Source organism: Pseudoduganella aquatica, assembly GCF_009857595.1.
Classification (GTDB): domain Bacteria; phylum Pseudomonadota; class Gammaproteobacteria; order Burkholderiales; family Burkholderiaceae_D; genus Rugamonas; species Rugamonas aquatica_A.
On sequence record NZ_WWCU01000024.1, the window covers coordinates 1 to 92,925 of the forward strand.

Sequence of the window (92,925 nt, forward strand, 5' to 3'; positions counted from 1 at the left end):
TGGAATAAGAGCAACTGCTGCGAAATCTACATCACGGTCTTGGCGACCAAGGGCGGGTACGGCATCCAGTTGCTCTGCCCCGACGTTCCGTTTTCGGGGCAGATGGAATAATACAAGGGCGGGTTAGTGCGCAGCACGTAACCCGCCGGCTCCGTCACACCGCCAAATGCCGCCGCACGTCTTCGCCGTCCATCAGCTCCGGAGCTCCGGCGGCGACAACTTCCCCGCGCGACAGCACCACGAAGTTGTCCGCCAGCGCGCGCGCGAAGTCGAAATACTGCTCGCACAGCAGGATGCCGATATCCCCGCGCTGCCGCAGCAGCCGTATCACCCGCTCGATGTCCTTGATGATGGAAGGCTGGATGCCCTCCGTCGGTTCATCCAGGATAATCAGCTTGGGCCTGGCCAGCATGGCGCGCGCAATGGCGAGCTGCTGCTGCTGCCCGCCCGAGAGATCCCCGCCGCGCCGTCCCAGCATCTCCTTCAGCACGGGAAACAGCTCGTACACTTCCCCGCTGATGGTGGCCGCTTCGCGCCGCGACAGGGTGGCCATGCCCATCAGCAGATTTTCCTCCACCGTGAGCCGCGCGAAAATCTCCCGCCCCTGCGGCACGTAGGCGATGCCCGCCGCCGCGCGCTGGTGCGGCTTCAGGCGCGTGATGTCGCGCCCGTTGAACGTCACTTTGCCGCGCGCCACCGGCAGCACGCCGGTCAGGCATTTGAGCAGCGTGGTCTTGCCCACGCCGTTACGCCCCAGCAGCGTCAGGCACTCGCCCTTCTCCACCGTCAGCGACACGCCACGCAGCGTGTGCGACGAGCCATAGTACTGGTTCACTTGTTCGACTTGCAGCATATGGCTCCCTAGCGTCCCAGATAGACTTCAATCACGCGTTCATCGGCTTGCACCTGGTCCATGCGGCCCTGCGCCAGCACCGATCCCTCGTGCAGTACCGTCACCTCGCCCTGCTGCGCAATCTCCGCGACAAAGCCCATGTCGTGCTCCACCACCATGATGGAATGCTTGCCGCGCAATTCGTTGAGCAGCTCGGCGGTGCGCGCCGTTTCCGCGTCCGACATGCCGGCCACCGGCTCGTCCAGCAGTATCAGCTGCGGCTCCTGCATCAGCAGCATGCCTATCTCCAGCCACTGCTTCTGGCCGTGCGACAGCAACCCGGCCAGGCGGTCCTCCTGCCCGTTCAGGCGTATCAGGCGCAGGATCTCGGCGATCTTGTCGCGCTGCTCGGAACTCAGGCGCGCGAACAGCGTGGGCCGCACACGCTTGTCCATCTTGGCGGCCAGCTCCAGGTTTTCGAACACCGTGTGCTGCTCGAACACCGTGGGCCGCTGGAACTTGCGGCCTATGCCGGCGTGCGCGATGTCGTATTCCGTCATGCCCGCCAGGTCGTAGGTCTGGCCGAAGAAGGCGCTGCCGGAAGTGGGCCGCGTCTTGCCGGTGATGACGTCCATCATGGTGGTCTTGCCCGCGCCGTTGGGACCGATGATGCAGCGCAGCTCGCCCACCGCGATATCCAGGCTCAGTTTATTGAGCGCCTTGAAGCCGTCGAAGGAAACGGTGATGTCGTCCAGGTAGAGGATGACGCCGTGTTCCGTGTCCAGCCCTTCGCGTTTGACGCTCATGCTGCCTCCTTCGCAGGGACGGCGGCAGGTGCTGGCGCGGCTTCGGATGCAGGCTCCGGCTCGGGCGGCGGTGCGCCCCGTTTCAGTTTTTCCATCAAGCCAAGTATGCCCTTCTGCATGAACAGCGTGACGAGGATGAACAGGAGGCCGAGTGCGAACAGCCACAGGTCCGGGAAGGCGGCGGTGAACCAGCTTTTCAGCCCGTTCACGGTGAAGGCGCCGATGATGGGGCCGACCAGCGTGCCGCGCCCGCCCACTGCCGCCCAGATCACCATCTCGATGGAGTTCGCGGGCGACATTTCGGACGGGTTGATGATGCCCACCTGCGGCACGTACAGCGCGCCTGCTATGCCGCACAGCACCGCCGACAAGGTCCACACGAACAGCTTGAACCACAGCGGGTTGTAGCCGATGAACATGAGGCGCGATTCGGAGTCGCGCACGGCCTGCAGCACGCGGCCCAGTTTTGACGTGACGATCCAGCGGCACAGCACCAGCGCGCCGGCGAGGAAGCCCAGCGTGACCAGGTAGAGCACGGCCTTGGTGCCGGGGGCGGTGACGCTGAAGCCGAGGATGCGCTTGAAGTCGGTGAAGCCGTTGTTGCCGCCAAAGCCGGTGTCGTTGCGGAAGAACAGCAGCATGAAGGCATAGGTCATGGCCTGCGTGATAATGGAGAAGTACACGCCCTTGATGCGCGAGCGGAAGGCGAAGTAGCCGAACACGAAGGCCAGCACGCCCGGCACCAGCACCACCAGCGCCATGCAGTACCAGAAATTGTCCGTCATGGACCAGTACCAGGGATAGGTTTTCCAGTCGAGGAAGACCATGAAGTCCGGCAGCGTGCTCTGGTAGACGCCGTCGCGGCCGATGGCGCGCATCAGGTACATGCCGTGGGCGTAGGCGCCCAGCGCGAAGAACACGCCGTGGCCCAGCGACAGGATGCCGGTGTAGCCCCACACCAGGTCCAGCGCCAGCGCGGCCAGCGCGTAGCACATGAATTTGCCGATCAGGCCCATGGCGTAGCTGGACACGTGCAGCGCATGCCCCGCCGGGAAGGCCAGGTTCAGCACCGGCAGCAGCGCGGCCACCGCCACGGCGGCGCAGATCAGCGTCCACGCGCGGGAGGAATACAGTGGGGTGCTCATTCTACGCTCCTGCCTTTCATCGCAAACAGCCCTTGCGGCCTGCGCTGGATGAAGATGATGATGAACACGAGGATGGCGATCTTGGCCATGACGGCGCCAGCCAGCGGTTCAAGGAATTTGTTCACTTCGCCCAGGCCCAGCGCGGCGATCACGGTGCCGGCCAGCTGGCCCACGCCGCCCAGCACCACCACCATGAAGGAGTCCACCACATAGGCCTGCCCGAGGTCCGGCCCCACGTTGCCGAGCTGGGACAGCGCCACGCCGCCCAGGCCGGCGATGCCGGAGCCCAGGCCGAAGGTCATCATGTCGATGCGGCCGGTGGGCACGCCCACGCAGTCGGCCATGCGGCGGTTCTGCATGACGGCGCGCACGAACAGGCCGAGGCGGGTCTTGTTCAGTATCAGCCACACGGCGGCCACGACGACGACGGCGAAGGCGATGATGGCGATGCGGTTATACGACAGCACCAGCGAGCCAAGCACGGTCACGCCGCCGGACATCCAGGAAGGGTTGGCCACTTCCACGTTCTGCGCGCCGAAGATGGTGCGCACCAGCTGCATCAGCATCAGGCTGATGCCCCAGGTGGCCAGCAGGGTTTCCAGCGGGCGGCCGTAGAGCCAGCGGATTACCGTGCGCTCGAGCGCCACGCCGACCGCAAACGCCACCAGGAAAGCGGCGGGCAATGCTGCGGCCAGATACCAGTCCAGCGCGCCGGGGAAGTAGTTGCGGAACAGGGACTGGCACAGATAGGTGGTGTACGCGCCTATCATCAGCAGTTCGCCGTGCGCCATGTTGATGATGCCCATCAGGCCGAAGGTAATGGCCAGGCCGAGCGCGGCCAGCAGCAGCACGCTGCCCAGCGACACGCCGTAGAACAGCTTGCCGACGAATTCCGTACGGGCGATGCGGCTGTCGATGCGGTCCAGCGCGTCGACAACGGCAGCGCGCACCGAGGCGTCGGGTTCGGCGTAGCTGACATCCTGCTGCGCCAGCATGGCTTGCAGTACAGGGCGCAGCGCGGCGCCGCCGCTGTCGGCCAGCGCGGAGACGGCGGCCTTGCGCACGGCGGCGTCGGGCGACTGCAGATCCGCGGTGGCGACCAGGGACAGCAGGATGGCCTTGATGGCAGTGTCTTTCTCAAGCGCGTAGGCTTTGCGTATCAGCGGCGCCTGGGCGGCGTCGGCGGATTTTGCCTGCAGCTGCAGGGCTGCGGCCAGGCGCTGTTCGCGGTCCGGCGACAGCAGCGCCATGCCCGACAGCGCGCCTTCCACCGCGCCGCGCAGGCGGTTGTTAACGACCACGCCGTCCACGCCGTCCGGCACGGGGCTGGTGGCGCCGGTGGCGGGGTTCCAGGCCTTGTCGCCGTCGACGACGAGGATGGCGCCGTCCGGCGTGGCGTACAGCGTGTCGCCGTTCAGCGCCTGCAGGACTTTGAGCGCATCCGCATCCGCCAGCGCGGCGATCTTGCCGACCGCTTCAATGCGGGCGTCCGGATCGCCGCCGGCCAGCGGGGCGAGCAGCGCGGGATCGATGGCGGCATGCGCGCCCAAGGCATGCAGGCAAAGCAGCGCAATAAGCAGAATTCGTTTCATGGGATATGCAGGGTTGTCATGCTATGCGTAGGGCGGGTTGGCGCGCTGGCGCGCGTAACCCGCCATGAGCCGCCGGCGCCTCGACAGACCAGGCGCCGGCGGACTTTCACATCTTTTGCTTGCCCTCGTTACCCTTGATGAAGGGACTCCATGGCTGAGCGCGCAGCGGGTCTTTGGTCTTCCACACCACGCTGAACTGACCGTCGCCCTTGATTTCGCCTATCATCACCGGCTTGTGCAGGTGGTGGTTGGTCTGGTCCATGGTCAGGGTGAAGCCGGACGGCGCCTTGAAGCTCTGGCCGCCCATCGCTGCGATCACCTTGTCGGTGTCCGTGGTGCCGGCCTTCTCCACCGCCTGCTTCCACATATGGATGCCGACATAGGTTGCTTCCATCGGGTCGTTCGTCACGACGGTGCTGGCGTTGGGCAGCTTCTTGGCGACGGCGTAGGCCTTCCACTTCTTGATGAATTCCGAATTGACCGGGTTCTTCACCGACTCGAAGTAGTTCCATGCCGCCAGGTGGCCCAGCAGCGGCTTGGTGTCCACGCCGCGCAGTTCTTCCTCGCCCACCGAGAACGCCACCACCGGCACGTCGGTCGCCTTCAGGCCGGCATTGCCCAGCTCTTTGTAGAACGGCACATTGGAGTCGCCGTTGATGGTGGAGATCACCGCCGTCTTGCCGCCCGCCGAGAACTTCTTGATGTTGGCGACTATGGTCTGGTAGTCCGCGTGGCCGAACGGAGTGTAGACCTCGTCGATGTCGCTGTCCTTCACGCCTTTGCTTTTCAGGAAGGCGCGCAGGATCTTGTTGGTGGTGCGCGGATACACATAGTCGGTGCCCAGCAGGACGAAGCGCTTGGCCGAGCCGCCATCCTTGCTCATCAGGTACTCCACGGCGGGAATGGCCTGCTGGTTGGGCGCGGCGCCGGTGTAGAACACGTTCTTCTCCAGCTCCTCGCCTTCATACTGCACCGGGTAGAACAGCACGCTGTTCAGCTCTTTGAACACCGGCAGAACGGACTTGCGCGACACCGAGGTCCAGCAGCCGAAGACGGCGGCGACTTTATCCTTGGCGATCAGCTGGCGCGCCTTTTCGGCGAACAGCGGCCAGTTCGAGGCCGGGTCCACCACCACGGCTTCGAGCTTCTTGCCCAGCACGCCGCCGTTGGCGTTGATTTCGTCGATGGTCATCAAGGCCACGTCCTTGAGCGACGTTTCGGAAATGGCCATGGTGCCCGACAGGGAATGCAGGATGCCGACCTTGATGGTGTCGGCCGCTTGCGCGGAAACGCCTCCGATCAGCATGACGGCGCCGGCGGCGATCTGGGTGAAGGTGGCGATAAATGTGCGGCGAGTTTGCATGGCGGTCCTCGTAAAGTGTGGGTTCAATATTGGAGTTGCAGCGCGACGACGAATTTATTCTGGTCCGGCGCGGCCGCGACCTTGGTGCGCGAGTACACGGCGCTGATCTGCGCGTTGTAACCGTCGATGATGTAGTTCACGCCAATGTCGCTCTGGCGCGTATTGAGGTTGGTGTCCGGCTTGAATTTCTGGAAGCGCGCGAAGGGCTGCAGCTTGCCCCAGCCCAGGCCCTGGTCGAAGATGTAGGACACGCCTGCGGACCAGGCTTCGCCCTGCTCGGACTTGATGACGTTGTCCGTGTCGTAGTCGTAGTAAGCCGCTTCGACGGCGACGGCGCCCGAACCGGGGATGCGCTTCTCCAGCAGGAAGTCGACGTTCCAGGCGCTGTAGTCGCCCACGCGGGACACCGTCAGCACGCCGTCCTTCTGCTGGCGCGCGGCCATGCCGATGGCCAGGATGTCCTTGCCGCCGAGGTAGTTGCCGGTGCCGTAGTAGCCCGGTTCCGCGTCCCAGAAGTCGTACTGCAGGCGGCCCGCGTACATCAGCGAGTCGGAGGTTTTCACGCCGGCGGCCTTGGCCTGGTTCTGGGTCAGCGAGCCGATGCCGAAGGTGTGGCCCTCGAAGGCGCCGAAGGAGTAGCCCAGCTTGCCGCCCTCGAGCACATTGCCCCAGACGACCACGCCGTCGTCGCGGCCACGGAAGATGCCGCCGTTGTAGCCGTAGCGGGAAGAGACGCCGGCCCAGTAGCCGCCGCCCAGCGAGTAGTAAGGCCCGGCCATGTTGGCGCGGTCGCTCGGCGAGAGCAGGCGGCCGGCCCAGATATTGAGTTCGGGCGAGATGGCGAACTGGCCCGCCGCGTCGAGCACGCGGATCTTGTCGCCGTCCCACTCGGTGTTGAACATGCCCTTGATGTTCTTGTTCAGCGAAGCGCCGAAGAACAGGCGGGCGCTGTCCAGGTTCAGGTCATTCGAGCGCGAGGTGCCGTTGGAGGCGCCGTCCTCGATGCTGGAATAAGAGCCGCGCATGCCGAAGCCCACGCTGACCGACTTATCCTCGCCTACCTTGATGGTTGCACCGGCCTGCGCCAGCATGGGCGCGGCGGCCAGCATGGCGCATAGCGCTCGTTTTCGTATCGTCGTCATTCCAGGCCTCTCTCATGTTGTGGTTCACTATTGACATGAGATTAACCATTGCGCGAAAACTAAGACATACGTCAACCTACGTACTTGCCAAACATTGGCGGGTTGCGCAATCGTCGACTGTCCGGGGCATCGTAGGGCGGGTTAGCGCGCCAGCGCGTAACCCGCCACAGCGGCCGGCGCACACCAGTCCTGCGGATAGACGCCCTCCGCCACATAGCGATGAAAACTCGACCAGGGCCAGTCCCGCACGCGCTGCACCAGCCCGTGCTTGACCGGAATCCAGTGCACATAATCGAGATGGAACCTGAAATCATCTTCCGACTGCAATGCATGTTCCCAGTAGCGGTGCTGCCATAAGGCGCTGCATTGCTTGCGCTGGCGGCGCGGATTCGGCGCTGAATCCGGCAGTAGCGCGCTGCAGGCTTTGCTTATGTGCGATTTGATCAACCGCACTCGAAGCGGGAAATCGCTGTCGCCTTCGGGCAGGGTCCAGATCATGTGCAGGTGGTCAGGGAGAAGGACCATGCCGGCGATGTGGAATGGATGCTTGCGGCGCACCGAGGCTATCGCGCGTTTCAGTGCGGCGCGCAGAGGCAATTCGCACAGGATGGGTCGGCGCTGTTCGGTGACCACCGTGAAGAAGTAGCTGCCGCCGGGGAGGTAGAGACGACGATAGTTGGGCATGGCTTGTCCTTGTCATGGTGACAGGATGAGCCTAAGGGGTGTGAGATTGCGAGGTTTGCGGCGGATCAAAGTTTGGCGGGTTACGACGCTGCGCGTCTAACCCGCCCTACGCATGTTTCACAATTCCGGGTATTTTCAGCCGCGTAGGGCGGGTTAGGCGGAGCCGTAACCCGCCGCCACGTCACGCCATCAGTTGCGCGAGCGGCACAGCAGCAGCGCGATCAGGCTCAGGCCCGCTGCGGTGGACAGGTAGTAGCCGACGTAGCCCAGGCCGTAGTGCGTGGCCAGCCAGGTGGCCGCGTAGGGCGCAAGCGAGGCGCCCAGGATGCCAGCCAAGTTGAACGTGAGCGAGGCACCGGTGTAGCGCACTTCGGCCGGGAACAGCTCGGACAGCATGGTGCCCAGCGGGCCATACGTCATGCCCATCAGGCCCAGGCCGATCGACATGGCCAGCGTCACTTCCACCGTGCTGCCGGAACCGAACAGCGGCGCCAGCACCAGGCCGAAGGCCATGATCAGCGCGGACACCACGATCAGCGTCAGGCGGCGGCCGTAGCGGTCCGCCACCAGCGCGGTGACGGGTATGGTCAGGCCGAAGAACAGCACCGAGAACAGCTGCAGTATCAGGAAGTCCTTGCGCGTGTAGCCCAGCGCGGTGGTGCCCCAGCTCAGGGTGAACACCGTCATCAGGTAGAACAGCACGAAGGTGGCCATGGCCATCAGCGTGCCCAGCACCAGCATGCGGGTGTGGTCGCGCAGCACGGCCACCACCGGCACCTTCACGCGCTCGCCCTTGTCCAGCACTTTCTGGAAGTCCGGCGTTTCGGTGATCTTCAGCCGCACGTACAGGCCGACGATGACCAGCAGCGCGCTGGAAACGAAGGGAATGCGCCAGCCGTAGGCGAAGAACTGCGCGTCGGTGAGCACCTGGCTAAGCAGCAGGAAGATGGAGCCGGACAGGAAGAAGCCTATCGGCGCGCCCAGCTGCGGGAACATGCCGTACCAGGCGCGCTTGCCCGGCGGCGCGTTCTCGGTGGCCAGCAGCACCGCGCCGCCCCACTCGCCGCCCAGGCCCAGGCCCTGGCCGAAGCGGCACAGCGCCAGCAGCAGCGGCGCCAGCGTGCCGATGCTGGCGTAGGTCGGCAGCAGGCCGATGGCGACGGTGGACAGGCCCATGGTCAGCAGCGCCGCCACCAGCGTGGCCTTGCGGCCGATGCGGTCGCCGAAGTGGCCGAACACGGCCGAGCCTATCGGCCGCGCGAAGAAGGCGATGGCGAAGGTGGCCAGCGACTGCAAGGTGGCGGCGGCCGCGTCGCTGGCCGGGAAGAACAGCTTGGGGAAGACCAGCACGGCGGCGGTCGCGTAAATATAGAAATCGAAGAATTCGATGGTGGTGCCGATCAGGCTGGCGAACAAAACGGTGCCGGGCGAATTGACCTTGTGCGCGCCGGGTTGGGACTGGCTCATAACACTCCTGGATTACTTGGGAAGGGACGATTGCAAACGCTGCGTCACCTGGTCGCGGAGGTAGCCGTTTTCCAGATAGCGGTACAGATTGACACCGGGGCAGACGGTTTGCGCCGAGTAATCCTTGTGGCCGTGGATGGTGGCCGGGGCTACATTGTATTTCATTGCCAGCAGCGCCATCAGGTCGGCGGTGGCGTCGAGCTGCTTCTGGTTGGGCTGCACTTCCTCGAAGTTGCCCACCACTTCAATCAGCGCGTGGCCGGTGGGGTCGTATTCGGTGTTGGTATCGCCCGCGTAGTCTATGCTGCGGCCTTCGTAGATGCGGCCGTCGAGGTCGATGATGTAGTGGTAAGGGATGTCCAGCCAGTGCTTGGTGTTGCGCGACCAGGTCTGCAGGTTGCGCAGGTAGAGCTGCGGGTCCTTCCCCTCGGGGAAAGGCTCGCCCTGGTGGTGCAGCGTGATGTGCTTGATGGTGTGCTTGCGCGCCTTGGCCGGATCGGCCGGGGTGCCGCCCCAGGCGGCCACCGATACGATGCGGTTTTCGGTTTCCGCCAGCGCGGGCGGCAGGGGCGCGGCCCAGGCGGGCAGTTGCAGCAGCAAGGCTGCGGTGGCGGTGGCTACGTAAATCAAGGAACGCATTTATTCTCCTGTTATGTGCGCAAAGCCTGCGCGGATTTCGTCGGCATTCTCGGGCCGCACCACGCGCGCCACTTCCTGGCCGTCGCGCAGGAAGACCAGCGTGGGCCACAGCTTTACGCGGAAGGAGCGGCCCAGCAAGCGGCCCGGCCCATCCTCCACCTTGTAGTGCGGCACCTGCGCGTGGTCAGCGTAGGCTTCCGCCAGCGCCGGCTGGGCGGAGCGGCAGTAGCCGCACCAATTGGTGCCGAACTCCAGCACCGCCGGTCCGCGCAGCGCGTCGATCTCGGCGCGCGTGGGCGCGCTTTCCTTGTAGGTCGTTTCCATTATCCCGTCCTCCTTATGCCTGCATGATCTACGATTTCGGTTTCAGGCTGGCGCACGGGTCCGGGCGCTGCTTCTTCGGCACCGTGTAGCTGGCATCGTACAGGCCGGGCGCGGCGGCGCTCTCCACATAGCCCACGCTGCGCACCGTCAGCTTCGGCTCCAGCGCGTTGAGCCAGCGCGGCACGCCGTAGTCCTTGCGCACATGGCCGTTGCCGGCGATGAGCACCACGTCGCGCGGCTGCTGGGCGCGCAACAGCTTGGCCATCCAGATGTCGCGCGCCACCTGGGCGTTGACCATGCCGGGCACCATCATGTCCGGCAGCATATTGCAATGGCCGGCCACGATTTCCTTTTGCTGCCCCTGCACGATGTCGGACGGCAGCGCTTCCTTCAGGCGGTAGTCGGCCACGGTTTTGTCGTCGAAGCTGGAGGCCACGCCGTCGCGCACCACCAGCGAGGCGTCCTTGCGCGACAGGTTGGCGGCGATCAGCGGCAGGTCGTAGCGCAGCGCCAGGTCGATGATGGGGCGGTACTGGTCCCAGTCCCAGCGCGGCCCGGCCATCACGAGGATGACGCACTGCGCGTCGCGGCAGTCCTTCTGCGCCTTGTTGAGCAAGGCCTGGTTTTCGCGATCGAACTGTTCCATGGCGATGGCGGGACGCCAGCCGGCCTCCACGCGCTGGAACAGGTGCTGGTAGCGCAGCTTGTGGCCGTCGGGATTGTCGTGCACCTCGCCCAGCAGCAGGACTTGCGGGTTGGCGGTGACGGGTTCGGATGGGGGTTTGTTCTTGCTGCCTGCACAGCCGGCGATGGCGGCGGCGACCAGCAGCAGCGCGGGTAGGGAGCGGTTCATATGCCTTGGGTTGGTGGGTGGATCAAATCCCCCCTAGTCTATCCCAAGTGTCGATTTTCTTTACACTTCCGGCCTGCTCTTTTGCAAATATTCCATTAGCCAGCTGATTTTAAAGGACATTTCCTCATTGGCATAAATATTGCTTTATTGCATGTTTAAGTCGCTATTATAAAGAAAGCCGCAATTGAAAAAACTGCACTCCCTTCTCGCCTGCGCACTGGCCGCAGCCGCCATCGCCCAGCCTGTGCAAGCCACGCCGGTGTCCTTCTCGTGGAGCGCCACCTACGGCGGCGCGAACCTGGCGCAATTCTCGCTCAATACCGGCGACAAGATCAGCGGCATCATCACCTACGACGCCGCGCAAGCCTACAAGCACGCCTATGGCGGCATGGGCACGGTCACGGGCTACCAATATTGGGACAGCCCGCTGCTGGAGACCAGCATCAACCTGGGCAGCCTGCATCAGACCATCGACCTGTACGCCATGGTGACCAATAACTTCTGGGCCGGCGACCAGGTGGTCTTCCGTGCCGATACCACGCCGTTCGGCCGTTTCGACCTGACGCTGGCCAACGGCACCAACCTGAATCTGTACAACTCGCTCAACCTGCCAAACACCATCGACCTGTCGCAGTTCACCAGCAGCTATATGGCCATCGGCAACTGGAACGGCAACAATGCCGTGACCTCCTTCGGCCCTGCGTCGGCCGTGCCGGAACCGGCCTCGATGGCCCTGTTCGGCCTGGGCCTGGCAGGCCTGGCGGCAACGCGCCGCAAGCGCAAACCCGAGTAAGGGTAAAGCGGGCCGGCAACGGCGGGTTACGCTTCGCTAACCCGCCCTACGCGGCCGGCGCGGCCGACGCATTGCCAGGCGATGCCAGCGGCGGCCAGCAGCAGCACGGCCGAGATGGCCAGCGCAATGCGCAGCCCGCTCATGGCGGCGCCGGGATAGACGGAGGCGACCATGGAGCCGTACACCGCCACACCCAGCGCGCCGCCCACCTGGCGCGCGGTGTTCAGCACGGCGGACGCGGTGCCGGCCTGGCCCGTGCCCACGCTGGACAGGATGGAGGTGGTCATGGCCGGCACGGCCAGCCCCATGCCGGCCGGGATCAAAGCCAGGCCGGGCAGCATGGCCCAGAAACCCGCATGGTCCGAGATGCCGAACAGGCCCAGCAGCGCATAGCCGCCCGCGCCGATCACGCCGCCAACTATCATCGGCGTCCTCAGCCCGGTGCGCGCCGACACGCGGCCGCTGGCGATATTCGAGAAGATGAAGGTGCCCGTCAGCGGCAAGAACATCACGCCGGCCGCCAGCGCCGTGTAGCCGCGCACGCTCTGCAGGTAAAAGCTCAGCACGAAGATCACGCCGTAGTAGGCAAAGTTCACCAGCACGCCGAAGGCCACCGCGCCGCTGAAGCCCGCGCTGCGGAACAGCGCCAGCGGCAGCATGGGCGCCTTGCTGCGCTCCTCCACCAGCAGGAACACGGCGAAGGCCGCGGCGGCCAGCGCCAGGCCGCCCTGCACCACCGCGTGGGTCCAGCCCAGCGCATGCACTTCGATGACGGCGCCGATAAAGGCGGTCAGCGCCACCACGGCCAGCAGCTGGCCCGGCATGTCGAAGGCGCGGCCGGGATCCTTGCCCGCCGCGGCCGGCACGGTGCGCAGCGTGAGCCAGCCGCCCGCCAGGCAGAGCGGAATATTGACCCAGAAGATGCTGCGCCAGCCGGCCAGCTCCAGCAGCACCGCGCCCAGCACCGGGCCGATGGCGATCGACACGCCGCCGGCCGCCGTCCACCAGCCCACGGCCTTGGCCAGCTGCGCCTTGTCGTGCGCGTAGGCCGCGTTCAGGATGGCCAGCGAACTGGGCACCAGCAGCGCCGCGCCTATGCCCTGGACGGCGCGGGCGAGGTTGAGCATGACGGCGCCGGTGGCCGCCGCGCAGGCCAGCGAGGCCAGCGTGAACAGCCAGAAGCCGGCCAGGAAGACGCGGCGCGAGCCGAACTTGTCGCCCAGCACGCCGGCCGAGAGCAGGAAGACGGCGAAACCCAGGGTGTAGGCGTCCACCACCCATTGCAGGTCCCCAACGCTGGCGCCGAGGTCCCGCCCCATGCGGGGCAAGGCGACGTTGACGATGGTGACGTCGAGCTGGACGATGATGAAGGCGAAGCTGCAGGCCAGCAATACAGCGCGCGAGGGTGTGGTGGCGGTTTTCATGCTTCCACTATAGGCGGGTTTGCATATCCCGAAAAATGAATAATAATGAATACATTCATCATGCAAAGAGAAAGATCATGGAACTGTCCGCGCTCCGCATTTTCCAGGCCGTGGCCGAAGAAGGCAGCGTCACCCAGGCGGCGGCGCGGCTGAACCGGGTGCAGTCCAATGTGTCGGCCCGGCTGGCGCAGCTGGAGGAGGCGCTGGGCGTGCCGCTGTTCCACCGCTCCGGCCGGCGCCTGCTGATTACCGCCGAGGGCGAGCGCCTGCTGGCCTACGCAGGCCGTTTGCTGACCCTGGCCGACGAGGCGCAGGCGGCGGTGCGCGGCGACCAGCGCCCGGCCGGCCAGCTGCGCATCGGCGCCATGGAAACGGCGGCGGCGGCGCGCCTGCCGCTGGTGCTGGCGGCCTTCCACCGCCGGCATCCTGAGGTGGACCTGCTGCTGGAAACCGCCCCCACCGACCAGCTGGTGCAGGCGGTGCTGAACCACAAGCTGGACGTGGCCCTGGTGGCCGCACCGGTGCTGCGGCCGGAACTGGCGCAGCTGGCGGTGTTCGAGGAGGAGCTGGTGCTGCTGACCGACGCCGCGCAAGGCCCGGTGCGCAGCCCGCGCGACGTGGCGCGGCGCGCGCTGCTGGTGTTCCGCAGCGGCTGCGCCTACCGGCGGCGGCTGGAAAACTGGTTCGCGGAAGCGGACGTGGCCACCACCCGCGTCTCGGAATTCGGCACCTTCGAGGCGATACTGGGCTGCGTGGCCGCCGGCATGGGCGTGGCGCTCATGCCCAAAGAGGTGTTGAAGCAGCGCCAGCTTGGAAGCAGCATCCAGTGCCACACGCTGCCGCCGCAGACGGCCCTGGTGCAGACCATGCTGGTCTGGCGCGGCGACGTGCTGCACCATCCGGCGCGGCACGCTTTCGCGGCGTGCTTCGACGCCGGAATTAGCCCCGCAGCCTAGCGGCCCAGGCCGCACACGGCGGCGATATTGCCGACCGAAATGCCGCTGGCAATGGCGCGGCCGACGCAGCCAGCCTTCTGCAAGCCGTTGTCCGACAGCGCAAACGAGCCCACCACCAGCGCCACCACCAGGCCAGCCATGATCAGCGCGCCCTTGTAGAGATCTTTGTTCATTTTTGTTGCCGCAGAGCAAAATAATGCGCCATTGTAGCGCAAACGCTAAGGCAGGGCTGCAATCACATAATCGAGTGTATAGAAGTGCTTGCCGCCCTCGTTGCGTATGTCCAGTTTACCACTGAGGCCGGTCAGTTCGCCGCTGCCCGAATCGGGCACCACCAGCACGCTCAGGCTGGGCTGGCCGCGGTCCATGATGCCGCTGTGCTGCAGGGTAAAGCCGCCGCTCAGGCCATTGAGCGTGCCCTCCACGCGCTCCATGGCCACGTAGCCGGCCGATCCTTGCGCCGCGCCCATAAAGCTCAGCATTTCCCCGTTGCCGCTGGCCTCCAGCGCGCCGTGGTAGCGCTTGTCCAGCACCATGCGGTGCAGGCCGAAGCCGGACGCGCCCACCGACATGTGTTCGGGACTCATTGTGACGTTGAACTCGCCTTCCACCACTGCCATGATGCGCTCCTCGTGTGAATTTGGGGACTCAGCGCTCGCAGGCGAGCGCGTGCAATTTATTGATCGTGGTCCAGTTGCGGGTGGTGACGGCGTCGCCCAGCAGCTTGCCCATGGCGGCGGCCGCGCGGCTGGCCAGCACGCCGTCCGCGCACCACAGGTAGGCGGCCCAGCGGCCCAGCGCAAACGCTTCCGGGGTCCAGTCCTGGCGCGCCAGCGGCTGCAGCTTGCCGCTGTCGGCCGGGTTGGTCAGCACGGCCACCAGCAGGCGCGCCGGATCGTCCGCCAGCGCGTGCAGGCTGTTGTCCTCCACCACCTGGGACAGCTGGCCGGCCTCCAGCACCGTCACGCGCGCGCCCACGCCCAGCTTGAGCACCAGCGCCTCCTCGATGCGGACGGCGGCTTCGGCGCCGCCGCAGGCGCCGTCCGGACAGTCGTACACCACGTTGCCGCTGTTGAGCACCGTGCGCACGTCGTCGTAACCCAGGTCGGTAATCAGCTTGCGCAGGTCGGCCATGGCCACGCGTTTGGCGCGGCCCACGTTGATGCCGCGCAGCAGGGCGATCTGCCTGCGTATTGCCATCCTTGTCTCCTTCACGGCAAAGCCATAGTATGCGGCAGCTGGAATTTGAGCGGCGTGCGCTTTACACGTGCAGCGGCGCGTCCGCATGCGGCTCGGCGCTGCCCGGCCCACTCTCGATCGGCGTCACGCGCGGCATGCGCAGCACGAAGCTGGCGCCCTGTCCCAGCGTACTGGCCACCGTGATGGTGCCGGCGAACTGCTTGGCGATCAGGTTGAACACGATGTTCAGCCCCAGCCCCGTGCCGCCCTGCCCCCGGCGCGTGGTGACGAAGGGATCGAACACCTTGTCCAGCATGTCGGGCGGGATGCCTTTGCCGTTGTCCACCACCTGCATCTCTATCCAGTCGCCGTCCGGCTTGACGTTGATGGCGATGCGGCCCTCGGCGTCCGGTTCGAAGGCGTGCTCCACGCAGTTCAGCGTGAGGTTGGTGATGACCTGGGCCAGCGCGCCCGGATAGCTGTCGAGCACAATCTCGGCCGGGCAGGCGATGTCCACCTTGATATGCGTCTTCTTCAGCTTGGGCTGCAGGCTGGACACCACCTCGCCGATGTATTCGCGCAGCTCGAAGCGGCGCCGCGCCTCGCTCACCTGGTCCACCGCGATCTGCTTGAAGCTGTGGATCAGGTGCGCGGCGCGGTAGGCGTTGTTCATGATGAGCTTGGTGCTCTCGCTGGCCGTTTCCAGGTATTTCAGGATCTCCGACTTCTTGATGGCACCGTCGGCCACCGCCTGGTGCACCTTCTCGGTCGCTTCGGCCAGGATGGAGGCGCTGGTCAGCGCGATGCCCACCGGCGTGTTGATCTCGTGCGCCACGCCGGCCACCAGGCCGCCCAGCGACGCCAGGCGCTCGGCCTGCAGCAGCGATTCCTGGGTGCGGCGCAGGTCGTCCAGCGCTTTCGCGGTTTCCTGCGCGGCGCGGCGCGCCTCGTCCTCGGCCTCGCGGGTGCGGCCGATAATCGCCTTCACGCGGCGCTGGATGGCGTTGAAGCCGCGTATCACCTGGCCCAGTTCGTCGCGCCGGTTTTCCGGCAGCTCGCCCACCTCGTCCGAGCCGCGCGTGGCCAGGTCGTGCAGGCCGTCGCGCAACTGCTTGAGCGGGTCGAACACGATGCGCAGGCTGAGCGCCAGCGCCGCCACCAGGATGGAGTCCAGCAGCAGCACTTCGATCACCTTGCGCTGCACCTCGCTGCGCAGGGTGGCGTCCATCTGCGCGCGGCTGAAGTTGACCACCACGCGGCCCACGATGACCGGCTTGGGCGCGCTGCCGGCCGCGCCGGCGTCGCGGTAGGCCAGGTCGGCCACCACCGGCGCGCCGCCCACGGCGGTGTCCGATTCGATGGCGCTGATGCTGCCGCTGTCGGCGCGCAGCTTGCCCGAGAACAGGCCCACCGAGGTGTCGTAGACGCGGATCGCCACCAGCTCGGGCGGCAGCATTTCGGCGGCCACGATGTTGTCCACCTTGGCCTTGTCCAGGTCCCACAGCGCGGACGGCAAGCTGGTTTGCAGCCGCGTCAGCACGCCCTGGCGCAGGCGCTGGTTGTTCACTTCCAGTTCGTGGCTCAGACTGTATTGCGCATAGGTGCCGGAGATGCCCAGCACCAGGGTCACGATCACCACGAACAGCAAGGTCAGCCGACCTTGAATTCCAAACATCGAGCAGCTCCTCCCAGTCTTGCGCGGCACGGATATGACGGCAACGCCCCAATGTAAAGTATGGCTAGCAACTTGGCAAGATTTTCGACCGCGCCGCGGCGCCGATGGTAAGATCATGCGACGAGAATGACGGAGGCGCGATGACTGCCACTTATCAGCACCTGCCCCTGGGCCAGGTGCAAGCCGGAATGATATTGTCGGATGAACTGCTGGACGCGCAGGGCCATGTGCTGCTGCCGCAGGGCACGGTGCTGACCGACGCCACGCTGGCGCTGATGCCGCGCCACGGCATCGCCATGCTGCCGATTGCGCTGCCCGAGCAGCCCAGCGAGGCCGAGCAGGCCGCCAGCCAGGAGCAGCGCGTCGCGCGCATCGAGCACCTGTTCCGCAAGAACGACCCGGACAGCGACACCGACTGGGCCACCGCCCTGCTGCGCCGCTTCGTCACCGATTACCGCCTGGGCCTGGCCCCGGCAGAAGAATGAGCACCATGCTGACATACGACGATGTAGTAAAAAACCTGGACGACCTGCCCTCGCTGCCCGCCGTGGTGATGGAACTGCTCAACAGCATAGACCAGGAGGACGTGGACATTTCCGTGCTGGCCAAGAAGGTCTCGCACGACCAGGCGCTGACCGCCAAGACGCTGCGCCTGGCCAATTCCTCGCTGTACGGCCTGCAGGTGAAGGTGACCACCATCCAGCAGGCCATCACCTACCTGGGTTTCCAGGCCACGCGCAACCTGATCACGGCGGCCGCGCTGACCGGCTGCTTCGCCGAGCGCTCCTGCGCCGGCTTCGACCACAAGGCCTTCTGGCGCCATTCGATCGCCAGCGCCGCCTGCGCCAAGGTGCTGGCGCGCCAGATGCGCTTCAACCAGGACTACGCCTTCACGGCCGGCCTGCTGCACGATATCGGCCGGCTGGTGCTGGTGGCCTGTTTCCCGAAAGAGTACGAGCAGGCGCTGGCCTACCGCAGCGAGCATGACTGCCTGCCGCTGGAGGCGGAGCGCGCGGTACTGGGCATCGACCACGTCGATGCCGGCATGGCGCTGGCGGAACACTGGAATTTTTCGGACACGATGCGGCTGGCGATCGCCCACCACCACAACCCGGAAGCACCGGGTGCGGGCTTTTTGGCGGCCATCATCCACGTGGCGGACGCCATTGCCCATGCGCTCGATCTGGCGCAAATGCCGGACGGCCTGGTGCCGCCGGTCTCCACCGTGGCCTGGACTGCGCTGGGCCTCGATGAAACCATCTATCTACAACTGTTCCGCGAAACGGAACTGCAATACGAAGAAATCGCCATGGTGCTGCTGAGCTAAGCCGGCACTTTTCAGTCCCGGCCCCGGCGTCGTCACTGCGCGCCTCAGTGCGCGTAGCTGCCGGCTTCCTGCTTTTCCGGCCGGTCCTCGGGCTTGGGGCGGCCTTGCGCGTCGGACAGGCGGTACTTGGTGCGGCGGTCGCCCATCAGGTCGCGCAGGTCGCGGATGCTCATGCCGGTCACTTCGTGCATGCGTATCAGCAGCGAGGCGCCGACCGGCAGGCGGTGGTGGCGGATCTTGCTGATGACCGGCGGCGCCACTTCCAGCATGCGCGACAGCGCGGCGTCGTTCTTCAGCTGCATTTTTCCCAGCAGCATATCCAGCAGGTGGTTGGGGTTGTAGCTTTCTTGAGAAGCAAGGGCGTGGTGTGCCATGATTTTCCTCGTCTAGTGAGTTGTCTATCCCGGAATGGCATTGCAATTTCAATAACAATTCTAATACCAAACCAGCCCGTTCAGGCCAAGCTGCAACTAGCGAAGCTTGCGTTAGGTCAAGCACCCGCTAGAATTCTTAGCAACAATGCCATTTCAACACACGGGAATATTCCGTGGCGCACGAAAGAACTTTTAGGAAATAAAATCGCCCGCAGAAGGCGGGCTTAGGCGGGGGGGTTACGCAGTCGTATTGATATTCTGGCCGATCCGGGCGGATGGCGACGTGCTGTTCTGGCTGCTCTGCTGCGATTCGAGTTGCTGCCGCTTCACGGCGTCGGCCTGCTGGGTCTGGCGCTCCTGCTCGGCGCGCGCGGCCTGCTGGGATTGCTGGGTCTGCTGCTCGGCGCTGGCGGTTTCCTGTTCGCGCCGCGCCGCCTCCTCGCGGCGCGCCTGGCGGGCCTGTTCGGCGCGCTGGTCGGCGACGGCGCCGGTCTGCTGCGCCGGGGTGCTGCTGGTGCTGGGAATCGCACTGACTGCCATGGCTTGCTCCATTGAAAAGTAAGACCCTCACAACGACTGTAGGGCAAGCCCGGCCGAAAGCAATGACGAAGCATCAACAAGTCCGGGAAAAACACCGCCGCCGCCGCGATACGGTAAACTACCGGCATTCAGTACACACCTACCAGGCAGCGCCCATTGAAAACCAAGACACCAGTCCAGCCGCACTATTTCATCCCAGAACCGCTCGACAACACGCGCCTGGCGCACCTGTGCGGGCCGCTGGATGAGAATCTGCGCCAGATTTCCGCCGCGCTGGATGTGACCATCTTCCGCCGGGGCGAAAAATTCATCGTCAACGGCGCCAACGCCGAGCGCGCGGTGCAGATCCTGGAGCAGTTCTACAACGTGGCGCAGAAAGTGGTGCCGGTGGAGGAAGTGCAGCTGGCCCTGGTGGAGCAGCGCGCCGGCCTGGCGCCGCAGCTCGATCCGGATATGGAAGAGCCGCCGTTCAACGAGCCGGACATCACCAGCCCGGTGCTGAAGACGCGCCGCGCCGACCTGCGCGGCCGCACGCCGCACCAGATCAAATACCTGCGCAACATCCTCGACCACGACATCAGCTTCGGCCTCGGCCCGGCCGGCACCGGCAAGACCTACCTGGCGGTGGCCTGCGCGGTGGACGCGCTGGAGCGCGACGCGGTCAAGCGCATCATCCTGACCCGCCCGGCGGTGGAGGCGGGCGAACGACTGGGCTTCCTGCCGGGCGACCTGGCGCAGAAGGTGGACCCTTACCTGCGCCCGCTGTACGACGCGCTGTACGACCTGCTGGGCTTTGACCGCACGCAGAAAATGTTTGAAAAAGGCGTGATCGAGATCGCGCCGCTGGCCTATATGCGCGGGCGCACCTTGAACCACGCCTTCGTGATCCTGGACGAGGCGCAGAACACCACCGTGGAACAGATGAAAATGTTCCTGACCCGCATAGGCTTCGGCAGCAAGGCCGTAATCACCGGCGACACCACCCAGATCGACCTGCCGAAAAGCCAGAAGAGCGGCCTGGTGGACGCCAGCCACGTGCTGCGCGACGTGCGCGGCATCGCCTTCACGCAGTTCTCCAGCGCGGACGTGGTGCGCCACCCGCTGGTGGCGCGCATCGTGGACGCCTACGAGAGCGCGCACAACGCCTCGGCCGAGATTTCCCCCCTGTTCACCCCAGCCAAGACTGCCGCTGTTAAACATGCCCGAAAAAAATAAACTGACCCTGTCGGTGCAATACGCCGACCCGCGCCTGCAGGACAGCATCACGCGCCCCCTGGTGCGGCGGTGGATCAAGGCGGCGCTGTTCGCCCCGGCCGAGCTGACCATACGCTTTGTGGATGCGGAGGAAGGCCGCGTGCTGAACCGCGACTACCGCGAGAAGGACTACGCCACCAATGTGCTGACTTTCGCCTACAACGAGGGCGAGGACTACGCCGAGGACGAGCCCACCCGCGCCGACATCATCCTGTGCACCGATGTGCTGGAAAAGGAAGCGGCCGAGCAGAAGAAGACGGTGGAGGAGCACACGGCCCACCTGATCGTGCACGGCGTGCTGCACGCGCAAGGCTACGACCATATGGACGACGAGGAAGCGGCCGAGATGGAAGGCCTGGAGACCGAGATCCTGGCGGGGCTGGGCTACGCGGATCCTTACGCGTAAAGGCCGGCGGGTTACGCGCTGCGCGCTAACCCGCCCTACGGTCCCAAAAGACCGTCGATGTGCTTATTTCGTAGGGCGGGTTAGCGGCGCAGCCGCGTAACCCGCCAATCAGCCGCCCTTGGTGCCGCTGGTGCCCAGCAAGGCGCGGTTGACGTCGAACGGCGTCTTTTCAATCAGGCGGGCGGTGGTGTCGGGCGGCAGCTTCTCGCTGTCGAAACGCATGGGCACGGGCGCTTCGGGCGGCGGCGCTTCGGGGCTGGCTTCGGCCGGCGGCACGTCGTTGATCGATTGGGCGTCCGGCGCCACGGTGTCGACATCGGCCGCCTGCTCGGCGATTTTTCGCTGCGGGACCAGGCCGGTGGCCGGGTTGAGGGAGGAGATGCTGCTGACCATGGCGGACTCCGCGCAAGAGATAAAAAGTCTCCCATTGTAGCGCCAAAAAAGACAAAAACGGAGGGCCGGCGGCATTTGTAGTATCCTATAGCACTCCGAAACAACTGGCTCACGCCTCCTATGCAAGAGCACCCTAGTGGCGTCAAGACTGACGCCAAACCCCACAGATCGCTTTTTGAGCGACTCACCGCTTTCATCTCCCCCGAGCCCGAGAACCGCGCGGAACTGCTCGAAGTGCTGCACGATGCCCACGAACGCAACCTGATCGACGCCGATGCGCTGTCCATGATCGAGGGCGTGTTCCAGGTGTCGGACCTGTCCGCGCGCGACATCATGGTGCCGCGTTCGCAGATGGATGTGATCGACATTTCCAAGCCCATCGAGGAATGGATGCCCACCGTGCTGGAAACGGCCCACTCGCGCTTCCCCGCCATCGAGGGCGAGCGCGACAAGGTGATCGGCATCCTGCTGGCCAAAGACCTGCTGCGCTACTACGCCGAAGAGAGCTTCGACGTGCGCGACATGCTGCGTCCGGCCGTGTTCATTCCCGAATCCAAGCGCCTGAACGTGCTGCTGCGCGACTTCCGTGCCAACCACAACCACATGGCCATCGTGGTGGACGAGTATTCCGGCGTGGCCGGGCTGATCACCATCGAGGACGTGCTGGAGCAGATCGTCGGCGACATCGAGGACGAATACGACTTCGACGAAGAGGAAGACAACATCCTCTCCATCAAGGAAGGCAAGTTCGGCCCGCGCTGGCGCATCAAGGCGCTGACCGAGATCAGCCAGTTCAACGAGGAACTCGACACCGACCTGTCCGACGAGGACGCCGACACCATAGGCGGCTACGCGGTCAAGCACCTCGAGCGCATGCCGCACAAGGGCGACACCTTCGACATCGGCAACCTGCGCTTTGAAGTGCTGCGTTCGGATGCGCGCCAGCTGCACGTGCTGCTGGTCGAGAAGCTGCCGCCGGCAGTGGACGAACAAGACTGATGCGCTGGCGCCGCGCCCAACCCGGCGACGCTCCCGCACCGCAGCGCAGCACCCGTGGCCGCATGATCATCGCCGCGCTGGCGGGCGCCGCCAGCGTCTTCTCCTTTGCTCCCTTCGGCTGGTGGCCGCTGCAAATCCTCTGCCTGGCCGCGCTGTTCTACCAGGCGCTGCGTTCGGCCACGCCGAAAGCCGGCGCGCTGGTGGGCTGGGCGTTCGGCTTCGGCTGGTGCCTGGCCAACACGCACTGGCTGGTGGTGGCGCTGAACCGCTTCGGCGGCCTGCCGCTGCCGCTGGCGGTGGCCGCCATCGCCCTGCTGGCCGCCGCCATGGGCATCTACGCCGCCCTGGCCATGTATTCCGCGCTGTGGCTGCGCAAACGCTGGCTGCTGCCGCTGCCCGCCGCCAACCTGCTGATGCTGCCCGCCATGTGGGCGCTGTTCGAATGGGTGCGCGGCTGGCTGTTCACCGGTTTCCCCTGGGCCGCCGCCGGCTACGCCCATAACGACGGCCCGCTCGGCGGCTACGCGGCCATCGTGGGCGTGTACGGCGTGAGCTGGCTGGCCGCGCTGTGCGCCTGCGCGTTGCTGCTGGCCGCGCACCGCACGCGCTGGTACGCGCTGGGCGGCCTGGCCACCGTCATGGCCGCCGGCTTCGGCCTGCGCCACATCGACTGGACCCATCCCGTGGGCGAGCCGATCTCGGTGCGCCTGCTGCAAGGGAATACGCCCCTGCAGCAGAAGTTCGACGCGCGCCACACCGAAGCCACGCTGCGCCGCTACCGCGACACCATCACCGCCGAAGCGGCCGACCTGATCGCCACGCCGGAAACGGCCATCATGCTGTTCCAGCACCAGCTGCCGCCGGACTACCTGCCCAGCCTGGGCCAGTTCGCCAAGCGCTCGGGCAGCCACCTGGTGCTGGGGATTCCGCTGATGGACAGCCCCACCCAGTATTCGAACAGCGTGATCGGCCTGCCGCCCGCATCGGGCCTGCCAACCTACCGCTATGACAAGCACCACCTGGTGCCGTTCGGCGAATTCATCCCGACCGGCTTCCGCTGGTTCACGGACATGATGCACATTCCGCTGGGCGACCAGACGCCGGGCAAGGCGCTGCAGGCGCCGTTCCAGGTGAAGTCGCAGCGCGTGCTGCCGAATATCTGCTACGAGAACCTGTTCGGCGAGGAGATCGCGGCGCAGCTGGCGGCCGATCCGAATCCGGCCACCCTGCTGCTGAACGTCTCCGAGCTGGCCTGGTACGGCGAATCCATCGCCATCCCGCACCACTTGCAGATTTCGCAGATGCGCACGCTGGAAACCGGCCGCCCCATGCTCGGCTCCACCAACACCGGCGCCAGCGTGGTGATCGACAGCCACGGCAAGGTGACGGCGGCGCTGCCCTACTACCAGGCTGGCGTGCTGAAAGCCTCGGTGCGCGGCATGGCGGGCGATACGCCCTACATCGTGCTGGGCAACCGCCTGTTCCTGGTCCTGGCCGCGCTGGCAGTGGCCGGCGCGTGGCTCTGGTCCCGAAAAAACGCGAATAAGCACCCCGATAAGTAGCCAAACAGTAGCCAAACCCGGCTAAAATTAGCCGTTTATGGCTAGCCATCCCAAAGAATAACGATGCTCACATTTCAACAAATCATCCTGACGCTGCAATCCTACTGGGACAAGCAGGGTTGCGCCCTGCTCCAGCCCTATGACATGGAAGTCGGCGCCGGCACTTTCCACACCGGTACTTTCCTGCGCGCGATCGGCCCCGAGCCTTGGCGCGCGGCCTACGTGCAGCCTTCGCGCCGCCCGAAAGACGGCCGCTATGGCGAGAACCCGAACCGCGGCCAGCACTACTACCAGTACCAGGTGGTGATGAAGCCTGCGCCGGAAAACATCCTGGACCTGTATCTGGGTTCGCTGGAAGCGCTGGGCCTGGACCTGAAGCAGAACGATGTGCGCTTTGTTGAAGACGACTGGGAAAGCCCGACCCTGGGCGCCTGGGGCCTGGGCTGGGAAGTCTGGCTGAACGGCATGGAAGTGACCCAGTTCACCTACTTCCAGCAAGTGGGCGGCCTCGACTGCAAGCCGGTGCTGGGCGAAATCACCTACGGCATCGAACGCCTGGCCATGTATCTGCAGGGCGTGGAGAATATGTACGACCTGGTGTGGACGCAGTGGGAGGAAAATGGGGTCACGAAAACGCTGAAGTACGGCGACGTGTTCCACCAGAACGAAGTGGAGCAGTCGGCCTACAACTTCGAGCACTCGAACACCGAGCTGCTGTTCGCGCAGTTCAACAATCACGAGTCCGAAGCCAAGCGCCTGATCGAGCTGCAACTGACGCTGCCGGCCTACGAGCAGATCATGAAAGCGTCGCACAGCTTCAACCTGCTGGACGCGCGCGGCGCCATCTCGGTGACCGAACGCGCCGCCTACATCGGCCGCGTGCGCGCCCTGTCGCGCCTCGTGGCGCAGGCCTACTACGATTCCCGCGAACGCCTCGGCTTCCCGATGGCCCCAGCAGCTTAAAGATTAGAACGACATGAACCAGACCCTGTTAATTGAACTGCTGACCGAAGAACTGCCGCCGAAAGCGCTGGCCAAACTGGGTGCCGCTTTCGCCTCCGGCATCGTCAACGGCCTGAAATCGCGCGACTTCCTGGAAGAAGACAGCGCCGCCACCGTGCACGCCACGCCGCGCCGCCTGGCCGTCTCCATCACCAAGGTGCGCGCCACCTCGCCGGACAAGTCGATCCGCGAAAAAGTGCTGCCGGTGCCGGTGGCGCTGGACAAGGACGGCAACCCGAGCGCGCCGCTGGCCAAGAAGCTGGCCGCGCTGGGCTTCCCCGACCTGACCGTGGCCGACCTGGAACGAGCGCAGGACGGCAAGGCCGAGAGCTTCTTCTACACCTACACCGCGCCGGGCTCGCAGCTGCTGGCCGGCGCGCAGGCCGCGCTGGAAGAATCCGTGGCCAAGCTGCCGATTCCCAAAGTAATGAGCTACCAGCGTCCGGACGGCAGCACCGTGCAGTTCGTGCGCCCCGCGCACAGCCTGATCGCGCTGCATGGCGCCGACGTGCTGCCTTTGACGCTGCTGGGCCTGACCGCGTCCAACGTGACCGAAGGCCACCGCTTCCTGACCGCACCCGGCGCGCGCAATGTAACCGTGGCCAATGCCGACGCGTACGCGTCCGTGCTGGCCGAACAGGGCAAGGTTGTGCCGGGCGTGGAAGCGCGCAAGGAAAAGATCCGCGCCTCGCTGCTGGAAAAGGCCGGCGCCGACCAGGTGCTGATGCCTGAATCGCTGCTGGACGAAGTGACCGCGCTGGTGGAATGGCCGGTGGTGTACGAGTGCCGCTTCGAGGAAGAGTTCCTCGCCGTGCCGCAGGAATGCCTGATCCTGACCATGCAGACCAACCAGAAATACTTCGCGCTGACCGACGCGGCGGGCAAGCTGCGTTCGCGCTTCCTGATCGTGTCCAACATCGAAACCGGCACGCCGGACGCCATCATCGGCGGCAACGAGCGCGTGGTGCGCCCGCGCCTGTCCGACGCCAAGTTCTTCTTCGAGCAGGACAAGAAGAAGACCCTGGAATCGCGCCTGCCGCTGCTGAAGAACGTGGTCTACCACAACAAGCTGGGCACGCAAGCCGAGCGCAGCGAGCGCGTGACCGCGCTGGCCGGCGCCATCGCGGGCAAGCTGGGGGCGGACGTGGCCCTGACCGAGCGCGCAGCGCGCCTGTCCAAGGCCGACCTGCTGACCGACATGGTGGGCGAGTTCCCTGAGCTGCAAGGCATCATGGGCACCTACTACGCGCGCCACGACGGCGAGCATGAAGACGTGGCGCTGGCCGCTTCCGAGCACTACCAGCCGCGCTTCGCGGGCGACGCCCTGCCAGCCACCGCCACCGGCACCGCCGTGGCCCTGGCCGACAAGCTGGAAACCCTGGTGGGCATCTGGGCCATCGGCCTGGCGCCGACCGGCGACAAGGACCCGTTCGCGCTGCGCCGCCACGCCCTTGGCGTGCTGCGCATGCTGATCGAGAAGCGTTTGCCGCTGTCGATTTCCGGCCTGCTGGCCGACGCCGCCAGGCAGTTCGCTTCCGTGGCCGGCTTCAAGGATCCAACCGCCGACGTGGCAGCCTTCATGCTGGACCGCCTGCGCGGCATCCTGCGCGAGCGCGGCTTCACGCCGAACGAGATCGAAGCCGTGGTTGCGCAAAATCCGGACCGCCTGGACGACATCGTGCAGCGCCTGGAGGCCGTGCAGGCCTTCGCCGCGCTGCCGGAATCGGCCTCGCTGGCCGGCGCCAACAAGCGCATCACCAACATCCTCAAGAAGAACGAAGAAGCCCTGGCGCAAACCGGCGGCGCGGGCATCAATGCCGCCCTGCTGCAGGACGCCGCCGAGAAGAGCCTGCACGCCGCCATCGTGCGCGTGCAGCCGGAAGTGGACGCCGCCTTCGCAAAAGGCGACTTCGCCGGTACGCTGAAAACGCTGGCCCAGCTGCGCGACGACGTGGACGCCTTCTTCAACGACGTGATGGTGATGGCCGAGGATGTCGCCCTGCGCAACAACCGCCTGGCGCTGCTGTCCTCGCTGCACGGCATGATGAACCGCGTGGCCGACATCTCGAAACTGGCGGCATAAGATGGGCGTCGCGATGAAGCTGATCATCCTTGATCGGGACGGCGTGATCAACCATGATTCGCCGGACTTCATCAAGTCGCCCGCCGAGTGGATCCCGGTGCCGGGATCGCTGGAGGCCATCGCCCGCCTGAACCAGGCGGGCTACCGCGTGGTGGTGGCGTCCAACCAGTCCGGCATCGCGCGCGAGTACTTCGACATGACGGTGCTCAACGCCATCCACCAGAAGATGCACATGCTGGCGCAGCAGGTGGGCGCCGAGATCGAGGCGATTTTCTTCTGCCCGCACGCGGCGGCGGACAATTGCGACTGCCGCAAGCCCAAGCCGGGCATGTTCGCCGAGATCTCCAAGCGCTACAACGTCAACCTGAAAGGCGTGCCCACCGTGGGCGATTCGCTGCGCGACCTGCAGGCCGGATTCATCAGCGGCTGCGCGCCCTACCTGGTGTTGACCGGAAAAGGTGAAAAAACCAATGCCACGGGCGGCCTGCCACCCGGTACAATGGTCTTCGCCAACCTGGCGGCCATGGTGGACCATTTGCTGAAATCCCCCGCCGCCGCCAACTGATTTGATTTTGGAGTATCGCATTGGGTAAGCCTGTACTGTTTCTGCGTTCCTTGATATTCGCCGTCGTCATGGCGATCGCCACCATCATCTGGTGCGTCGTCTGCATGCTGGCAACGCCGCTACCGTATGCCAAGCGCTACTTCGTGGTCTCGCGCTGGAATGTGTTCGTCATCTGGTGCGCCAAGGTCATTTGCGGCATCGAATACGAAATCAAGGGCTGGGAAAACTTCCCGGACGCGCCGGCCGTGGTGCTGTCCAAGCACCAGTCGGCGTGGGAGACCATCTTCCTGCTGTGCAGCCTGCCGCGCCCGCTGGTGTTCGTGTTCAAGAAAGAGATCCTCTACATTCCCTTCTTCGGCTGGGGCATCGCCGCGCTGCGCATGATTCCCATCGACCGCAAGCAGGGCAAGAACGCCTTCAAGCAGGTGGTCGCGCACGGCAAGCGCCGCCTGAAGGCAGGCCTGTGGATTATCATGTTCCCGGAAGGCACCCGCATCCCGGTGGGCCAGACCGGCAAGTACAAGAGCGGCGGCACGCGCCTGGCGATCGAGACCGGCGCCATGGTGGTGCCGATCGCGCTGAACTCGGGCGAATGCTGGCCCAAGAATTCATTTATCAAAAAGCCCGGCAAGGTGACGGTCTCCGTCGGCAAGCCGATTTCCTCGGAAGGACGCAGTCCGGACGAGCTGATGGAGCAGGTGGAACAGTGGATAGAATCAGAAATGCGCGTCATTTCGCCCCACGCCTACAGCGCTGGCTAGACGACCTGGCCACCGCCGCCAGGCCGGCCGCCAAGGCCGACGAGGGGCAGCTTGACCTGTTCGGAGAAAGCACGCCGGGCGCCGCATCGCGTCCTGCCGGTCCCGCCGCCAATGCGGCGGTGATGCATCCGCCGTCGTCCCCCATGCCCGTCCCCGCACCGTCCACCTGGCAGGCGCCGCGCCCCGCCATTGCCACACCCGCGACACCTGCTGCTTCACCCGCCGCCGCATCCCCAGCAACACCAGCCGCTCCGCCCTTCCCGACCGTTCCTGTTTCAAGGCCTGATCCTTCGGCTAACGGCGACGCGCATGCGCCGCCGAGCGCCAATCTGCTGCGCCCGCCGCCCGTGCCGGTGCCTGTGCGCGCGCCCGAGCCGCCAGCGCCGCCGGTGGACGCGCTGCCGCGCCGCCAGCTGCTGGTGGGCCAGTTCATCCTGGAATACACGCTGCGCCGCTCCACGCGCCGCTCCATCGGCTTCATGATCGACGACGACGGCCTGCGCGTGACCGCGCCCAAGCGCGTCAGCGTGGCCGAAATCGACAACGCCATCCGCGCCAAGCAGCACTGGATCATCACCAAGCTCGATGAACGGCGCGAACGGCGCGCGGCGCGGCTGGAAAAGCCGCCGGTGGCGTGGGAAGACGGCGCCGTGCTACCCTACCTGGGCGGCGAATTGAAACTGCGCCTGTACACGGCCACCCGCAACCGCACCGACTACAACGCCGACACGCGCGAGCTGCATATGGGGCTGGTGCAGGGCGCCACGGAGACCCTGCTCAAGGAGCGCGTGCGCGCATGGATGCAGCAGCAGGCCAAGGTGCTGTTCGAGCAGCGCCTGGACCTGTATGCGGCGCGGCTGGGGGTGGAATACAGCGCCTTCGCACTGACCTCGGCCGGCACGCGCTGGGGCTCCTGCACGGCGCAGCGCGTGATCCGCCTGAACTGGCGCCTGATCCACTTCTCGCTGCCGCTGATCGACTACGTGGTGGCGCACGAGTTGGCGCACATCCTGGAAATGAACCACAGCCCGCAATTCTGGGCCGCCGTCGGCCGCATCTACCCCGCCTACGACGAAGCCAAGTCCCTGCTGCGCAAGCGCGCGCAGGAACTGCCCACGCTGTTCAACTAAGCTGGCGAGCGCCTAGCAGGCGCACGATTTCGAGGATCTGAAGCTTGGCCTAAGGCGATAAACCAGGATGAGGTTGGGCGTGACGACGTACTCGCGCGTCGCTTTCACCCGCCCTTTGCGTCCAAGCTCCGGGCTACCAGCCAGCAGTGCAACTGCGCGTGAAATTTCCACATCGACGTGCAAAGCGCCCTGAGGGCTAAGCGCTGCAATGAAATCGAAAAGCTTTTCGCGGTCCCGCACTGCCTTTGCTCGCCAGCGCGGAACCATAGCTTAGCCTCCGGCCATCTTCCGTTTTAACGCAGCGCGCTTAGCGGCAAACTGGTCTTCCACTTCGGAGTGGGCAATGGTAGGAGATGTATCATCCAGGGAATCCTGGACTTGCTGGCGAAACCAGGCTTCGTAAGCAGGATCGGGAGCAAAACTGGCGCCAGCAGTGTCAACGCGAAACGCGGTAATCCCCAGGCCGTGCATGCGCGCCGCAGCCGTTTCCAACGTCGGGAACAGCTGTGCGCTTCCTCCTGGTCCAGCCAGCACGCGCCGCCCGGAGTCCATCGTCACAATGAGATGCCAGCCATTTTTCCTGCCGGTCAGCGACGCTTCGCGCAACGCATCGCGCCGGATCAGTTCAACCAGTTCTGCCTGGCTGATCGTTTCAGCAATCGTATCCATTGGCTCTCCCGCCTTGGCGCTTTAGGTTTCGAGTATAGCAAACGGCATGCATACCGCTTCGACGTGCATCAAAGCCAGCCCGCGTCGCGGGCGAGGCGGAAGGCTTCGACGCGGTTGCCGGCGTTGAGCTTGCTGATGGCTTCGGACAGGTAGTTGCGCACCGTGCCTTCGGACAGGTGCAGCTGGCGCGCGATCTCGGCGCCGCTACGGCCTTCGCCGGCCAGCCGCAGCACCTGCCGCTCCCGTTCACTCAGCGGATCCTCGCCGCCGCTCCAGCTTTCCAGCGCCAGCTCGGGCGCGATCGCGCGTCCGCCTTCGTGCACGCTGCGGATGGCGGCGGCCAGCGTTTCGGCCGGGGCGTCTTTCAGCAAATAGCCGCGCACACCGGCCGCCATGGCGCGCCGCAAATAACCCGAGCGCGCGAAAGTGGTGACGATGACGACCTTGGTGGCGGCGCCCTGATCGCGCAGCGCGGCGGCCAGCTCCAGCCCCGTCATCAGCGGCATTTCGATATCGGTCAGCACCACGTCCGGCTTGAGCGTGCCGCACAGCGCCAGCGCTTCCTGGCCGTTGCGGGCCTGGCCCACCACTTCCAGGTCGTCCTCCAGGCGCAGCAGCGCGGCCAGGGCGCCCAGCAGCAAGGCTTGGTCTTCGGCGATCAGCACACGTATCATGCGCATGCTCCCGGCGGCGTTGCCGGACCTGCGGGGTTCAACATCACTATCACGGTTTTCCTCCTTGCGCAGCGCGCTCCATTGGCAGCCGCAGCTCCAGCGACATGCCCTGTTCAAACTGCATGCCCAGCCAGCCGCCCAGCTGCGCCACGCGTTCCTGCATGCCGCGCAAGCCGTTGCCCTCCACTACCGCCCCGGCCTGCGCCGCCTTGCCGTTGTCGCTGATGCGGAACACGATCAGCCCGCCCTGCATGCCCAGGCTGACTTCGCAGTGCGTGGCCCCGGCGTGGCGCAGGATGTTGGTGACCGCTTCGCGCAAGGCCAGCGCCAGCACGTTCTCCGCCGTGGCGGGCATGGCCAGCGACGGCGCGTCCGCATGCAGCGTTACGCCCGCTGCGGACAGCGCGGCGCGGGCGCGCTCGAGCTCGTGGGTAAAGCCGGTTTCGCGGTAGCCGCTGACGGCGCTGCGCACTTCGGCCAGCGCGTGGCGCGCGCTCGCTTCGATATCCTTGATCTCGCCGCGGCAGGCGGCGGGGTCGCGGTCCAGCAGGCGGCCCGCGAGTTCGGCCTTGAGCGTAATCAGCGACAGGCTGTGGCCCAGCAAGTCGTGCATGTCGCGCGAAATGCGTTCGCGTTCGGCGATGCGCGCCATGTGCTCAACTTCCTCCTGCTTGAGCAGCAGCTGCTTGCGCGAGTTGCGCACCTGCGCGTCCATGATGGAGGCGATGCCCACCGGCGCGCCGGTGGCCAGCGTGGGAATGAGGAAGCTGAACGGCAGCTTCAGCGCCATCGCCAGGGCGGTGGCGGAAACCAGTATGGCCGCCAGGCAGGCGTAAGCCAGGCGCGGCTGGCCCAGGCGCGAGCACATGGCGGCGGAGAAGATGAAGAAGGTGCTCGCGCCGAAATTGAACGGCGACCATGCCACGCCCAGCGCGAAAGAGACCGCGATGAAGGGCGCAGCCTCGCGCCCGGTGTACCAGAAGCTGCCGAAATAGACCGGCACGAACAGGATCAAGGTCAGCGCCAGCAGGACAAACTCCAGCGCGTAGGCATCCACGTACAGGTACTTCCAGCCGAAGAATGCCAGCGACGCCACCCACAGGTAGGGCGCGCGCCCCACCTGGGGCGGTACCCATGGTCCTTCTATCCATCGCCGTATCAGCCGCATGCGTTCTCCCTATCGAATACGCTTATTGTGCCAGCAAGCGCACGTCGCTGATCTGGAATTGATAAGCGCCCGGCTTGGGGCCGGCGCTGAACGAGATCATGGTGATGGCCGCCGTGTCCACGCCCTTGAAGGCGTCCAGCGCCAGGCTCACTTCGCGCCACTCCGCCTCCGCCGTGAAAGGCTGGCTGACCGGAATATTGCCGCCCTGGCTCATGATGGAGACGCCGTAGCGCTGGCCGTCGCCGCGCACGCGGAAGCGGAGCACCTTGGCGCCGCTCAGATTGGCCGCCTGCATGGGCTGCGCGCCGGGCATGAAGGCCAGCCCCGCGAAGGGATAGGCGAAGCCGGGCGCCACGCTGGCGTCCACTTGCAGCACGCCGTCCGGGCCGTCTAGCGGCTTCAGGCTGACGGTGGATTTGCCGCCCATGAAGGCGTCGTTCGATGGCATCCAGCCGGCGCCGAAGGGGCTGGCCAGCTTGTCCTTGCTGAACAGGCTGATACGGCCGTCGGCGGGCAGCACCTGGCCCGGCGTGCCTTGCAGTTCCTGCGCCACCTTGGCGCGCTGCGCGTCGCGCAGGCCCGTCACCTGCGCGCCGTCCTTCCACACCTGGACGATGCGCCGCGTGGCGCCGATGTCGGCGCCGGGGTCGCCGTCCACCAGCAGCAGGTCGGCCTTGTAGCCTTTGGCGATGCGGCCGCGCGACGGCAGTTTGAACGCCTGCGCGGGAACCGAGGTGGCCGCCGCCAGCGCTTCGGCCGGCGTCAGCCCGGCCTGCGTGAGCGACAGCATTTCGTGGTGCAGGCTGGCGCCGTACTGCGTGCCTGCGTTGCCTGCGTCGGTGCCGGCCAGCAGCGGCACGCCCGCCTTGCGCAGCGCGGCCGTGACGGCTTTGGGCGCGGCCATCATCTGGGGCCTGGCCTGCTTGCCGTAGCCGTTGGCCAGTTCGGATTTCTGCAGCTTGTTCAGCAGCGCGGCGGCGGATGCGTCGCCGATAATGTCCGCTGCCGGCAGCCCGGCAATGCTCTCCATGACGCTGAAAGTGGGAATGACGAAGGCCTTCTTCGCGCGCGCCAGCTTGGCGAAGCTGTCCAGGTCCTGCGGCGAAATCTGCTCGCCCAGGAACAGGTGCACCAGGCCGTCCGCGCCCGCTTCCAGCGCCGTGCGGGCGTCCGCCAAGGTGCTGATGTGGACCACGGCCAGCTTGCCGCGCTTGTGCGCCGCCTCGATCAGCGCCCTCACGGTGGCCGCATCCAGCGACTGGAAGGCGCGGCCGGGGTGGCCCGCCTCCATGACGATCTTGATGAAGTAGGAGCCTTCGGCGATGCGCGCGTCTACGAAGGCTTGCGCTTCCTCGGGCTTGGTCAGCGTGGGGATGGCCATGCCGTATTCGGTGCCGTGGCCGCCGGGCGCGGTGGCCAGCGTGCCGGCCGAGTACAGGTCCGCCTGGTCGCCGTTGCTGCCTTCGCGCATGCGGCGCGTGGCGTCCTGCATGATGGAGACGCCGGTGAACATGTCGATCTGCGTGGTCACGCCGAACAGCAGCGGCAGTTCGAAATGGCGGTAGGCGTGGACGTGGGAATCGATCAGGCCGGGCAGCAGCGTACGGCCTTTGCCGTCGACGATCTTGGCGCCTGCTGGCGCAGCGCCATGGAAATCGGCATCGGCGATTTTCGCGCCTTCCACCAGCACGGAGCGGCTGGCGTGCATGCGCTCGCCGTCGAACACGCGGGCATTCTGGATCAGCCAGGTGTCGGCCCAGGCGGGCGATGAGCACAAGGCGGCGAGCAGCAATAATTGATGGCGGGATTTCATACTGGGTCTCCAGGTTGGTACGGACCCTGCGGCGGGTTACGGCCTGCCGGCCTAACCCGCCCTACGGGGCGATGAGTGCCTCGAGTATGGATTTTTTTATATCGCCGCACCAGCGCAAACTGACACCAGTTGGGGATGACAAATGTCAGGCGTGCGCTTCCTGGGACAGCAGGGCCGGCAGCAAGGCCAGCGTGCGCTGGGTGGCGCCCCGGTGCTGGTTGGCGAAGCCTTGCGCGCTGTGGCCCATGGCGGTGCGGGCGACGTCGTCGCGCAGCAGGCCGGCGGCTTGCTGCATCAGGTCTTCGGCGCTGGCGATGCGGGCGGCGCCGCCTGCTTCCACGGCCTGCTCGGTCACCAGCGCGAAGTTGAAGGTGTGCTCGCCGATCAGCACCGGCTTGCCCAGCGCGGCGGCTTCGATCAGGTTCTGGCCGCCCAGCGGCTGCAGGCTGCCGCCGATAAAGGCCAGATCGCAGACGGCGTAGTAGGCGAACATTTCTCCCATGGAGTCGCCCAGCAGGACTTGCGTGGCAGCGGCCACGCCGGCGCCGGGCTGCGCCAGCGCGCTGCGGCGCTGCACGGACAGGCCCCGCGCCGACACCATCTGCTCCACTTCATCGAAACGCTGGGGATGGCGCGGGACCAGCAGCAGCAAGGTCTCCGCCGGCAGCGTGCCGGCCGCCAGCGCGGCGCGGAAGGCGTCCAGTATCGGTTCCTCTTCGCCTTCGCGCGTGCTGGCGCACAGCATGACGGGCCGCGCGCCATGGGCGCCGATCTGCGCGCGCAGGCCTGCGCCCACGGCCAGCGCGGCGGCGGGCACCACCACGTCGAACTTGATGCTGCCGGTGACGGCCACCTGCTGCACGCCCAGCGAACGCACGCGTTCGGCGTCCGCATCGGTCTGCGCGGCCACCAGGGTGATGCCGCGCGCGGCCTGCGCCATCAGCGTGCCCAGTTTCTTGGCCTTGCGCAGCGAGCGCTCGGACAGGCGGGCGTTGGCCAGCACCACAGGCACGCCGGCCTTGCCGCACTCGGCGATCAGCGTGGGCCAGACTTCGGTTTCCATCAGTATGCAGATGCGCGGTTCGAAGTGGCGGATGAAGCGGCGCACCATGGTGATGGTGTCATACGGCAGATAGGCCTGCGCCAGGCGCGCGCCGTGCTTGCCGAACAGCTGCTTGCCGGTGGCGCGGCCGGTCGGCGTCATATGCGTCATGACGATGCGGCTGCGCGGATATTCCTTCAGCAGCGCGTCCACCAGCGGCTCGGCGGCGCGCGTCTCGCCCACCGACACGGCGTGCACCCAGATGGTGTGCGGCTCGTCGTTGGCGGCGCGCGGACGGTAGACGGCCAGCCGTTCATTCCAGTGCTCGCGGTAGCCCGCTTCCTTGCGCCCGCGCCACCACAGGCGGCCCAGCACCAGCGGCATGGCCAGCCACCATATCAGGGAATAGAGTCTCAGCATGTCAGTGCGCGGAAAGCAGAGAGCGCGCGGCGGCCAGCACTTCGGCCACGGACGGCGGCGTGCCGCGGTCGCCCAGGTTGATGATCTTGGGCGACCAGTTGCCCTCGGTTTTCCACCGCGGCGAGTCGGCGTAGATTTCCACCGTCGGCGTGGTGAAGGCGGCCGCGATGTGGGTCAGGCCGGTGTCCACGCCCACGGCCAGCGCCGCGTGGCGGGCCAGCAGCACCGCGTCCGCCATGGACAGCTTGGGCAGCACGCGCGCGTTGGGCAGGCTGGCGGCCAGCGCTTCGGCTTCGGCCTTTTCTTTCGCCGAGCCCCAGGGCAGCAGTATGGTCATGGGAGCCAGCGCGGCGCCCAGTTCTATCCAGCTGGCCGGCGCCCACTTCTTGGCGTCGCGCGCGGTGCCGTGGAAGTAGACCACATACGGCCCGGCCGGCATCCAATCGGGACGCGGATCGGACGGCGACACGGCAGGCAGGCCGAAGTCGGCCGGGGTGTTCGCGTCGTAGCCCAGCGCCGCGCCCACCACCAGGCGGCCGCGCGCAACGGCGTGCGTGCGCGGGTCGAGCGGAATGCTTTTGGTGTGGAAGAAGCGCGATATGCCTTCGTAGCCCGAGCCTTCGCTGCCGTTGGCCAGGCCCACCTTCTGCCCGCCCTTCACCACGCGGGCAGCGCCCATGATGATGCCGGTCTTGAGCAGGCCCTGGGTGTCGAACACGAAATCGTACTGCTCGGCGCGCAGCGTGCGGAAGAAGGCTTTGATCTCGGCGCGCGTTTCCGGCTTGCCCAGGCTCTTGCGCCAGCGCCGCAGCGCGAACGGGATGATGTTGCGCACCCTTCCGTTCAGCCGCACCAGGCTCACGTAGCCCTCCTCCACCACCCAGTCGATCTGCGCGTCCGGATAATGGCGCGCAATATCGGCCACGATGGGCATGTTGTGCAGCACGTCCCCCAGGGAGGAGACGCGCACCAGCAGAATTTTCATCGTGCTTTAGTGCTTTAGTAAGGCAGCTCGGCGTCCGGCTTGGCGGCCAGGATCACGCGCTTGAATTCGCCCTGGATGCGCGCCAGCGCTTCCGGGGTTTCGGCTTCGAAGCGCATCACGATCACCGGCGTGGTGTTCGAGGAGCGCGCCAGGCCGAAGCCGTCCGCGTATTCCACGCGCAGGCCGTCGATGGTGATGATGCGCTCATTGCCGGGGAACTTGGCGTCGCTGCGCAGCTTGTCCATGACGATGAAGTTCTCGCCTTCCTTCAGGTGCAGGTGCAGCTCGGGCGTGCTGTCCGACTGCGGCAGGGAGTTCAACAGCGCCGACGGGTCGGCTTCGCGGGTCAGGATCTCCAGCATGCGCGCGCCCGAGTACAGGCCGTCGTCGAAGCCGTACCAGCGGTCCTTGAAGAAGATGTGGCCGCTCATTTCGCCGCCCAGCGGGGCGCCGGTTTCCTTCAGCTTGGCCTTCACCAGCGAGTGGCCGGTCTTGTACATCAACGGCACGCCGCCGCTCTTTTCGATGAACGGGGCAAGGTGGCGCGTGCACTTCACGTCGTACAGGATCTGTTCGCCCGGATGGCGGGTCAGCACGTCCTGCGCGAACAGCATCATCTGGCGGTCCGGGTAGATGATCTGGCCGTCCTTGGTGACGATGCCCAGGCGGTCGCCGTCGCCGTCGAAGGCCAGGCCGATTTCGGCGTCGGTCTCTTGCAGCGCGCGGATCAGGTCCTGCAGGTTCTCGGGGTGGGCAGGATCCGGGTGGTGGTTGGGGAAGGTGCCGTCCACTTCACAGAACAACTCCACCACTTCGCAGCCCATGCCACGATACAGGTCGCCCGCGAAGGCGCCGGCCACGCCGTTGCCGCAGTCGACCGCGATTTTGATCGGACGCGCGATCTTCACGTCGCCGATGATGCGCGCCAGGTACTCGGCGCGGATGTCGTAGGTGCTGTAGGCGCCCGGCACGGCCGCCACCTTGCCGGCATTGGCCAGGATGGATTCGTACAGGCCGGTGATGGCTTCGCCGTGGATGGCTTCGCCCGCCAGCACCATCTTGAAGCCGTTGTAGTCCGGCGGATTGTGGCTGCCGGTCACCATGATGCCCGAATTGGCGTTCAGCACATTGGTGCCGAAGTACACCATCGGGGTGGCCACCACGCCCAGGTCGATCACGTCCACGCCGGCCGACTGCAGGCCTTGCGCCAGCGCGGCGGTCAGCTCGGGGCCGGACAGGCGGCCGTCGCGGCCGATGACCACGCTGCGCTCGCCCTTGGCGGCGGCGGCCAGGCCGAAGGCGTGGCCGATTTGTTTAGCGACGCCGGCGTCCAGTGTTTTGCCGATGATGCCGCGGATGTCGTAGGCTTTGAAGATCGATTTAGACAGGGAGACCATAGAGATTTCGGAAGTTTAATAAAAAAGCGGCCCGCACAAGTGCGGGCACATCATTGTCAGTATAACCTGTAACGGGGGCGCCAAGCGCCCCGGGGCGTCAGATACGCAGGCCGTCCAGCGCCTTGCCGGAATCCACCCACTCTTTGACCCACTTGGGCTGGCGGCCGCGGCCGGTCCATTGCTGCGAGCTGTCGGCCGGATTGCGGTAGCGCGCGGCCACCGAACCGGTTTTAGGACGCACCGCGCCGCCGATCAGGTCTTTCACCGGCACGCCAACGGATTGCGCAATCGCCAATATCTGTTCGCGGGCTTTCGCCAGGTCTTCGCTTTCGCGTTTCTTTAATTCGCGCTCCAGCTGTTTTTGCAGATCGCGCAATTGAGCCGAAGACAGATTCGTCAGATCCATAACTTTATCCTTTGGTGGTTGGGTAAATGATTCTGATCGAAATATACTACAAAATGACAAATTTTCTAGTGTTTCTTGTGCCGTATCATCCAGCGCGGCGCTTTAAATCGCACGATGCGCGCATATAACCAGATGTAGCTGGTCATAAACAACAAGCAGAAGACCATCAGCACCCAGGTATGGCGCCAAAACATGGTGGCGGGAATAACCGCCATCAATGAAAACATCCACAGATAAGGCGAGGTCAATGAATTGCGGCGCAATAAAGCGCGGCCTTCCTTGCGGCCCACCGCCCATTGCACTATGCGGCGGAATATCAGGCTGTGCAAATGTATGCCGTCCGGCATGGTGGGCGATTTGCCCCGGACAAACATGCGGCGATAAGCCGAAAACAGCGTTTCAAAAGCCGGATAAATCAGCAGCAGCGCCGCATACCAGGTGGACACTTGCGGGTTGCGCACCACCAGCAGCAGCGCCAGCTCGCCTAGCATAAAGCCGATAAAGTAGGCGCCGCCGTCGCCCAGGAAGATCAGGCCGACCGGATAGTTCCACACCAGGAAACCGGCGGTGGCGCCGGCCACCATCAGGGCCGCCACCAGCACGAACATATCGTTGACCTGCAGCGCCACATAGCCCAGCGAGAGCAGCATGCAGATAGTCACCACGCTGGCCAGGCCATTAAAGCCGTCAATAATATTAATGGCGTTGGCAATACCGGCCACGGCCAGCACGGAAAGCGGCAGCGCCAGCCAGATATACGGCAGCGCCCATACCGAGAATGGCCAATCGATGCGGTCCAGGCGCGCGTCGAGCAGGAAATAAGCCAGCAAGGCCGCTATCATGGTCAGCAGCAGGCGGCGCATGGGGCTGACCCGGCCCGTATAATCTTCCACAATGCCGCCGGCGAAAGCGATGAAGGCGCAGGCCATCAGCGACATCATCCAGCTGGTCATGGCCGGCACCCGCCAAATGGAGATGCACGCGCTTATTGCGACGGCAAAGAATATCGACAGCCCGCCGATACGGGCCACCGAATGCGCATGGTTTTTCTGTACGCCGCCGAAATCCAAATCCAGCGCTGGTCCGTGTAATTTCGCTTCTTTAATGACCAGCAAGGTCAGCAGCGCGGACGCAATAAAGCTCACTAAGAATGAAAACATTATTATTTATCAATACAAGATTCCGGAGCGCGTGGTAATCCGCAATACGGCAAGCCCGGCGGAAAGGCCGGGCGCGGCAGGATTCTAACAAATACCGCCGCACACCATGCCGGCGCTTACCATTCGATACATACGCCGGCCGCCGGCCCTAGCGCATGCACAGCGCCAGCGCCTCGCGCCAGTGCGGCAGCTGGACCAGCTGCTGCACCAGGCGCTGCGAGGACAGCACCGAGTAGTGCGGCCGCCGCGCCGGCACCGGATACTCGGCGCTGGTGATGGGCTGCAGCCGGCATGCTATGCCGGCCTGCTCGATGATGGCCTGGGTGAACTCGAACCAGGTGGTCTGCCCCTGGCTGCTCAGGTGGTAGATGCCGCCGTGCTGTTCCCACCACGGCTGCTGCCCGTCCGCCCCGCCCGCCGCAGCCTTGGCCAGCACCAGCGCGGTGGCGTCGGCAATGGTGCGGCTCCAAGTGGGCGCGCCGTGCTGGTCCGCCACGATGCGCAGCTCGTCGCGTTCGCGCGCCAGCTTCAGCATGGTGAGCAGGAAATTCTTGCCGCGCATGCCGTACACCCAGCTGGTGCGGAAGATCAGGTGGCGCACGCCGGAGGCGGCAATGGCCTGCTCGCCGGCCAGCTTGCTGGCGCCATACACGTTGATGGGGCCGGTGGCGTCGGTCTCCACGCGCGGCGCGGGATCGCCGCCGGGGAAGACATAGTCGGTGGAATAATGCACCAGGGCCGCGCCCAGTTTCCTGGCCTCCTCGGCCATTACGCCGGGCGCCTCGGCGTTGATGCGGAAGGCCAGTTCCGGCTCGCTTTCCGCCTTGTCCACCGCCGTGTAGGCGGCCGGATTGACGATGAGGCCAGGCTGCACCTCGCGGATGACGGCGCGCACCTGGTCCAGGTCGGCCAGGTCCATGCGGCTGCGGTCCACCGCCACCACCTGGCCCAGCCCCTGCAGGCTGCGCTCCAGCTCGTAGCCCACCTGGCCGCTGCAGCCGGTCAGCAGGATTTTCATGGGAACACTTCCGCCTGCGCCAGCGGCACGCCGGCCCTGTCCTTGGCCGACAGCAGCGGTTCGCCGTCCAGCGGCCACGCCACGCCCACGGCGGGATCGTTCCAGATCACCGAGCGCTCGAACTCGGGCGCCCAGTAGTCGGTGGTCTTGTACTGCACTTCGGCCATGTCGCTGGTGACGGTGAAGCCGTGCGCAAAGCCCGGCGGCACCCACAGCTCATGCTTGTTCTCGGCCGACAGCACCACCCCGTGCCAGCGCCCGAAAGTGGGCGAGCTGCGGCGGATGTCCAGCACCACGTCGAAAATGGCGCCGGCCGTCACCCGCACCAGCTTGCCCTGCGCCTGCTGGATCTGGTAATGCAGGCCGCGCAGCACGCCCTTGGCCGAGCGCGAGTGGTTGTCCTGCACGAAGCTGGCCTGCACGCCGGTCAATTCGGCGAAACGGCGCGCGTTGAAGCTTTCGTAGAAGTAGCCGCGCGCGTCGCCGAACACGGTCGGTTCGATCAGCAGCACGCCCTGCAGCGGGGTGGCCGAGATTTTCATCGGGAAATTACCTTATCGTCCAGGATGCCCAGCAGATATTGACCATAGTTGTTTTTCTTCAGCGGCTCGGCCAGCGCGCGCAGCTGGTCGGCGCTGATGTAGTTGCGGCGGTAGGCGATCTCCTCCGGGCAAGCCACTTTCAGGCCCTGGCGCTTTTCGATGGTGGCGATGAATTGCGACGCGTCGAGCAGCGAATCGTGGGTGCCGGTGTCCAGCCAGGCCATGCCGCGCCCCAGCACTTCCACCGTCAGCTGCTGCGCTTCCAGGTAGGCGCGGTTGACGTCGGTGATCTCCAGCTCGCCGCGCGCGGAAGGCTTGATGCCGGCCGCGATATCGCACACCTGGCTGTCGTAGAAATACAGGCCGGTGACGGCATAGCTCGACTTGGGCTGGGCCGGCTTTTCCTCGATGCTGACCGCCTGCTGCTGGTCGTTGAACTCGACCACGCCGTAGCGCTCCGGATCATGCACGTGATAGGCAAACACGGTGGCGCCCTCGGTGCGCGCATTGGCGCTGCGCAGCACGCCTTCCAGCGTGGCGCCGTAGTAGATGTTGTCGCCCAGGATAAGCGCGGACGGCGAGTCGCCCACGAAGTCGCGGCCGATGATGAAGGCTTGCGCCAGGCCGTCCGGCGTCGGCTGCACGGCGTAGCTCAGCTCGATGCCCCACTGGCTGCCGTCGCCCAGCAGCTCCTTGAAGCGCGGCGTGTCCTGCGGCGTGGAGATGATGAGGATCTCGCGTATGCCGGCCAGCATCAGCGTGGTCAGCGGATGGTAGATCATCGGCTTGTCGTAGATCGGCAGCAGCTGCTTGGAGATGCTCATGGTGACCGGATACAGCCGGGTTCCCGAGCCGCCGGCCAGGATAATGCCTTTGCGGGTTTTCATTGCAGTGCTCATTGCGCGCCGTCCCGGTTGAAGTAATTGGTTGCCACCCAGTTGGCGTAGCCGCCGGACTGCACGTCCGCCACCCAGGCCTGGTTGTCGAGATACCACTGCACGGTTTTCTTGATGCCGGTCTGGAAGGTCTCGGCCGGTTTCCAGCCCAGTTCCCGCTCCAGCTTGCGCGCGTCGATGGCGTAGCGGCGGTCGTGGCCGGGACGGTCTTTGACGAAGGTGATCTGGTCGCGGTAGCTGCCTGCCGCCTTGGGCTTGAGCTGGTCCAGCATGTCGCACAGGGTGTGGACCACGTCCAGGTTGGCCATTTCGTTCCAGCCGCCCACGTTGTAGGTCTCGCCCAGGCGGCCCGCTTCCAGCACACGGCGGATGGCCGCGCAGTGGTCGCTCACATACAGCCAGTCGCGCACCTGCTGGCCGTCGCCGTAGATGGGCAGCGGCTTGCCGGCCTGCGCATTGGCGATAATCAGCGGGATCAGCTTCTCGGGGAAGTGATACGGACCGTAGTTGTTGGAGCAGTTGGTGGTCAGCGTGGGGAAGCCGTAGGTGTGGTGGTAGGAGCGCACCAGGTGGTCCGAGGCGGCCTTGGAGGCCGAGTAAGGGCTGTTCGGCGCGTAGGCCGTGGTTTCGCTGAAGGGCGCGTCGTCCGGACCCAGGGTGCCGTAGACCTCGTCGGTGGACACGTGCAGGAAGCGGAACGCGGCGCGCTCGGTTTCCGGCAGCTCGTTCCAGTGGCTGCGCGACGCTTCGAGCAGGCTGAACGTGCCGTTGATATTGGTCTGGATAAATTCGCCGGGACCGTGGATGGAACGGTCCACATGGCTTTCCGCCGCAAAATGCACAATCGCGCGCGGCTTGTGGGTGCGCAGCAATTCCAGCACCTGGGCCTGGTCGCAGATATCGCCGCGCACAAACACGTGGCGGCTGTCGCTCTTCAGCGTGGCCAGGTTATTCAAATTACCGGCATACGTCAGCTTGTCGAAATTAAGGACAGGCTCATCGGATTGCGCCAGCCAGTCAAGTACAAAGTTGGAGCCGATAAAGCCCGCACCGCCTGTAACAAAAATCATTTAGCATCCCGCACTGAGCGTTAAATTAGTCGTAGGCATGATTTTATGTGAAACTCGCCGGATTCCGCGAGAAATTAGCGCTCCTTACAATTAATTTATTTCCTTAATCGCAACATCCATGAAAACCTATGTGATTGGCGACCTGCAAGGCTGCCACGAGCAGACTGTCGCCCTGGTCGAGCGCATCCTGGCGCAGGAATCGGCCACCGGCGCGCTGGCGCCCTCCATCCTGTTCACCGGCGACCTGATCAACCGTGGCCCGGACTCGCTGGCCACGCTGCGCTATGTGCATGCGCTGGCGGTGGCCAGCGACGGCCGCATCGACACCGTGCTGGGCAACCACGACCTGCACCTGCTGGCGGTGGCCAACGGCATCCGCCCCGCCTCCGGCTCGGACACGCTGGAGCACATCCTGGAAGCGCCGGACGGCGCGGCGCTGCTGGACTGGCTGCGCACGCGGCCCATGGCCCTGCAGCGCGGCCGCCACCTGCTGGTGCACGGCGGCGTGCTGCCGCAGTGGGACGCGCAGCAGGTGATGGAACTGGCCGGCGAAGTGGAAACGGCGCTGCGCGGCCCCGGCTGGACCGGCTTCCTGGCGCAGATGTACGGCAACCAGCCGGACGCCTGGCGCGACGACCTGCAAGGCCCGGCGCGGCTGCGCTGCATCGTCAACGCGCTGACGCGGCTGCGTTTCTGCAGCATGGACGGCGTGATGGACTTCAAGCAGAAGGAAAGCGCCAAGGCCGACCCGGCCAGCGGCCTGATGCCGTGGTTCGAGGTGCCGGGCCGCCGCACGCAGGACGTGACGGTGGTGTTCGGCCACTGGTCCGCGCTGGGGCTGATGCTCACGCCCAACCTGATCGCGCTCGACACCGGCTGCGTGTGGGGCGGCTACCTGTCGGCCGTATGCCTGGACGACAGGACGCTGATGCAGGTGCAGTGCCCGGAATACCGCGAGCACGCCGGCAAGAAGTAGGGCGGGTTAGCGCTGCGCGCGTAACCCGCCGGGCTCCGCCGCAATGCCCAGCCCGGCCGAGACCGCGTCATGCGCGGCCTGCGCCAGGTCGCGGCGGTGGGCGCCGGTGGCGTCCATGGCTGGCAGAAAGCGCAGGCGCGCACGCACCGGCGGGCCGCGCAGGATGGCCAGCACGCTCTCGGCAAAGGTGGTCTCACCGATAAAGTCCACATCCGGATGGTGGCCGCCGGCTGCGTCCGCATAGCTGAGCGCAAGCGGCTGCACCATCACCTTGGCGTCCACCGCCGCCTCGAACAGATTGGCGTGGAAAGGCAGCAGCGTGCCCTGCGGCGCCGTGGTGCCCTCGGGGAAGAAGGCCACGCGCTCGCCCGCCTGCAGGCTGTGCACCAGGCCCTTGAAGATATTGCGCAGGTCGCGCTTGCTGCCGCGCGAGATAAACACCGTGCCCGCCTTCTCCGCCAGCCAGCCGGCCAGCGGCCAGGAGCGGATCTCCGCCTTGGCCACGAAGCGGCAGGGATAGAGCGCGTCGACCACGAAGATATCGAGCCAGGACACGTGGTTGGCCACGATCATGGCGTGCTCCAGCGGCGGCGCGCTGTCCGGCGCCAGCTCCACCGTCACATTGAAGATGGCCAGCAAGGAACGCGACCAGCGCCGGATATGGCGGTTGCGCGCCTCCAGGCCTATCCAGGGAAAGATGGTGGCGCACACCGTCATGCCGTACAGCACGTGCAGCACCACCCGCAGCAAGCGGTAAATAAGCAAAATGTTCACACCTTAAGACGGGGTCAGTTCTACCATCGCGTCATGCCGCAAAGCATGACGCGATGGTAGAACTGACCCCAAACTGAAAATGACAAAAAACGGGCGGAGCGCGCGGGCGGGCGGCGTGCCTAGCGGGCGTTGCGCTGGTAGGCGATGCGGCCGGCGACGATGGTGGCCTGCACCTGGCCCGACAGCTCGTAGCCGAGGAAGGGCGTGTGCTTGCCCTGGCTGGCCAGCGCGCTGCCTTGCACGGTCCAGCGCGCGGCCGGGTCGAAGATGCAGACGTCGGCCACGCTGCCCACGGACAGCTGGCCGGCGTTCTGGCCACGGTCCAGGCCGGAAACGCGCGCGGCGTCGGCGCTGATGCGGCTGATGGCCAGCGCCAGCGCGCCGCCCTCGCCCACGCCCGGCTGGGCGGCGGCGTAGTCGTCGGCCCATTTCAGCGCCAGCGACAGCAGCAGTTCCAGGCCGGTGGCGCCCGGCGATGCTTCGCCGAAAGGCAGCAGCTTTTCGTCGTCGTCCACCGGGGTGTGGTCGGAGCAGATGGCGTCCACGGTGCCGTCCAGCAGGCCGGCGCGGATGGCGTCGCGGTCGCGCTGGGCGCGGAACGGCGGCGTCACGCGCGCGTTGGAATCGAAGAAACCGATGTCGGCGTCGGTCAGGTGGATGTGGTGGGCGCCGACGTCGCAGCTGACCGGCAGCCCTTCGGCCTTGGCCGCGCGCACCAGTTCCAGGCCGGCGGCCGAGGAGATGCGGCACAGGTGGACGCGCGCGCCGGTGCTGCGCATCAGTTCGAAGATGGTGTGCAGGGCGATGGTCTCGGCCATCACCGGCACGCCGGACAGGCCCAGGCGCGACGCCAGCGGGCCGCTGTGGGCCACGCCGCCGCGGCCGATATGCGCGTCCTGCGGGCGCAGCCAGACCGTGTAGTCGAAGGTCTTGGCGTATTGCAGCGCGCGCAGCAGCACGGTGGTGTCTTCCACCGGCACTTCGGCCTGCGAGAAGCCGATGCAGCCGGAGCCGGTCAGCTCGGCCATCTCGGTGATGGACTGGCCTTTCAGGCCCATGGTGAGCGCGCCCAGCGGGTGCACGTGGGCCTGGTTCAGGCGGCGCGCGCGGTGCTTGAGCATTTCCACCAGGCCGGGCTCGTCGAGCACGGGGTCGGTGTCGGGCGGGCACACCAGGCTGGTGACACCGCCTTGCATGGCGGCCTGCATTTCCGATTCCAGCGTGGCCTTGTACTCGTAGCCCGGCTCGCGCAGGCGCGCGGACAGGTCGACCAGGCCGGGGGCGACCACCAGGCCGCTGGCGTCGAAGCTCTGCCCGGCACTGAAGCCTGCGGGCGCCTGGCCCACGCCGGCGATCTTGCCGTCTTCAATGTAGAGGTCCTGCACGCTGTCCACGCCGTTGGCCGGGTCGATCACGCGGCCGTTCTTGATTACCAGTTTCATTCCTTCGCCCCTGCCAAAATACTCATCACCGCCATGCGGACTGCAATACCGAACGTGACCTGCGGCAGTATCACCGCTTGCGGGCCGTCGGCCACGGCGGAGTCGATCTCCACGCCGCGGTTCATCGGGCCGGGGTGCATGACGATGGCGTCCGGCTTGGCCAGCGCCAGGCGCTCGGGCGTGAGGCCGTAGTTCTTGAAGTATTCCTGCGCCGACGGCAGCAGCGCGCCGTTCATGCGCTCGTTCTGCAGGCGCAGCATGATGATCACGTCCACGCCTTTCAAGCCTTCGTCCATATTGGTGAAGGTGCGCACGCCCATCTGCTCCAGGCCGCCCGGCAGCAGCGTGTGCGGGCCGATGGCGCGCACTTCGGGCACGCCCAGCGTGGTCAGCGCGTGGATGTCGGAACGGGCCACGCGGCTGTGCAGGATGTCGCCCACGATGGCCACCGTCAGCTTGGTGAAGTCCTTCTTGTAGTGGCGGATGGTGTACATGTCCAGCAGGCCCTGCGTGGGGTGCGCGTGGCGGCCGTCGCCCGCGTTCACCACGTGCACGTGGTGCTGCTTGTGGTCGTTGAGGTGCTTGGCGATCAGGTAGGGCGCGCCGGACTGCGAGTGGCGCACCACGAACATGTCGGCGTGCATGGCCGACAGGTTGTCGATGGTGTCGAGCAGGGACTCGCCCTTGCTGGCCGAGGAGGCCGAGATGTTCAGGTTGATCACGTCCGCCGACAGGCGCTTGGAGGCGATCTCGAAGGTGGTGCGGGTGCGCGTGGAGTTCTCGAAGAACAGGTTGAACACGCTCTTGCCGCGCATCAGCGGCACCTTCTTCACTTCGCGGTCGGACACGCCGACGAAGGAGGACGCGGTGTCCAGGATGTGGTTGACGATGGACTTGGGCAGCCCTTCGATCGACAGCAAGTGCTGCAGCTCGCCGTGTTTGTTCAGTTGCGGATTAAGCATGGTCGTTTTCGATGGTAAGCGTGAATTGTCCGGCCTCGGTGCGCTTGAGCACCAGGGCCTGCCCGGCCGGCACGGCGACTTTGGCGGCGACGAAGTCGGCGGCCACGGGCAGCTGGCGCTCGCCGCGGTCGACCAGGGCGGCCAGCATGATCTTGGCCGGACGGCCGTAGTCGAACAGCTCGTTGATGGCGGCGCGGGTGGTGCGGCCGGTGTAGAGCACGTCGTCCACCAGCAGCAGCGTGGCGCCGGCCACGTCGAAGCCGATCTGGGTGGGCTTCACTTCGGCCGGCAGGCCCTTCTTGGCGAAGTCGTCGCGGTAGAAGGACACGTCCAGCACGCCGCAGCGCGCGGACAGGCCCAGGTCGGCGGCCAGCCGTTCGGCCAGCCAGGCGCCGCCCGAGTGGATGCCGACGATGGCCGGTTCGTGGGCGTCGGCCAGGCCGGCTTTCACCTGCTGCAGCAGCTCGGCGTACAGCGCTTCCGCATCGAGTGCGGAAGGCGCGGTGGAGTTAGTTGGAAGGGACATATTCGTCAAAGTATTGTTGCAGAATGATGGAGGCGGCGCGGTCGTCGATGACCTCCCCGCGCTTGGCCGAAATGACGGCCGACGAGTAGCGCTCGTCGACCAGCACCACCGGCAGGCTGAAGCGGCCGTGGAGCTGGTTGGCGAACTTGCGGCAGCGCGCGGTCATGTCGTGCGCGGTGCCGTCCGGATGGCTGGGCAGGCCGACCACGAACAGGGTGGGCTCCCATTGCTGGATCAGGGCGGCGATCTCGCCGAAGCGGGCGTCGTTGCCGATGCTGGAAATGACGGCCAGCGGCGAGGCGGTGCGCAGCACGCTGTTGCCGATGGCAACGCCGATGCGCTTGATGCCGAAATCAAAGCCGAGGATGGTGTCGAGTTTCTCCACGCTCAGCACCGCATCAGGCGTGGCCCGCTTCGGACGCGAGCATCAGCGGGTCGAAGCCGAGCAGTTTCATGGCGGCGAAATAGCGCTCCTCCACCGGCAGCTCGAACAGGATGTGCGCGTCGGCGCCCACCGTGAGCCAGCCGTTGCGGCTGATTTCGTCCTCCAGCTGGCCCGGGCTCCAGCCCGAGTAGCCGATGGACACCAGCATGCGCTCCGGGCCGTTGCCGCGCGCCACCGCTTCCAGCACGTCGATGGAGGTGGTGAAGGCCACGTCGTCGGTCACGGTGAGCGAGGACGAGTAGCGCGCGCCGGGCGTGTGCAGCACAAAGCCGCGATCGTCCTGCACCGGGCCGCCGAACATGATGGGTTCATCGACGATAGCCGGGGCCAGGTCGGAGGCCGGTTCCAGGTCGATGCGCTCGAACAGCACCTGCATGGTCATGTCGGTGGGTTTGTTGATGACCACGCCAAGCACGCCGTTTTCGTTGTGCTCGCACACATAGACGACGGTGCCGCCGAAAACGGGGTCTTGCATGGATGGCATGGCGATCAGGAAGTGGTTCGCCAGATTCAGTGCGGCGCTGTCCCTGGCTGCCACGGGCGCCAAAGGGTCATCGGACTCCGGGCGGCGGCCGGGAGCGGGCAGAGCGTGACCAGCTTTAGTTTTCTTCATACGCGTTGCTCTCTCTGCTGGGCTGCGGGTGTTCTTTTATAATGGTTCAGGCCATAGTTTACTATGAAACGCGCCGCAGCCACGTTGCGGCCACCCCGGGCAACGTCCCGCAAGGCCATTAAATCGATAAAACATGACAAAAAGCACCACCCTGGTCTGGTTCCGGCGCGATCTGCGCGCTTTCGACCATGCCGCCTTGCACCATGCCTTGCAGCGCAGCGCGCGCGTCCATTGCGTCTTCATTTACGACAAAACCATCCTGGACGGCCTGCCGCGCGCGGACCGGCGGGTGGAATTCATCCACGCCTGCGTGGCGGAGCTGGCGGCTGAGCTGCGCCAGATGGGCGGGCACCTGATAGCCCGGCACGCGGTGGCGGAGCAGGAGATTCCGCGCCTGGCGGCCGAGCTGGGGGTGGACGCGGTCTACGCCAGCCATGACTACGAGCCGGCAGCCATCGCGCGCGACGAGGCCGTGGCCAAGGCGCTGGCGGCGGATGCGCGGCCCTTCTTCACCTTCAAGGACCAGGTAGTGTTCGAAAAGCGCGAGGTGCTGTCGCAGTCCGGCACGCCGTTTTCGGTGTTCACGCCATACAAGAATGCGTGGCTGAAGAAGATGCTGGCCGAGCCGGAGTGCCTGGCCGCGCTGCCGGTCGAGCCGCTGGCGGCCCATTTCGCGCCGCCGCCCTCCTCCGCCGAGCTGGCCGCCCCGGCGCCTACGCTGGAGCAGCTGGGCTTTGAGCGCACCAACCTGGCGGAGCTGAAGATCCCTGCCGGGATGAGCGGCGGCGCGCAGCTGTTCGACGATTTCCTGTCCCGCGTGGCGGATTACGGCACGGCGCGCGACTATCCGGCGGTGAAGGGGCCGTCCTATTTGTCGCTGCATCTGCGCTTTGGCACGGTGTCGATACGGCACCTGGTGCGCACAGTGTCCGAGCTGTCCGCGCGCGGACTGGCGGGCGAAGGCGGCGCGGTGTGGCTGTCGGAGCTAATCTGGCGCGAGTTCTACATGATGATCCTGTATCACCATCCGCATGTGGTGGGGGCGTCGTTCAAGCCCGCCTACGACGCCATCGCGTGGGAGACCGGGCCGGAAGCGGACGAGTTGTTCGCGGCCTGGTGCGAGGGCCGCACCGGCTATCCGCTGGTGGACGCGGCCATGCTGCAGCTGAACCGCACCGGCTATATGCACAACCGCCTGCGCATGGTGACGGCGTGCTTCCTGATCAAGGACCTGGGCATAGACTGGCGCCGGGGCGAGGCTTACTTTGCGCAGCATTTGAACGACTTTGATTTGTCGGCCAACAACGGCGGCTGGCAGTGGGCGTCGTCTTCCGGGTGCGATGCGCAGCCCTATTTCCGCATATTCAATCCGGTGACGCAGTCGGAGAAGTTTGACGGCGAGGGGAAATTCATCAAGCGCTATCTGCCGCAACTGGCTCAGCTCAGCCATAAGGAAATCCATGCGCCGTGGACCGTGCCGCGCATGCTGCTGGCGGACAAAGGCGTGCGGCTCGGCGATAACTATCCCGAGCCGCTGGTGATGCACGACGAGGCGCGCAAGCGCACGCTGGAACGCTACGCAGTGGTGAAGGCGACATAGGCGGAGCATGGCGGGTTACGGCTTCGCCTAACCCGCCCTACGCCTGCCACGATTTCGGCATATCACGTGGCATGGCTGCCACGATTTTGTCATATCACATGGCATTGCTGCCACGATTTCGTCATATCACGTAGGGCGGGTTAGCCGCCAGGCGTAACCCGCCGCTGGTCCGCCAGCAGCCCCTCGATTGCCCCCAGCAGCACCGGCTCCTGGAAAGGCTTGCCGAAATAGGCGTTCACACCCAGCTGCATGGCGTAATTGCGGTGCTTGTCCGCACTGCGCGAGGTGATCATGATGATGGGGATGTCCCTGGTGCGCTCGTCCCCGCGCACATTGCGGGTCAGGTCGAAACCGTCCATGCGCGGCATTTCGATATCGACCAGCATCAGGTCCGGACGGCTTTCCTGCATCTGCTCCAGTGCGTCCTGGCCATCCTTGGCCAGCAGCACGCGGTAGCCTTCTCGCTCCAGCAGGCGTTGCGACACGCGGCGCACGGTGAGCGAATCGTCCACCACCATGATGGTGCTGCCCACTGCGGCCAGCGCCGCCGGCGCCGCTTCCCCGGCATCGCCCGCAGGCGCAACCAGGTCCGGACGGACCGCCAGATGCTGCGCCAGCGCCACCGGATTCAATATCAGCACGATCTCGCCCGAGCCCAGCACCGTGGCGCCGGAAATGCCCGGCATGCGCGCCAGCTGCTGGCCGATGTTTTTGATAACCACCTCGCGGTTGCCCACCACTTCATCCACCTGCAGCGCCACGCGCTCGTTGCCGCTGCGGAGCATAAGCACCGGCGCGGAACGCTGTGTGGGCGGCTGGCCGGCCAGGCCCAGCATCGTTGGCAGATAGTGCAGCGGCGATTCCTGCCCTTGCAGCGCCACGCAGCCTTTGCCGCGTGCGTCCTGCAGTGCGTTTTCCTTCATCTGCAGCACCTGCTCGACCAGCGTGGACGGCAGCGCGTAGGTGCGCCCGCCTGCGGCCAGCAGCACCACTTGCGTTACCGCCAGCGTCAGCGGCAGGTGGATGGTGAAGCGCGCGCCCTTGCCGTTTTCAGTGAAGGTGTCCACGCGGCCGCCGAGCGCCTGCGCTTCGGAGCGCACGATGTCCATGCCCACGCCGCGTCCGGCCAGTTCGGTCAGCGCGTCGGCCGTGGAGAAGCCGGGCTCGAAGATCAGGTCGGCCGTGTCGGCGTCGCTCAGGTCTTCGCCTTCGTGCAACAGGCCGATGCGGCGGGCCTTGTCACGGATGCGGTCCAGGTCCAGGCCGGCGCCGTCGTCGCTGAATTCCAGCACCACTTCGTTGCCTTGCTGGCTGACTTGCACCAGCAGTTCGCCGGTTTCGTCCTTGCCGGCGGCGCTGCGCTGGGCGCGGCTTTCCACGCCGTGCACAATGGCGTTGCGCAGCAGGTGTTCAAACGGGGCGGCCATGCGTTCAAGCACGCTGCGGTCGATTTCCACGGCGCCGCCACGGATGTCGAGGTTGACGCGCTTGTCCATTTCCTTGGCGCTCAGGCGCGCCACGCGGAACAGGCGCTCGGAGATGCTGGCGAAGGGCACCATGCGCACGCGCATCAGGTCGCGCTGCAGGTCGCGCGTCATGCGGGCTTGCTGGGCCAGGTCGGCGCTGGCGGTGTCCACGCTGCGGCTCAGGCTTTCGTGGAAGGAGGCCACGTCGTTGACGCTTTCGGCCATCATGCGGGTGAGCTCTTGCAGCCGCGTGAAACGGTCGAATTCGAGCGGGTCGAATTCGCGTTCGCTGGAGATGGCCATGCGGGAGGCGATCTGGGATTCGGCCTGCATTTCGATCTCGCGCAGCTGGCGGCGCAGGCGGGCCAGGTTGTCGGAGAAGTCGGTCAGCGAGGTGCGCAGGGTGCCCACTTCGTTCTCCAGGCGGGAACGGGAGATGGAGACTTCGCCGGCCTGGTTCACCAGGCGGTCCAGGATGTCGGCGCGCACGCGCACCAGCGGGGAGCGGGCGGCGGGGTCGGTTTCGTCGGCGGGCGCGTTGGCGGTTGCCGGGCGCGCAGCGGCGGCTGGCGGTGCGCTGCTTGCGCCTGCATCGGCGCCGGATGCTGGCGCGATGGATGGGGCGGCGTCGTTGGCGGCCGGGGCGGCGGTAGCCGGCGCGGCGGGCTGCTGGAGCTGCTCGAACAGCACCAGGGCGTGGTCGTAGTGGGCCAGCAGTTCCTCGAACGCTTGCGGCGAGGCGCTGTTGGCGTGGACCATGTTTTCGATGTGGGTTTCGATTTCATGGGCGTGCTGGCCGAGGCGCATGGCGCCGGCCATGCGGGCGCTGCCCTTCACGGTGTGCAGCACGCGCTGCAGCATGTGGGCGTGGCTGAAGTCGGACGGGTTGCGCTGCCACGTGCGCAACGCCTGGCCGATTTGCGGCAACAGGTCGGCGCCCTCTTCCAGGAACACGGGCAGCAGGTCCGCGTCCAGTTCGTCCTGGTAGCTGCCGGGGACGGCGGCCGACAGTTCGGCTGGCGCGTCCGGCAAGGGAATCACGATGACGTCGGGCTCAGGCTCGTGCGCTGGCTCGGGCTCGGGTTCTGGCGCGGGCGAAGGGACCAACGTGAGGACCGGTTCGGGCGTAGGCTCCGGGGCGGCGAAGGCGAGCAGCTCGGCGTGTGCTTCGGCGTCCGCTTCGGTGGGCGCGGTGATTTGCGACAGCGGGGCGGCAAAGGCGTCGTCGAAGGCGGAGTCGAACAGGTCGTCGAAGTCATCGCGGGCAGCGGGGGCGGACGGCTTCGGCGCGGCTGGCGCGGCCGAGGGAACGAGGCTGGCGAAGTCGGATTCGGGCGGCGGGCTTTCAAGCAGGCTGGCGTAGGTGGCGGCGAACAGCTCGTCCAGCTTGGCTTCCGGGCTTTCGTCGGGCACGGCGGACAGGGGGCTGGATTCCGGGACGGCAGCGGTATCGGCGGCGTGCGGCGCAAGGCCTGCGGTGGGCTCGCCGTCGGCCGAGAACAGCGTGTCCAGGCGGGCGTCGAGGCCGGGGCCGGCGCTGTGCACTTGGGACAATTCGTCGCGCAGCTTGTGCAGGGCGCTGATCAACTCGGGCTGCTCGGCCGCCACTTCGCCGAGGGCGAAGCTTTGCAGCATCTGGCGGATGCGCTCGACCGCGAAGTCGAGCAGGTCGTGCTGGGCGTGGTCGAGCTGGGGTGCGGGAGCTTGCAGGTCTTCCAGCGTCTGTTCGAGTTCGTAGGACAGGTCGCGCAGGGCTTTGAAGCCGACCGTGCCGGACGTGCCGGTCAGCGTGTGGGCCGCTTGCAGCGCTTCGGGGTTGACCGGGCGGCTTCCTTCGTGGCGCCATTCGCCGAAGTCGCGCACCAGCAGGCGCACCAGTTCGTCGGTTTCAGCCAGGTAGATGTTGTAGAGCGGCAGAGGTATCGTCAGCGCGCCGATGTGCTTGACGTTGTCCTCCTCCGGCGGAACCAGGGGGACGGCGGTGCTCGGGAATTCGATGACGTTGCCGTTGGCCTGCACGGGCTCGCGAGCCGGTTCGGCAGGCGCGGCGCTGGATGGCGCGGTGGCATCGGCGGCGACAGGCGCAGCGTCAGTGTCGGCAGCAGCAACGTCGACGTCGGCAGCTGCGGTGCCGATATCGGGGGCCGGAACGGACGATGCTTCATCGGAGGAGATGGGCGCGGCTGGCGCGGCGGCGGGCGGTTCGAAGGCAGCGCCTTCCTGCACGCGCGCAGCGGCGGCGGAGATGGCGTCCGCGCTGCGGGAGGACACGCCCTGCGCCACCAGCTCGGCCACCCACGCCGTCATTTCCTGCCCGGCGTATTCGAGCAATCCAAACAAGGCTTCCGTTGCGGGCCGCTCTTCGGCCAGCCACACGTTCATGGTGCGCTCGATGCTGGCGGCGGCTTCGGCGAACTGGTTCAAGCCAACCATGCGACCGCTGCCCTTGAGCGTGTGGAAGGAGCGCCGCAGCATGGCCAGGTTGTCACCACTGCCGGATTCGGAACGCGGCTTGGCCAGCGTGGCGCGCACGAACTCCAGCACTTCCTGCGCTTCGCTGATGAAGATCTCCAGCAGCTCCGCCTCGATGGCCGCGTCGCTCGCTTGCGGCGCCGGTCCGGGCGCAGGCGCAGGCGTGGGCGAGGTGGTCGGCGAAACCGTCTCTTGCAGTACAGGCACAGGCACCGTCCCTGCGGCGGCAAGCTTCTTGAACGGCACGGCGCGGAAAGCGCCCTGCCCTTCGTCAAACGCGAAGCGCTCGCGCGCGGCGGCCGGGTTCTGCGCCAGCATGTCGACAAAGAAGCCCAGCGCGCCGACATTCTGCGCCACCTCGTCCAGCAATTTCGATTCCTGCGAGGCGTCGCCCTGGCCGCTGGCCAGCTTGCGCACCTCGTCCTTCACGTGCAGCGCGGCGCGCATGGCGTCGTCCTGGTCCAGGATGGCCAACGCGCCTTGCAGCTGGTGCAGCACGCCGTCCAGCTCCTGCAAGGGGGCGCGCAGCGACGGATCGCCGTAGTAATCGTCCAGCACCTTCTCGACCTGGCGCAGGCCGGTTTTCATTTCCAGCGCCAGCGCGGTCACCGTGTCGTCCTGCTGCATCTGCTGCATTTGCTGGACGATGCCGCCTTGCCAGGGTGCGGGTTCGGGCGCTTCGCCGCCGGCCAGCAAGGCACGCAGGCGCTGGGCGATGGTGTCGGCGTGGGCCGAGAAGTCGTCCGGCAGGCGGCGGATGTGTTCCAGTCCGTGCTCGGCGAACAGCAGCGCGGTGGTCATTTCCATCGCCAGCGCTTCGCTGCGTCCGGCGGTGACGGCGGCGTTGGCCACGTCGGCCAGTTGCCGCATCAGCGTGGCCAGCGCGGACATGCCCAGCTTGTCGCTGGTGACGGCCACCGTCGCCAGCGCCCGCCCGAAGGCGTCATCCAGCGCCGGATCGATCACCGCTTCCGACAGATGCTGCCAGGCCGCCTTGGCCTCGGCCATGGCCTGGCGCGCGCGCGCCAGCACTTCCGTGTCGATCTGGCCGTAGCGGCGCGCCTCGTAGTTCCTGGGCACCGCGCCTTCCAGGCCGAACACGCTGGCCAGGTGCAGCACCAGCGGCGACACCTCTTCCGCGTGCGGGCCGGCCAGCGCGGTGGCGATGAAGAACAGCGCTTCGCGCAGCATGCCGTCGGGCAGCGCCGCGTTGCCTTGCGTGAGACGGCGCATCTGCAAATTGATCAAGCCGAAGAGCTGCTTTACATACAGGCCGCCTTCAAGATGGCCCGCCGCCACCAGCTCGGCGAAGGCCTGCTGCGCAAGCCAGAAAGTGCGCGCCTTGGCGTCCTGCTGCGCGTCCGCCACTTGCGCCACCGCGTCGCGCAGCGCCGCCGCGTGGGTTTGCTGGGCCGCCGCGTCCGTGCTTTTCAGGTAAGGCAGCAAGGCGCGCTCGAAGCGCTGGCGGCAGGCAGGATAGTCCGCCGCCGCCGCGTCCGCAGCGGCGGGCATGCGCGCGTTCAGCGACAGGTCCGGGAAGAACAGGTCGGCCGGGTGGATGCGCTCGGCGCCCAGCATTTCCTGCAAGGCGCGGTAATAGGGGAACAGCCGCACCGGCTGGAAAGGCGCGCCTTCCAGCAGCTCTTCCAGGTATTCGGTCAGCGCCTGGTAGAGATTGGCGACGGTCTGCGCGTTGTCCGGGCTGCACTTGAGCGCGCCGGACTTGAAGCGTTCCAGCGCCTGCTCGGCGCTGTGGGTCATGACTTCCACGCCGTCCACGTCCACCATCTGCAGCGCGCCGTGCGCCTGGTGCAAATGGCTGCGGGCGTGCTGCAGCGAGGTGGCCTGGTCTTCCGGCGCCCGTCCGCCCGCCTCGAACAAGGCGGTCCTGGAGCGGACCAGCGCCTCGCGGATTTCCACCATCACCCAGGACAAGGGGCCGGTGTCGAATTGCGCTGCGGTCGGAAAATCAGGATGGGTCATGCTGGGTCTTTCAAAGTAATCAGGATGCCGAGATGCGGAAGCGCGAAACCGAGTTTTTCAGTTCCTGCGCCAGCATGGACAGCTTGTGAATCGACTGCGCCGTTTGCTGCGTGCCGTCCTGCGCCTGCTCGGTCACGGACAGGATATGCTGGATATTCTGCGCCACTCCGCTGGCGGATGTCGCCTGCATGCCGGTGGCGTAGGAAATCCCCTGGATCAGCTCGGCCAGGCGGTTCGACACCTGGGAGATGTCCGACAGCGCCGCGCCGGCCGCGTCGGACAGGCGCGCGCCCTCCACCACGCCCTGGGTGGACTTCTCCATTGCCGCCACCGCGTCGTGGGTGTCGGTCTGGATGGTGCGCACCAGCGCGCCGATCTGCTTGGCCGCCTCGCCCGAGCGTTCGGCCAGGCGCTGCACCTCCTCGGCCACCACCGAGAAGCCGCGTCCCGCCTCGCCGGCCGACGCGGCCTGGATGGCGGCGTTCAGCGCCAGCACGTTGGTCTGTTCCGTAATGTCCGAAATCAGCTCGGTGATCTCGCCGATCTCCTGCGACGATTCGCCCAGGCGCTTGATGCGCTTGGAGGTTTCCTGGATCTGCTCGCGGATCTCGTGCATGCCCTTGATGGCGTTTTCCACCGCCGTCGAACCCTGGCGCGCCGCCGCCACGGACTGGCGCGCCACGTCGGCCGATTCGGAGGCGGACTTGGACACTTCGGTAATTTCGTTGGCCATCTTCACCACGGTGGCGCTGGCGTCCTGGATTTCGCGCGACTGCTGCTGCGACGCCAGCAGCAGGTCGCTGGAGATGTTCTGCGCGTGGCTGGAGGCGGAGGTCACCTGTTCGGCGGTGCTGGTGACGCGGCCCACCAGGCCGCGCAGCTCCTCCACCGTGTAGTTGACCGAGTCGGCGATGGCGCCGGTGATGTCCTCGGACACGGTGGCTTGCACCGTCAAGTCGCCGTCGGCCACTTCCTGCAGCTCGTTCATCAGGCGCAGAATGGCGGCCTGGTTCTGGTCGTTCATGGCCTTGGCTTCCTCCTCCTTGCGCTGCGCCTGCAGGCGCATGGCTTCCGCTTCCTGGCGGCGGCGGTCCGCGCCGCGGGTGCGGTTGTTGGAGTCCTGCAGCAGCACGCGGCCGATGGCGGCGGCGGCCATCAGCGTGAGCAGGCCGGCGGCCACCATCAGCCAGAAGCTGTAGTTGAGCGAGTCCTGCTGGTCGCGGTAGCCGGACAGCACGGCGGCCAGGCGCTGGCGCAGGGCCTCGTTTTCGCTGAAGATCTGCTGCTCGGCCACCTTGGCGGCGGTGAATTTATCGAGCTTGTCGAGCACGGAACCGACCAGCTGCTGGTAGGTTTCGAACGGGGTTTTCAGCTCGGTGAACAGGGTGCGCAGCTCCGCGTCGCGGGTGGCGGGCAGCGCCAGCGCTTCGCTGCCGTTGAGGAAGCCGTCCACGGTGTTGCGGAACACGGTGATGTCGCGCCCAAGCTGGAAGGCGGTTTCCGCGCTGATGCCGCCGGCGGTGATGAATTCACTCACGCTGCGGTTCATGCGCTGCGTGAGCATGGTGAGCTTGCCCAGGGCGGCCATCTCGCGCGCGGTGCCGCCGCGCAGCAGCTTGAGCGCGGCGATCGCTTCGGTCTGCTCCAGCAGGTCGGGCGACAGGCGGTCCAGCTGGCGCAGGGTTTTTTCCAGGCCGGTCAGCTCGGGCTGCAGGCGCAGGATGGTGTCAGCCGAACGCTCGGACGTGTCCCAGGTCTTGCGCGCGGCGGCCACCGCGCTGGCCATGGCGGCGCCGGGCGAACCGATGCTGCGGCCCTGGTAGTCGCCGCCGGCCTGCATCAGCTTGAAGTCCTGGTTCAGTTCCTTGCGGCTGTCGGCGAGCTGGCGGAAGGCCTCGGGATTGCCCTGCACCGCGTTGGGCGCGGCCTTGCCGACGCGCTGCGAGTGCATCAGCGCGTCCGCCGCGATCTGGGTCTGGGCCGAGGTGACGCTGCTGTTGCGGATGTTCAGGCCCACGGCGGCGGCGCTGAGCAGCAGGCAGGCGGCCAGCGCGGTGGACAGGATGCTGAGCTGGCGCTGCGCCGGCAAGTGGCCGATCAAGGGCAGCTTGACGCCAGGCCCGCTGTCGCTGGCGGCGCCGCTGCCACGGCGGCGCAAGGCGTCGCGCAGGCGCAGCGGCGCGCTGCTGTCGGCGCCCGGCTCCGGGACGGGGACGGTATCGGTAGGCGCCGGCGACAGCGCCGGTGCCGCGCTGCCATAGCTGGCAAATTCCGAATCAGGCGCCGCTTCCTGGAGAGCGTCCTGCTTGGAGCGTGCGAACAAATTCTTGATGAATCCCATTACACCGTCCCTTATTGGCAAAAATATTACAGACCGACTTGCAGGAACCTTTCTTCCCGCACCAGCAGGGCCAGGTCCAGGCGCGACCATAGCTGCCCCTCCTGGTCCAGGAACTGCTGCACGCACCAGGATGGCGCGTCGTCCGCCAGCGGCGCCGGCGTCATGTCGTCGAGTTTGCGCAGGCCGAGCACGCGCGCGCCCAGCAGCGCGCAGTTGAAGCCCAGGCCGGGCGCGAAAGTGATGATGCGGCTGTCCGCCGCCGGCGGCGTGGCCGCATAGTCCAGGTAGCGCGCGAAGTCGATCACGCCGGTGAGCTGGCCGCGGATATTGGCCAGGCCCAGATACCAGTCGCGCGCCAGCGGCACCGCGCTGGGCGCCTGCCAGGGCACGATTTCGCCGATCTGGGTCAGGTCCAGCAGGCAGCGGCTGGCGCCGAACAGCACGCCCAGCTCGCGCCCGGCGGCGCTGTTGCCGCTTTGCGCGTCATGCATGCGCTCGAGCAGCTGCGCCTGATAGCGGCGCAAACGGCTGCGCCGCTCGGCGCCGCTCGGCTCGGGCGCCGGGGTGGTGGGCAGTCCGGTCTCGGCGCCGCTCATCGCTTAGCCGCCAAGGGCGGCGATCTTGGCCAGCAGCTCGGCCGCGTCGACCGGCTTGACCAGGTAGTCCTTGGCGCCCTGGCGCAAGCCCCAGATGCGGTCGGTCTCCTGGTTCTTGCTGGAGCAGATAATCACCGGCACGTCCTGCAGTTCCGGGTCGCGCGCGATGGAGCGCGTGACCTGGAAGCCGTTCGCGCCGGGCATGACCACGTCCATCAGGATCAGCTGCGGCTTGTCGGCCTTGATCTTGACCAGGGCCTCCTCGCCGTTTTCGGCGGTGGAGACGGAAAAGCCGTTCTTGACCAGGATGTCGGTCAGGTAGTAGCGCTCGGTCGGCGAATCGTCGACGATCAGTATTCTTTGTATGGCCATAATGCCCTCGCTGTTCTTACGGTGCTCAGACCCCTGCCGCGCCTGCGGTATGCTCGCGCACGGCCGCCAGCAGGCTGTCTTTGGTAAATGGTTTGGTCAGGTAGGCGGCCGAGCCCACCATGGCGCCGCGCGCGCGGTCGAACAGGCCGTCCTTGGAGGACAGCATGAGCACCGGCGTGGCGTGGAATTTGGCGCTCTTCTTGATCAGGGCGCAGGTCTGGTAGCCGTCCAGGCGCGGCATCAGGATGTCGCAGAAGACCAGCGCCGGGTGGTGGTCGTTGATCTTGGCCAGCGCGTCGAAGCCGTCTTCGGCCAGCACCACCTGGTAGCCCGCCTGGCTCAGAAATATCTCGGCGGACCGGCGAATGGTGCTGCTATCGTCGATCACCATAATTTTCAAACCGGTCGCTTGCGGCGTATTCGTCATATTTATTCACCGAGATATACCGACAAGATAGCTTAAATCGCCACCATTTCAAAATCGTCCTTGCGCGCGCCGCATTCCGGGCAGGTCCAGTTGATCGGCACGTCGGCCCAGCGGGTGCCGGGAGCGATGCCTTCTTCCGGCAAACCGGCTTCCTCGTCGTAGATCCAGCCGCAGATCAGGCACATCCAGGTCTGGTATGCCTGCGTTGTATCATTGCTACTCACGTTGTGTCACCTTCTATCAAGTAAAATGCCGAATCAGGTATCTTAATCTACCCGCCGTGCAAAACCAAACTTCTCCCCTTATCCTGACCTTTGGCGCCGTCGACCCGGTGGGCGCCGCCGGCGTCACCGCCGATCTGGCCGTGTTCTCCGCCCTGGGCTGCCACGGCCTGGCCGTCACCACCGCGTTGCTGATCGGCGACAGCGCCCGCATCGAAGACCTGCAGGAGACCGATCCGGACTGGGTGTCCGACCAGGCCCGCGTGCTGCTGGAGGACGCGCAGGTGTCGTCCTTCAAGATAGGCGCGCTGCAAAACATGGAGCACGCGTCGGCGATTGCCGAAATCGTGTCCGACTATCCGGACGCGCCGCTGGTGCTCGATCCTTTCAGTTCGCGCCTGCCCGAGGCGGGCGAGGACGCCGACGAGCTGCTCACCATCGTGCGCCAGCTGCTGGTGCCGCAGGCGTCGGTGCTGATGCTGTCGCAGGTGGAGCTGGGGCGCCTGGCCGAAACCTGGCGCGAAGGGGATGGCGCCGAGTCCACCGTCGAGGAGGACGTGCGCTACCTGATCGACCTGGGCTGCGAATTTGTGCTGGTGACCGGCACCCCGGCCGGCAACGGCCACGGCGACGCGGTGCGCGCCAACACGCTGTACGGCGCCGACGGCATGGTGCGGCACGACGCCTGGCAGCACCTGCCCGGCCCCTTCCTCGGTGCGGGCGGCACGCTGTCGGCCGCCATCGCCGCCTACCTGGCGCTCGGCGCGGACACGCCGACCGCCGTGGCGCTGGCGCAGGACTACACCCAGGGCGCGCTGGCCCATGCCCAGCGCTACGGCATGGGCAAGCTGGTGCCGAACCGCAACTTTCAACTTAAATAGCTAAGAGACATCATGACTGAATCGAAGAACGATACGCTGTTCGCGCGCGCCCAGAAAACCACGCCCGGCGGCGTCAACTCGCCGGTGCGCGCGTTCCGCTCGGTGGGCGGCACGCCCCGTTTCATCACCCGCGCCGAAGGCCCGTACTTCTGGGACGCGGACGGCAAGCGTTATATAGATTACATCGGCTCCTGGGGCCCTGCGATTGTCGGCCACGCGCATCCGGACGTGGTGAAGGCGGTGCAGGAAGCGGCCACGCGCGGCCTGTCCTTCGGCGCGCCGACCGAGGCGGAAATCGACATGGCGGAGGAAATCTGCCGCCTGGTGCCATCGATCGAACAGGTGCGCCTGGTGTCGTCCGGCACCGAAGCGACCATGAGCGCCCTGCGCCTGGCGCGCGGCGCCACCGGCCGCGACAAGATTATCAAGTTCGAGGGCTGCTATCACGGCCACGCCGATTCCTTATTGGTAAAAGCCGGCAGCGGCTTGCTGACTTTCGGCAATCCGACCTCGGCGGGCGTGCCGGAAGATTTCGTCAAGCATACGCTGGTGCTGGACTATAACAATGTGGAACAGATTACCGAGGCCTTCGCCAATTTCGGTTCTGAAATCGCCTGCGTTATTGTGGAGCCGGTGGCGGGCAATATGAACCTGATTAAAGGCACGCCGGCATTCCTGCAAGCCTTGCGCGATCTGTGCACCAAGCACGGCGCGATCCTGATTTTCGATGAAGTCATGTGCGGTTTCCGCGTCGGCCTGGGCGGTGCGCAGGAATTGTATGGCATTAAACCCGATCTGACTGCGCTGGGCAAAGTTATTGGCGGCGGCTTGCCGGTGGCGGCATTTGGCGGCAACGCTGAATTGATGAGTAAAATGGCGCCGCTGGGCGCGGTTTATCAGGCCGGCACATTATCCGGCAATCCGGTGGCGGTGGCTGCGGGCATGACCACGCTGAAGATTATTCAACAGCCGGGTTTCTACGATAAATTGGCTGCATCGGCAAAACGCCTGGCTGCGGGATTAACTGATTCGGCCAAGGAAGCCGGCGTGACTTTCTGCGCGGATGCCGAAGGAGGCATGTTCGGCTTGTATTTCAGCGAAGTACCGCCGAATAATTACGCTGAAATGATGGCGGGCGACCGCGCCAAGTTTAATACCTTCTTCCACGCCATGCTGGACGAAGGCGTTTATTTCGCACCGGCGGCGTTTGAAGCGGGCTTTGTATCCGCCCAGCACGACGATGCGGTTATCGACGAGACCATCGCAGCGGCCCGCAAGGTATTCGCGGCGCTGAAGTAAGCCGTCACCGAAAACAGCCGCCGCAACGCCCTTCAGGGGCTGCGGCGGCTTTTTATCGCCCATAGCAAGCCAGTTTCTGGCTTGATCGCGCCAGAATCAAGCAAGATTGCCGGATCGCCCCCACCGGCAGGCACGCGCAAGTGGCGGGCTAGAAGATGGCGATTGGCTGGCAATTTTTATTGGCCGCCACATCATTCACGAGCAAAATAAAATCATATTCCATACCCTGGAGGATTACCGCCATGTATCTCTTGCACTGGGCGCAGTGGCGGAATTGGGATTGGGATTTTTCTCATTTATAAGTTATCCGGCTTCCTGCGTGTTTCACGCAATGCGAATGAGGCTTTGAAAAAATCCATCGAAGGATTGGGGTAAAACACTTATTCGGCGCTTGCGCTATTTGAAGCCCGCGTCTGACATTACGCGCTATTCATGCATTAGCCGTCCTGTTTGAATTGCCGTTGACGCATATGCATCTGCATCTGCATCTGCATCTGCATCTGCATCTGCATTTTATCTTCCAGCCTACAGCAGCCATTGTGGCGAGTGCTTTGAGCGCCCGGGCTTTGCCGTATATGGTAGCCGATTACCGTTCAACTTTATATCGCCCGCCATCGATGGGAAATACCGTGCTATTTATTCAGTGCGGCTCTCTGGCCGCCGATGTTGTCATTCCTTATTCGATGATGGAATCGGTAGATGAGGCATCTGGCCCCGTGCGGCGTTGCACCGGCGTGCGCCGCCACACTCAGTTTGGTGCGGCGAATGTGCTGATCGGGGTAAAACCGGGCAGCCAGTTGCCGGACCTGTTCGGCCGTCCGCAGACCGTGGAACACGGTCTATCTGAGCCTGGATCAGCCCGCGGAATTTATCAGGAATCTGCGCGAAAAGCTTTTCGTGACTGTTGGATAGAATTCAACAGTGTTAGAAAAGGCATACTACTGCAATGAAACTTATTGCAGAAAAACGTTCGAGTAACGACAAGTACGACGTGCTCCGTTTCGTGCGCAACAACGGCAGCGCGACCGACACGCTGATGCCGCGCCAGGGTATCCTGCCGCACGATTTGATCCATTACGTGGTGGAATCCGCCCTGCCCTTGCGCCACGGTTTCCTGAGCCAGGTGGCGCTGGGCGCGGACGCGCAATTCGTGATGCAGACCGTGCACGACGCCAGCAACCCGGCGGTGCACCAGCAGGCGGCGCAAGTGGAAGCCATTGTGGAAGGCTTGCAGACCCAGCTCTGGTCGGGCAGTTTTGACTTGGACACCTTCCTGGAAGCCGCCAACAGCGCCTGCGCCGCGCGCGGTCACCCGCCGTTCGACCTGGCCGGCGTCGACGTGCATGCCTGCCTGTACCAGCGCGCTCAGGCGCTGCACGCCCAATGGCAGGAAATCCCCTTCCACCGCTCACTATCGCTCGATTTCAGCCCGCGCATGGTGTAAGCCGAACGGATTTCCTTGAGCGCCGCGATGAATCAAGCGACTTTGATTCCGATCAAAAGCCGACGCAAAGCTGCAATTGACGCTGGTATTTGCAAGTACTATCTTTACTAATGCCACCTCAGTAAAGAGGCCATCCATGCCGACACTCAGCTCAAAGCGCCAAATAACGTTGCCTAAGGTTCTTTGTGACCGCTTGAATCTCAAACCGGGGGACTGCTTTTCCATTTGCGAGCACAAAGGCGAGATCACCCTCCTGAAGATGATTGATGGCAGTGGCTGGGGCGTCTTGCGGCACCTCAATGCGAAGGATGCCTGCTCTGACGAAGAATCACTGCTGGATGCGCTAGAAAACCCGCAAGTATAAGCCCGGCATGATCGCGCTTGATACCAACGTATTGCTGCGATACCTGCTTCACGACGATCCATTGCAAACCATTCAAACGAGCCGGCTGTTTGAAGACAATGATTGCATCCTGATCACAGACATCGTGCTTGCTGAAGCTGTGTGGACGCTGCGCGGCAAGCGCTACAACGCTCAGAAAGCCGAAATTGTGACGGCCATCAATGCCCTGCTTCACAATCCAAAACTCGAATTTGAAAGCCGCGAATCCGTTTGGTCCGCGCTATTGGACTATGCGAACGCACCACCTGTCATTACGCGATCAGGCGTACGCCATGTTGATTTTCAGGATGCCCTGATCATTCAAAAAGCTCAAGTCGTTATGGCAGCCTGGTCCGAGCCTTACGAGGCAACTTATACATTCGACCTTGCAGCGCAGTCACTGGAAGGGACGAAGGCGCCGTGATGGCGCCTTCGGGCAAAGTTATTTCAGCCAGCCGCGGTGGCGGAAGTAGAGGAAGGGGGCGATGGCGCTGGTGATCATCAGGCCCCAGGCCCAGGGATAGCCCAGCGCCCATTTCAATTCGGGGATATTGTCGAAGTTCATGCCGTAGACGCTGGCGATCAGGGTCGGCGGCAGGAAGGCCACGCTGGCAACCGAGAAGATCTTGATGATCTTATTCTGGTTAATGTTAATGAAGCCGACCGTGGCGTCCATCAGGAAGTTGATTTTGTCGAACAGGAAGGACGTGTGACCGTCCAGCGATTCGATGTCGCGCAGAATCTGGCGCGCTTCTTCGAATTGCTCGGAATTGAGCAGGCGGCCGCGCATCAGGAAACTGACCGCGCGGCGCGTGTCCATCATGTTGCGGCGGATGCGGCCGTTCAAGTCTTCCTCATGAGCAATGGCGCTCAGCGCGTCGGCTGCGTCCCTGTCGGTGAATTCTTCCTGCAGCACGCGGCCGGATACTTCTTCCAGGTTCTGGTAGATGCCTTCCAGCGCGTCCGCCGAATATTCGGCGTCGGTGGCGTACAGGTCCAGCAGCACGTCCATGTAGTCGGCGATGGAGCCGGGGCGCGAGCGGGCGCGCATGCGCACCAGGCGGAACACCGGCAGGTCGTCCGTATGGACCGAAAACAGCATTTTCTTGGCCAGGATGAAGGCCACGGTGACGATGCGCGAAGGGCCGTCGTCTTCTTCCAGCAGGAAGTCGGTGCGCAGGTGCAGGTCGCCGTTTTCCGCTTCGTAATAGCGGGCCGAGGCTTCAATGTCCTTGACTTCGTCTTCGCCCGGCAGCGTTACGCCGTAAATGGCTTTGACCCAGGCACGCTCGTCGTCGTTCGGGTCGGTCAGGTCGACCCAGACGGGTTCGAGCTTTTCCAGGTCTTCACGGGATTCGATGGGAACCTGGTTGAGACGGCCATTTTGCAGAACGAAGACATTAATCATAGGCACTCTCAGCCAGCGGTGGGTCCAGGCGCTCACAAGCGCAGAAAACGAAACAGCGCAAGTGTACTCGCAAGGCCTTTTTTAGGCCACCTTTGCTTGCTGTTTTTTGCCCTAGCGGGCGGCCTTTTCTATCATTTTCACGCGTAAATCCTGCGGTGCAGCATCGGCCGGGTCCGGCTTGGGCGCGCGGGGGGCTTCCATGCCCTTTGTTTCATGCACGACAACGTTTTTCGTGGTGGGGTTGGCGGCACTGCATTCGGTGTCGGAGAACACGGTTTTGCCGTCGATCACGCAGCGGCGCAGCTGGTTGCCGGGTGCGGAAGACGGCACGGCGCGCGCCGCCGAGGCTGCGGCCGGGCTTTTGCCGGCCAGCCTGGCCAGGCCTTCGGCGAACAGGTTGCGCTCGTAGCGCATGGAGAAAATCGCCGCCATCGCCAGGGCGGCCACGCCCGCCATCAACACCGCCACCAAGATCAAACTGATACCGCGCTGACGATGCCGCATGCCGCCTCCCGGGCTAAATAATGCTTTATGGTAACTCAGGGGAGTTCAGCCGACCCCATGCGCTTCAAAATAACGCCGGTGCGGCGCGCCAGGTAGTTGGAATCGCGGTGGCTGTCATAGAAACGGGGATTGGGCAGCATGACGGCCAGCTTGGCGGCTTGGGCCGCGCCCAGCCTGGACGCGCTGATGCCGTAGTAGTGCTTGGCCGCCGCCTCGGCGCCGAAGATGCCTTTGCCGAACTCCACCACGTTCAGGTAGATCTCGAAAATGCGCTCCTTGTCCATCAGCGCTTCCAGCATATACGTAATGATAAGCTCCTGGCCCTTGCGCAGATAGCTGCGCGAGCCGGACAGGAAGAGATTCTTCGCCAGCTGCTGGGTAATGGTGGAGCCGCCGGACACCACCTTTTTCTTCTTGTTGTTCTTCTCGTAGGCTTTTTGCAGCGCCTCCCAGTCCACGCCCTCATGTTCCGAGAAATTGGCGTCTTCGGACGCGATAATCGCCCTTTTCAGGTTCCCCGAGATGCGCGCGTAAGGCACCCACTGCTGCTGGATATTGGCCTTGGGATTGACCTCCTGCAAGGCCTCGCGCTGGGCGCGCATAAACGACGTGGTGGTGGGGTTATGGCCCACCCACCACCAGATCTGCACCAGGAAATACAGCTGCACCAGGACGAACAGCAGCACCGGGGCGATGAAGATCCACTTCACCCACCACCATTTGCCGCGCGCAGCACCCGCTTTGCGCGCTTTTGTCATAGTTTTGAACGCAGTTGGGCCAGCAGCTCCGTGGTTTGCGGACGCACGCCGCGCCAGGCCATAAAGGCCTCGGCCGCCTGCTCCACCAGCATACCCAGGCCATCGCGCACGATCGCGCCGTGATCTGCAGCGAACTGCATGAAAACCGTCGGCTCTTTGCCGTACATCATATCCAGCGCCAGGGTGCCGGGACCGAACACCTCGGCCGGCACCGGCGGCAGGTCCGACTGCAGGCTGGCCGAGGTGGCGTTGATGACAATGTCATACTGGCCGCGCGGCGCCTCGTAGCCGCAGGCGGACAAGGCCGCGCCGCCGGACAGGGCGGCAAACTGCGCCACCAGCGCCTCGGCGGTGGCGACGGTGCGGTTGGCGATGGTGAGCTGGGACGGGTGGTGCTCCAGCAGCGGCAGCACGGCGCCGCGCGCGGCGCCGCCGGCTCCCAGCAGCAGCACGCGCTTGCCGGTGATGGGCACGCCGGCGTTGCCGACGATGTCGTTCACCAGGCCCGCGCCGTCGGTGTTGTCGCCTATGGTGCCGTCGTCGGTGAACAGCAGGGTGTTGACGGCGCCGGCCGCCTGCGCGCGCATGGTGAGCGCGCCGCACAGCTTGTGGGCTTCCAGCTTGAAGGGCACGGTGACGTTGGCGCCCTTGCCGCCTTCGGCCACGAAGGCGCGCACGGCGGCCGGGAAGCCGTCCAGCGGCGCCAGCCGCTTTTCATAAGTCAGCTGCTGGCCGGTCTGCAGCGCGTAGGCGGCGTGGATGTCGGGCGATTTGCTATGGCCGATGGGGTTGCCGAAGACGCAGTACTTGTCCATTTTTTAATTTGTTCCACTCAAGTTGGATTCCAGTTTTTCTTCCCGGGTGAATTTAAAACGGGTGATGATGACCCACAGGTCGTCGCGCTCGCTGGACAACATATTCGGCGGGAACTTGCCGAAGGGCGCGGCGCGGCGCACGATGCGCAGCGCCGCCTCGTCCAGCGCGTCGTTGCCGGAGCTTTTCTCCACGCGCACGCCGCCTTCCTTCTCGTAGATGGTGCCGTCCTGGAAGATGGGGATGTAGACCACCAGCTCGCCGTACAGCTTGCGGCCGTTCTTCTGCGGGAAGTTCAGCGTGCCCACCTCCTCCACCTTGCGCTGCAGGCGCTGGTAGTACATGGCGTAGCCCACTTCGCGCGTGCTGGGGGTGATGAAGGTTTTCTTGGGCCGCTTGTTCTGGTCGTCGATGGTCTGGGTGATCTCGGCGGCCATGCGGGCGATGGCCTTGCTGCTTTCCAGCAGGTCGGCGCCGGTGGGCATGGGGTCGGGCTTGGCTTTTTCCGTGACCGGGGCGGCCGTGAGCGGATTGGGCTTGACGGCCTGGGTCAGCAGCTTGCGCTGGGTTTCCTCCAGCTCGGCGATGCGGCGCTTGGTGGCTTTGACGCTTTCGCCGGTTTCGTTCTTGCGCATGTCCGGCAGCGGCGACTTGGCGCGGCCGGCGTCGGCCTTGCCGCCGCCGTCGAGGTTGGCCTGCGCCAGGGCGTCGGCCTTCAGCGGCGCCTTGTCGTGCTTGGCGTTCACCAGGATGACTTCCAGGCCGGGGTCGGCCGGCTCGATCTTGAAGCTTTTCGGCGCCACGAAGGTCACGGCCAGCAATAGGCCATGCGCCAGCAGGGAGAAGCCAGTTGCGAAATACAGGAAGCGGTTTTCTTGGAAAGACTTCACGCAGGAACCATCGGCAACATCTAAGGATTGCACATTCTACGACATGCGGCGGCGCATTGGCGGGTTACGCGGGCTGCGCCCGCTAACCCGCCCTACGCTTGCGGCGGCGAACGTTGCAACGCGGGCGGCCCGGCGGCTTACGCGCCCTGCTCCGGCGCCGGCTCGGTGACGGCGGTTTCGCTGGCGAGGTCGGCCACTTCGGCCTGCTCGTCGGCGGGAGCTGCCGCGTCGGCCAGCGCTTGCTCGTGCTCGGCCGGCGTATCTTCCTCTTCCTCGTAGTCCAGCTCGGCGTCCGCCGCGGCCGGGGCCGTCACGATTTCGAGCAGGCGCGCTTCCACGCTCAGGTCCACTTCATCCCAGCGCAGGATGTCGAGCTTGACCTGGGCGCCGCGCGCGGCGGGCGGCATGCCGGCCAGGCGGATGATGAGGGGAATGTCGGACAGGCGCAACACTTCGTCCTTGAGCACCACCGCTTCCACCTGGCGCTGCTCCTGCTGGCCCAGCCAGCGCAGGCACCAGTAGCGCTCCATATTGCTCTGGTGGTCGTTGTAGGCCGAGTAGGCCGCGTCGAACTGGGACACGATGGCAAACAGGTTGGCGTCCTTGTGCTTGAACGGCGCCACGAAGGGCGCAGCCACGCCCTTCTCGGCCACGGCCAGGATCTGCCACTGATTCACCAGGTCGGTGTAGCGGCGCAGCGGCGAGGTGCTCCAAGCGTACTGGTCCACGCCCAGGCCCTGGTGCGGCGCGGCGTGCGTGAGCATGCGCACCTGCATCTTGGCGGCCCAGCCGCCCACGCCCTGGCCCTGGCTGCGGTAGATGCCGGGCACGCCGTGGTCGTGCATCAGCTTGCCCCAGGTGCTGTTGGCGAAGATCATCAGCTCGGCGACGATCTTGTCCAGCGGCGCGCCGCGCTTGCGGCGGGTGACCGTCACCACGTCGTCTTCAACGTAGAAGTTGTAGTCCACGCGGTTGTTCTGCTCGGGCTTCAGGCCGAAGCCTTCGCGCTTGAGCATGCGCGCCGCTTCGAGCTGCAGCGCCCATTTCCACAGCAGGCCCAACTCGGCCTTGCGCGGATACTCGCCCTCGCCGCTGGCCAGGGTTTCTTCGTTGACCAGCTCGTCCAGCGTGTTGTGGCGCAGGTTGTTGGCGATGGGCACCAGCTCGGCGCGCGTTTCGGTGCTGACCACGCTCCAGTCGGCCGGGTCCAGCGTGGCGTACAGCGACAGCGCCGGGCAGGTCTTGCCTTCGGCCAGGGTGTAGGCTTCCACGATGCTGTCCGGCAGCATGGTGATTTTGTCGCCCGGCATGTAGACGGTGGACATGCGCGCGCGCGCCATCTTGTCGACCGCGTCGTCCGGACGGATGCCCAGGCCGGGCGCGGCGATGTGGATGCCGACCTTGACCTTGCCGTCTTCCAGGTGGGTAACGGAGAAGGCGTCGTCGATCTCGGTGGTGGTGACGTCGTCGATGGAGAACGCTTCCACGGCGGCCAGCGGCAGCTTGGCCGGCACGGCCGGCACCGGCACGTCCGGGAAGCCCGCGCCCTTGGGGAAGTTCTCGAACAGGAACTTGGACATGTGCAAGTCCTTCGGCGAGGCGATGCCGCCCGCCGCCAGCATCAGGCGCTGCGGGCTTTGGTGCGTTTCATTGCAGGCCGCTTCCAGCGCCTTGTATTCGATGGTGTTCTTGTCCGGCTTGAACAGCAGCTGCTGCACGATGGACTTCATGCTCTCGGGCAGCTGCCCGGCTTTCAGTTCTTCCACGTACTGGGCCTGGATCACGGCCTGCTGCTTTTTCTTTTCGATGCCGGCCAGCGCGGCGCGCAGCGACTGCTCGGGCGCCTTCTTGTAGCGGCCGCGGCCCTTCTTGTAGAAATAGATGGGCGCGTTGTGCAGGCCCAGGATCAGGCCGGCCGCTTCGTGCGGCAGCGGCGCGTGGCCGAAGTATTCGGCGCCCAGCTCGGCAAAGCCGAACTCGTCCTCGCCCGCCACTTCCCACAGGAACTCCAGGTCCAGTTCGGCGGCCACCGCCTTGGCCTGCTCCAGCAGTTCGGCCGGGGCCGGCTTTTCGTACTGCAGCAGCACGTCCTTGGCCTTGACCTTGTTGCGCTTGCCGCTGGCCATTTCAATCTGGTAAGCCTCGCCCGCGTGGGACATGACGGAGCCGACTTTGAAATCGCCGGATTCTTCGAAAAATACGTTCATTATTATGTTCTGTTCTCTAAAGTCGAATTGGCCCTTGCCGGCGCCAGGCTCAGCACCTCGGGCAGGAAGACCTCGGTGACCAGCAGCAATCCATTATGGCGCTGGTACAAGCAGCGCCGTGCATACAATATCTGTTCGCCCTGCAGCCCCGCCGCCGCGCGCGCGCGGCGGGCCAGCGGATGGCAGGGGCGCAGGCGCGCGAATTCCAGCTCGCCGCGCCGCACTTGCGGGTCGCCGAACAGCGTGGAGCCGAGCGAGCGTTCGCCCAGCGCGCTGAACAGCGGCCAGTCGCTGGCGTCGGCCGTGGTCGGCACCACGGTGTGGCCAAACACCACCGGCGTATTATCACACCGCAGCAGCACCTCGCGTTCCACCACCCGGCTGGGGCGGTGCAGGCCGATGGCGGCGGCCTCGTCGGCCAGGCACAGCGCGGGATGCTGGTGCAGCTTCTGCACGCGGAAGGCGCGGCTGTGCGCTTTCAGTTTATTCGTCAGCGAGCCGCCGCCGGTGAGCCAGTGGCGCATGGCCTCCGGCGCGTTGACGGCGATTGCGTGGCTGTGCCAGTTCGCAAGACGCAGCGAACGGCCCTTCACAGGGAACCGCCGGTTCCGGGACGCGCATCGCAAAATTCCAGCACGCTCTCTATATAGTCGGCAAATTCGCTGATGCCGTGGTCGCTGCCCTGTATCACGTGCTGGCGCGCGCCTTGATAGTGCGCCACCATGTCGCGGTAGTCCAGCACTTCGTCGCCGGTGGCGGCGATCAGGTAGTAGCGCTCGGGCCGCGTGATGCGCGCCACGTCGAGCGCGCGCAGCTCGTCTATATATTCCGCCTTGAATTCAAACGGCTCGTCGGAGTGGAACTGCGTGGTCACGCCGACGTGCTTCTGCAAGTCCTGGCGCGGCACAATGGCCGGGTTGAGCAGCACCGCGCGGCAGCCCAGGCGTTCGGCCAGCCAGGTGGCGTAGTAGCCGCCCAGCGAGGAGCCGACCACGGTAAGCTCGTCGGCCAGCTGCTGGGCGGGCACGCCGTCCAGCAGGGACAGCGCCAGCTCCATGGCCAGCCTGGGCGAGGCGGGCAGCTGCGGGCAGAGGTATTCCGCGCTGCGGCCCAGCGCGGCCATGCGCTCGCCCATCAGCCGCGCTTTCATCGACTGCGGCGAGGAGCGGAATCCGTGCAGGTACAAAATCATCGGGCCAGCGCCTCCAGCAGCTTCTGGTGCACGCCGCCGAAGCCGCCGTTGCTCATGACGACGATATGGTCGCCCGGCTGCGCCTGCGCAACAATGGCCTCCACCATGACGGCGATGTCGTCGTAGGCGCTGGCGATGGCGCCCATGGGCGCGAGCGCCGCGCCCAGGCTCCAGCCCAGCGCTTTTTCGCTGCCGAAGCCGAACACCAGGTCGGCCTCCGCCAAGCTGCCGGGCAAGGCGTCCTTCATGGCGCCCAGCTTCATGGTGTTGGAGCGCGGCTCCAGCACGGCGAGGATGCGTCCGGCCTTGGCGCCGTCGTGGCGCAGCTTCTGGCGCAGGCCGCCCACGGTGGTGGCGATGGCGGTCGGATGGTGGGCGAAGTCGTCGTAGACGGTGACGCCCTTGACCACGCCGCGCACTTCCATGCGACGCTTGACGCTGACGAAGCGCGCCAGCGACTCGGCCGCCTGCGCGATCGGCACGCCGACGTGGCGCGCGGCGGCGATGGCGGCCAGCGCGTTGGAGCGGTTGTGCTTGCCGGTCAGCTCCCATTGCACCTTGCCCGCCGTCTCGCCGTTGAAGACGACGTCGAAACTGCCGTCTTCGTATTCCTTCAGCGTCCAATTGGCGCCGTCCGCGCCGCCGAAGCTTTCCTTCTCGCTCCAGCAGCCGCGCTTGAGCACGCGCTCGAGCGCAGCCTCGTCGGCGTTGGCGATAACGCGGCCGATGCCGGGCACGGTGCGCACCAGGTGGTGGAATTGGGTTTCGATGGCGCCCAGATCGGGGAAGATGTCGGCGTGATCGTATTCCAGGTTGTTCAGCACGGCCGTCTTGGCGTGGTAGTGCACGAACTTGCTGCGCTTGTCGAAGAAGGCGGTGTCGTATTCGTCCGCTTCGATGACGAAGAAGTCGGAATCGACGCCTTTGCCCGACAGTCGCGCCGAGATGCCGAAGTTCATCGGCACGCCGCCGATCAGGAAGCCGGGCGCGTAGCCGGCGTCTTCCAGTATCCAGGCCAGCATGGCCGAGGTGGTGGTCTTGCCGTGCGTGCCGGCCACGGCCAGCACCCACTTGTTGCGCAGGATGTGTTCGCCCATCCACTGCGGGCCGGACACATAAGGCAGGCTGCGGTTCAGGATTTCTTCCACCAGCGGATTGCCGCGCGAAACGACGTTGCCTATTACATACAGGTCCGGGTTGAGCGCCACCTGTTCCGGGCCGAAGCCCTGTATCAGTTCGATGCCCTGGGCTTCGAGCTGGGTGCTCATCGGCGGGTAGACGTTGGCGTCGCAGCCGGTGACGCGGTGGCCCGCCTCCTTGGCCAGCACGGCCAGGCCGCCCATAAAGGTGCCGCAAATACCGAGTATATGAATATGCATGTTGAGAGTGCTTGGGGAACACGAACAGTCTGTCAGGACGGTGATTTTACCTGACGCGTGGCCTCTTCCGGTTCAGAGTATGATCTCGGACATGACGCCTCCCCCAAACGATGACATTCAGCTATTGCGCGCGCAGATCGCGGCGGCCGCCGCGCGCCTGATCGCGGCCGACGGCGCCGACTACGGCACGGCCAAGCGCAAGGCGGCGCGCCAGGTGCTGGGCGAACAGGCCAGCGCCAACACCGGCGTGCTGCCGGACAACCACCAGATCGAGGACGAGGTGCGGCTGTACCACGCGCTGTTCAACGCGGACACCCAGCCGGCCCGCCTGTTCCGCCTGCGCACGGTAGCGCTGCAGGTGATGGAAGCGCTGGAGCAGTACAATCCCTTCCTGACCGGCGCCGTGCTGAACGGCACCGCCGGGCCGCACGATGACATCCATTTGCAGCTGTTTGCCGACAGCGCCAAGGAAGTGGAGATCTTCTTGTTAAATAAGAACGTCAATATCGACTTGTCGGAAACGCCGCACTTCAAGGGGCCGCGCTACGAGCCGGTGGAGACGGTCAGCTTCCTGTGGCACAAGGAGGGCGTGCACGCGGCGCTGTATGAACTGGACGATATGCGCGGCGCGCTGAAGGCCCGCAGCGACGGCAAACCGTTGCGCGCCGACATCGCCGGCGTGCGCGCGCTATTAATAATGAGTACTCACCAAGAAACATAATGTCGAAAAAGAACTATCTCGTATATGCCGCGATTGCTATCGCCTGCGGCGGCGCCGGCGTGTGGGCCAGCCTGCACAACAAGCAGCCTGCCGCCGTGGCTGCGGCGCCGGGCGCGCCGCTGGCGGCCCCGGTGGCGGCGCTGTTCCAGCAGAAGCTGAAGGACGGCAAGGGCGTGGAGCAGGCGCTGGCGCAATGGCAGGGCAAGCCGCTGGTGGTCAACTTCTGGGCCACCTGGTGCGGTCCCTGCGTGGAAGAGATGCCGGAACTGTCCGCGCTGCAGGGCGAGCAGGCCGGCAAGGGCCTGCAAATCATCGGCATCGGCATCGATAGCCCCTCAAACATCGCCGAATTCGCGGAAAAACACAAAATCGCCTATCCTGTGTACGTGGGCGGCATGAGCGGCACGGATTTGTCGCGCCAGCTGGGCAACGCCCATGGCGGCCTGCCGTTTACCGTGCTGATAGGCGCCAACGGCCAGGTGAAAAAGACCTATCTGGGCCGCCTGAAGTTCGATGAGCTGCGTGCAGATCTTGCAAGTATGTAAGAAAATCGGCAATATATTTTTACTTGCCAAGGGTCGCTGTTGACGGCAAAATGCGAAACTTTCGCGGAAATTGGTCTGGACACATGGCAAAAAAACTCCTGTTGCTGAATGGCCCCAACCTGAATTTGCTGGGGACGCGCGAGCCCGAAGTGTATGGCCATGACACGCTGGCCGACGTGGAACGGGCGGCGCAGGCGCAGGCGGCGGCGGCTGGCGCGGAGCTGGCCAGTTTCCAGAGCAACCACGAGGGCGCGCTGATCGACCGCATCCACGCCGCGCGCGGCGAGGGGGTGGACGCCATCGTGATTAATCCGGGTGGTTTGACGCACACCAGCGTGGCCCTGCGCGATGCGCTGGCCGGGGTGGCGATACCGTTTATTGAAGTCCATATTTCGAACATTTACCGGCGCGAGGAATTCCGCCACCATTCATTTCTCAGCGCGGTCGCGCAAGGAACGATCTGCGGACTGGGCATAGACGGGTATCGCTTAGCCATCGACTTTGCCCTTAAAATCCGTTAATCTACGCGATCTGCGCGCATTTATCGCGGCGACGCCCCACAAAGGCTTGCTGCCCACAATCACATAACAAAGATACACAGGGAGTCTCAGATGGATCTACGCAAGCTCAAGACGTTGATAGACCTGGTCGCTGAATCGGATATCGCGGAGCTGGAAGTGACGGAAGGCGAGAGCAAGGTACGCATCGTCAAATCGTCGGCCATGCCGCAAAACCAAGTGGTGATGATGCAGCCGCAAGGCATGCAGCCACAATACCAGCACGCCGCCGCGCCGATGGCGCCGGCCCCGGTCGCCAGCGTCCCGGCTGCCCCCGCTGAGCCTACCGGCCACGTGGTCAAGTCGCCCATGGTGGGCACCTTCTACCGTTCGTCCGCCCCCGGCGCGGCGGCCTTCGTCGAAGTGGGCCAGTCCATCAAGGAAGGCGACACCCTGTGCATCATCGAAGCGATGAAGCTGCTCAACGAAATCGACGCGGACGTGTCCGGCGTTGTGACCCAGATCCTGGTGGAAAACGGCCAGCCGGTCGAGTTCGGCCAACCCCTGTTTGTGATCGGCTAAATCGGACCCGCGGCCGTGGACGCATCCGCCGGCCGCTCCGATCTTCCGCACTCTCTCATCCTGGAGCAGCCGCTCCCCACAAACACAGAACCTGCCATGTTTGAAAAAATCCTCATTGCCAACCGCGGTGAAATCGCGCTGCGCATTCAGCGCGCCTGCCGAGAAATGGGCATCAAGACGGTGGTGGTCCACTCCGAAGCCGACAAGGACGCCAAGTACGTGAAGCTGGCCGACGAGTCGGTCTGCATCGGCCCGGCCTCCTCCGCCCTGAGCTATCTGAACATGCCGGCCATTATCAGCGCTGCTGAAGTGACCGACGCCGAGGCCATCCATCCGGGCTACGGCTTCCTGTCGGAGAACGCCAACTTCGCCGAGCGCGTGGAGAAATCCGGCTTCGTGTTCATCGGCCCGCGCGCCGAGTCGATCCGCATGATGGGCGACAAGGTGTCGGCCAAGCAAGCCATGATCAAGGCCGGCGTGCCCTGCGTGCCCGGTTCGGACGGCGCGCTGCCGGACGACCCGAAAGCCATCGTGCAGATCGCGCGCAAGGTCGGCTACCCGGTCATTATCAAGGCGGCCGGCGGCGGCGGCGGACGCGGCATGCGCGTGGTGCACACCGAGGCGGCCCTGATCAACGCGGTGCAGATGACCAAGGCGGAAGCCGGCGCCGCGTTCGGCAATCCGGAAGTCTACATGGAGAAATACCTGGAGAATCCGCGCCACGTGGAGATCCAGATCCTGGCCGACGAGCACAAGAACGCCGTCTGGCTGGGCGAGCGCGACTGCTCGATGCAGCGCCGCCACCAGAAGGTGATCGAGGAAGCGCCGGCGCCGGGCATTCCGCGCAAGCTGATCGAGAAGATCGGCGACCGCTGCGCCGAAGCGTGCCGCAAGATCGGCTACCGCGGCGCGGGCACCTTCGAGTTCCTGTATGAGAACGGCGAGTTCTACTTCATCGAGATGAACACCCGCGTGCAGGTGGAGCATCCGGTGACGGAAATGATCACCGGCATCGACATCGTGCAGGAGCAGATCCGCATCGCCGCCGGCGAGAAGCTGCGCTTCCGCCAGCGCGACGTGATGCTGGCCGGCCATTCGATCGAGTGCCGCATCAACGCCGAAGACCCGTTCAAGTTTACGCCGTCGCCAGGCCGCATCACCTCCTGGCACGCGCCGGGCGGTCCCGGCGTGCGCGTCGATTCGCACGCTTATGCCGGCTACTATGTGCCGCCGCATTATGATTCGATGATCGGCAAGGTCATCACCTACGGCGCCACCCGCGAGCAGGCCATCCGCCGCATGCAGATCGCGCTGTCGGAAATGGTGGTCGAGGGCATCCAGACCAACATCCCGCTGCACCGCGAACTGATGGTGGACGCGCGCTTTATCGAAGGCGGCACCAACATCCATTACCTGGAACAGAAACTGGCAGCGATGCCTAAGGCGGGCGCATGAACTACGTAGAAATCGTCATCGAGGTCGCACGCGACCATGCCGAGGCGCTGTCGGACGCGCTGATGGAAGCGGGCGCCCTGTCCGTCTCGGTGGAAGATGCCGATGAAGGCACGGACGCCGAGAAGCCCCTGTTCGGCGAGCCGGGCATGGAGCCGGAAGAGGCGGCGTGGGACCATTCCCGCGTGGTGGCGCTGACCGGCGAGGACGCCGACCAGGCGGCCATCGTGGCCGAAGCGGCCGCCGCCATCAGCCTGGCCGAAGTGCCGAAGTTCACGCTGCGCGGCGTGGAGGAGCAGGACTGGGTGCGCTTGACGCAGTCGCAGTTCGAGCCCATCCACATCGGCAAGAACATCTGGGTGGTGCCGAGCTGGCACGAGGCGCCGGACGCCAATGCGCTGATCCTGGAGCTGGACCCGGGCCTGGCCTTCGGCACCGGTTCGCATCCGACCACGCGATTGTGCATGGAGTGGCTGGAAGCGCATCCTGCGCCGGGCAAGACGGTGTTGGACTATGGCTGCGGTTCGGGCATTCTGGCCATGGTGGCCAGGAAGCTGGGCGCGGGCACGGTGGCGGGCGTGGATATCGATCCGCAGGCGATCGAGTCGGCGCGCGACAACGCGCAGCGCAACCAGGTCGGCGAGATCGCGTACTTCCTGCCGGACGCATTTGCCGCGTCGGCGCACGCCACGGCGCGCTTCGACACGGTGGTGGCCAATATCCTGTCGAGCCCATTGAAGCTGATGGCGCCGATGCTGTCGGGCCGCGTGGCCGACGGCGGTTCGCTGATCCTGTCGGGCGTGCTGGCGCGCCAGGCCGAGGAAGTGGCGGCCGCGTATGCGCCGTTCATCAAGCTGGGCGTGTGGGCTGAGCTGGACGGCTGGGTTGCGCTGCACGGCGTGCTGGGCAGCGACACTGTTCCTCCGGCCCGCTAAGCTCGCGCTAGCCCGATGGCGCTCGCCACCAAATGCCCCCACTGCAACACGATATTTCGGGTCGCCCACGACCAGTTGAAATTACGTGGGGGCATAGTGCGCTGCGGCGCCTGCAATGAAGTCTTCGACGGCAATGCCGCGCTGGTGGAGCCGGCGCTCAAGCAGCCCGTCATTATTGATCTGCCAGCGGCGCCCACTCCGGCGCCCACCTCCTCCCCTGAACTCGACGCCCTGATCACCACGCTCGACGCGCGCGCCGAGGACGGGGAGCTGGAGCTGGAGGCCGAGCCGGCCCCTGAGCCGGCCCCTGCCCCCGTCATGCCCGGCGACGAGGCCTTCGACCTGGACCTCGACTTGGACGTGGAGCTGGACACCGAGCCGGGCGCCGAGCCCGAGGACGAGCCGGTTCCGGAGGCCGTCGACGCCGCGCCCGCCGCCGAGGAAGAGGCATCCGATGATGCGCTGCCGGCGCCGGAGGCCGAGCCGCCGCGCCCTGAATACCCGCCCCTGTCCGCGCTGGACGATGAAGACCGCGTCGATCATGAAGACCGCCTGGATGCGCCGCTGGAAGACGCCGACGGCCGCCGCGAGCCAACGCTGGATCTGCCCGACGAGCACCTGACCGCCGTCGCGCTGCACGACAGTTTCGAACTGGACGCCTTCCCGCCCCGCAGCGAGGAACGCTCCGACAGCGCAGAGCACCGCATCGAACCCGGCGCCGCCGGCGAGGACGACGATGACGACGTTGTCACGCTCTCCAGCGCCGCCACGGCCGCCGCAGCCGCCGCCACCGGCCCCGCCACGCCGGTCTCCGCCGGCCAGACCGGCCGCGATGCGGACGGCGCGGACGACGACGAACCCGGCTTCGTCAAGCGCGACCGGCGCCGCAAGCAGGTGGGCAAGGCGGCCCGCGTCGCCATGGCGCTCGGCGTGCCGCTGCTGCTGGCCGCGCTGGCCGCGCAGGTGCTGGGCACCTTCCGCAACCCGCTGGCCGCCGCCGTGCCCTCGCTCAAGCCGGCGCTGGTGTCGGCCTGCGCGCTGGCCGGCTGCACGGTGGACCTGCCGGCGCAGATCGACGCGCTCAGCATCGAACAGGGCGAGCTGCAGACCCTGGCCGAGAACGTCTTCAGTTTCACCACCACCTTGCGCAACGGCGCGCGCACCGCGCAGGCCTGGCCGCACATCGAGCTGATACTGAACGACGACGCCGGCAAGCCCGTGCTGCGGCGCGTGTTCGCGCCGCGCGACTACCTGGCGCCGGCGGCCGCCGCTGGCAACGCCGCCGGCGCGGCGGACCTCGCCAAGGGCTTTGCGCCGCGCTCCGAACAATCCGTGAAGCTGTATTTCGAACTAGCCCAGGTCAAGGCATCGGGCTATCACATCGCTGTTTTCTATCCATAAGAACCTATCATGAACCAGACCTCCCTGATCTGCGGATCGCTCGCCATCGACTTCATCATGCAGCATGAAGGCCGCTTCGCCGACAGCCTGCTGGCCGACCAGCTGCACAAGGTGAACGTGTCCTTCCTGGTGCCGACCATGCGCACCGAGTTCGGCGGCTGCTCCGGCAATATCGCCTACAACCTCAAGCTGCTGGGCGGCGAAGGCCGCATCGTCGGCGTGATGGGCCAGGACAGCGGCCCTTACCTGGCGCGCCTGCAGAAGCTGGGCATCTCCACCGCCAACATCCTGATCAAGGGCGACGCCTACACGGCGCAGTGCTTCGTGACGGCCGACAGCGAGAACAACCAGATCAACGCCTTCCACCCGGGCGCCATGTCCTTCGCGCACGAGAACCCGGTGGCCAACGCCGGCCCGGCGCGCGTGGCCATCATTTCGCCCGACGGCCACCTGGGCATGCTCAAGCACGCCGACGACCTGGCCGCGCTGGACATCCCCTTCATGTTCGATCCGGGCCAGCAGATGCCGATGTTTAACGGCGAACAGCTGATCGCCTTTATCGACAAGGCCACCTATGTGACCTGCAACGACTATGAGATCGAGCTGCTGATGTCGAAGACCGGCCTGACCTTGCAGGACATCGCCGGCCGCCTGGAGGCGCTGATCGTCACGCGCGGCGAGCAGGGTTCGGAGATCTACACCGGCGGCCAGCGCATCGCCATTCCGGCCGTGACGGCCGAAGCGGTGCTGGACCCGACCGGTTGCGGCGACGCTTACCGCGCGGGTCTGCTGTACGGCATCACGCATGGCCTGAACTGGGAAACCACCGGCCGCCTGGCCAGCCTGCTGGGCGCGATCAAGATCGCGCACAAGGGCGCGCAGAACCACGTGCTGACCAAGGCGCAGATCGGCGAGCGCTTCGAGGCGGCGTTCGGCTACCGTTACGAATAAAAAAAATGGCGGGTTACGGCCTTTGGCCTAACCCGCCCTACGCAGTGACAAGATGCAGGTGCGGCGCGAGCCGCACTTTTTTTATCGGCCGAACAGCATGCCCAGCACCAGCTGCGCGATCTGCAGCAGGATCAGGGCCACCAGCAGCGACAGGTCGAGATTGCCCACCAGCGGCACCACCTTGCGCAGGGGGCGCAGCAGCGGCTCGTTGAGGGCGCGGATGAAGGGTGCCAGCGGCGCGTGCGGGTTGACCCAGCTGAAGATGGCTTCGATCACCAGCATGGCCATGAAGCCGTACAGTATCCACTGCAGGAAGCGGTACAGCGCCGCCAGCAGCACGGTCTGCCACGCGGCGCCGACGAAGAACAGCACCGAGGTGGCCAGGAACACGATCAGGAAGGCGCCGATCAGGCTGGCCCAGTCGAAGCCGCCCACCCCCGGGACCACCCGGCGCAGGGGGCGCACCAGCCAGTCGGATAATTGGAAAGTGAATTGCGCCACCGACGACGGCGGACGCACGCGGATGGCTTGCATCCAGAAACGCAACAACAGGACAGCGCCGAGCAAACCGGCGACGGTGTCCACTATCAGCATGACGATACTAAGCACGGGCTCCCTCCATAAAAAAACCGCTGTGTGATTGTCTCACACAGCGGCCTTGCCTCATAAGGCTAGCGACGACTCAGCTCAGGATGGACGGGTGCTGGTCGGGAATGGCCAGGCGGCGGCCGGGGTAGGCGCGGTCTTGGCGGCTGGTGCGGCAGCCGGTGCGGCGGCGGCAGGAGCAGCAGCGGCGACAGGCTTGGCGGCTTCCTTCTTAGGGGCGGCAGCTTTCGGCGCGGCTGGCTTTTTCGCGGCCGGCTTGGCCACTACTGGAGCTGGCGCGGCCGGAGCGGCTGCTACCGGGGCAGCTGCCGGCTTGGCAACTGCCTTAACCGCCTTTTTTGCTGCTGGCTTGGCGACGCCTTTCGCCGCAGGCTTGGCTGCTGCTGGTTTGGCGGCTGGCTTGGCGGCTGGTTTAGCAGCGGCTTTCGCGGCTGGTTTGGCTGCTGGTTTAGCGGCAGCTTTTTTGGCGGCCGGTTTAGCCGCTGGCTTGGCAGCGGCTTTCTTGGCGGCTGGCTTGGCTGCTGGTTTGGCGGCGGCTTTTTTTGCAGCTGGTTTGGCTGCTGGTTTAGCGGCGGCTTTCTTCGCTGCTGGTTTAGCGGCTGGCTTGGCGGCGGCTTTTTTCGCTGCTGGCTTGGCTGCTGGTTTAGCGGCGGCTTTCTTCGCTGCTGGCTTAGCGGCTGGCTTGGCGGCGGCTTTCTTCGCTGCTGGCTTGGCTGCTGGTTTGGCGGCGGCCTTCTTCGCTGCCGGCTTGGCTGCCGGCTTGGCGGCGGCTTTCTTCGCTGCTGGCTTGGCGGCGGCCTTCTTCGCTACTGGCTTGGCTGCTGCTTTCGCTGCTGGCTTGGCTGCTGGTTTCGCTGCGGCTTTTTTCGCGACTGGCTTGGCTGCTGGTTTGGCGGCGGCCTTCTTCGCTGCTGGCTTGGCTGCTGGTTTAGCGGCGGCTTTTTTCACCGCTGGTTTGGCTGCCGGTTTGGCGGCGGCTTTTTTCGCTGCTGGCTTGGCTGCTGGTTTAGCGGCAGCTTTTACCACGGCCTTGGCGGCTGGTTTCGCGGCGGCTTTCTTGGCAACCGGTTTGGTGGCAGCGGCTGCTTTAGCCGCTGGTTTCTTTACTTCTTTCTTTGCTTTCGCTGTAGCCATTTTGGTCTCTCCTTCATCTAGAGATGAGAATTACGCACAAGATTAAAACCCGTCCGGCCCCCTGGCCAGGCGAATTATTCATCGGCGCAAACGGATGGTTTGCGCTAATGAATTCGGCACCAGCTGAACTGCTGCAACTCCTCACGTTTGCAGCGCTTCAGCCCCGACGCCGGCGTTCACGGAACAGCCGGCGCACTAAATCTTGTTACGATGTTGGCGGGTGGCGGGCGTGTGTTCAGCACCGGTGCTCCCCATCGCAGCCACATCACGTTTTTGATTTTTGAAGAAAAAACCGCCCGGCCTGGACATTGCCAGGCGAGGCGGTCATCGCAAAAACGGTGTGGTCTTGTGCATACTCGTGCGTGTCTCGAATCCCATTTTGTTGATCGTTTTGCGGGCGCGCGCGGCTCAAAAAACCGCACAAAAAAAATCACGCAAATTCAATCTCGTAAATTACACGAAAACCTTGTCGGTGCGCAACCGGCACAACTCACTTTCGCACTCTTTTTTGCACGATAGGCGCGCTATCGCACATTAGTTCATCAAATGCGGACGCTGCGCGCCGATTTTTTCGCGCGCGGTGCGTCGCCGATCACGATCACGCGCGTGCGCGAATTGAAAAAATGCGCGCGCGTTTTTTCGATGCGCGGCCAAGGAAGCCTTGCGCGCACAGGTGCGCTTCGGCGCGCATTTGGGCTCTCACTTTCGAGTGCTGATCAGTGCGCACTGAAGTGCTCGCGCACCCAATGCCGCAGCACCGTCGTGGCCGGCCGCGCAGACGCGCGCGCGCTGTACACCAGGTCGTAGCGGAAGCTGGCGAGCGACAAGTCGAACGGCTGCACCAGCACGCCCGCAGCCAGTTCCTCCTCCACCAAAGTCAGGCTAAGCAGGCCGATGCCCTGGCCCGCGATGGCCGCTTGCACGGCGTGCAGTTCCTCGCTGAAGGACACGCCGGTGTCGGCGTCGATGCCGGCCGCGCCGGCGGCGGCCAGCCACTGGCGCCACTCGACCGCGCGCTCGTCGCCGCGCACCGCCTCGCCCCACTCGAAGTGGATCAGCGTGGCGCGGCGCAGCTCGCGCATGCTGCGGATGTTGAGCAACGGACTGCACACGGGCGCGAAGCGGTCCTCGAACAAGTGCTCGACCAGCAGGCCGGGATAGAGGCCGCTGCCGTAGCGGATGGCGGCGTCGGCATCGGCGTCGAGGTCGACCAGCTCGTTGGACGCGTCCAGGCGCAGGGTCCAGTCGGGGTAGGCATCGCGGAAGGAGCCGGCGCGGGTGGCCAGGCGGCGCGCCATGAAGGCGACGGTGGAGGACAGGCGCGCCACCTGCGCACCCTGCGCGCGCACCAGCTGCTCGATGGCGCGCTCGATGCTGTCGAAGCCGTCGCGCAAGGTGGGGAAAAGCTGGCGGCCGGCGGCGGTGAGGGTGACGCGGCGCGGGCCGCGCTCGAACAGCTCGACGCCGATGGCCTGCTCGAGGTGCTTGATCTGGTGGCTGACGGCGGTGGGCGTGACGTTCAGCTCCTCGGCCGCGTCCTTGAAGCTGAGGCGGCGCGCGGCCGCTTCGAACACGCGCAGCGCGCCGATGGCGGGCAGTTTTCTCATCGTGGCTACGGATTAGTTTTGCTCACCTATATGGTGAGGAATGATCGTTTGCCGCCATGGAGCGGCGTACACATAATGTGCTTCAGTTCATTTTAACTCAGTCATTGAAGGAGATGCCATGCAGCTGGAACAGATCCATACCACGCCCGATCCCTACGCGCCCTACCTGCTGTCGCAGGCGTTCCGCAACCTGGAGCGGGTGCTGGTGGCGGGCGGGTCGAGCTTGCGGCGCGTCATCGAGGTGACCATCTACCTGACCTCGATGCGGCACTTCGGCAAGATCGTCGCGCTGCGCCGCCAGTGGCTCGCGCCGCCCTACCCGGCCGACACCATCGTGGAAGTGGCGGCGCTGTACGCGCCGGAGGCGATGATAGAGATCGAAGCCATCGCCGCCGCCGGCTAGTTCAGCGCGGCGGGGATGAAGCCTTCATCGCCCAGCGCGGGCATGCTGGCGGAGAGGTCGGCCGACTTGGCGGTCTTCAACTTCATGACGGCCAGCAGCACGGTGTGCTCGTCCGCCGCAATCAGGCCGCGCTCGCGCGACACGGCCAGCGCCGGGACGAGGATTTTTTCCTGGAGGTAGCCGTAGTCGGAGGCGGTCGAGCTTGCGTACTTAATTAGTAGCGCATAGGTCAGCAGACGGACCACGCGGCCATGCTGTGCAGCTCGCGCATGAAGCGCTCGCTGAGCGGACTGCCCGGCTCGACGGTCCGCTCTATATCTTGCATGGTCTCTTCTATATTGGAGATCTCACACAGCGTGCCACTGTCCTGCGTACGGCCTTCGACGGCCGACTCCACGTAGTCCGCCAGCGTGGTGTGGTTGCCTTCGATACGGAACTCCGGCGTGGAATCACTCGTCCAGCATCATGTCCTCCTGCCTACGGCGCTTGGGAATGCGTTGTTCAGGCCGCAGCGAAGCTTGGTGATGAACGTGCTCAACAAGGGCAAGCGTGGTTTGCAGAGCGTCGCTCATGGTACGGGCAGCGGCGGCCATTGCCTCAACCGGGGATTGCGCCACGGGCCGCTGCTCCAGCGCCCGCCGCAGCCGGATGGCCTGGGTCCAGTTTCGCTCGCCGTTCAGCCGCACCCAGACGTCGCGCCATGCGTTGCGGCCGTGGCCTGCTACCATGAGGGTGAACTGCCGTGGCGAGACCGGCATGCCTTGATAGAGCAGCTCGTCGCCCATCACCTCGGCGACGTAGCTTTGCTCGCCGTGACGCATCCGGATCAAGCTGCCGGAGGGTAAGAACAACTGCTTCCATTGATAGCCGCACACCGGCTCTGCGGCTGCGCGCTGCGCGGCGATCCAGTGCTTGATGGCCAGCCTGAGCGCCTCGGATACGCTCAGCGTACTGCCGGAAGTGCGCAGGTAGTCGCGCAATTCGATGTGCGCCGCAGGTGGTATGCCTGCGAAATCCCTCTGCCTATCCATACTAATTCCCCTGTCTAATCTTGCCTCGTTTCGCCTATTCCTGTCTATTTGACAGCGGCGAAAAGAAAAAGTTCGTTTTAGGCGCAATTAGGCAGAATTAGGCACACAAATTCGACATGTTAGGCAGAGGGGGCTGCGCGGGCTCACCGCGCCCCCATGAAAAAACCCGGCGCGCGGCCGGGTTTCGGGTGGAGCAGAAACGGATCAGTCCCAGTTCAGGGCGCCGCCGGTCTGGTATTCGGTGACGCGGGTCTCGAAGAAGTTGCGTTCCTTCTTCATATCGATCATCTCGCTCATCCATGGGAATGGATTCTCAGGCTGGTCGAACAGCGTTTCCAGGCCGATCTGGGTAGCACGGCGGTTGGCGATGAAGCGCAGGTAGCCCTTGAACATGGCCGCGTTCAGGCCCAGCACGCCGCGCGGCATGGTGTCTTCCGCGTAAGCGTATTCCAGCTCCACGGCCTTCAGGAACAGGCCCTTGATCTCTTCCTTGAAGGCAGGCGTCCACAGCAGCGGATTTTCCATCTTGATGGTGTTGATCAGGTCGATGCCGAAATTGCAATGCATGGACTCGTCGCGCAGGATGTACTGGTATTGCTCGGCGGCGCCCATCATCTTGTTCTGGCGGCCCAGCGCCAGGATCTGGGTGAAGCCGACGTAGAAGAACAGGCCTTCCATCAGGCAGGCGAACACGATCAGCGATTTCAGCAGCTTCTGGTCGTTTTCCACGGTGCCGGTGGTGAAAGCCGGGTCGGTCAGCGTGTTGATGAACGGAATCAGGAACTCGTCCTTGTCGCGGATCGACTTCACTTCATTGTAGGCGTTGAAGATTTCCTGCTCGTCCAGGCCCAGCGACTCCACGATGTACTGGTAGGCGTGGGTGTGGATGGCTTCCTCGAAGGCCTGGCGCAGCAGGTACTGGCGGCATTCCGGCGCCGTGATGTGGCGGTAGGTGCCCAGCACGATGTTGTTGGCGGCCAGCGAGTCGGCGGTGACGAAGAAGCCCAGGTTGCGTTTCACCAGGCGGCGCTCGTCTTCGGTCAGGCCGTTCGGGTTCTTCCACAGCTCGATGTCGCGCTGCATGTTCACTTCCTGCGGCATCCAGTGGTTGGCGCAGCCGGCCAGGTATTTGTCCCAGGCCCATTTGTACTTGAACGGCACCAGCTGGTTGACGTCGGTCTGGCCGTTGATGACGCGCTTGTCATCGGCATTCACGCGGCGGGCGATCTGCTCGGCAGTGCCTTCGGCGTTGAGTGGTGCGTGGGGTTGCGCGGCAGGCGCAGTGTCTTCGTCCCAGGACAGCATGATATTTCCTTCTTGAATTGGCAAACGGACCGCGCACGCGGCGCGGTCCTCCTATTGTATTACTGGCAGGCTTCGCATTCCTCGAAACCGTCGTCTCCCGGACGCAGGTAGCAGGCGGCGCCGTCTTCCTCGGCGGCGGCAGGAGCCGCCGCGACCGGGGCCGCAGCCGCCAAGGCGCTGGCAGATGCGCCGCCGTCCACGGCCACCGCGTTCAGCGCGCCGGTCTTGGAGGTCGATTTCTCCATGTGGGTCGCAGCGATGGTGCGCAGGTAGTAGGTGGTCTTCAGGCCGCGCAGCCAGGCCAGCTTGTAGGTCTCGTCCAGCTTCTTGCCCGACGCGCCGGCCATGTAGATGTTCAGCGACTGGGCCTGGTCGATCCACTTCTGGCGGCGGGAAGCCGCTTCCACCAGCCAGCTCGGCGAGACTTCAAACGCGGTGGCGTAGATGTCGCGCAGGTCTTGCGGCACGCGGTCGATCTTCACCAGCGAGCCGTCGAAGTATTTCAGGTCGGCGATCATGACCTCGTCCCACAGGCCGCGCGCCTTCAGGTCGCGCACCAGGTAGGAGTTGATCTCGGTGAACTCGCCCGACAGGTTGGACTTCACGTACAGGTTCTGGAAGGTCGGTTCGATGCAGGCCGACACGCCGATGATGTTCGAAATGGTGGCGGTAGGAGCGATCGCCACGCAGTTCGAGTTGCGCATGCCGAACTTGGCGATGCGCTCGCGCACCGGGGTCCAGTCCATGGCGGCCGAGCGGTCCTGCTCCAGGTAGCCGGCGCCGCGCTCTTCGGCCAGCAGCGCGATCGAGTCCTGCGGCAGGATGCCGCGGTCCCACAGCGAGCCCTTGTAGGACTCGTAGTGGCCGCGCTCTTCGGCCAGCTCGGTCGAGGCCAGGTAGGCGTAGTAGCACACCGCTTCCATCGAGGTGTCGGCGAAGCTCACGCATTCCTGCGACGAGAACGGCACGCGCATCATGTGCAGGCAGTCCTGGAAGCCCATCACGCCCAGGCCGACCGGACGGTGGCGCATATTGGCGTTGCGGGCCTTGTCGACCGCGTAGTAGTTGATGTCGATCACGTTGTCCAGCATGCGCATGGCGGTGCGGATGGTCTTCTGCAGCTTCACGTGGTCCAGCTTGCCCTCTTTCATATGGGCCGGCAGGTTGACGGAGCCGAGGTTGCAGACGGCGATCTCGTCCGGGCCGGTGTTCAGCGTGATCTCGGTGCACAGGTTGGACGAGTGCACCACGCCCACGTGCGACTGCGGCGAGCGGATGTTGCACGGGTCCTTGAAGGTGATCCAGGGGTGGCCGGTTTCAAACAGCATGGACAGCATCTTGCGCCACAGGTCCAGCGCGGCGATCTTCTTGAACACGCGCATTTCGCCGGCGGCGGCCTTGGCTTCGTAGCCCAGGTAGGCCTGCTCGAAGGCCTTGCCCACTTTGTCGTGCAGGTCCGGCGCTTCGGACGGCGAGAACAGCGTCCACTCGCCCTTTTCCATCACGCGCTTCATGAACATGTCCGGAATCCAGTTGGCGGTGTTCATGTCGTGGGTGCGGCGGCGGTCGTCGCCGGTGTTCTTGCGCAGGTCGAGGAATTCCTCGATGTCCATGTGCCAGGTTTCCAGGTAGGCGCACACCGCGCCCTTGCGCTTGCCGCCCTGGTTGACCGCCACGGCGGTGTCGTTCACCACTTTCAGGAAGGGCACCACGCCCTGCGATTTGCCGTTGGTGCCCTTGATGTGGGCGCCCAGCGCGCGCACCGGGGTCCAGTCGTTGCCCAGGCCGCCGGCGAACTTGGCCAGCAGCGCGTTTTCCTTGATCGCGTCGTAGATGCCTTCCAGGTCGTCCGACACGGTGGTCAGGTAGCACGAGGACAGCTGCGAGCGCAAGGTGCCCGAGTTGAACAGGGTCGGGGTGGACGACATGAAGTCGAAGGTCGACAGCAGGTTGTAGAACTCGATGGCGCGCGCTTCGCGGTTCTCTTCGCGCAGCGCCAGGCCCATGGCCACGCGCATGTAGAAGGCCTGCGGCATCTCGATGCGCACGTCGCGCACGTGCAGGAAGTAGCGGTCGTACAGGGTCTGCAGGCCGATGTAGCCGAACTGCAGGTCGCGGTCGGCCACCAGGGCCTTGGCCAGCTTGGCCAGGTCGAACTTGGCCAGCTCGGGGTCCAGCAGCTCGTTTGCTATGCCCTTGGCGATGTATTGCGGGAAGTAGGTCAGGTATTCGGCGGCGGCCTTGGCCTGCGCCACTTCATGGCCGAACACTTCCTTGCGGATGGTGTGCAGCAGGATGCGGGCGGTGACCTGCGAGTAGGCCGGGTCTTTTTCCATCAGCGCGCGGGCGGCCAGGATGGCGGACTTGTGCAGTTCCTCGACCGGCACGCCGTCGTACAGGTTCTTCACGGTCTCGGCCAGGATGGCGTCCGAGTCGACGTGCTTTTCCAGGCCGGAGCAGGCGGCGGCGATCAGGTCGCGCACTTCCTGCATCACCAGCGGACGGCGGGCGCCGTTTTCGGTCACGCTCAGCTGCGGCTCGGCGGCGGCGGCGGCGCCCTGCGATTCCTTCTTCAGGCGGCGTTCCTCCATGTGCTTGGCGCGGTACAGCACGTAGGCGCGCGCCACGTCGTGCTGGCCCGAGCGCATCAGCGCCAGTTCCACCTGGTCCTGCACGTCTTCGATATGGAAGGTGCCGCCGGACGGCTGGCGGCGCACCAGCGCGCTCACCACGCCGTTGGTCAACTCCTCGACGATCTCACGCACACTGGCGGACGCGGCGCTCTGGCCGCCGTGCACGGCCAGGAAAGCCTTGGTCATGGCGACATTGATCTTGGACGGTTCGAACGCCACCACCGCGCCGTTGCGGCGGATGATGCGGTAATCGCCCAGGGCGCTGGCAGCCGTGGCCAGGCCGCTGACTGCGCCCGCCGATGCCGGCGCTTGTGGCGCCGGATTGTTGGTGATGTCTTGAGTTGATTGCATTGAAGCTCCCGGTTTAGCAGCGTGCTGCGCGCATGTTTTGTGAGAATAAAGTTCGTCGATTGCCCTAAAGCATCTTTGAACGATTGCCAAGTTTTTTTACTACATCTAGTGAACTGGTCAAATTGTGCCACTAATTGTAGTGAGCCCGTGGGGTCTAGACAAGGGGGAAATTTGGCTTTGGAGCACGAAATTTCTGTTGACTTTTAGGGACGCCCCGCCGTTCAGGCCGTAGCGGGTTAGCGGGCGCTCACCGACCACGCGGCGGCGCCTGGCACCAGCCGCGCCCGCCCCGGGCGCCGCGCCTGCGGCACTGGCGTAAACGCAACATTGCCGCTTCATCCAGACCCGTCCGGGCTGGCAAAAACCCGGCGGGCCAGCATTATAGTCTAAAGCCCGTCCGGCTCCTGGATGTTCAATTTTTGCATCTGGTAGCGCAGCTGGCGGAAGCTGATGCCCAGCAGGCTGGCGGCCTGGGTGCGGTTGTACTGGGTCTGCGCCAGCGCGCGCATGATGATGTCGCGCTCGACCTGGGCCAGGTAGTCCGGCAGATTGCTCGGCAGCGCATCCGGCGCCAGCGCGCCCGGGGCGTAGGCCGGCGCCGCGGCCGGCAGCGGCTGGTAGCCCGACGGCGCGGACGCCGCCGTCCCCGGCGCGCCCTCCTCGCGGCGCAGCTCGGCCGGCGGCGGCACATAGCCGGGCGGCATGTCGCCGGCGCGCCCGCCCTTGAGGGCCAGGTCGCGCACCTCGATCACGCCGTCGTTGGCAAAGGCCAGCGCGCGCTCGAGGATATTCTCCAGCTCGCGCACATTGCCCGGGAAGGCATAGCCGCGCAGCGCCTCCAGCACGCCCGGCCCCAGCACCACGCGCTGCTCGAAGGTGCCCAGCCGCGCCAGGATGGCGTCGGTCAGCACGCCCAGGTCGTCCGGGCGCTCGCGCAGCGGCGGCAGGCTCAGCTCGATCACATTGAGCCGGTAGAACAAATCCTGCCGGAACGCGCCGCGCTCGACCAGCTGCTCCAGGTTCTTGTGGGTGGCGCTGATGATGCGCACGTCCACCGGCTCCTCGGCCGTGGCGCCTATCTTGCGCACGCGCCGCTCCTGGATGGCGCGCAGCAGCTTGACCTGCATGGCCAGCGGCAGGTCGGCCACCTCGTCCAGCATCAGCGTGCCGCCGTTGGCGGCCTGGAAAAAGCCGTCGCGCTCGTCGGCCGCGCCGGTGAACGCGCCCTTGCGGTAGCCGAAGAACTCGGCCTCCATCAGCGCCTCGGGGATGGCGCCGCAGTTGACGGCGATAAACGGCTGGCCCGCGCGCGAGCTTTGCGCGTGGATCTCGCGCGCCGCCAGCTCCTTGCCGCTGCCGGACTCGCCGTTGATGGCGATCGGCGCCATCGAGCGCGCCAGCCGCGCGATCTGCGCGCGCAGCGCCTGGATCACGGCCGAATCGCCCTTGAGCCGGCTGGCCGGCGGCTGGCCGGCCGCGCCCGGCCCCGCGCCCTCGCCCGTCCCGGCCGCGCCGGCCGGCGCGTTCAGCCGCAGCGCCGACTGCACCATCACGCGCAGCTGGTCCAGCGCCACCGGCTTGCTGATGTAGTCGAAGGCGCCCGCCTTCAGCGCCACCACCGCGTTGTCGGCGCTGCCGTAGGCGGTCACCACGGCGATCGGCGTGTTGCGGCAGCTGGCCGACACCTCGCGCACCAGCTCCAGCCCCAGACCGTCGGGCAGGCGCATATCGGTCAGCACCAGGGCGTAGCCGGCGCCGCCGCCGGCCTGCGCCAGGTAGCCGCGCGCCTGCGCCAGGTTTTCCGCGCTGTCCACGTCCAGCCCCATCTTGAGCAGCGTGATTTCCAGCAGCTCGCGCAGGTCGGCTTCATCGTCGACGACCAGCACGCGCGGGGAACTGCGGGGTGCACTCATGGTGTCCTTCTTATATAGTGTGGTGGTGGCGGTCCGGGCCGGCTCAGGCGCCCGGGCGCGCAAACGTGATCACGAAACGGCCGCTGGACTTGCGGCTGCCGTCGGCCTGCGCCGCCGTGTCGAAGCGGTATTCGTAGTCCAGCATGGCTTCGTTATTCAAGCACAATTCGCGCGCCAGATACAGGCCCAGGCCGGTGCCCTTGCTGGACGTGGTGTAGAAGGGCTCGAACAGGTGCAGCCGCACCTCGGGCGTGATGCCGGGGCCGTCGTCCTGCACGTGCAGCTCCAGGCCCGGGCTGCGGCCCTTGCCGCCCACCACGAACAGGCGGATGCTGGCCGGCCCGCCGCTGGCGTAGCGCACCGCGTTGTTGAGCAGGTTCAGCAGCACCTCGCGCAGGTGCAGCGCGTCGAAGCGCACCTGGCCGCCCTCGCCGGCCCCGCCCGCGCGCGCCGCCAGCGCCTCCACGTCCAGCTGCACGATGCCGGGCGCCAGCGCGTGCGTGTCCTGGAACTCGGCCGCCAGCTCGGCCAGGAAGCCGGCCAGCGCCAGCGGCTCGCTGTGCGGCTGCGCCTTGCGCGACAGCTGCAGGATGTCCTCCACCATGCGGTTCACGCGCGCCACATTGTCGCCCACGATCTTGAGCAGGCGCGTGTGCACCGGCCCGTCCAGGTCTTCGCTCAGCAGCGCCGTGGCGTGGCCGATGGCCGACAACGGGTTGCGCACCTCGTGCGCGATGCTGGCCGTGAGCCGCCCCATCGAGGCCAGCTTCAGGTCCTGGGCCTGGTTCTCGATGGCCGTCACGTCCTGCAGGAAGATCACGCTGCGCTCCACGCCCAGGCCCTCGGTCTCGACCGGCGCGAAGCGCACCTTCAAATGCGCCGCCAGGTCGCGCCGCGCGCTCCAGGCCGCCGTCACCTCCTGCAGCGCCGGGTCGGTGTAGGGCTTGATGGTCAGGAAGGCCGTGGCCAGCGCCGGGTCGGCCAGCCAGTCGCGGTAGGCGCGCGCCAGCGGCGCCAGCGCCGGCAGCGCGTCCAGCGGGAAGGCGCTGTCGCCGGCCAGGCCCAGCATCTGCTGCGCGGCCGGATTGCCGGCGTACACCTGGCCGTCCGTGCCCAGCACCACGATGCCGTCGCTCATATGCGCCATCACCAGCCGGTTGACCGACTGCTGCACGCCGATCTCCACGCCGCGCCGCGCCGCCAGCTCCTCCTGCCCGATCAGCTTGGCGGCCATGCGGTTCACCACCAGCACCGCCGCCAGCAGGGCCGCGCCGAACAGGCCGGCCTGCAGCAAGGTGCTGTCGGCGTCGAGCACGGCGATCTGCCACAGCGCCGCGCCCAGCATGAACAGCGCCACCAGCGAGGCGGCAAACAGCGCCAGCACCAGCGGCGCCAGGATGGCCAGGCCGGCCAGCGGGAACAGGTAGAGGATGGCCAGGCCGCTGCGCGCGCCGCCGGCCCCCAGGTAGAGCAGCGAGATCAGCGCCAGGTCGCAGGCGATCTGCAGCAGCAGCTGGCCCAGGAAGCGGCGCCGCAGCTTGGCCGTGAGCACGGCGAAGCCCAGCGCCAGCGCCAGGTAGGCGGCGCAGGCCTGGGCATAGAAATACGGCGCCTGGCCGCGCAGGCCGCGGCTGTCCACGCTCAGGTAGGCCAGCAGCACCAGCGCGATCACCACGCGGGTGGCGTTCAGGGTTTGCAGCGAGCGCCAGAAGGTGTCGCGCGAGGCCGCCGTCAGCGCTTGCAGGCGCGCCGTCACGTCAGGACGCCGGCTGCTCGGCGTGCGCCTGGCTGCAGAAGTCGCGCCCGCCGCGCCGCACCGCTTCCGAGGCCGGGAAGAAGATGCCGCAGTGCGCGCAGCTGAGCATGGTTTCCGCCTCGGCCACCGCGCGCGCGCGCGCCTGGGCCTGGGGCGAGGCGCCCTGGCGGGCGCGCGCCTCGGCTTCGGCCAGCTCGGC

The 92,925-nt window shown here is 65.6% G+C and carries 96 protein-coding genes; 32 read left to right on the forward strand and 64 right to left on the reverse strand.

All coding sequences use genetic code 11. The features are described 5' to 3' along the window. Positions 1-154: 154 nt before the first annotated feature. The 11 genes from urtE to GTP77_RS19420 all read right to left on the reverse strand — a co-directional run bounded on the left by urtE (position 155) and on the right by GTP77_RS19420 (position 10,847). Positions 155-853: an urea ABC transporter ATP-binding subunit UrtE gene (urtE, locus tag GTP77_RS19370; protein WP_161073792.1), complete on the reverse strand. Its 699-nt coding sequence runs from the start codon at positions 851-853 to the stop codon at positions 155-157. An 8-nt stretch (positions 854-861) separates the two neighbouring features. Next, complete coding sequence (urtD, locus tag GTP77_RS19375; protein ID WP_161073793.1) at positions 862-1,638, reverse strand: urea ABC transporter ATP-binding protein UrtD; 777 nt, start codon at positions 1,636-1,638, stop codon at positions 862-864. Beyond that, positions 1,635-2,783 (reverse strand): urea ABC transporter permease subunit UrtC, encoded by a 1,149-nt coding sequence (urtC, locus tag GTP77_RS19380; protein ID WP_161073794.1) that lies wholly within the window; start codon positions 2,781-2,783, stop codon positions 1,635-1,637. The genes urtD and urtC overlap by 4 nt, the downstream gene beginning before the upstream one ends. Further along, positions 2,780-4,375 (reverse strand): urea ABC transporter permease subunit UrtB, encoded by a 1,596-nt coding sequence (gene urtB, locus GTP77_RS19385; protein ID WP_161073795.1) that lies wholly within the window; start codon positions 4,373-4,375, stop codon positions 2,780-2,782. The genes urtC and urtB overlap by 4 nt, the downstream gene beginning before the upstream one ends. A gap of 106 nt (positions 4,376-4,481) precedes the next feature. Then, positions 4,482-5,681 (reverse strand): urea ABC transporter substrate-binding protein, encoded by a 1,200-nt coding sequence (gene urtA, locus GTP77_RS19390; RefSeq protein WP_228896771.1) that lies wholly within the window; start codon positions 5,679-5,681, stop codon positions 4,482-4,484. An 80-nt stretch (positions 5,682-5,761) separates the two neighbouring features. Next, positions 5,762-6,880, reverse strand: a complete 1,119-nt coding sequence (locus GTP77_RS19395) for a porin (RefSeq protein WP_228893795.1) — start codon at positions 6,878-6,880, stop codon at positions 5,762-5,764. 141 nt (positions 6,881-7,021) lie between these two features. Beyond that, on the reverse strand, positions 7,022-7,564 hold the full coding sequence (locus GTP77_RS19400) for an REP-associated tyrosine transposase (protein ID WP_161073797.1): 543 nt from the start codon (positions 7,562-7,564) through the stop codon (positions 7,022-7,024). A 189-nt stretch (positions 7,565-7,753) separates the two neighbouring features. Continuing rightward, a complete protein-coding gene (locus GTP77_RS19405) occupies positions 7,754-9,031 on the reverse strand; it encodes an MFS transporter (protein ID WP_161073798.1) in 1,278 nt (425 codons plus the stop codon). A 12-nt stretch (positions 9,032-9,043) separates the two neighbouring features. Further along, positions 9,044-9,670 carry a peptidoglycan recognition protein family protein gene (locus tag GTP77_RS19410; protein ID WP_161073799.1) on the reverse strand — a complete coding sequence of 209 codons (627 nt, stop codon included), beginning with the start codon at positions 9,668-9,670 and terminating at the stop codon, positions 9,044-9,046. Further along, positions 9,671-9,994 (reverse strand): thioredoxin family protein, encoded by a 324-nt coding sequence (locus GTP77_RS19415; protein ID WP_161073800.1) that lies wholly within the window; start codon positions 9,992-9,994, stop codon positions 9,671-9,673. A gap of 28 nt (positions 9,995-10,022) precedes the next feature. Then, positions 10,023-10,847 (reverse strand): ChaN family lipoprotein, encoded by an 825-nt coding sequence (locus GTP77_RS19420; RefSeq protein ID WP_161073801.1) that lies wholly within the window; start codon positions 10,845-10,847, stop codon positions 10,023-10,025. Positions 10,848-11,031: 184 nt separating this feature from the next. On the opposite strand from GTP77_RS19420, the gene GTP77_RS19425 reads away from it, so the two are divergent. Beyond that, on the forward strand, positions 11,032-11,640 hold the full coding sequence (locus tag GTP77_RS19425; RefSeq protein WP_228893798.1) for a PEP-CTERM sorting domain-containing protein: 609 nt from the start codon (positions 11,032-11,034) through the stop codon (positions 11,638-11,640). A gap of 26 nt (positions 11,641-11,666) precedes the next feature. Here the strand turns inward: GTP77_RS19425 and GTP77_RS19430 are convergent, their stop codons facing one another. Beyond that, the gene (locus tag GTP77_RS19430; protein ID WP_161073802.1) at positions 11,667-13,064 is read right to left on the reverse strand and encodes an MFS transporter; all 1,398 of its coding nucleotides are present in this window, start codon (positions 13,062-13,064) and stop codon (positions 11,667-11,669) included. Between the two features lie 77 nt (positions 13,065-13,141). On the opposite strand from GTP77_RS19430, the gene GTP77_RS19435 reads away from it, so the two are divergent. Further along, positions 13,142-14,020, forward strand: a complete 879-nt coding sequence (locus tag GTP77_RS19435) for a LysR family transcriptional regulator (protein WP_161073803.1) — start codon at positions 13,142-13,144, stop codon at positions 14,018-14,020. On the opposite strand, the gene GTP77_RS19440 is transcribed toward GTP77_RS19435, so the two are convergent. The 4 genes from GTP77_RS19440 to GTP77_RS19455 all read right to left on the reverse strand — a co-directional run bounded on the left by GTP77_RS19440 (position 14,017) and on the right by GTP77_RS19455 (position 16,874). After that, the gene (locus GTP77_RS19440; RefSeq protein WP_161073804.1) at positions 14,017-14,193 is read right to left on the reverse strand and encodes a hypothetical protein; all 177 of its coding nucleotides are present in this window, start codon (positions 14,191-14,193) and stop codon (positions 14,017-14,019) included. The two genes, GTP77_RS19435 and GTP77_RS19440, sit on opposite strands and share 4 nt — an antisense overlap. Before the next feature lie 45 nt (positions 14,194-14,238). Further along, positions 14,239-14,640 (reverse strand): DUF3224 domain-containing protein, encoded by a 402-nt coding sequence (locus tag GTP77_RS19445; RefSeq protein ID WP_161073805.1) that lies wholly within the window; start codon positions 14,638-14,640, stop codon positions 14,239-14,241. A gap of 28 nt (positions 14,641-14,668) precedes the next feature. Continuing rightward, a complete protein-coding gene (locus tag GTP77_RS19450; protein WP_161073806.1) occupies positions 14,669-15,220 on the reverse strand; it encodes a DUF1697 domain-containing protein in 552 nt (183 codons plus the stop codon). A gap of 61 nt (positions 15,221-15,281) precedes the next feature. Beyond that, positions 15,282-16,874: a sensor histidine kinase gene (locus GTP77_RS19455; RefSeq protein ID WP_161073807.1), complete on the reverse strand. Its 1,593-nt coding sequence runs from the start codon at positions 16,872-16,874 to the stop codon at positions 15,282-15,284. Between the two features lie 140 nt (positions 16,875-17,014). Between GTP77_RS19455 and GTP77_RS19460 the strand changes: the two genes are divergently transcribed. Beyond that, complete coding sequence (locus tag GTP77_RS19460; RefSeq protein WP_228893803.1) at positions 17,015-17,359, forward strand: hypothetical protein; 345 nt, start codon at positions 17,015-17,017, stop codon at positions 17,357-17,359. After that, a complete protein-coding gene (locus GTP77_RS19465) occupies positions 17,356-18,201 on the forward strand; it encodes an HDOD domain-containing protein (RefSeq protein ID WP_161073808.1) in 846 nt (281 codons plus the stop codon). The genes GTP77_RS19460 and GTP77_RS19465 overlap by 4 nt, the downstream gene beginning before the upstream one ends. A 44-nt stretch (positions 18,202-18,245) precedes the next feature. Here GTP77_RS19465 and GTP77_RS19470 read toward each other — a convergent pair whose 3' ends face one another. Together GTP77_RS19470 and GTP77_RS19475 are read right to left on the reverse strand one after the other, a co-directional pair. Beyond that, on the reverse strand, positions 18,246-18,575 hold the full coding sequence (locus GTP77_RS19470; RefSeq protein WP_161073809.1) for a hypothetical protein: 330 nt from the start codon (positions 18,573-18,575) through the stop codon (positions 18,246-18,248). Between the two features lie 237 nt (positions 18,576-18,812). Then, complete coding sequence (locus tag GTP77_RS19475; RefSeq protein WP_161073810.1) at positions 18,813-19,115, reverse strand: hypothetical protein; 303 nt, start codon at positions 19,113-19,115, stop codon at positions 18,813-18,815. Between the two features lie 156 nt (positions 19,116-19,271). Between GTP77_RS19475 and GTP77_RS19480 the strand changes: the two genes are divergently transcribed. Further along, on the forward strand, positions 19,272-20,330 hold the full coding sequence (locus tag GTP77_RS19480; RefSeq protein ID WP_161073811.1) for a PhoH family protein: 1,059 nt from the start codon (positions 19,272-19,274) through the stop codon (positions 20,328-20,330). Then, entirely contained in the window at positions 20,314-20,775 is a 462-nt protein-coding gene (gene ybeY, locus GTP77_RS19485; protein WP_161073812.1) for an rRNA maturation RNase YbeY, read from the forward strand. The genes GTP77_RS19480 and ybeY overlap by 17 nt, the downstream gene beginning before the upstream one ends. Positions 20,776-20,883: 108 nt before the next feature. Here the strand turns inward: ybeY and GTP77_RS19490 are convergent, their stop codons facing one another. Next, complete coding sequence (locus GTP77_RS19490) at positions 20,884-21,168, reverse strand: hypothetical protein (RefSeq protein ID WP_161073813.1); 285 nt, start codon at positions 21,166-21,168, stop codon at positions 20,884-20,886. 120 nt (positions 21,169-21,288) lie between these two features. On the opposite strand from GTP77_RS19490, the gene GTP77_RS19495 reads away from it, so the two are divergent. The 7 genes from GTP77_RS19495 (at position 21,289) to GTP77_RS19525 (ending at position 29,270) form a co-directional block, all read left to right on the forward strand. After that, positions 21,289-22,167 carry a CorC family transporter gene (locus tag GTP77_RS19495; protein WP_161073814.1) on the forward strand — a complete coding sequence of 293 codons (879 nt, stop codon included), beginning with the start codon at positions 21,289-21,291 and terminating at the stop codon, positions 22,165-22,167. Next, a complete protein-coding gene (gene lnt, locus GTP77_RS19500; RefSeq protein WP_161073815.1) occupies positions 22,167-23,729 on the forward strand; it encodes an apolipoprotein N-acyltransferase in 1,563 nt (520 codons plus the stop codon). The genes GTP77_RS19495 and lnt overlap by 1 nt, the downstream gene beginning before the upstream one ends. A gap of 63 nt (positions 23,730-23,792) precedes the next feature. After that, on the forward strand, positions 23,793-24,692 hold the full coding sequence (gene glyQ, locus GTP77_RS19505) for a glycine--tRNA ligase subunit alpha (protein ID WP_161073816.1): 900 nt from the start codon (positions 23,793-23,795) through the stop codon (positions 24,690-24,692). 13 nt (positions 24,693-24,705) lie between these two features. Then, positions 24,706-26,814 (forward strand): glycine--tRNA ligase subunit beta, encoded by a 2,109-nt coding sequence (glyS, locus tag GTP77_RS19510; protein ID WP_161073817.1) that lies wholly within the window; start codon positions 24,706-24,708, stop codon positions 26,812-26,814. A gap of 13 nt (positions 26,815-26,827) precedes the next feature. Beyond that, on the forward strand, positions 26,828-27,379 hold the full coding sequence (gene gmhB, locus GTP77_RS19515) for a D-glycero-beta-D-manno-heptose 1,7-bisphosphate 7-phosphatase (RefSeq protein WP_161073818.1): 552 nt from the start codon (positions 26,828-26,830) through the stop codon (positions 27,377-27,379). A 68-nt stretch (positions 27,380-27,447) separates the two neighbouring features. Beyond that, on the forward strand, positions 27,448-28,140 hold the full coding sequence (locus GTP77_RS19520; RefSeq protein WP_161073877.1) for a lysophospholipid acyltransferase family protein: 693 nt from the start codon (positions 27,448-27,450) through the stop codon (positions 28,138-28,140). Then, positions 28,086-29,270, forward strand: coding sequence for a M48 family metallopeptidase (locus tag GTP77_RS19525; RefSeq protein ID WP_228893807.1), 1,185 nt, complete (start codon positions 28,086-28,088; stop codon positions 29,268-29,270). Before GTP77_RS19520 ends, GTP77_RS19525 begins: the two co-directional genes overlap by 55 nt. A 12-nt stretch (positions 29,271-29,282) precedes the next feature. On the opposite strand, the gene GTP77_RS19530 is transcribed toward GTP77_RS19525, so the two are convergent. The 10 genes from GTP77_RS19530 to GTP77_RS19575 all read right to left on the reverse strand — a co-directional run bounded on the left by GTP77_RS19530 (position 29,283) and on the right by GTP77_RS19575 (position 38,797). Beyond that, entirely contained in the window at positions 29,283-29,537 is a 255-nt protein-coding gene (locus GTP77_RS19530) for a type II toxin-antitoxin system RelE/ParE family toxin (RefSeq protein ID WP_228893808.1), read from the reverse strand. Positions 29,538-29,540: 3 nt separating this feature from the next. Beyond that, entirely contained in the window at positions 29,541-29,939 is a 399-nt protein-coding gene (locus GTP77_RS19535) for an antitoxin PaaA2 family protein (RefSeq protein ID WP_161073819.1), read from the reverse strand. A gap of 68 nt (positions 29,940-30,007) precedes the next feature. Further along, positions 30,008-30,613: a response regulator transcription factor gene (locus tag GTP77_RS19540; protein ID WP_161073820.1), complete on the reverse strand. Its 606-nt coding sequence runs from the start codon at positions 30,611-30,613 to the stop codon at positions 30,008-30,010. 49 nt (positions 30,614-30,662) lie between these two features. After that, positions 30,663-31,781: a sensor histidine kinase gene (locus tag GTP77_RS19545; RefSeq protein WP_161073821.1), complete on the reverse strand. Its 1,119-nt coding sequence runs from the start codon at positions 31,779-31,781 to the stop codon at positions 30,663-30,665. Positions 31,782-31,803: 22 nt separating this feature from the next. Continuing rightward, on the reverse strand, positions 31,804-33,594 hold the full coding sequence (locus GTP77_RS19550) for a CIA30 family protein (RefSeq protein WP_161073822.1): 1,791 nt from the start codon (positions 33,592-33,594) through the stop codon (positions 31,804-31,806). A 145-nt stretch (positions 33,595-33,739) separates the two neighbouring features. Continuing rightward, a complete protein-coding gene (gene waaA / locus GTP77_RS19555; RefSeq protein ID WP_161073823.1) occupies positions 33,740-35,056 on the reverse strand; it encodes a lipid IV(A) 3-deoxy-D-manno-octulosonic acid transferase in 1,317 nt (438 codons plus the stop codon). Position 35,057: 1 nt separating this feature from the next. Then, positions 35,058-36,041 (reverse strand): lipopolysaccharide heptosyltransferase I, encoded by a 984-nt coding sequence (gene waaC, locus GTP77_RS19560; protein ID WP_161073824.1) that lies wholly within the window; start codon positions 36,039-36,041, stop codon positions 35,058-35,060. 14 nt (positions 36,042-36,055) lie between these two features. After that, complete coding sequence (locus tag GTP77_RS19565; protein ID WP_161073825.1) at positions 36,056-37,438, reverse strand: phosphomannomutase/phosphoglucomutase; 1,383 nt, start codon at positions 37,436-37,438, stop codon at positions 36,056-36,058. Positions 37,439-37,535: 97 nt separating this feature from the next. Further along, the gene (locus tag GTP77_RS19570) at positions 37,536-37,844 is read right to left on the reverse strand and encodes an H-NS histone family protein (protein ID WP_161073826.1); all 309 of its coding nucleotides are present in this window, start codon (positions 37,842-37,844) and stop codon (positions 37,536-37,538) included. A gap of 65 nt (positions 37,845-37,909) precedes the next feature. Next, the gene (locus GTP77_RS19575) at positions 37,910-38,797 is read right to left on the reverse strand and encodes an MraY family glycosyltransferase (protein WP_228893814.1); all 888 of its coding nucleotides are present in this window, start codon (positions 38,795-38,797) and stop codon (positions 37,910-37,912) included. Between GTP77_RS19575 and GTP77_RS30685 the strand changes: the two genes are divergently transcribed. Further along, complete coding sequence (locus GTP77_RS30685) at positions 38,757-39,092, forward strand: hypothetical protein (RefSeq protein ID WP_228893815.1); 336 nt, start codon at positions 38,757-38,759, stop codon at positions 39,090-39,092. The genes GTP77_RS19575 and GTP77_RS30685 overlap by 41 nt on opposite strands. 60 nt (positions 39,093-39,152) lie before the next feature. On the opposite strand, the gene rfbD is transcribed toward GTP77_RS30685, so the two are convergent. Genes rfbD through rfbB form a run of 4 tightly spaced genes read right to left on the reverse strand, consistent with a single transcriptional unit; the run spans position 39,153 to position 42,530 of the window. Next, the gene (gene rfbD, locus GTP77_RS19580; RefSeq protein ID WP_161073828.1) at positions 39,153-40,022 is read right to left on the reverse strand and encodes a dTDP-4-dehydrorhamnose reductase; all 870 of its coding nucleotides are present in this window, start codon (positions 40,020-40,022) and stop codon (positions 39,153-39,155) included. Beyond that, complete coding sequence (gene rfbC / locus GTP77_RS19585; RefSeq protein WP_161073829.1) at positions 40,019-40,564, reverse strand: dTDP-4-dehydrorhamnose 3,5-epimerase; 546 nt, start codon at positions 40,562-40,564, stop codon at positions 40,019-40,021. Before rfbC ends, rfbD begins: the two co-directional genes overlap by 4 nt. Continuing rightward, entirely contained in the window at positions 40,561-41,463 is a 903-nt protein-coding gene (rfbA, locus tag GTP77_RS19590; RefSeq protein WP_161073830.1) for a glucose-1-phosphate thymidylyltransferase RfbA, read from the reverse strand. The genes rfbC and rfbA overlap by 4 nt, the downstream gene beginning before the upstream one ends. After that, positions 41,460-42,530 (reverse strand): dTDP-glucose 4,6-dehydratase, encoded by a 1,071-nt coding sequence (gene rfbB, locus GTP77_RS19595; protein ID WP_161073831.1) that lies wholly within the window; start codon positions 42,528-42,530, stop codon positions 41,460-41,462. The genes rfbA and rfbB overlap by 4 nt, the downstream gene beginning before the upstream one ends. Positions 42,531-42,648: 118 nt before the next feature. Between rfbB and GTP77_RS19600 the strand changes: the two genes are divergently transcribed. Continuing rightward, positions 42,649-43,506 carry a symmetrical bis(5'-nucleosyl)-tetraphosphatase gene (locus tag GTP77_RS19600; RefSeq protein WP_161073832.1) on the forward strand — a complete coding sequence of 286 codons (858 nt, stop codon included), beginning with the start codon at positions 42,649-42,651 and terminating at the stop codon, positions 43,504-43,506. Positions 43,507-43,512: 6 nt separating this feature from the next. Here the strand turns inward: GTP77_RS19600 and GTP77_RS19605 are convergent, their stop codons facing one another. The 6 genes from GTP77_RS19605 to GTP77_RS19630 all read right to left on the reverse strand — a co-directional run bounded on the left by GTP77_RS19605 (position 43,513) and on the right by GTP77_RS19630 (position 48,268). Further along, complete coding sequence (locus GTP77_RS19605) at positions 43,513-44,280, reverse strand: lysophospholipid acyltransferase family protein (protein ID WP_228893817.1); 768 nt, start codon at positions 44,278-44,280, stop codon at positions 43,513-43,515. Between the two features lie 119 nt (positions 44,281-44,399). Continuing rightward, the gene (locus tag GTP77_RS19610; protein ID WP_161073833.1) at positions 44,400-45,722 is read right to left on the reverse strand and encodes a dihydroorotase; all 1,323 of its coding nucleotides are present in this window, start codon (positions 45,720-45,722) and stop codon (positions 44,400-44,402) included. Beyond that, positions 45,719-46,684 carry an aspartate carbamoyltransferase catalytic subunit gene (locus tag GTP77_RS19615; RefSeq protein ID WP_161073834.1) on the reverse strand — a complete coding sequence of 322 codons (966 nt, stop codon included), beginning with the start codon at positions 46,682-46,684 and terminating at the stop codon, positions 45,719-45,721. Before GTP77_RS19615 ends, GTP77_RS19610 begins: the two co-directional genes overlap by 4 nt. After that, a complete protein-coding gene (gene pyrR / locus GTP77_RS19620) occupies positions 46,677-47,210 on the reverse strand; it encodes a bifunctional pyr operon transcriptional regulator/uracil phosphoribosyltransferase PyrR (RefSeq protein WP_161073835.1) in 534 nt (177 codons plus the stop codon). Before pyrR ends, GTP77_RS19615 begins: the two co-directional genes overlap by 8 nt. Further along, positions 47,194-47,601: a Holliday junction resolvase RuvX gene (ruvX, locus tag GTP77_RS19625; RefSeq protein WP_161073880.1), complete on the reverse strand. Its 408-nt coding sequence runs from the start codon at positions 47,599-47,601 to the stop codon at positions 47,194-47,196. Before ruvX ends, pyrR begins: the two co-directional genes overlap by 17 nt. A 7-nt stretch (positions 47,602-47,608) precedes the next feature. Then, positions 47,609-48,268, reverse strand: coding sequence for a YqgE/AlgH family protein (locus GTP77_RS19630; protein ID WP_161073836.1), 660 nt, complete (start codon positions 48,266-48,268; stop codon positions 47,609-47,611). 133 nt (positions 48,269-48,401) lie between these two features. Between GTP77_RS19630 and GTP77_RS19635 the strand changes: the two genes are divergently transcribed. Continuing rightward, positions 48,402-49,868 (forward strand): cryptochrome/photolyase family protein, encoded by a 1,467-nt coding sequence (locus GTP77_RS19635; RefSeq protein WP_161073837.1) that lies wholly within the window; start codon positions 48,402-48,404, stop codon positions 49,866-49,868. A 140-nt stretch (positions 49,869-50,008) separates the two neighbouring features. On the opposite strand, the gene GTP77_RS19640 is transcribed toward GTP77_RS19635, so the two are convergent. From GTP77_RS19640 to GTP77_RS19665, 6 genes are read right to left on the reverse strand one after another with little or no spacing between them, the layout of a single operon-like run. Further along, the gene (locus GTP77_RS19640) at positions 50,009-55,789 is read right to left on the reverse strand and encodes a hybrid sensor histidine kinase/response regulator (protein ID WP_229202265.1); all 5,781 of its coding nucleotides are present in this window, start codon (positions 55,787-55,789) and stop codon (positions 50,009-50,011) included. 19 nt (positions 55,790-55,808) lie between these two features. Next, positions 55,809-58,130: a methyl-accepting chemotaxis protein gene (locus GTP77_RS19645; RefSeq protein ID WP_161073838.1), complete on the reverse strand. Its 2,322-nt coding sequence runs from the start codon at positions 58,128-58,130 to the stop codon at positions 55,809-55,811. Between the two features lie 26 nt (positions 58,131-58,156). Further along, positions 58,157-58,726 (reverse strand): chemotaxis protein CheW, encoded by a 570-nt coding sequence (locus GTP77_RS19650; protein ID WP_161073839.1) that lies wholly within the window; start codon positions 58,724-58,726, stop codon positions 58,157-58,159. A 3-nt stretch (positions 58,727-58,729) separates the two neighbouring features. After that, positions 58,730-59,098, reverse strand: a complete 369-nt coding sequence (locus GTP77_RS19655) for a response regulator transcription factor (protein ID WP_161073840.1) — start codon at positions 59,096-59,098, stop codon at positions 58,730-58,732. Between the two features lie 25 nt (positions 59,099-59,123). Further along, complete coding sequence (locus GTP77_RS19660; RefSeq protein ID WP_161073841.1) at positions 59,124-59,525, reverse strand: response regulator; 402 nt, start codon at positions 59,523-59,525, stop codon at positions 59,124-59,126. Positions 59,526-59,557: 32 nt separating this feature from the next. Further along, a complete protein-coding gene (locus GTP77_RS19665; RefSeq protein ID WP_057153170.1) occupies positions 59,558-59,710 on the reverse strand; it encodes a rubredoxin in 153 nt (50 codons plus the stop codon). A 95-nt stretch (positions 59,711-59,805) separates the two neighbouring features. On the opposite strand from GTP77_RS19665, the gene thiD reads away from it, so the two are divergent. The 6 genes from thiD to GTP77_RS19695 all read left to right on the forward strand — a co-directional run bounded on the left by thiD (position 59,806) and on the right by GTP77_RS19695 (position 64,176). After that, complete coding sequence (thiD, locus tag GTP77_RS19670; RefSeq protein ID WP_161073842.1) at positions 59,806-60,627, forward strand: bifunctional hydroxymethylpyrimidine kinase/phosphomethylpyrimidine kinase; 822 nt, start codon at positions 59,806-59,808, stop codon at positions 60,625-60,627. Positions 60,628-60,639: 12 nt separating this feature from the next. Then, positions 60,640-61,926 (forward strand): glutamate-1-semialdehyde 2,1-aminomutase, encoded by a 1,287-nt coding sequence (gene hemL / locus GTP77_RS19675; RefSeq protein ID WP_161073843.1) that lies wholly within the window; start codon positions 60,640-60,642, stop codon positions 61,924-61,926. 461 nt (positions 61,927-62,387) lie between these two features. Then, positions 62,388-62,876: a hypothetical protein gene (locus GTP77_RS19680; protein WP_161073844.1), complete on the forward strand. Its 489-nt coding sequence runs from the start codon at positions 62,388-62,390 to the stop codon at positions 62,874-62,876. Beyond that, positions 62,873-63,370 carry a hypothetical protein gene (locus GTP77_RS19685; protein ID WP_161073845.1) on the forward strand — a complete coding sequence of 166 codons (498 nt, stop codon included), beginning with the start codon at positions 62,873-62,875 and terminating at the stop codon, positions 63,368-63,370. The genes GTP77_RS19680 and GTP77_RS19685 overlap by 4 nt, the downstream gene beginning before the upstream one ends. 136 nt (positions 63,371-63,506) lie before the next feature. Then, on the forward strand, positions 63,507-63,734 hold the full coding sequence (locus tag GTP77_RS19690) for an AbrB/MazE/SpoVT family DNA-binding domain-containing protein (RefSeq protein WP_161073846.1): 228 nt from the start codon (positions 63,507-63,509) through the stop codon (positions 63,732-63,734). A 7-nt stretch (positions 63,735-63,741) separates the two neighbouring features. Next, complete coding sequence (locus GTP77_RS19695; protein ID WP_161073847.1) at positions 63,742-64,176, forward strand: type II toxin-antitoxin system VapC family toxin; 435 nt, start codon at positions 63,742-63,744, stop codon at positions 64,174-64,176. 18 nt (positions 64,177-64,194) lie between these two features. Here the strand turns inward: GTP77_RS19695 and corA are convergent, their stop codons facing one another. The 9 genes from corA to mpl form a co-directional block, all read right to left on the reverse strand. Continuing rightward, a complete protein-coding gene (gene corA, locus GTP77_RS19700; RefSeq protein WP_161073848.1) occupies positions 64,195-65,160 on the reverse strand; it encodes a magnesium/cobalt transporter CorA in 966 nt (321 codons plus the stop codon). A 111-nt stretch (positions 65,161-65,271) separates the two neighbouring features. After that, complete coding sequence (locus GTP77_RS19705) at positions 65,272-65,664, reverse strand: DUF4124 domain-containing protein (protein ID WP_161073849.1); 393 nt, start codon at positions 65,662-65,664, stop codon at positions 65,272-65,274. Between the two features lie 35 nt (positions 65,665-65,699). Then, entirely contained in the window at positions 65,700-66,422 is a 723-nt protein-coding gene (gene mtgA / locus GTP77_RS19710; RefSeq protein WP_161073850.1) for a monofunctional biosynthetic peptidoglycan transglycosylase, read from the reverse strand. Continuing rightward, entirely contained in the window at positions 66,419-67,237 is an 819-nt protein-coding gene (gene aroE, locus GTP77_RS19715) for a shikimate dehydrogenase (RefSeq protein WP_161073851.1), read from the reverse strand. Before aroE ends, mtgA begins: the two co-directional genes overlap by 4 nt. A 3-nt stretch (positions 67,238-67,240) precedes the next feature. After that, positions 67,241-68,125 (reverse strand): TonB family protein, encoded by an 885-nt coding sequence (locus GTP77_RS19720; protein WP_161073852.1) that lies wholly within the window; start codon positions 68,123-68,125, stop codon positions 67,241-67,243. 137 nt (positions 68,126-68,262) lie between these two features. Next, positions 68,263-70,332 (reverse strand): ribonuclease catalytic domain-containing protein, encoded by a 2,070-nt coding sequence (locus GTP77_RS19725; RefSeq protein ID WP_161073853.1) that lies wholly within the window; start codon positions 70,330-70,332, stop codon positions 68,263-68,265. A gap of 2 nt (positions 70,333-70,334) precedes the next feature. Further along, positions 70,335-70,925 (reverse strand): chorismate--pyruvate lyase family protein, encoded by a 591-nt coding sequence (locus GTP77_RS19730; protein ID WP_371869377.1) that lies wholly within the window; start codon positions 70,923-70,925, stop codon positions 70,335-70,337. Beyond that, the gene (locus tag GTP77_RS19735) at positions 70,922-71,524 is read right to left on the reverse strand and encodes a YqiA/YcfP family alpha/beta fold hydrolase (protein ID WP_161073854.1); all 603 of its coding nucleotides are present in this window, start codon (positions 71,522-71,524) and stop codon (positions 70,922-70,924) included. Before GTP77_RS19735 ends, GTP77_RS19730 begins: the two co-directional genes overlap by 4 nt. Next, a complete protein-coding gene (mpl, locus tag GTP77_RS19740) occupies positions 71,521-72,903 on the reverse strand; it encodes a UDP-N-acetylmuramate:L-alanyl-gamma-D-glutamyl-meso-diaminopimelate ligase (protein WP_161073855.1) in 1,383 nt (460 codons plus the stop codon). Before mpl ends, GTP77_RS19735 begins: the two co-directional genes overlap by 4 nt. A gap of 91 nt (positions 72,904-72,994) precedes the next feature. Between mpl and GTP77_RS19745 the strand changes: the two genes are divergently transcribed. The 8 genes from GTP77_RS19745 (at position 72,995) to GTP77_RS19780 (ending at position 79,987) form a co-directional block, all read left to right on the forward strand. After that, on the forward strand, positions 72,995-73,624 hold the full coding sequence (locus GTP77_RS19745) for a hypothetical protein (protein WP_161073856.1): 630 nt from the start codon (positions 72,995-72,997) through the stop codon (positions 73,622-73,624). Beyond that, positions 73,624-74,169: a TlpA family protein disulfide reductase gene (locus GTP77_RS19750; protein ID WP_161073857.1), complete on the forward strand. Its 546-nt coding sequence runs from the start codon at positions 73,624-73,626 to the stop codon at positions 74,167-74,169. Before GTP77_RS19745 ends, GTP77_RS19750 begins: the two co-directional genes overlap by 1 nt. Positions 74,170-74,252: 83 nt before the next feature. After that, a complete protein-coding gene (aroQ, locus tag GTP77_RS19755) occupies positions 74,253-74,690 on the forward strand; it encodes a type II 3-dehydroquinate dehydratase (protein ID WP_161073858.1) in 438 nt (145 codons plus the stop codon). Between the two features lie 90 nt (positions 74,691-74,780). Then, positions 74,781-75,248, forward strand: a complete 468-nt coding sequence (accB, locus tag GTP77_RS19760) for an acetyl-CoA carboxylase biotin carboxyl carrier protein (protein WP_161073859.1) — start codon at positions 74,781-74,783, stop codon at positions 75,246-75,248. 96 nt (positions 75,249-75,344) lie between these two features. Continuing rightward, the gene (gene accC / locus GTP77_RS19765) at positions 75,345-76,703 is read left to right on the forward strand and encodes an acetyl-CoA carboxylase biotin carboxylase subunit (protein WP_161073860.1); all 1,359 of its coding nucleotides are present in this window, start codon (positions 75,345-75,347) and stop codon (positions 76,701-76,703) included. Beyond that, positions 76,700-77,635: a 50S ribosomal protein L11 methyltransferase gene (prmA, locus tag GTP77_RS19770; RefSeq protein WP_161073861.1), complete on the forward strand. Its 936-nt coding sequence runs from the start codon at positions 76,700-76,702 to the stop codon at positions 77,633-77,635. Before accC ends, prmA begins: the two co-directional genes overlap by 4 nt. Before the next feature lie 15 nt (positions 77,636-77,650). Further along, positions 77,651-79,036 (forward strand): DUF3426 domain-containing protein, encoded by a 1,386-nt coding sequence (locus tag GTP77_RS19775; protein ID WP_228893832.1) that lies wholly within the window; start codon positions 77,651-77,653, stop codon positions 79,034-79,036. A 9-nt stretch (positions 79,037-79,045) separates the two neighbouring features. After that, a complete protein-coding gene (locus GTP77_RS19780; protein ID WP_161073863.1) occupies positions 79,046-79,987 on the forward strand; it encodes a carbohydrate kinase family protein in 942 nt (313 codons plus the stop codon). Between the two features lie 81 nt (positions 79,988-80,068). Here GTP77_RS19780 and GTP77_RS19785 read toward each other — a convergent pair whose 3' ends face one another. Beyond that, on the reverse strand, positions 80,069-80,581 hold the full coding sequence (locus GTP77_RS19785) for a YggT family protein (protein ID WP_161073883.1): 513 nt from the start codon (positions 80,579-80,581) through the stop codon (positions 80,069-80,071). A gap of 93 nt (positions 80,582-80,674) precedes the next feature. After that, positions 80,675-81,727 carry a transcriptional regulator gene (locus GTP77_RS19790; RefSeq protein ID WP_161073864.1) on the reverse strand — a complete coding sequence of 351 codons (1,053 nt, stop codon included), beginning with the start codon at positions 81,725-81,727 and terminating at the stop codon, positions 80,675-80,677. Between the two features lie 147 nt (positions 81,728-81,874). On the opposite strand from GTP77_RS19790, the gene GTP77_RS19795 reads away from it, so the two are divergent. Continuing rightward, positions 81,875-82,246, forward strand: a complete 372-nt coding sequence (locus tag GTP77_RS19795; RefSeq protein ID WP_161073865.1) for a hypothetical protein — start codon at positions 81,875-81,877, stop codon at positions 82,244-82,246. A gap of 197 nt (positions 82,247-82,443) precedes the next feature. On the opposite strand, the gene GTP77_RS19800 is transcribed toward GTP77_RS19795, so the two are convergent. Further along, positions 82,444-83,334, reverse strand: coding sequence for a LysR substrate-binding domain-containing protein (locus GTP77_RS19800; RefSeq protein ID WP_161073866.1), 891 nt, complete (start codon positions 83,332-83,334; stop codon positions 82,444-82,446). A gap of 118 nt (positions 83,335-83,452) precedes the next feature. Between GTP77_RS19800 and GTP77_RS19805 the strand changes: the two genes are divergently transcribed. Next, the gene (locus GTP77_RS19805) at positions 83,453-83,737 is read left to right on the forward strand and encodes a RidA family protein (RefSeq protein ID WP_161073867.1); all 285 of its coding nucleotides are present in this window, start codon (positions 83,453-83,455) and stop codon (positions 83,735-83,737) included. On the opposite strand, the gene GTP77_RS19810 is transcribed toward GTP77_RS19805, so the two are convergent. The 7 genes from GTP77_RS19810 to GTP77_RS19840 all read right to left on the reverse strand — a co-directional run. Beyond that, positions 83,734-83,982 carry a hypothetical protein gene (locus tag GTP77_RS19810; protein ID WP_161073868.1) on the reverse strand — a complete coding sequence of 83 codons (249 nt, stop codon included), beginning with the start codon at positions 83,980-83,982 and terminating at the stop codon, positions 83,734-83,736. The two genes, GTP77_RS19805 and GTP77_RS19810, sit on opposite strands and share 4 nt — an antisense overlap. A 204-nt stretch (positions 83,983-84,186) precedes the next feature. Further along, a complete protein-coding gene (locus GTP77_RS19815; RefSeq protein WP_228893835.1) occupies positions 84,187-84,717 on the reverse strand; it encodes a hypothetical protein in 531 nt (176 codons plus the stop codon). Between the two features lie 255 nt (positions 84,718-84,972). Further along, the gene (locus GTP77_RS19820; RefSeq protein WP_187358778.1) at positions 84,973-86,073 is read right to left on the reverse strand and encodes a ribonucleotide-diphosphate reductase subunit beta; all 1,101 of its coding nucleotides are present in this window, start codon (positions 86,071-86,073) and stop codon (positions 84,973-84,975) included. A 59-nt stretch (positions 86,074-86,132) separates the two neighbouring features. Beyond that, complete coding sequence (locus GTP77_RS19825) at positions 86,133-89,057, reverse strand: ribonucleoside-diphosphate reductase subunit alpha (RefSeq protein WP_161073870.1); 2,925 nt, start codon at positions 89,055-89,057, stop codon at positions 86,133-86,135. A gap of 386 nt (positions 89,058-89,443) precedes the next feature. Beyond that, on the reverse strand, positions 89,444-90,970 hold the full coding sequence (locus tag GTP77_RS19830) for a sigma-54-dependent transcriptional regulator (RefSeq protein ID WP_161073871.1): 1,527 nt from the start codon (positions 90,968-90,970) through the stop codon (positions 89,444-89,446). 43 nt (positions 90,971-91,013) lie between these two features. Beyond that, a complete protein-coding gene (locus GTP77_RS19835) occupies positions 91,014-92,726 on the reverse strand; it encodes a sensor histidine kinase (RefSeq protein ID WP_161073872.1) in 1,713 nt (570 codons plus the stop codon). A gap of 1 nt (position 92,727) precedes the next feature. Beyond that, on the reverse strand, positions 92,728-92,925 hold a 198-nt coding region (locus GTP77_RS19840), incomplete at its 5' end, for a PP0621 family protein (RefSeq protein WP_161073873.1).

What these genes read in the sequence shown, in the direction of transcription:
- GTP77_RS19630 (WP_161073836.1), bottom strand. Translation starts at nt 48,268, where the DNA reads ATGAAGAAAACTAAAGCTGGTCACGCTCTGCCCGCTCCCGGCCGCCGC.
- GTP77_RS19490 (WP_161073813.1), bottom strand. Translation starts at nt 21,168, where the DNA reads ATGGTCAGCAGCATCTCCTCCCTCAACCCGGCCACCGGCCTGGTCCCG.
- rfbA (WP_161073830.1), bottom strand. Translation starts at nt 41,463, where the DNA reads ATGAGCACTGCAATGAAAACCCGCAAAGGCATTATCCTGGCCGGCGGC.
- GTP77_RS30685 (WP_228893815.1), top strand. Translation starts at nt 38,757, where the DNA reads ATGAAGGCGCAGGCCATCAGCGACATCATCCAGCTGGTCATGGCCGGC.
- GTP77_RS19805 (WP_161073867.1), top strand. Translation starts at nt 83,453, where the DNA reads ATGCAGCTGGAACAGATCCATACCACGCCCGATCCCTACGCGCCCTAC.
- GTP77_RS19400 (WP_161073797.1), bottom strand. Translation starts at nt 7,564, where the DNA reads ATGCCCAACTATCGTCGTCTCTACCTCCCCGGCGGCAGCTACTTCTTC.
- GTP77_RS19825 (WP_161073870.1), bottom strand. Translation starts at nt 89,057, where the DNA reads ATGCAATCAACTCAAGACATCACCAACAATCCGGCGCCACAAGCGCCG.
- GTP77_RS19725 (WP_161073853.1), bottom strand. Translation starts at nt 70,332, where the DNA reads ATGAACGTATTTTTCGAAGAATCCGGCGATTTCAAAGTCGGCTCCGTC.
- GTP77_RS19660 (WP_161073841.1), bottom strand. Translation starts at nt 59,525, where the DNA reads ATGACGAATACGCCGCAAGCGACCGGTTTGAAAATTATGGTGATCGAC.
- ybeY (WP_161073812.1), top strand. Translation starts at nt 20,314, where the DNA reads ATGCCCGAAAAAAATAAACTGACCCTGTCGGTGCAATACGCCGACCCG.
- GTP77_RS19415 (WP_161073800.1), bottom strand. Translation starts at nt 9,994, where the DNA reads ATGGAAACGACCTACAAGGAAAGCGCGCCCACGCGCGCCGAGATCGAC.
- waaA (WP_161073823.1), bottom strand. Translation starts at nt 35,056, where the DNA reads ATGCTGAGACTCTATTCCCTGATATGGTGGCTGGCCATGCCGCTGGTG.
- urtD (WP_161073793.1), bottom strand. Translation starts at nt 1,638, where the DNA reads ATGAGCGTCAAACGCGAAGGGCTGGACACGGAACACGGCGTCATCCTC.
- GTP77_RS19780 (WP_161073863.1), top strand. Translation starts at nt 79,046, where the DNA reads ATGAACCAGACCTCCCTGATCTGCGGATCGCTCGCCATCGACTTCATC.
- GTP77_RS19565 (WP_161073825.1), bottom strand. Translation starts at nt 37,438, where the DNA reads ATGGTCTCCCTGTCTAAATCGATCTTCAAAGCCTACGACATCCGCGGC.
- GTP77_RS19650 (WP_161073839.1), bottom strand. Translation starts at nt 58,726, where the DNA reads ATGAGCGGCGCCGAGACCGGACTGCCCACCACCCCGGCGCCCGAGCCG.
- GTP77_RS19645 (WP_161073838.1), bottom strand. Translation starts at nt 58,130, where the DNA reads ATGGGATTCATCAAGAATTTGTTCGCACGCTCCAAGCAGGACGCTCTC.
- urtC (WP_161073794.1), bottom strand. Translation starts at nt 2,783, where the DNA reads ATGAGCACCCCACTGTATTCCTCCCGCGCGTGGACGCTGATCTGCGCC.
- GTP77_RS19435 (WP_161073803.1), top strand. Translation starts at nt 13,142, where the DNA reads ATGGAACTGTCCGCGCTCCGCATTTTCCAGGCCGTGGCCGAAGAAGGC.
- GTP77_RS19775 (WP_228893832.1), top strand. Translation starts at nt 77,651, where the DNA reads ATGGCGCTCGCCACCAAATGCCCCCACTGCAACACGATATTTCGGGTC.
- GTP77_RS19635 (WP_161073837.1), top strand. Translation starts at nt 48,402, where the DNA reads ATGACAAAAAGCACCACCCTGGTCTGGTTCCGGCGCGATCTGCGCGCT.
- urtA (WP_228896771.1), bottom strand. Translation starts at nt 5,681, where the DNA reads ATGCTGATCGGAGGCGTTTCCGCGCAAGCGGCCGACACCATCAAGGTC.
- GTP77_RS19410 (WP_161073799.1), bottom strand. Translation starts at nt 9,670, where the DNA reads ATGCGTTCCTTGATTTACGTAGCCACCGCCACCGCAGCCTTGCTGCTG.
- rfbD (WP_161073828.1), bottom strand. Translation starts at nt 40,022, where the DNA reads ATGAAAATCCTGCTGACCGGCTGCAGCGGCCAGGTGGGCTACGAGCTG.
- urtE (WP_161073792.1), bottom strand. Translation starts at nt 853, where the DNA reads ATGCTGCAAGTCGAACAAGTGAACCAGTACTATGGCTCGTCGCACACG.
- GTP77_RS19695 (WP_161073847.1), top strand. Translation starts at nt 63,742, where the DNA reads ATGATCGCGCTTGATACCAACGTATTGCTGCGATACCTGCTTCACGAC.
- GTP77_RS19615 (WP_161073834.1), bottom strand. Translation starts at nt 46,684, where the DNA reads ATGCTTAATCCGCAACTGAACAAACACGGCGAGCTGCAGCACTTGCTG.
- GTP77_RS19610 (WP_161073833.1), bottom strand. Translation starts at nt 45,722, where the DNA reads ATGAAACTGGTAATCAAGAACGGCCGCGTGATCGACCCGGCCAACGGC.
- mtgA (WP_161073850.1), bottom strand. Translation starts at nt 66,422, where the DNA reads ATGACAAAAGCGCGCAAAGCGGGTGCTGCGCGCGGCAAATGGTGGTGG.
- GTP77_RS19440 (WP_161073804.1), bottom strand. Translation starts at nt 14,193, where the DNA reads ATGAACAAAGATCTCTACAAGGGCGCGCTGATCATGGCTGGCCTGGTG.
- accB (WP_161073859.1), top strand. Translation starts at nt 74,781, where the DNA reads ATGGATCTACGCAAGCTCAAGACGTTGATAGACCTGGTCGCTGAATCG.
- mpl (WP_161073855.1), bottom strand. Translation starts at nt 72,903, where the DNA reads ATGCATATTCATATACTCGGTATTTGCGGCACCTTTATGGGCGGCCTG.
- GTP77_RS19545 (WP_161073821.1), bottom strand. Translation starts at nt 31,781, where the DNA reads ATGCGGCTGATACGGCGATGGATAGAAGGACCATGGGTACCGCCCCAG.
- GTP77_RS19445 (WP_161073805.1), bottom strand. Translation starts at nt 14,640, where the DNA reads ATGGCAGTGGTGGAAGGCGAGTTCAACGTCACAATGAGTCCCGAACAC.
- prmA (WP_161073861.1), top strand. Translation starts at nt 76,700, where the DNA reads ATGAACTACGTAGAAATCGTCATCGAGGTCGCACGCGACCATGCCGAG.
- glyQ (WP_161073816.1), top strand. Translation starts at nt 23,793, where the DNA reads ATGCTCACATTTCAACAAATCATCCTGACGCTGCAATCCTACTGGGAC.
- GTP77_RS19470 (WP_161073809.1), bottom strand. Translation starts at nt 18,575, where the DNA reads ATGGCACACCACGCCCTTGCTTCTCAAGAAAGCTACAACCCCAACCAC.
- pyrR (WP_161073835.1), bottom strand. Translation starts at nt 47,210, where the DNA reads ATGTCCCTTCCAACTAACTCCACCGCGCCTTCCGCACTCGATGCGGAA.
- GTP77_RS19430 (WP_161073802.1), bottom strand. Translation starts at nt 13,064, where the DNA reads ATGAAAACCGCCACCACACCCTCGCGCGCTGTATTGCTGGCCTGCAGC.
- GTP77_RS19745 (WP_161073856.1), top strand. Translation starts at nt 72,995, where the DNA reads ATGACGCCTCCCCCAAACGATGACATTCAGCTATTGCGCGCGCAGATC.
- aroE (WP_161073851.1), bottom strand. Translation starts at nt 67,237, where the DNA reads ATGGACAAGTACTGCGTCTTCGGCAACCCCATCGGCCATAGCAAATCG.
- GTP77_RS19830 (WP_161073871.1), bottom strand. Translation starts at nt 90,970, where the DNA reads ATGAGTGCACCCCGCAGTTCCCCGCGCGTGCTGGTCGTCGACGATGAA.
- GTP77_RS19640 (WP_229202265.1), bottom strand. Translation starts at nt 55,789, where the DNA reads ATGACCCATCCTGATTTTCCGACCGCAGCGCAATTCGACACCGGCCCC.
- GTP77_RS19420 (WP_161073801.1), bottom strand. Translation starts at nt 10,847, where the DNA reads ATGAACCGCTCCCTACCCGCGCTGCTGCTGGTCGCCGCCGCCATCGCC.
- GTP77_RS19475 (WP_161073810.1), bottom strand. Translation starts at nt 19,115, where the DNA reads ATGGCAGTCAGTGCGATTCCCAGCACCAGCAGCACCCCGGCGCAGCAG.
- aroQ (WP_161073858.1), top strand. Translation starts at nt 74,253, where the DNA reads ATGGCAAAAAAACTCCTGTTGCTGAATGGCCCCAACCTGAATTTGCTG.
- GTP77_RS19570 (WP_161073826.1), bottom strand. Translation starts at nt 37,844, where the DNA reads ATGGATCTGACGAATCTGTCTTCGGCTCAATTGCGCGATCTGCAAAAA.
- GTP77_RS19575 (WP_228893814.1), bottom strand. Translation starts at nt 38,797, where the DNA reads ATGACCAGCTGGATGATGTCGCTGATGGCCTGCGCCTTCATCGCTTTC.
- GTP77_RS19705 (WP_161073849.1), bottom strand. Translation starts at nt 65,664, where the DNA reads ATGCGGCATCGTCAGCGCGGTATCAGTTTGATCTTGGTGGCGGTGTTG.
- GTP77_RS19540 (WP_161073820.1), bottom strand. Translation starts at nt 30,613, where the DNA reads ATGATACGTGTGCTGATCGCCGAAGACCAAGCCTTGCTGCTGGGCGCC.
- glyS (WP_161073817.1), top strand. Translation starts at nt 24,706, where the DNA reads ATGAACCAGACCCTGTTAATTGAACTGCTGACCGAAGAACTGCCGCCG.
- GTP77_RS19520 (WP_161073877.1), top strand. Translation starts at nt 27,448, where the DNA reads ATGGCGATCGCCACCATCATCTGGTGCGTCGTCTGCATGCTGGCAACG.
- GTP77_RS19655 (WP_161073840.1), bottom strand. Translation starts at nt 59,098, where the DNA reads ATGGCCATACAAAGAATACTGATCGTCGACGATTCGCCGACCGAGCGC.
- GTP77_RS19690 (WP_161073846.1), top strand. Translation starts at nt 63,507, where the DNA reads ATGCCGACACTCAGCTCAAAGCGCCAAATAACGTTGCCTAAGGTTCTT.
- GTP77_RS19790 (WP_161073864.1), bottom strand. Translation starts at nt 81,727, where the DNA reads ATGGCTACAGCGAAAGCAAAGAAAGAAGTAAAGAAACCAGCGGCTAAA.
- GTP77_RS19465 (WP_161073808.1), top strand. Translation starts at nt 17,356, where the DNA reads ATGAGCACCATGCTGACATACGACGATGTAGTAAAAAACCTGGACGAC.
- GTP77_RS19550 (WP_161073822.1), bottom strand. Translation starts at nt 33,594, where the DNA reads ATGAAATCCCGCCATCAATTATTGCTGCTCGCCGCCTTGTGCTCATCG.
- lnt (WP_161073815.1), top strand. Translation starts at nt 22,167, where the DNA reads ATGCGCTGGCGCCGCGCCCAACCCGGCGACGCTCCCGCACCGCAGCGC.
- GTP77_RS19535 (WP_161073819.1), bottom strand. Translation starts at nt 29,939, where the DNA reads ATGGATACGATTGCTGAAACGATCAGCCAGGCAGAACTGGTTGAACTG.
- GTP77_RS19495 (WP_161073814.1), top strand. Translation starts at nt 21,289, where the DNA reads ATGCAAGAGCACCCTAGTGGCGTCAAGACTGACGCCAAACCCCACAGA.
- rfbB (WP_161073831.1), bottom strand. Translation starts at nt 42,530, where the DNA reads ATGATTTTTGTTACAGGCGGTGCGGGCTTTATCGGCTCCAACTTTGTA.
- GTP77_RS19530 (WP_228893808.1), bottom strand. Translation starts at nt 29,537, where the DNA reads ATGGTTCCGCGCTGGCGAGCAAAGGCAGTGCGGGACCGCGAAAAGCTT.
- GTP77_RS19750 (WP_161073857.1), top strand. Translation starts at nt 73,624, where the DNA reads ATGTCGAAAAAGAACTATCTCGTATATGCCGCGATTGCTATCGCCTGC.
- accC (WP_161073860.1), top strand. Translation starts at nt 75,345, where the DNA reads ATGTTTGAAAAAATCCTCATTGCCAACCGCGGTGAAATCGCGCTGCGC.
- GTP77_RS19455 (WP_161073807.1), bottom strand. Translation starts at nt 16,874, where the DNA reads ATGTTTGGAATTCAAGGTCGGCTGACCTTGCTGTTCGTGGTGATCGTG.
- GTP77_RS19395 (WP_228893795.1), bottom strand. Translation starts at nt 6,880, where the DNA reads ATGACGACGATACGAAAACGAGCGCTATGCGCCATGCTGGCCGCCGCG.
- waaC (WP_161073824.1), bottom strand. Translation starts at nt 36,041, where the DNA reads ATGAAAATTCTGCTGGTGCGCGTCTCCTCCCTGGGGGACGTGCTGCAC.
- GTP77_RS19665 (WP_057153170.1), bottom strand. Translation starts at nt 59,710, where the DNA reads ATGTGCCTGATCTGCGGCTGGATCTACGACGAGGAAGCCGGTTTGCCG.
- GTP77_RS19600 (WP_161073832.1), top strand. Translation starts at nt 42,649, where the DNA reads ATGAAAACCTATGTGATTGGCGACCTGCAAGGCTGCCACGAGCAGACT.
- GTP77_RS19800 (WP_161073866.1), bottom strand. Translation starts at nt 83,334, where the DNA reads ATGAGAAAACTGCCCGCCATCGGCGCGCTGCGCGTGTTCGAAGCGGCC.
- rfbC (WP_161073829.1), bottom strand. Translation starts at nt 40,564, where the DNA reads ATGAAAATCTCGGCCACCCCGCTGCAGGGCGTGCTGCTGATCGAACCG.
- GTP77_RS19820 (WP_187358778.1), bottom strand. Translation starts at nt 86,073, where the DNA reads ATGCTGTCCTGGGACGAAGACACTGCGCCTGCCGCGCAACCCCACGCA.
- GTP77_RS19405 (WP_161073798.1), bottom strand. Translation starts at nt 9,031, where the DNA reads ATGAGCCAGTCCCAACCCGGCGCGCACAAGGTCAATTCGCCCGGCACC.
- urtB (WP_161073795.1), bottom strand. Translation starts at nt 4,375, where the DNA reads ATGAAACGAATTCTGCTTATTGCGCTGCTTTGCCTGCATGCCTTGGGC.
- corA (WP_161073848.1), bottom strand. Translation starts at nt 65,160, where the DNA reads ATGATTAATGTCTTCGTTCTGCAAAATGGCCGTCTCAACCAGGTTCCC.
- GTP77_RS19450 (WP_161073806.1), bottom strand. Translation starts at nt 15,220, where the DNA reads ATGGCAATACGCAGGCAGATCGCCCTGCTGCGCGGCATCAACGTGGGC.
- GTP77_RS19785 (WP_161073883.1), bottom strand. Translation starts at nt 80,581, where the DNA reads ATGCTGATAGTGGACACCGTCGCCGGTTTGCTCGGCGCTGTCCTGTTG.
- GTP77_RS19460 (WP_228893803.1), top strand. Translation starts at nt 17,015, where the DNA reads ATGACTGCCACTTATCAGCACCTGCCCCTGGGCCAGGTGCAAGCCGGA.
- gmhB (WP_161073818.1), top strand. Translation starts at nt 26,828, where the DNA reads ATGAAGCTGATCATCCTTGATCGGGACGGCGTGATCAACCATGATTCG.
- GTP77_RS19685 (WP_161073845.1), top strand. Translation starts at nt 62,873, where the DNA reads ATGAAACTTATTGCAGAAAAACGTTCGAGTAACGACAAGTACGACGTG.
- GTP77_RS19735 (WP_161073854.1), bottom strand. Translation starts at nt 71,524, where the DNA reads ATGATTTTGTACCTGCACGGATTCCGCTCCTCGCCGCAGTCGATGAAA.
- hemL (WP_161073843.1), top strand. Translation starts at nt 60,640, where the DNA reads ATGACTGAATCGAAGAACGATACGCTGTTCGCGCGCGCCCAGAAAACC.